The following is a 115343-nucleotide window of genomic DNA, read 5'->3' as shown; positions in this document are numbered from 1 at the left end:
GGCAATGCACCGCGCCAAGCTACGTGGCCGTAATCGCAGTCATCATTTTTCACCAGAAATGGCGGATGCGCTATACCGTAAAATGACGCTGCGCCATCATTTAACGGTAGCGATAGAAGAAGAAGCGTTTGAGCTTTATTACCAACCTATCGTCGACTTAAAAAGCCGACAACTAAAAGGGTTTGAAGCCTTAGTCCGCTGGCACGATGAAGAGTTAGGGCAAGTTTCACCTGCTGAGTTTATTCCATTAGCAGAAGAAACCGGCCAAATAGTACCGATGGGGCGCTGGATTCTTGAAACCGCCTGTAAGCAATTAGCAAAATGGCAGAAGAAGTACCAACGAAAGTTCATTATTAGTGTGAACTTGTCACGCGCCCAGCTTCAGGCAAGCCTTGCAGGTAACGTTGCTGAACTATTAGAACAATATCAACTCGATCCATCATCACTAGCGCTGGAACTCACTGAGTCGACCATGCTGCAAGAGTACGATGACGCGAAGCAATGCTTAGAAGATCTCGATGCTCTTGGCATTGAGCTTCACCTTGATGATTTTGGTACAGGCTATTCATCGCTTTCGCAGCTACAAGACTTACCCATCAGCACAGTAAAACTTGATCGCAGTTTTGTCCAAGGTGAACATAAAGGTAGCCAGGCTATCATTGAAGCGACCCAGGCGATTTGTGAAAAGTTAGACTTAAAAGTTGTAGCCGAAGGGGTTGAAACCATTTCACAACTTGAATACTTGCAAAACTGTAACTTTGATTACTGTCAAGGGTATTACTTAGGTAAACCTATGCCACCCCATGAGTTAGAAGCACGAGACTTTAACTTATTAAATGCAGTACCCAACAAAAGCATCGTACATTAACCGGAAAGGCTCGATTGAGCCTTTTCTTTTCGTGTTCGGCAGTGTGAGCGTATTACACTAACTTGCGATTACTCCGCAATATTGTGAATAGGATTTGAAATGGATTCCGGCCTGTTACTCGCGCTAGTTATGATTTTTCTTGGCTCGTTTGTCCAAAGCTCTATCGGCTTTGGGCTCGCCATTATTACCGCCCCCATTTTATTTCAAATCTCACCGGACTATGTGCCTGCGCCTATTTGCTTAACGGCGCTGTTTTTATCGCTGATCAATGCGCATAAATACAAAGCTAACATTTCAATGAAAGGACTGTGGATGGCATTCCTCGGGCGTGTTCCTGGCTCTATTGCTGGCGGAGCCATGCTCTTTTATGTCGAGCCACAGACCTTGTCATTGTGGATTGGGGGGATTGTCTTGTTCGCGGTTATTATCAGCCTGCTACCGCTGCGTATCCAGCCAACAGATCCTCGCCTTGCGATTGCCGGATTCTTCTCTGGTCTATTTGGGACAAGTTCAGGCATTGGTGGGCCGCCAATGGCGCTGCTACTCCAACACCAAGAAGCCAACCATATTCGCGCCAACCTCTCTGCCTTTTTCGTCGTTAGCAGCCTATTGTCACTTATGGTTCAAGTGCCAGTCGGACATATGGGGCTCAAGCATCTTTATCTTTCTTTACCGCTCATCCCCGCTTCTTATCTAGGCTATAAGCTTGCGATGAAAACAGTGGATCATATCGATAAAAAAACAATCCGCATCATTTCGCTCGTGATGTGCTCGGTGTCAGGTGCTGTCGCTATCTACGCGGCTATCTAGCCACAACAAGCCATTTAAACGACTGTTGGTCGTTCGGCATGGATCATAATATTGCGTGGCGTTATCGGCTTATCACAAAATGTTCCGACATTAACCTGATAGCCCGACTCCTCCATGAAGCAAGCACGGTCATACACCAACCACATTTCGAGAGGGCGACGAAACAGTTGGCGGACTAATTCCATCCGCTCTACCAGTGCAAACCGTTGCTCACCGTCAGTTTGCCAATGGGAAAAATCAATATCCGCAGGCAGCGTCAGCCCTTTTTTGTCTGCGGCCCATGAACAAAATGCAGCAAAGCCTTCATTCAATAACGCTTTTTGAATGTTAGGCACGGGTAAATAAGTATCTGAGCCTAAAATATGACGCTGTAAAGAATCAAACCCTAATCGAAAACTCACTTCGACAAAGCGCTGGCGTCTTACGCGTTGACCCGCCGTCACGGTTTCCTGAAGCGGTAGCCGCAAATCATGCTTGGCTAAGGTGATCTCGCTCTTCTTACTAATTGTTGACAGTGGTTGATAGTGCTTGTCACGGATCAAATGGTAACAACATGGTGAGATACTCACAGCACGCCCCTGTTTATTCGCTACCCGTTGTAATAGCGACACATGTAAATCCCCGCACGCATGGAGCGCAACAGCATGCTGCTCAGGTTTAATATATTGCTCACTCTCATTGGCAAAGGCGTCACCTTGAACAAATGAAATCGGCAAACCAAGCTGTTTCACCGCAGCTTCACCGTCACGACAAAGTTGCTCTTGCCACTCTAAGCTCACTACAGGTGTTTGATGTGATGCAGACAATACACGTCCAAGGTGCCCTTTGCCCGCACACCATTCTAGCCAAGGCAAATTGTGTTGCGGTAATGCAGCATTAAACGCGGTAATTTGTGTCCATTTCCGACCGGGGATCCCCACATCAAGCCCTTTCGGCAACGCTGTTACGGCTCTAGTCGTTAAAGGTTGGGTTACTGATAAAGCAAGCAATTGATGTGCTTGTGGGATCCAAGGCGAAAGAGCATCTGCCAGAGCGGTGGGATCTTGTGTCAGCACCTCTATTTGTTCATCCGTGAGCGAGATTAACCACTGACATAACTCAGGGTGAGATTGTTGCCAAGCTAACTCAGTTTCTGCAAACGGCATGAACTGCCAAAACGAGCGGGTACTTGATAGCGCAGAATCAAGCTGTTGAAGTAAAGAGGAGGAGCTAGGCATAAAAGCAATTCTATAGAGAAAACACTGGGCGCTTAGTCTACCTCAACCACGGAAATAAAAAAGGCTACACACCATAGTGAATAGCCTTAAACCGTCAACGTATCTCAGGTTGAGACAAACACATTCACGCTAACGAACAGGGAGTTCCATACTGGCAAACATGCTTTCAATTTCAGCATTTGTTTTCAGCGCAACGGCTTGATCAACCACATTTCGCGTTAAGTGCGGAGCAAAGCGCTCCATAAAGTCGTACATATAAGAGCGAAGGAAAGTTCCCTTCTTGAAGCCAATTTTCGTCGTGCTGGCTTCAAAAATATGGCTGGCATCAATCGCAACAAGATCTGTGTCTGTGGCAGGATCCATCGCCATGCTCGCAATTACACCAACCCCGATGCCTAATCGGACATAGGTTTTAATCACATCTGCATCGGTCGCCGTAAAGACAATGCGCGGCGTTAACCCCGAACGATTAAATGCGCTGTCCAACTCAGAACGGCCCGTAAAGCCAAACACATAAGTGACTAATGAATATGCTGCCAAATCATGAATAGTAATATTGTCTTTTTGCGCTAATGGGTGATCGGCCTTTACCACAATAGATCGATTCCAGTGGTAGCACGGCAACATGATCATATCTTGATAAAGGTGAAGCGCTTCCGTTGCGATTGCAAAGTCGGTGGTGCCTTTACCTACTGCATCGGCAATTTGCGATGGCGTCCCCTGATGCATGTGTAGCGACACTTTAGGATAACGGGCAGTAAAACCTTGGATCACTTGAGGTAGCGCATAACGTGCTTGCGTATGTGTCGTAGCAATATTTAGCGTCCCCATCTCAGGGTGAGTGTGTTCACCTGCGACAGATTTAATGCTTTCAACCCGTGATAAAATATCGCGCGAAATACGTACTATTTCTTCACCCGCTGTAGTCACCTTGGTCAGGTGTTTACCGCTACGTTCAAATATTTGGATACCCAGCTCATCTTCCAGTAAGCGTACCTGCTTACTAATACCGGGCTGAGAGGTATATAAATTTTCTGCTGTCGCTGACACATTCAAGTTGTGGTTCACAACTTCAACTATGTAGCGTAATTGTTGTAATTTCATGGTACCGCCTAACCTATAGTCCGTTACATCATATCAGTGCAACCATGTCTTTCGTATTGTTATATATCGTTTCGTTACGTTTTCATAGCATTACTTATAGCTTTTTGCTCTATAAATATGAACATTATGACAAGCTAGACGGTATTGAGCGTTTTATTTAAATTCAGGGCTTTTTTTCTTTTTAAAATTCATTTATAAAATAACCAGTATCACATTAAACCAATCGCATCAATGAGCAATAATTTCAATGGCTAATATTGACAATAGTAATACAATAAAAAAAGAAGTATTTCGAAGCAGCATGATATATTCAGTTGTGTTATTGCTTGGTATGGCTTGCTTAATGGGGTTACTGCTCTTTAAATCAGAAAAGATAAGAGTTAATCAAGTAATAAAACTTCATAACGAGTCCACTAATCACATCATTGCTGGTCACTTTAATGAAATGAGTCATATTGTGACATCGCTTTCTGAAACGAACTATGTGAGAAATGCTTCTCTTGATCAGAAAATTGACAAAAAAAAGCTATTGAACTATTACCAAAACATACAAAACTCAAATTCTAAGATAACTCACCTATATTCCGCCTACGCTAACAATTTACTACTTATTAACGATGGTCCGCTCCCTGAAGGATTTAAACCTACAAATCAGGCCTGGTTCACCTATGCCGTTGAAAAAGCACCAAACATTTCAATTGGCTTGCCTTACCAAGATGCAATCACTAATGACTGGCTAATCTCTACAGGGAAAGCGTTTACCGATGCCAATAATCAGTTTGGAGTAGTAGCGATAGATAGTTCACTAAAGACAGTGACTGAATTACTAGCTACAAAAACAATTTTATATAATTCATCCGTAAGCTTTATCACTGACTTAGATGGCAATATTATTGCTCACCCTAATGTAACAAAAATAACAACAACACTAAAGTGTGCGCATAACCATTTAGAATGGAAAAATAAAGACAAAGGTAACATAAATTATAAAGAGGGTAATATAAATAAAACTGCGTACTATAGTAAAATTAATGGAACCGGCTGGTTACTTTTTACTGAAGTTGCGCATAGTGAAATTATCCAGCCAATCGTCATTCAAGTTATGATTCACATCGCACTATTAGCAACAATAGCTCTAACTGCTACCTTTATTTATAGTTCTTGGCTTAGCCTAGTCATATCTTCTCCTTTAATTCGACTTAAAAAACACGTCCAACACATAACTCGAGGGCTCACTCCGCCAGAAAATAGAATAACTTTCCCAGACAATGAAGTTGGCGTCATTGCTAAAGAAGTCATTCACCTCACCCAAGAAGCTTTGTACCAACGAAACTTACAACTTCAACAAGCTAATCAAGAAATCGATTCAATCAACAATAGATTAGCCGAAAAGAATCAAGCTCTGTGCGCTTTGGCTGAGCGAGATCAACTTACCGGTCTCTACAATCGCCGTAAGCTCAATGACGTATTACAAAAAGAACAAAACCGCTTAAAAAGGTATAAAACGCCTTTTTGCATCATTATGTTAGATATTGATCACTTTAAGCACATCAATGATAACTATGGCCACCATGCGGGCGATCAAGTATTGAAACGTCTATCCAACACATTGACGACCCATCTGCGCAATACCGATATTCTCGGACGCTGGGGAGGAGAAGAATTTTTACTTATCTGCCCACAAATGACATTAACCAACGCAAAGCAATTAGCAGAGAAGCTACGCAAGTTAACAGCTGAACTAGTTTTTACCTCTGAGCAACAAGTGACTGTAAGTTTAGGCGTTACAGAGTTTAGATCAAATGACTCTATTTCGAGCGTCTTAACAAGAGTAGACTCTTGCCTTTATCAAGCAAAAAATGGTGGAAGAAATCAATATGTTGCAGGATAGCTGGCAACAGTAATTATGCACAACATAAATAAGCACTCTGTAGTATTTTTATATACGCGACGTAGAAAAGTACGGTGCTAATTATTAATAGAGATAAGTAAAAACACGCAACCATGAGTAACAACTATCGATCTAGTTCAAAAAAGCCTAAATTCGTTATATTCACCTAGCATTTTTCTACCTTCGGCTATCACCATTCTGCCAGTTGGTGTATCTTATACCCTTACGACAAATGTTACGGAAATTTGATTATCTTATGAGCTTACCTTTAGTAATAGGTTTGGTTGCCTTATTACTGATTTTGATTGTTGGGTATAACATCATCATTCAGTATCGCCAACGTGTTGAAAGTGTTAAACACCAAGAGCTTGCCAAGCATATTGCCATTATTGATGCGACCGAAGATTTAATCGGTAATGCTCATCATATGCCCTACAGCAAAGAGCTACTTGTTTGTTTGAACCAACGGATTATGTACGCCTTGCAAAGCATGCATGAAGCCGATCCTTCGGATAAATCGCTACCCGCGCGTGTCTCTAATGTCACTCAGCAAATCCAACATTTGCAACAAAACTACTCTAACGCAGATGTGGCAACGTTTAAGACACCAACTACAGATAAACAAGCCTTAGGCATGCTGCAACTGGTCAAGCGCTTGAAGACGGTAGTTAAAAATGAACACAGTAAGGGCCGTTTTGCGACTCAAGCATTTGTAGCTGAAAACGCTCGCCTTGAAGGCATCCAGCTGCGCATTAACATTGAAAATGTTGTTAAACGCGCCAATGAAGCTCGCATGAAGCGCCAGCTTGGTACCGCGAAACAGTTACTGAAAAAAGGCATTGATGTACTTGCTAGCAAAAATGACAACTATGCTAACCAAGCACGTGAAAAACTACAGATGATGCTGAACGAGATAGATAACAGCCAATCAGCAACGCAAGAACAAGAACGCCAGCAGATGCTGAACAAAGATCAAGATGATCTTGATGTCTTGTTCCAACCAAAGAAGAAGTGGTAAACCACTTTTCTTCCTCTTTAAAAAGGTCGCTTAGCGGCCTTTTTTATTGCCTTTAATCCCCGCTTAGCCTCTTATTCTTTCTTTCCACTCCTGTGATATGATGAAACCTTATATAGCAGCAGCCTCTTATAATAAGCTCATGATTTCAGAACTATTAACGCCTATAAACCTCTTTCTTAAAGCCTCTACACCCGACGCTTGGATTAATGAAGCACGTAAGCCAGAGAATCTTTCCGTTATTTTACGTGACCACATGCTATGCGAGCTCAAAGCCGCACAAAGTGCGATCTTCCTTATTCGTAAATATGCGGTCGACAAAGAAAGCGCACAACAGCTTGCAGACTGGGTGAAACCTTATGAAGCCTTGGCTTACAAAAAAACAGGTACCCTTGCCTCTCTTCGCGGTAAAAGCAACGCATCAAAGCAAATCACACCGCGTGCTGATTGTGCTTATAGCCAAGATTTGATCGATAAGATGGTCTTGCTGATTAGAGAAGAGCTACACCACTTCTATCAAGTGCTAGAGCTCATGGAAAAGAAAGGCGTTAACTATGAGCTGATCGATGCAGGCCGCTATGCTAAAGGGCTTATCAAGCACGTTACCAGTTACGAACCTGAGGCCCTGATCGATAAGCTGATTATTGGTGCTTTCATTGAAGCCCGTTCCTGCGAGCGTTTTGCCAAACTGGCACCGCACCTTGATGAGGACATAGCGAAATTTTATATCTCGTTGTTGCGCTCTGAAGCGCGCCACTATCAAGACTATCTCACGCTAGCAGAACAAATTGCGGGCAAGGATATCTCAGAGCGAGTGGCCTACTTTGCACGTGTTGAAGCCGACCTTATTACCTCACCTGATACCGATTTTAAATTCCATAGCGGCACACCGGCCTAAGCTCTAGGTTTCTAGGTTTCTAGGTTTCTAGGTTTCTAGGTTTCTAGGTTTCTAGGTTTCTAGGTTTGAATTTTAGCCACAAAAAAACCGCCAGCCGGCGGTTTTTTTATCAGAGCGAAAACGGATTACTCCGCTTTATCTTCTTTTTCTTTCTTTGGCTTTTTACGCTTGTCGGTAATTTCCCACTTACCGTCAATGTATAAACCCGTCCAGCCAGATGGCTTACCATCCACTTCTGAACGCACGTAGTTCTCTTTCGTCTTGCGACTAAAACGAACAACCGTTGGGCGACCATCTGGGTCTTCCGTTGGTGCATCCGTCAGGTAAGTGAACTTAGGCGACAGGCGGTCTTTAAAGCGAACCAGCTCTTCCACTAATGGCGCACGTGTTTCACGCGATTTAGGGAAAGTACTTGCCGCCATGAATAGACCAGAGGCACCATCACGTAGCACAAAGTATGCATCAGGATCTTGCGAACACGGTAGTTCAGGTAAGTGAACTGGATCTTCTTTCGGTGGTGCGATCTCACCGTTTTTAAGGATCTTACGTGTGTTCTTACAATCGTCACTTGTACAACCCATGTACTTACCGAAACGGCCGTTCTTAAGCTCCATATCAGAACCACACTTATCACATTCGATAACTGGGCCGTCATAGCCTTTAAGAACAAACTCACCTTTCTCGACGATGTAACCATCACAGCTTGGGTTATTACCACAAACGTGTAATTTACGATCTTGGTCGATTAAGTAAGCGTCCATCGCAGTGTCACACTTAGGACAACGTTTTTTGGCGCGCAATGCGGCTGTTTCAACGTCTTCTTCAAGTACGTTAACAATGCCATCTTCATCACCTAAGTTGATCGTTGTTTTACAACGCTCTTTCGGTGGCAATGCGTAGCCAGTACAACCAAGGAACACACCCGTTGATGCGGTACGAATCCCCATAGGGCGCGAACATGTTGGACATTCAATATCGGTTTCAACGATATTGTTTGGCTTCATGCCGCCTTCGTTTTCATCAAGCTCTGCTTTCTCAAGCTCAGCGGTGAAGTCACTGAAGAACTGATCAAGCACTTGTTTCCAGTTCTTCTCGCCTTCTGCGATTTTATCTAGGTTGCCTTCCATGCGAGCAGTGAAGTCAAAGTCCATCAGATCAGCAAACGACTGGTCCAAACGGTCTGAAACGATTTCACCCATCTTCTCGGCAAAGAAACGACGCATATCAACACGGACATAACCACGATCTTGAATCGTAGAAATGATAGACGCATACGTTGACGGACGACCAATACCACGCTTCTCAAGCTCTTTAACCAATGCAGCTTCTGTAAAGCGTGCTGGCGGCTTAGTGAAGTGTTGCTTAGGCTCAAGCTCAGTTAACGTTAATGTATCGCCAACGTGCACCATAGGCAGTGTAGTATCTTCGTTCTTACCAGACGGACGCTGTACATGTGTCCAACCTGCAAAACGCATGGTGCGGCCTTTCGCTTTCAGCGTAAAGTCAGCAGCCGATACTGTAATTGTGCTTGAGTCGTACTTAGCAGGTACCATCTGACATGCCACAAACTGACGCCAAATTAGGTCGTACAGTTTAACTGCATCTTGGTCCATGCCTTCTAGGTGTTCAGCTTGCACTTCAACGCTTGAAGGACGGATCGCTTCGTGCGCTTCTTGTGCATTGCCTTTGCTACCGTATACATTGGCATTTTCTGGTAGGTAGTTATCACCGTACTCAGAAGCAATGAATTCACGTGCTGACTCAACCGCTTCTTTCGAAAGGTTGGTGGAGTCAGTACGCATATACGTAATGTAACCCGCTTCATACAAACGCTGAGCAAGGCCCATGGTACGCTTAACGCCATAACCTAAACGTGTACTCGCCGCTTGCTGTAGCGTCGAGGTAATGTAAGGCGCTGATGGTTTGCTGCTGGTTGGGCGATCTTCACGATCTGCCACCTTGAAAGTCGCGCTATCAAGCACAGACTTCGCAGCCATCGTATCGGTTTCGTTTTCAGGACGGAACGCTTTACCCGACTGATGTGTCACCATTAAACGCAACGCATCACTACCGACAGTTTGAGTATTCGCGTGAATATCCCAGAACTCTTCCGGTGTGAATGCTTTGATTTCGCGTTCGCGCTCAACAATTAGCTTCACCGCTACTGATTGAACACGACCAGCGGATAAGCCACGAGCGACTTTTTTCCACAACAGTGGAGAAACCATAAAGCCAACCACGCGATCAAGGAATCGACGCGCTTGCTGGGCATTAACCCCATCAATGTTCAACTCACCAGGCTGTTCGAATGCCTGTTGAATCGCATTTTTGGTAATTTCGTTGAAAACCACTCGTTTGTAACGTGCATCATCGCCGCCGATGATCTCACGAAGGTGCCACGCAATAGCTTCTCCTTCGCGGTCCAAATCGGTTGCGAGATAGACGTAGTCAGCGTCTTTGGCGAGTTTTTGAAGTTCGTTAACAACTTTTTCTTTGCCAGGAAGCACTTCGTACTGAGCCGCCCAATCGTTATATGGGTCAACACCCATTTTTCCGATCAGCGATTTACGATCTTTTTCTTTCTTGATACGTGCTTTTTCTTCTGGACTTAACCCTTTGGTTGAAGTCGCTGCGGCTTTCTTGCCGGTACTACGCGCACCCGTTGGCAAATCACGAACGTGACCAACGCTTGACTTTACAATGAAGTCCTTACCCAAGTACTTATTAATCGTCTTGGCTTTGGCAGGGGACTCCACAATAACGAGAGATTTACCCATAATGACTCTATTACGTCCTCGTGCTCGTAAAAAACTATAATTAAAACATAAGGTTGGACGCTAAAAAACGTATTAATTTGCACCGCAACGCTATTACAATATTGGGCTACTATACAAGAAGGTCAACTGGTTTTTAATGAAAACGCGCTGATTGCTCGCCCCTTCCCCAGTTGTTACGCATAGGTTAAATGATATATCAAACCTATATTCTTGCGATTTTATGACGCTTTTTCTCGTCGTGAGGTAGCTTTAAGGCGCTAATGATTACCACCTATCCCACGATTTGACTATTTTTTACCAAAAATATTTGCAACCGCTCACATAAAAACAGCGACATATTTGGTTTTGCGCACAGCTTATAGCCTAAGAAGAAAAAAAACACTAATAAACGAAGGGTTTGAGTTCTGTTTGCATAATTCATACACTAGCGAGGTTTGAAACTTTCCATATAGAGCATTCACTATGAGCGACAAAACTGCTATTTCATCTAATGACCTATTAATGATCGCTAATCAAGAAATTCAAGATCACGAAGGTTTTCTCGAAGGTATGCGTGCAACCTCTGTTGAAGAAAAAGAGGGCGTATTGGTCTTTAAAGGTGAATATTTTCTTGATGACAACGGCTTACCAACAGCCAAAACAACCGCTGTCTTTAACATGTTTAAATACCTAGCCCACCAGCTTTCGCCAAAGTTTACGTTAGAAAACTAAAAACTGCGCGACACATCACTTAAAGAAAAACCCGCCTACATCACTGTGGCGGGTTCTTTATAGAAAGTAAGCCCATTACATTTCAATGGTCATACTGTCTTTGTCATCAGTGCTAGGGCGTGATGGTGGCGTATTTGAGCCACCTTTCGGATCAGGGCCAAATTGGTTATCCCCCTCAGTGCCTTTTAAGATACCTAATTCAACTAAAGCAAAAATAGGTCCAATTAAAGGCAGGAAAGTCACCACAACCCACCAACCGCTTTTGTTACGATCATGCAAGCGCTTAATATTAAGCGCCATGGATGCCCACATAACAAACCCCAATACCACCATAGCTAATATGTCTGCCATCGGGTTCGAGCCTGTATTCTCAGGGGAGCTATAGATAAAAACGGGAATCGTCACGAATAACACTGGTAAGCTATATAGCCAGTAGTCACGTCGGCGCATACGCCCTTTAAATGAAAATAATGCCCACTTCTGATTCATAACAAACCCTATACGATTGGTCGTTGACCACGACTGATCCATTTAAGCAGTAGCGTATCTGCCGCTTCACTGGTTGCACCCGCTAATTTCTCAGCCAATTTCTTACGGCGAACATAACGGATGTTCAATACTTCACGGTCTTTACATGCCTGAGTAATAAAATCGTCACTGGTGCCAATTTCATCAACCAAGCCAAGTTCGTGTGCTTGCTGACCAAACCAATGCTCACCCGTTGCTACTTTTTCAAGGTCTAGCTCAGGGCGGTGTACCGCAATAAAATCTTTGAATAATCCGTGCGTTTCTTCAATTTCATCTTGGAATTTTTCACGGGCTTTATCCGTGTTTTCACCGAACATTGTTAAGGTACGTTTAAACTCACCTGCCGTGATCTGTTCAAACTCAATATCGTTCTTTTTCAAGACTTTATTAAAGTTTGGCAATTGTGCAATCACGCCAATTGAACCTACAATAGCAAAAGGTGCAGAGATAATACGATCGCCAACACATGCCATCATATACCCCCCACTGGCTGCAACTTTATCCACCGAAATAGTCAGTTTAATGCCCGCAGTTTTCAAACGATCAAGCTGTGAGGATGCAAGGCCATAGCCGTGAACCATACCGCCTCCCGTCTCCAAGCGCAGCAGCACTTCATCACCTTCAATCGCGACCGCTAGAATCGCCGTGATCTCTTCACGCAACGATGTCACTTCTTTAGCATCAATGCTGCCGTGAAAGTCTAAAACAAATAAACGAGGCTCACGCGCATGAGAGAGTTCACCCTCTTTTGCTGCCTTTTTCACTTCTTCCTGACGTGCTTTGTCTTTTGCTTTTTCTTCTTTTTTCTCAACTTTTTCTTTTGCTTTCAAAAGCGCCTTATCATAAAGGTGGCCTTCAAGCTGATGCACTGTATGTTTATATTGCTCAGTTAAATCTGTCACTTCTAATTCACCTTTTGGAGAACCATGGCGACCGTTTAAACCTTTAGCGACAATAAGAATACCGATAATCGCAATAACAACTGTGGCGATTTTGGCGAGAAATAGGCCGTAATCAAACAAAAAATCCAATGTTGAGTCCTCATTTTATGAACTTAACCCCATTGTAACCTGCTGGGGCTATGGCAATGCAATGAAAAAGAGACTATTTTACATTTTCGTTAAATCGACATGCTACGAGAATATTATTTCAAGCTTGGTTGGCGTTTAGCGCTACCCGTGACGATTTATCACTACTATAAGCAAGCGAATATTCAATAAGGAAGTAATACGTGGAATATCAAATTGCAGCTGATTCTCTTAAAGATCGCGTTATTTTGGTTACTGGTGCGGGAGATGGCATTGGCCGTCAAGCTGCGATTAGCTATGCCGCACATGGCGCGACCGTTATATTGCTAGGACGCACTGTCGCTAAGTTAGAAGCGGTTTATGACGAAATTGAAAACCTTGGTTATCCTCAAGCCGCGATTATCCCGCTCGATTTAAAAGGCGCAACCAAGCAGAACTATATCGACATGGTTGAAACCATCAGTGATCAATTCGGTCGCCTTGATGGTGTATTGCACAACGCGGGTCTGTTAGGCGTGCTCAGTCCATTTGATCAACTCGACGAAGACAGTTTTGATGATGTGATGCAAGTGAACGTTAAAGCGCAACTGCTGCTGACTCAAGCCGTACTGCCACTACTAAAGCAAGCTGATGATGCCCGCCTTGTGTTCACAAGCTCGACCGTCGGCCATGTGGGCCGTGCATTCTGGGGAAGCTATGCCATCTCTAAGTTTGCAACCGAGGGCATGATGCAAGTGCTCGCCGATGAGCTAAGCAATACCAATGTTCGCGTGAATGCCATAAATCCAGGCGGGACTCGTACGAGTATGCGGGCACAAGCCTTTCCAGCGGAAGATTCGTCGCTACTCAAAACACCGTTAGACATTATGCCGCTGTACCTGTTCTTGATGGCACCAGAGAGCAAAGACGTTAACGGTCAGTGCATCGACGCACAGCCAAAACGTTAATCGGTAACCCCTGAAAAGAATTATTTCAAGGCTAGTTTTTTTTAAAACAGCAGATACAAAAAAAGCAGCTAATTAGCTGCTTTTTTTATTAACCATAAGAATTACTTGCGAGTACGAGGCTTCGCAGGCTTATTCTTTAGCGGGTTACGACGGTTGCTTGCATTACCAGACGGCTTGCGCTTACCTGATGATGCGTTATTACCACCTTTACCCTTGCCACCACGAGCATTCCCGCCCTCTTCAGCACCTTTATTTCGGGTTGAAGTTGGGTTACGGCGTTCTTTATTACCACCGCGGCCACGACGGCCTGATGATTCTTCGCTTGCACGTTCTTCATGACGACGAACAGCACGACGGATCTGACGCACACCACGCTTACGCTTCTGACCTTCAACAGTCAGCATGGTTTCGCTTTCGTGCTCAAGCTCTACCATTTCACGTAGGTAGTTAACTTCAGTCAGTTCTAGCTCCATCCAACCGCCACGAGGCAAATCTTTGGTTAGGTAGATATCACCGTAACGAACACGCTTAAGACGACTTACTGTTACGCCTTGCGAATCCCATAAACGACGAACTTCACGGTTACGACCTTCAGTGATCACCACGTAGAAAGTATGGTTCATACCTTCACCGCCAGCGTAAACCACGTCTTCGAAACGTGCCATACCATCTTCTAGCTTCACGCCACGAACAAGGTTACGCACCATATCTTCGTTCACTTCGCCGAAGACACGAACCATGTATTCACGCTGAACAGTACGGCTTGGGTGCATCAAGCGGTTTGCTAATTCACCATCGGTAGTGAACAGAAGAAGACCACTGGTGTTTGCATCAAGACGGCCAACCGATACCCAACGGCCTTCCGTTAGACGTGGTAGACGATCAAATACAGTACGACGACCTTCTGGATCGTGACGCGTACATAATTCGCCTTCAGGCTTGTTATAAGCCAGTACGCGACATACTTCATCACTGGTAGCAACAAGGTCAACCTTATGACCATCGATACGTACAAGTACACTTAGATCGTCAAGACGGTCACCAAGTTTAGCGACTACGCCATCAATACTTACACGACCAGCTTGAATCTTTAATTCGATTTCTCGACGAGAGCCCTGACCTGAACGTGCCAGCACTTTCTGTAATTTTTCACTCATTAGACAAACCTTTGTCGCCTTCACAGGCGTCGAAATACTCATCCCTGATACCGGGTGGTACCAAGCAGCGGCGAATTATGCCAAAAGCACCATGAAGTTACTACCACTTTCATGCTTAACCACTGCTTGCATTTAGTTTACTCAAATGGCGTAGGATCGCCCGAACCAACACGGACGATTTGTGCATCACCATCACTGAAGTCAATAACGGTTGTTGGCTGCTCACCTAAATAACCACCATTCACAATTAAATCAACGGCATGCTCAAGTTTGTCACGGATATCTTCAGGATCTGATTCTGCCACATCACTATTCGGCAAAATGAGTGTCGTCGACATCATTGGCTCACCTAACTCTTCCAACAGCGCCAGCGCTATTGCATTGTCAGGCACGCGAATACCAATCGTCTTACGTTTTGGGTTCATTAAACGACGTGGCACTTCTTTGGTTCCTTTAAAAATAAAGGTATAAGCGCCCGGCGTGTTACTACGCAGTAAACGATACGCCACATTATCAACCCGAGCGTATAAAGAAAGCTCAGACAAATCACGGCATAGTAAGGTGAAGTTATGCTTATCGTTTAAGCGACGGATCTGACAGATACGCTCCAACGCAGCTTTATTTTCAAGCTGACAGCCAAGCGCATAACCTGAATCTGTTGGATAAACAATCACACCGCCATCGCGGATAATCGCAACAGACTGTTTAACAAGGCGCGCTTGCGGTGTTTCGGGATGCATGTAAAAAAATTGGCTCATGGTTCCTCCCAAAAGGCACAACAGATAGAGTTACTCTGTTATGGCTTCTGAATCATCTCGCTTCTTTTCGACGTTCCAATCGTGCCACACTTCTGTTACCCCTTTAGGTAACCATAAGTTACGACCAAGCTCAGTCCATGGCGACGGATAATGAAAATCGGAGCCTTGAGAAGCAAGCAATTGATAATTAATGGCATAATCGCCGAGGTTACGACGTTCATGCTGTCCTTGTTGCGGCTGTGCCACTTCCATAGCATCGCCTTTTGCTTCCACGAAAGAGGTTAATAATCGCTTAAGCCATTTTGTTGTCATTTTGTAGCGCCCAGGATGCGCGAGTACCGCCTGACCGCCCGCAGCATGAATAGCCGTGACAGCTTCCGCGATAGAGCACCAACTCGGTGGTACATACCCAGGATTTCCTCGGGTAAGAAACTTTTTAAACACCGCTTGCATGGTTTTGGCATAGCCTTCCGCCACAATCCACTGAGCAAAATGCGCACGTGTCAGTGTCGCGTCACCCGCCAAAGCTTTCGCACCAGCAAGCGCCCCCGGCATGCGATTCTTTTCAAGTCGCTCACCAATTTGTTCAGCACGTTCAGTACGACGCGCTATTTGCTCAGCAATCAGAGTCGTAATTGCTGGGTGTTCAGGATCAATATTCAATCCCACAATGTGAATATCAAAATTTTGCCAAAGTGTCGATATTTCAATGCCTTTGATGAGAGTTAAAGGCAGATTTAATGCATCGATTGTTTGCTGAGCTTCCGCTAATCCAGCCACTGTATCGTGATCGGTAATCGCAAGCGCATCAACACGGTTTAGCACTGCTCGCTCAACTAACTCTTTTGGTGACAAACGGCCATCAGATGCCGTTGTATGGCTATGTAAATCAAATAACATAAATTTTATTCTTGACTCTATATCTGTAAACTAGTTTACTAGTACGCAGTTACCCGAAATCATAAATCGACTAACAGGACGATCCCATGGTACAGCATATTCATCATCAACTCTGCGCTTTATTCTCTTGGTGGTGGCACTCCCAATCTTGGGCGGTGTAATTCTCTGTACCTAACGGACAGCATACACAGTAGCCCGCCCATCGCGGGCTTTTTTCGGCCTCTTGTTTCTCGAAGCATTTTATTACCACCAAATTTCAGCCCAATGTCGACCCGATATTGATGCTAACAAGGACACTATTATGATTATTGTACTAAAACCAGCGGCGACTGAATCTCAAGCAAAAGAAATCCTACAGCGCATCGAAGGCGCAGGGCTCAAACCACTTTACATGCCAGGTGTTGAACGCATTGTATTAGGTGCACTCGGCGATGAACGTATTCTGCAGAAGCTAAACCTTGACGCGTACCCATGTGTTGAAACCGTCAAACCTATCCTAACCAAATACAAAATGGTCAGTCGTGAAGTACAAGCACACGACACTGTAGTGCGTTTTGGTAATGCCGCTATCGGTGGTAATAAATTTGCAGTCATTGCTGGCCCTTGTTCTGTTGAATCCGAAGAGCAGCTACTTTCCGTGGCTGAAGTGGTCAAGCAACACGGGGCTGTCGCTCTTCGTGGTGGCGCTTATAAGCCTCGTACCAGCCCTTACGATTTCCAAGGTATGGGAGTTGAAGGCTTGAAACTCCTCAAGCAAGCCAATGAACAGCTTGGCATACCAACGGTGTCTGAAGTCATGGAAGTCAGCCACGTTGATACAATGTGTGAATATGTCGACTGCCTACAGATTGGCGCCCGTAATATGCAAAACTACGCATTATTAAAAGCCGTGGGCGAAAGTCAAAAACCGGTCTTGCTCAAACGCGGACTTTCAGCCACTATCGAGGAGCTGCTTTTAGCTGCTGAGTACATTTATGATGCAGGAAATCCCAATATTATCCTGTGTGAACGTGGTATTCGCACCTACGAAACAGCAACGCGCAATACATTGGATTTAAACGCGGTTGCGTATTTAAAACAACGTACCCATTTACCTGTTGTGGTTGATCCAAGCCATGGTACTGGCGTTCGAGAGTTAGTGATTCCACTCTCACGCGCAGCTGCCGCTGTTGGTGCTGACGGCATTATTGTTGAGTCACACCTTAAACCGTGTGAGGCGCTATCGGATGGCCATCAAGCACTGACAGGTCCAATGTTTGAGCAACTGATGCAAGAACTCAAACCCTTTGTAGAAGCGGCAGGGAGAACGCTGTGAACACAACCCAACGCACCATTGGCGAGCTGGACGTGCTCAGCCTTGATGTCCCCTATGTAGCTGAGCCAACAGAACTGTATTACACCGTTTGCGGCGATAGCCCACATAACCTATTACTGGAATCGGCAGAAGTCGATTCTAAGCAAGACCTTAAAAGCTTAATGCTGATTGATGCCGCAGTACGCATTGTCTGTCGTGGCACCGACGTTCGGTTAGAAGCACTGACCGACAACGGTTTAAATGTTCTGCAAACCATAGAACAAAAAATTCCAGACACTGTGGGTCGTCAGCGTCACGCCGACTGCCTGACGTTAACATTTCCAACCGCGGAACGTGCTCTGGACGAAGACAGCCGCTTACGCCAAGCCTCTTCATTTGATGCACTGCGGATGGTCCAACATGCATTCGATACTTCAGGCCACCCACAAGAAGCCCTCTTTCTTGGCGGCCTCTTTGCTTACGATCTTGTCGCTGGTTTTGAACCTCTAGCAGATGTCGAGCAAGATAATAAATGCCCTGATTACCTATTCTATATTGCTGAGACATTACTGGTTATCGATCACCAGCGCCGTAAAGGTAAGCTGCAAGCCACCCTATTTGGTGGCGATCAATATACCAATAGCTACTTCGAACTAAGCCGTCGCTTACAGCAAATCAAAGAAGCGTGTTTAGCACCAGCGACCGTGCCACCAGCCACTCAATTGGCGCAATGCGAACCTGAAGTGAGTGTCAGTGATGCTGATTTTTGCCAAACCGTTGCTGATTTAAAGCAATACGTGATTGGTGGCGATGTATTCCAAGTGGTGCCTTCTCGTCAATTTACCTTACCGTGTCCATCGCCATTGGTGGCATATAAAGAGTTAAAAGTTGGCAACCCTAGTCCTTACATGTTCTTCATGCGAGATGCCGATTTCACCCTCTTTGGTGCATCACCAGAAAGCGCCCTGAAATATGCAACTGAAACCAATCAAGTCGAAATCTACCCGATTGCAGGCACACGTCAGCGTGGTAAAAATACCGACGGTTCAATTAACCTCGATTTTGATGGCCGCATCGAGTTAGAACTGCGCTGTGACATGAAAGAAAACGCCGAACACATGATGCTGGTTGATTTAGCGCGTAATGATGTGGCGCGGATCAGTGAAGCGGGAACCCGCTATGTTGCCGACTTACTGAAAGTCGATCGCTACAGCCATGTGATGCACTTAGTGTCACGCGTAGTTGGTCAGCTACGTAGCGATCTCGATGCGCTTCACGCTTACCAAGCATGTATGAACATGGGTACGTTAACAGGCGCACCCAAAATTCGCGCCATGCAACTTATCCGTGATGTCGAAAAACGTCGTCGCGGTAGCTATGGCGGCGCTGTGGGTTACATCACAGGCCATGGTGATATGGATACTTGTATTGTGATCCGTTCAGCCTATGTTGAAGACGGTATTGCTAGCGTACAAGCCGGGGCTGGTGTGGTGTTCGACTCGGTACCACAAGCAGAAGCCGATGAAACCCGTGGTAAAGCGCAAGCGGTTATCAGCGCAATTCGCAAAGCCCATACTCAAGGATAAGGAAAAGATGATGACTAAAGCCCATATTGTCCTACTCGATAATTTCGACTCCTTTACTTATAACCTTGTGGATCAATTTCGCACTCTAGGCCATTCCGTTACGGTTTATCGCAACAGTTTAACGGTTGAGCAGATGGTCCAAGCCATTGCCGAAAAAACAAACCCAGTACTGGTTTTGTCCCCAGGCCCTGGTGCCCCCGCCGATGCAGGCTGTATGCCAGAACTAATTGTCCACCTAAAAGGCAAAGTTCCTATGATAGGAATATGTCTTGGTCATCAAGCGATTGTGGAAGCGTATGGCGGTAAAGTGGAAGGCGCTGGTGACATAGTTCATGGAAAAGCTGCCATGATGCGCCATAACCAACATCCTGTTTTTGGTGAACTACCAAACCCATTATCTATTGCTCGATATCATTCCTTGGTTGCAACCCAAGTTCCTGATAGTTTAAAGGTTGTTGCCGATGTTAATGGTTTGGTTATGGCTGTAACGCAAGATGAAGATAAAGTGTGCGGCTTTCAATTCCATCCAGAATCCATCTTAACGACACAAGGCGCACAACTGCTGATTAACACGCTCGATTGGGTAACGACTCCCTTTATACCCTCGCCTTCACAACAAGCGGTTAAACAAGACGTATAACAATAAGGACTATCATCATGGATGCTGTGATTTACGATATTGCGAATAAACTGTATGCCCAACAACCACTAAGCCAACATGAAAGCCACACGCTTTTTAATGCCATTATTAAGGGCGAGGTAGAGCCCATTCTGCTATCGGCCATATTAACGGCACTCAAAATCAAAGGTGAAATACCCGCAGAGATCGCTGGTGCTGCCAATGCTCTCGTTGCCAATGCGAGCCCATTCCCAAGCCCTGAGTACGACTTTGCCGATATCGTCGGTACAGGTGGCGACGGAGCCAACACCATCAATATATCAACCACTGCCGCTTTCGTTGCTGCCGCATGTGGCATTAAGGTAGCCAAGCACGGTAACCGCGGTGTATCGAGTAAATCAGGATCGTCAGACCTACTGGATAAATTTGGCATTAATCTCGCGATGAAACCTGAAACAGCCCGCAAATGCCTAGATGAGCTTGGCATCTGCTTTCTGTTTGCGCCTCAGTATCACAGCGGTTGGCGACATGCGGCGCCAGTACGCCAGACCTTAAAGACCCGTACAATTTTCAACTTACTGGGCCCTCTCGTAAACCCAGCAAGACCCAAAAGGGAACTAATGGGCGTGTACGACGCTTCTCTGGTTCGCCCAATTGCCGAAACCATGGCAACCATGGGAATGAAACGCGCAGCAGTTGTTCACGGCAGTGGCTTAGATGAAGTGGCCATTCACGGTGAGACCATAGTGGCAGAAATCATCGATGGTGAAATCACCGAATACACACTCACACCAGCCGATTTTGGTTTAGAAGTTCACTCGCTTGAAGCAATCAAAGGCGGCGAACCAGAAGAAAACCGCACTATTATTACCAATATTCTGACAGGTAAAGGAACGGATGCTCAACAAGGTGCAGTCGCTGTCAACGTTGCACTTCTAATGCGTTTATTTGGACATGAAGATTTAGAAGCGAATACTCAAAAAGCCATTGATGTTATGCAATCTGGCTCTGCATTCGCACTTGTTGAACAACTCGCAGCTCGAGGTTAATCATGGAAACTGTTCTCGCAAAAATTGTTGCCGACAAACGTATCTGGGTAGAGGCTCGTAAGGTAGAACAACCGCTGGAAAGCTTCATCGATACGCTTTCCCACAGTGACCGTAGCTTCTACGACGCATTAGCAAATAAAGAGCCTGCATTCATTTTAGAATGCAAAAAAGCATCCCCTTCTAAAGGGCTGATTCGTGATGACTTTGACCTAGATTACATTGCTCAAGTTTACAAAAATCATGCAAGCGCGATCTCGGTACTTACCGATGAGAAATACTTTCAGGGCAGCTTTGATTTTCTACCGCAAGTACGAAGCCAAGTGACGCAACCTGTGCTGTGTAAGGACTTCATGATCGACCCATACCAGGTCTACCTTGCTCGCCACTACCAAGCCGATGCTATTTTGCTGATGTTGTCAGTGCTATCCGATGAGGAATACCGCACCTTAGCTAACGTAGCAGAAACACTAAAATTAGGGGTACTGACGGAAGTCAGTAACGAAGCAGAGCTTGAACGTGCAATCGCACTAAAAGCAAACGTTGTGGGTATCAACAACCGTAACTTGCGCGATCTAAGCATAGACCTAGAACGAACCAAACAACTAGCGCCCCGTTTAAGTGAAGACACTATTGTTATTTCTGAATCAGGTATTTACACCAACCAGCAAGTACGCGAGTTAGCGGCTTACGCAAACGGCTTTTTAATCGGCAGTTCATTAATGTCTGAAGACAACTTAGAGCTTGCCGTTCGTCGAGTGCTTATAGGTGAAAACAAAGTCTGTGGGCTGACACACGCCGATGATGCCGCTGCAGCCTACCAAAGTGGCGCGGTATACGGCGGCTTAATTTTTGTTTCTGCCTCACCTCGTCACGTTGATGTTGAACAAGCCCGTATGATCATGAGCGGTGCACCACTGAAATATGTCGGTGTCTTCCAAAATGCAGACCCAGAACAAGTTTCTAAAGCGGCGCATGCGCTAACACTTGCAGCTGTACAACTGCACGGTGATGAAACACCTGACTATGTGCAAACGTTAAAGGCCAATCTTCCTGCTGAGTGTGAAATCTGGAAAGCCCATGGTGTTACCGACACCCTGCCTGAATTTGCTCGATGGCAAGTCGATAAACACCTTCTCGATAGCAAAGTCGGTCAGCAAACTGGCGGCACAGGCAAAGCGTTCGATTGGTCGATTATCTCAGAGGCTGACAGAGCCAATATTCTGCTAGCAGGCGGCCTCTCCCCTGACAATGTCAGTGAAGCAACGCAATTAGGTTGCCGTGGCTTAGACCTCAATTCTGGTGTTGAAAGTGCACCTGGTAAAAAAGACAAAACAAAATTGGCTGCGGCATTTGCGGCAATCAAAAGCATTAAGGACAATAAATAATATGAGCAAATTAGATGCCTACTTTGGCGAATTTGGTGGCCAGTTCGTCCCTCAAATTTTGGTGCCAGCCCTTGATCAGTTGGAAGACGCTTTTATTGAAGCACAACAAGACCCGAGCTTTCAGGCTGAGTTCATCTCACTATTAAAGGAATATGCTGGTCGCCCGACCGCCCTAACCCTTTGTCAGAACCTGACCAAGGATACAAAAACCAAGCTATACCTCAAGCGTGAAGATTTGCTTCATGGCGGTGCACACAAAACCAACCAAGTGCTTGGTCAAGCCCTGCTTGCTAAGCGTATGGGTAAACGTGAAATCATTGCAGAAACAGGCGCTGGTCAACATGGTGTTGCGACAGCACTCGCGTGTGCATTATTAGATTTAAAATGCCGTGTCTACATGGGCGCTAAAGATGTAGAGCGTCAAAGCCCTAATGTTTTCCGTATGAAGTTAATGGGCGCAGAAGTAATTCCTGTACATTCAGGCTCTGCCACATTGAAAGATGCCTGTAATGAAGCAATGCGTGACTGGTCTGCAAGCTACGACAAGGCGCACTACCTACTTGGTACAGCAGCAGGCCCTCACCCATTCCCAACCATAGTGCGTGAATTCCAGCACATCATAGGTGAAGAAACCAAAGCCCAGATCTTAGAGAAAGAAGGTCGCCTCCCCGATGCAGTGATTGCTTGCGTAGGTGGCGGCTCTAACGCCATTGGCATGTTCTCTGATTTTATCAAAGAAGAAGAGGTTGGCTTAATTGGTGTCGAACCTGCAGGTAAAGGCTTAGATACTAATATGCACGGCGCACCACTTAAACACGGTAAACTGGGTATTTTCTTTGGCATGAAAGCACCATTGATGCAAGATGAACATGGCCAAGTTGAAGAGTCATACTCAGTTTCTGCCGGCCTTGATTTCCCATCGGTAGGCCCACAGCACGCACACCTTAATGCCATTGGCCGTGCGCAATACGGCGCAGTCACCGACGATGAAGCATTAGATGCTTTTCAACTACTTGCCCGTAAAGAAGGCATAATCCCAGCACTAGAATCGGCACATGCACTCGCGTATGCCATGAAAATGATTGAAGAAAACCCAGAAAAAGAACAACTACTGGTTGTGAACCTATCAGGCCGTGGCGATAAAGATATCTTCACCGTTCACGACATTCTTGAAGCAAAGGGAGCGCTGTAATGGATCGTTATCAACAACTTTTCAGTCAATTGGCAGAAAAACAACAAGGCGCTTTTGTTCCTTTCGTGACGATTGGAGACCCAACACCAGAGCAATCAATGCGCGTTATCGACACGCTGGTTGAATCAGGCGCAGATGCCCTTGAGCTCGGTATTCCTTTCTCTGATCCTTTAGCTGATGGCCCTACCATTCAAGGCGCTACTATCCGTGCACTTGAATCAGGTACCACGCCAGCTGTGTGCTTTGACATGATCACGCAGATCCGTACTAAATACCCAGATCTGCCAATTGGCTTGCTCATGTATGCCAATTTGGTATTTTCAGCCGGTATCGATAAATTTTACCAACAATGTGCGAAAGCAGGTGTTGATTCGGTACTGATTGCTGATGTACCTGTAGATGAGTCTGCAGACTTTCGTGCTGCGGCAGAAAAACACGGCGTTCACCCTATTTTTATTGCGCCACCTAATGCTGACGAAGCCACATTAAAAACCGTGTCTGAGTTAGGCGGCGGTTACACTTACCTACTCTCTCGTGCGGGTGTTACAGGTGCCGAAACCAAAGCAGGCATGCCTGTTGGTCACCTACTCGAAAACCTGAAAAAACATAATGCACCACCAGCCATTCTTGGTTTTGGTATTTCAACCCCAGAGCAAGTGAAAGAAGCCGTAGCAGCAGGAGCCGCTGGCGCAATCTCAGGCTCAGCCGTTGTTAAGATCATTGAAAACAACCTTGATAATCATGCAAGTATGCTTAGCAAACTCGCTAATTTTGTCTCACCAATGAAAGCGGCAACTCAACGCTAAATTGATAAAAGAATCTCAACAGGCTATGGATACCCGACTTCTATAGCCTGTTTTTTATCAACATCGTACCCGATCACATTAATGACTCGACTACCCGATTTTTATCTACTTTATTAATTCTTCCCCACTATACTTCAATTACCCATCACCACGACAAAATCGTAACATTCATGTAGCACACCAAACCCAATCAAAAAGCAATTTAAAAACAAAACAGCTAAGTTATTAATTGATCTGCACTGTGATTACATGTAAAAACATACTCGCAAAACATAGAGCTAACAATTACAACAAATACAACACAATGCTCTACTCTCAATAAGTCTCGTTAGTGGCTTATTGCACAATTAAATGTAGACACGACAGAGGTATCGAAAGTGTTAGAAAACAAAGGACTTTTAAATAATATTGGCGTTCAAGTCGTCATCGCGATGGTTGTGGGAACCCTCGTGGGTGCGATGATGGGGCCTACGGCAAGTATTTTTGCGCCACTTGGCAGTATCTTTATCCACTTAATTAAAATGCTGGTGATCCCATTAGTTGCTGTCGCTATCATTTCTGGTGCCGCAGGGTTAGGTAACAGTTCAGCCGCTGGTAAAGTCGGGTTATTAACGCTTGGTTTTTTTGGTTTTACCTCAGCTGTCGCCGTAGCCCTTGCACTTTTTATGGGCGAGATGTTCCAACCTGGTGTAGGTGTTGATCTTTCTGGGGTGGAAGGCATGTTTTCCAATGCATATGCCGACAAAGGTGACTTACCTTCATTCTGGGCAACGGTGCTTGGTATGATCCCAACCAATGTTTTCCAATCATTAAACGAAGCCAATATCCTCCAAATTTTAGTATTCTGCTTATTCTTTGGTATTGCTGTTTCTAAGTTAGAAAAAGATCGTCGTGAACCTTTGATCAACGGTGTGAATGCCATTGTTGATGCCATGGTTTGGATGATCAATGTTGTTATGAAAATTGCACCACTGGGTGTATTTGGCTTAATGGCAGATGCGGTGGGCACATTTGGTTTTAGTGCCTTAATGGTGGTGTTTAAGCTGTTCGTTGTCTACGTAGTGGCGATTTTAATATACGGCTTTGTGTTTTACCCATTAATGATCAAGGTGTTCAGTAAAACTTCACCACTGAAATTCCTATCTGTAATGAAAAAACCACAGGCTGTCGCACTGTCAACGGCTTCTTCGATGGCAACGCTGCCTGTTACGATGGAAGTGTGTGAAGAAGAACTGAATGTCAAAAATTCAACCGCCTCATTTGTGCTGCCACTGGGTGCAACCATCAACATGAGCGGTAATGCGATTTACTATGGTTTAGTCGCCATCTTCTTTGCGCAAATGTTCAATGTTGATCTAGGGATGAGTGCCTATATCGCCATTATTATTACTTCAACATTGGGTGCCGTCGGACAAGCCGGTGTACCTGGGCCCTCTTTCTTAGTAGTGGCTGTATTACTATCGGCGGGGATCCCAATCGAAGGTTTACCACTACTCTTCGCCCTAGATCGTATCTTCGACATGATACGTACTGCGCTCAATATTACAGGGGATGCTGCTTGTGCAGTGATCATTAATGACCATATTGAAGTGAGCCCAGAGACTAAATAGTCTTTACTTTCACCAAAACCAATAAGCCTTGATTTTTCAGGGCTTATATCAATCTCTATAACGGCTAATTTGCCGACTAGACCCCGTGGAATACGAGTACCTTCACTATTTAGCTGTACATTATTACAAGTAAAGCATCATCCAAAAAAGAAAAGTAAAGTTTGCTTGAGCAATAATAATGATTAATCCAACTAAGCCAATGATTGACGGTACATCTCTTCTTCCCGCTAACCATTTGGTACCTTTTACTAACTTTGGAGCGCAACAGAGATAAAGTATGATTCCAATAATCACTATGATCTCATTGAAGTAAGACGCTAAAACAAATATTGCAGATGGTATTACAACATAAAAAAACAGCGTGACCATCAGAAGACTAAATATTTTCATTCACTTATTACCAACCAAACTTAACCCTATCAAAACAGCGTTCGATTATAGCGCACAATAGCTTGACGTCAAATTTACTTTACCTTCTTTATCCCCCTAAAATGAAAAAAGCCCCGACGAGTCGAGGCTTGAATTGATATTCCATCAATATTTAGAAGCGATAGTTACCACATCAGATCATCAGGGATCACAAAGTCTGCATACGGATCATCTTCATCTGGCTCATCGTTTTCAACAACGTTATTCAGTACGATACTTGATTCATCACGCTGCGCAATCTTATCGGCAACCACACTAGGAATCACTTCGTAACTGTCGCTCAGGCGAACAATCGCTAAGCGACCTCGTACTAGTTGATCTTGCATCGTTTTATCAACATAAATCTTCTTCACTAACGTACCGTCAGTAAAGTTATAACCGATGTCACCATTTTTACGATCGATGCGGTTCATCTCGATAAGTTGTTTAACCTGCGCCTGAAATTCTTTTTTCTGAACTTCTTCATTCTTTAGACGATTTAGGTTCTTATCTTGCTCTAGCTGAGCGGCACGGTTTGCTTCAACAGCCGCTTTCGCTTCACGCGCTTGAACACGTGATTTTTTCGACCCTTTCGCTGCTTTTTTTAGTTTCTTTTTATCAACTAAACCAGCTTTAAGCATTTGCTCTTGTAGGCTTAACTTGGCCATTGATTCTCCATCATTAATCTTGGTAACACTTATAGCACTATTATCACTACCGAGTGATATAAGGGCAAGTCACTATCGAGTTCGAACCATCAAAATTCAGCAATTTCACTGTGTAGCCACTGCTGAAAGGCCTTAATGCGTGGTGAAATCGTGGCGTCTTGTCGGCAAACAACGTAATAGCTCAAGGGAGACTGAACTGCCATATCAAAAGGGATGACTAATCGGCCATCTTTTAGCTGTTGAGCAACAAAAGAATGTCGTCCCATCGCAATTCCTAAACCATTTTCAGCCGCTTGCAATGCCAAGTCGGCACGATCAAAAGTACAACTATTTTCTGGCAGCTGGATACCATTGGTTTGTGCCCAATATTGCCACTCATCATTACGTCCAGCACGCGCCCAAGGCGCCGCGTCATGTAACAGCATACAGTTCATTAATAAGTCAGGGTTATTATGTAAGTAATATTCTTGGGCATACTGTGGACTACAGACTGGCACCATACTTTCATCCATTAGCTTTTCAGAATGTAAACCTGCATATTTCCCATGGCCAAAATAAATAGCACAATCAAATGACTCAGTTTGAAAATCAACCAAATCATTACGAGTGCGTAAATGAAAACGTAATGCTGGGTACTTATCGATAAAATGCTTTAAACGCGGTAATAGCCAAGTCTGGGCAAACGTAGGGGGAACCGAGACATTAAAATCACCGCTTAATTCTAAGGTTTTTAAGTCACGCAATTCATGGGCAATATCACCAAAATTTTGCGCGACAACGGCCTTCAAACGCTTCCCTTCTTCGGTTAACAAGAGTTTTCGAGGCTGGCGAATGAAAAGTTGAACCCCAAGACTATCTTCAAGATTCTTAATTTTATGGCTAACAGCACTTTGTGTGAGGCATAAAATTTCTGCGGCACGGGTAAAACTCATTTGATCGGCAGCGATCAAAAAGCAATGTAAACCAGAAAGGACGGAACCTGTTAACTTAGGAAGCTGCATACATTATTGATATTCTTAGTTATAAATGCGTATGCTTTCATTATAACAACAAAAAGCCACTACTGATGCAGTGGCCATTAAATCAGTAACATTAAAAAGAGACTAATCGACAGCACTCAATAAACTCGACTTCTGATCATCGTTTAACAACGTCCAATGGCAACCTTGTACTGCGCCAGCAAACATCCACAATAACTTAATATCTAAATCTTGGCCGTGTACCTGGCGTACTTTGCAAAATACCTCAGAAGCCCCTAACTCCATAAAGCTCGCCACATCGTTAACACCCGCTTTTTTTACCATGCGTTCTAAGGTCAAACGCATGTTAGGCAAATCTCGTATACGCTTGTTTTTGTCTGCCGCTTTCTCAACTTTATCTTGACGGGCAATTTGAATCGAATGCTCAACCAGTTCATTACTCAACTCGCGAGACTGATTAAATAGCGGCGTAATGTCATAGTAATTTACAATTGCTGTTGTGCTACGTTTGATGTGTTTAAACTTAACGCAACCAAGCTGTTTCAAACGATCATCAAGCGCCTCACCACCCCTTAAAAACAATGACTTATTAGTAATAATTGCGTACATAGCCCCATTAATAAAGATCCCCATCCCACCAAACATTGAGCGTTTTTCATACTTGCCAAATCCACTGAGGTAGGTGAAATATTCTTCCTTAAACGACATAACTGTTCTCTCTCTTTAAAAATAAGCGGTGAGCGCGTCCGTATTGAACTAAATTACCGTGTCAACAATTTGACTATGCCATATCGACCTAACTATCTCCACATATGCAACAAAATACTTAGTCAGTATGAGATTTTACGCATATTATGCGATGCGAAAAAAGGGAAAAGAGACAAAAACAGACCAAAATGAAGCGTTAAGTTGAGATGCAAAACACCTTAGCACTATTGACAGTTTTATATATTCATGGGCAGGAAAACTCGCTAGCGTCTATGATTATTTGAGTAGACATCAATAAATAAAAAACATAAAGCACTAATAATCAGCACGTTATAACTAATATAGCGAGTAACTTTACGACTAAAAATATGTAAACGTCACGCTAAAGGAAAGATAACAGCTATAACACGCGGACTTTAAGCGATAGCAACAAGGGACATCAGAATGATCAAAATAGCATTGATGCCTCATACCCATCATTTGTTACCAAGAGGAAGACTAGAAATTAATATAATAGAAAGTCGCTATGTACGAATGATGAGAGAGGCCTTGGCAGGGAAACGTCAATTTGCCCTTTGTATGTTAAATGAAGGGACACAAGCCGATCCTGTCAAAAACTTGCCCGCTATCGTCACACTCACAAAGATCATCGACTTTAACCAATCAGAAGCAGGCCTTGTCAACATTGTTGTTGAAGGACTAGACAACATGAAGCTCTCAGCGGTATATCACGAGTTCGATGGTTTACTCAGTGGTGAAGCAACAACCATGGCTCGCTGGTCGTTGTTACCTACAAATTCAGCGACTGAATGTTTAGCTGAAAAGCTAAAAGAGTATTTTGCTTCAAACCCTGAAACCAGAGCGAACTATGACACGCAAGACTACGATGATATCAGTTGGGTGTGTCAACGTTGGATAGAAATCGTTCCTATTGAAGTACATTATAAACAGTTATTAATCGCGCAAGATTCACCAAAACTCACCATCCGTTTTTTACTCAAGCTTTTCCAACTCGGATAAAGAATCGCCAAAAGACATCCCCTTTAGACTGATTTATCACAAAGTTTAATTTAAGGTTACCGTCTTTTGTACGGCTGTGTTATTGATAAGGTTAATCGCTAGCTGCCAAGTTTTTTTCTCTATGGATCATGTCTCTTTTTTTTGGTTAAAACCTGAAAATAATAAAATTGTAAAAGGACTCGAATCTGAGTTTTGTGCGCTTGTTAAGGACGCCATCCTTCATAATCGCCTTATTTTACCTCCTATCCCTGAAGTCCTCGCTCGGCTACTTGACCTTTGCAAACAAGAAGAAACCACCGTACGTGATGTCGCTGATCTGCTGCTCGATGATCCCAGTATTACCGCGCTAATCATCAAGACATCAAACACCGTCATATTTAACCGACGTAATGTCATTTGCCATGATATTTTCACCGCTGTTTCTCGATTAGGTATCCACCGCGTACGTGATATTGTCGCCGTATACGCCATTCAAGAGCTAAAGAACAATGCAAACTTCAGCCTTGAATGCAATACCATTCTAAAGCAGAGTGCACAAAACTCGCGCCAACTAGCAGCAACCATGGCCGTAATTGGTAGCCGCCTTCCCGATAAAAACCTACATAAAAATAAGCTCGAAGTTGATAAATGCCTATTAGCGGGATTACTTGCTGATATAGGGTTATTTGGTTTAGTACATGAATATCAAGCGTACCTTGATTCAGGTAACTACTTAGATCTTGATGTCGCCAAGTACGTTTTTGAAAACTGCTGTGATAAAAGCAGTGAAACCGTACTCAAACATTGGGGGTTTGACGATGACTTCCTTGCTGTGGCAACCAATACCAAACCGCATAATTACCCAGAAAGTCATAACAGCTATTATCTTGAGATTGCACGCATGGCAAGTCACTTGCTCATGTTTAGAAACAATGATTCTAGCATCGAGACCCACGAAATCGAATTAGATCTTAATGGTGCTGAGCTAATGTACGAACTTACCAATATTTCAGATACTGAGTTCTCAGGCATGACTAAAAAAGCAATGCAAAATAGCGGCCTTTAACCTTTCGAATCACTTCTTCTGATTGCCCTATTTAGACGCTGTTGATAATCTACAGAAAATCAGCAGCTTCTTGTTATGCTTCCCATTTAAAAAGCTTGTTTTAGTAATAAGCTTTCACTTATGGTGCCTAAACATACTGCTCGTTAACTTTTATTCTAGGCGCAAGGAACTGTATGTTTTCAGGGATGCTTTATATTTTCCTACCTCTTATTGTGGGGTACTTAATTCCTATCAGTAACGGAACACTGTTGGAATTCATCAACAAACAAACCAGTCGATTGGTCTTGGTTATTCTTGGACTGATGGGGTTAAGCCTTGCAGGTCTTGATAATCTTAGCCAGAACCTTCATCAAATCTTGCTCTATACCGCAACCTTCTTTATTGCGATCAGTGCCTGTAACCTCGTTGCCCTTCCTTTTATTGATAAACTGCTCCCTATTGCAACCGAGCTACAACACAAAAAATTGCCTTTTAAAGAAATGATGATGGAATCTGTCCGTTTGATTTTCGTTGTCGCGGCTGGGTTAGCCGTTGGCTTAATGCTAGGGATGGATCTTTCGTGGGTCGACACCGCAAGCGAAGCTATCCTATTACTGTTGTTATTTTTAATCGGGATTCAGCTGCGAAATAGTGGCATGACACTAAAGCAAATCTTATTGAATAAGAATGGGATGCTAATTGCTGCCGTTATTATTGTGACCTCTCTACTGGGTGGTTTAATTGCAGCATTGATCCTTGGCATCCCTTTGAAGAATGGTCTTGCAATGGCCTCTGGATTCGGCTGGTACTCTTTGGCAGGGATCTTGATGGGAGATGGGCTAGGCCCTGTTTATGGTGGCGCAGCCTTCTTAAACGAGCTTCTACGAGAATTAGTTGCACTCACCTTGATACCTTTAGTCATTCGCCGTTATCCAAGTACAGCCATTGGCTACGCAGGTGCCACAGCAATGGACTTTACGCTTCCGGTAATCCAAAACTGTGGCGGTATTCGCTGTGTGCCTATCGCCATTGTTAGCGGTTTCATTTTAAGTTTGTTAGTCCCTTTTCTCATGTTATTTTTCCTTTCTCTGTAAGACATACGTACTCACTCGATAACAGCGATACCGTATATCGCTGTTATCGCACCGCTTCCAGCACTATCAAAGCCCGCCTGACTAAGTGCGTCTAATGCTCTCTTTCGGCCGCTACAAGCGCTTCTAAGCGTTTTATTTACCTTCGCTACATCTTGTTAGCCTTGCCTATATTATTCTCTTTCCTGTGTTGGAGCCGCTTGTAAGCTCGATATTGCAATCTATTCTCTCTCATCTCTTATTCCATCCGAGAAGCAAGGCATTAAAACGCCCACTCTTCTTCTGGTCGTTTAAAACAAGTCATCTAAAACAAGTTATCCAGCAGCTCCATAAAAGAAAGGCATAAAAAAGGGAAGCCGAAGCTTCCCTAGATATTGATGTATGGTTAATTCGTATTAGTTGTTACGAATCCACTCATCCATGTCTGATTTCAGGTTATCAGATTTAGTACCGAAGATAGCTTGAACACCACTACCTGCAACAACAACACCTGCTGCACCTAGTTTCTTCAGTTTATCTTGGTTTACGTTTTCAACACTTGCTACTGATACACGTAGACGAGTGATACACGCATCAAGACCAGTGATGTTGTCTTTACCACCGAATGCCATTACGAGATCTTTCGCTAACTCAGTACCTGTTGAAGCAGCTTCTGATGATTCATCTTCATCTTCACGGCCAGGTGTTTTCAGGTCAAGCGTACGAATTACAGTGCGGAAGACTACGTAGTAAAGAGCCGCGTAAGCGATACCTAGACCAACAAGTAGCAACATGTTTTCTGCACGAGGAGACTGAACCACAAAGTCAATGAAACCGTTCGAGAACGTGTGACCGTGTACAACACCTAGTGAGTTAGTCAGCACGTATGCTAGACCAGAAAGAAGTGCGTGGATTCCGTAAAGTACTGGCGCAATGAATAGGAAAGAGAATTCAATTGGTTCAGTAATACCTGTTAGGAAAGATGTAAGCGCAGCAGAAGCCATGATACCCATAACTTTAGCGCGGTTTTCAGGCTTCGCAGAGTGTGCAATCGCGATTGCAGCAGCAGGAAGACCGAACATCTTGAATAGGTAACCACCAGCAAGTTGACCGAAACCGTTACCAGCAGCGCGTGAAGCGTCATCCGCAGTTAGGAAACAAGTCATGATACCGTTTACTTGCTCACCAGCGTTGTTTACACAGCTACCTGCTTCGTAGAAGAAAGGTACGTTCCAGATGTGGTGAAGACCAAAAGGAATCAGAGAACGTTCAACAACACCGTAAATACCAAACGCTGTTACTGGGTTTTGGTTTGCAGCCCAGTCAGAGAATGAAGCAATCGCGCTACCAATTGGTGGCCAGATGAAAGATAGAACAACACCTAGTGCGATAGAAACGAAACCTGTGATGATTGGCACAGCACGTTTACCCGCAAAGAAACCTAGGTATTCAGGAAGCTGAATACGGAAGAAGCGGTTAAATGCCCAACCAGCTACACCACCAGCAAGGATACCGCCAAGAACACCCGTATCGATGCTGTCAACGCCCATTACTGTCGCCATTACGCTTAGCGTAGCAGCCATGATACCGTAGCCAACGATAGCAGAAAGGCCTGCAACACCGTCGTTGTTTGTAAAGCCTAGTGCAACACCTACTGCAAATAGTAGTGGCATTTGGCCAAACACGGAACCACCCGCTTGTTCCATGATGTGTGAAACGATTTCTGGTAGCCAGCTAAAGTTAGCGGCACCAACACCTAGTAGAATACCCGCAACCGGCAGAACCGATACAGGCAGCATAAGCGCCTTACCGACTTTCTGTAGGTTTGCAAATAGGTTCTTAAACATATTGTGCTCCTGAGTGAGATGTATTGTTTGATTTAAATCGGTACTAGCGGCATACCCCCGTAGCCATAATGCTAGACCTCTTTTTTATATATTTCGGCATCAGTATAAAATGCGGCTGCAAATATAACTTGATGACAATCATAAATACTAATAGAGCCTGAAATATAATTTCAAAACATTATATAGATCACAGTTGCATTCTGCGTTTAAACACAAGAAACAAAGGCAGAAAACAAAGGTAACTAATTGATAAGAAAGGACATATGAAAAGATAAAACATAAAAATAGGGATTTTTATGCAGTTTTCAATCTTGTAACGCTTGTTATTTTACGTAACAAAACTACATTTAGAGAGGTTTTAGCTGGTTTGTCTGATAATTCGCCAGTTATAGGTATGCCACCAGCGAATTATCAACAAAACAAGTAAACATTACAACCAGAGGGACATAACCCCCTCTGATTTCAGTTATTTATTTTTAGCGCGCGAAAAAAGTTTAAAGAAGTTTTCTGTCGTCACTTTGGCGACTTCTTCGCCAGAGACACCTTTAAGCAAGCCAATGTAATCAGCAACCTCTTTCACATAGGCTGGCTGATTTTCTTTTCCTCGATACGGGATCGGGGCAAGATAAGGGGAGTCTGTTTCAACGAGTAGTCGTTCTAATGGCAGCTTACTGACAACATTTTTAAGCTCGCTGGCTTTATTAAAAGTGACAATACCAGAAATCGAAATGTAGAAGCCAAGCTCAATAGCCTCTTGCGCCATTTCCAGGCTTTCAGTGAAGCAATGTAATACCCCGCCGCACTTCTCAGCCCCCTCCTCGCGTAAGATGCGCATGGTATCTTCACGTGCCATTCGTGTATGAATGATAAGCGGTTTATTCAGCTCTACCGCAACACGCACGTGCTGACGGAAAATATCTTGCTGTGCTTGCGCTGTTTCAGGCTGATAGTGGTAATCAAGGCCAGTCTCACCAATCGCGACAACACGTTCATGCTGAGCATAGGTTTTAAACTGTTCATAATCTAGGCCTGAATCAATATCTAATGGGTGAACACCACAAGATGCAAACACATTGTCATGGGGTTCAATCATTTCCATCATGGTCGGGAAACTGCGTAGCGTAACCCCTACCGATAAAAAGTATTCAACCCCGCGCGCTTTGGCTTTTGCCAACACATCATCAATCCCTGTATGCAGTTGTTCGTAATCAAGTTTGTCAAGGTGACAATGTGAATCCACTAACACGTTAAATTCCTCTGTTTTATTCTTCTTTCAAAAAAGTACTTAGCCATTCAACAATCAATAACTCACTGTTGAGTCCTGTGTGTTTTTGTAATTGTTGATGGAGTTGATTGATCTGTCTAGCTTGGCGGATCAACACAGCAATAGGTACTGTGCGTGCGACTTGTTCAACCCAAGTGGCAGATTCTTGGTGCACGAGATACCCGGCAGCACCTTGCTGGAACTTGATGCAATCAAGCAAGAAAAAGCTTAACCACTGCAAACTTACCGCACCTTCACTGGCACACAAACCAGCCACATCGTACAAACCTACATTTGGTGGCTGTAAAAAAGCGGCAAACGCCTCAATCAATTTACCGTGACGTATATCTTGCCCTTGCTCAACAAACGCAAGTGTAGCCAATGGTGCGCCACAATTAAGGCGTACAGATTCGGCTTTAATAGATTGCATTAACTGCTGTTCCACCCAGCGCTTCGCTTGAGCTTCGTCAGGCACGCTTAAGCGCCACTTATTACAACGACTCACAATCGTTGGTAATAAGCTATCAAGCGACTGCGCGGTTAGAATGAACTGACAGTTTTGAGGTGGCTCTTCCAATGTTTTTAGAATTGCATTCGCCCCCGCTTCACCGAGCGCATCGGCTGACTCAATGAAGATAACGCGCTTTCCACCAAGCTGTGAAGTTTCAACCGCATAGCGATTACACTTACGCACCGCATCCACACTGATCTGCTTACCGTCTTGCTCTGGCTTTATCCAGTGAAAGTCAGGGTGTGTTTGTGCATCGAATAATTGGCAAGCATGACACAAACCACACGGTTCATTACCACCATTTAGGCACAAGACAGTTTGCGCTAGGTGCTTGGCTAAAGCACCACGCCCACTCCCTTTCGCAGCTGTCAGTAAAATCGCATGGTGTAAGCGACCTTGACCCAGTAATAGCTGCCATTGTTGCCATAGCGCGTCTTGCCACGGGTATAACATTTACTGTGTCTCCAACCACTGCGTTAACGCTGTAGTAATGTCAGCCGTAACCGCTGCTAACGTTTGGCTAGCATCGATAATGACAACACTGTCGTCATTTTCTGCTAATTCAAGAAAACGAGCACGAGCGCGATGGAAGAAATCAATGTTCATTTGTTCAATACGATCGAGTTCCCCACGGCCACGCGCGCGTTCCAGCCCCAAGACAGGATCAATATCCATATAAATAGTAAAGTCGGGACGGAAATCACCCAGCACGGTGTCACGCAGGTTTTCCATTAATACTTTATCAAAACCGCGACCACCACCTTGATAAGCTTGCGATGACATATCATGACGATCACCAACCACCCAGCGACCAGCATTCAGCGCTGGTTTAATCACATTATCCACCAGCTGAATACGTGCAGCATAAAGCAGTAACAGTTCAGCCATGTCGGTTAACGGCTCATCAGGATGGCCTTCTTTAACCAAAGTACGCATTTGTTCTGCAAGCGGTGTACCGCCAGGCTCACGAGTAGACTGCGGATCATGGATCCCTTTGGCTGCCAATGTCGCCACAACTTGATTGATAGCGGTGCTTTTACCAGCCCCTTCAAGGCCTTCAATTACAATAAATTTACCGTTCATTACTTTCTTAATGTTTTTAGATAGGCGCGAACTGCGCGATTGTGTTCACGGAGTGACTTAGAAAACTTATGACCGCCATTACCATCCGCGACAAAATAATAATAATTGCTATTCTCTGGCTTCATCGCAGCCAATACCGAGGCCTTACTCGGCATCGCAATCGGTGTAGGCGGTAAACCGAAGATAGTGTAGGTATTATAAGGTGTCGGTGTACGCAAATCTTTTCTGCGGATATTACCTTTGTAATTATCCCCCATACCATAGATAACCGTTGGGTCCGTTTGTAGGCGCATGCCTTTGTTTAAACGGTTCATAAAGACCGAAGACACTAATGTGCGTTCGCTATCGACTGCGGTTTCCTTCTCGATAATCGACGCCATGATCAAGGCTTCATACTGACTCTTTAAAGGGATCGCCTGATCACGCTTCTGCCATGCTGCTTCTAATAAGCTATCCATCGCTCTGTACGAGCGGCGTAACACTTCGATATCGGTTGTACCTGCCGTATAGTGGTAGGTTTCCGGCAACAAGTACCCTTCTAATTTTTTACCGTTGGCACCAATGGCTTTTGCAATCTCCGCTTCCGTCATGCCTTCCGTCGCGTGTTTAATATGCGGTGCTTGGCTGAGCTGAGCGAGCCAATCAGAGAAGCGATCACCTTCAACTAAAGTGATCGCAAACTGATGCTCTTTTCCACTTGTTAGGAGTGCTAATACACCATGCAAGGTCAGATCAGTGGGAATTTGGTAAGTCCCCACTTTTACTTGTGCTAACCTTGGGTCTAATTTAACCACCCAGCGCGTCCAACGGGTTTGCTTAATAATTTTCGCACGATCAAGTTGGTTCAATACGCCTCTAAAACTAGAGCCTGGTGTAACCGTAAATAATGTCGTTTCCGTGTTTATGACAGGCTGTGACAGCGATGCCACAACTTGTTGATACGACCAACCAATAGCACCTGCGCCAGCCATCGCTAACACCACGATAACTAACAATAACTTCTTCAACACGAATACAACCTCTTGTTCAACTCATTAAGCGCAGTACGCTCAGTAAAAGAATGTTCATTGATTTTTTTAATAGGCACTAACGCCATTAAGGCATTAGTAATAAAGACTTCATCTGCGCAAAGCAATGCAGTCAGTGGTGATTTTACAATCTCCAGACAATAGGGTGAATCTTCAATTAACCCAATAACATGCTCTCGCATTACACCACACACGCCTGCCATCGATAAATCTGGGGTATACAAGGTATCGTCTTTACGCCAGAAGATATTCGATGCCGACGTTTCCACGACGTGCCCCTGCACATCACATACTACTGCATCTAGCCATTGGTGAGATTCTATCTCTTGTTTAAGGAGAACTTGCTCTAAGCGATTAAGGTGCTTAAAACCAGCAAGCATAGGTGAAAGCCCTAGTACTTGCTCGCAAACACCAAGCTGAATGCCAGCGTGTTGCCATTCATGATAATGCGCAGGAAAGGGGAAATGTGAAATAACCACGCTAGGCGACTGACACCCTGTCAGGCTATAACCTCGGCCACCGCTACCGCGACTAATTAATACTTTGACCACACCTTTATCGACAAAATCCGCTGCAAAGGTTTCTACCTGAAGTAATACCGCTCGCCAATCAGGCTCTGGAATAAATAAAGCTGCCAGTGTTTTCACAAACCGTGCTTGGTGCAAAGGCCAAAGTTTCGGTCTTCCACTTTCCACCAAAATGGTTGAAAAGCAACCATCACCGTACTGTATAGCGCGGTCTGTCACTGCTATATGCTCAACATCAGATCCATTTATGCGGGTCATATTCACTTGCTCACTATCTTTCGCACAAAAAAAACGGCCCGGTAAGAATACCGGGCCGCTTTATGATAACAGGTTACAATTAAATTTTCTTGAACAGCAATGAGCCGTTTGTGCCGCCAAAACCAAATGAGTTACATAGTGAGTACTCTAGGTTAACCTGACGTGCTTCGCCCGCAACGTAGTCTAAATCACAGCCTTCGTCAGGGTTTTCAAGGTTAATTGTTGGTGGAACCGCTTGGTCAACCAGTGCCATCACAGAGATGATAGCTTCAACAGAACCCGCAGCACCAAGAAGGTGGCCAGTCATTGATTTTGTTGATGATACCAAGACATCGTTCACCGCTGCGCCCATTGCGCGCTTGATGCCTAGCGTTTCAGCCACATCACCTGCAGGTGTTGATGTACCGTGTGCATTGATGTAGCCAACTTTATCCGCATTAATACCCGCATCACGGATACATGCTTCCATCGCTAGTGCACCGCCAGAACCGTCTGCGCTTGGTGAAGTCATGTGGTAAGCATCACCACTCATACCAAAGCCAACAAGCTCAGCGTAAATTTTAGCACCACGCGCTTTCGCATGTTCGTACTCTTCCAGTACCATCATGCCAGCACCGTCACCAAGAACAAAACCATCACGGTCTTTGTCCCATGGGCGAGAAGCTGCTTGTGGATCATCATTGCGAGTAGACAGTGCTTTTGCAGCTGCAAAGCCGCCCATACCTAGTTCAGTTGATGCTTTCTCTGCACCACCTGCTAGCATTGCATCTGCATCGCCGTAAGCGATCATACGTGCAGCATGGCCAATGTTATGAAGGCCTGTTGTACACGCTGTAGAAATCGCAATGTTTGGACCACGTAGACCATGCATGATAGACATGTGGCCAGCGATCATATTTACAATTGTAGATGGAACAAAGAACGGGCTAATTTTGCGCGGACCTTTTTCCATGTATGCACGATGGTTGGCTTCAATAAGGCCAAGACCACCAATGCCAGAACCAATAGCTACACCGAAACGCGGTGCATTTTCTTCAGTAACTTCAAAACCAGAGTCTTTCAGAGCCTGAACGCCAGCCGCAATGCCGTATTGGATAAACAAATCCATTTTACGAGCATCTTTCTTAGTCATGTATTCTTCACAATTGAAGTCTTTCACCATACCCGCAAAACGGGTAGCAAAAGCACTTGCATCGAAATGCTCAATATTGCTAATACCACTAGTACCAGCTAACAGTGCTTTCCATGAAGAATCAACTGTATTGCCTACAGGCGACAGCATTCCCATGCCAGTAACAACAACGCGACGCTTTGACACGATCTATCTCTCCGGGAATTGAGGGTTTAAACAGGGATATACAAAAGAAATAAGGCGGTCATGGTGACCGCCTTGAGGTGTTCTTAATTACTCAGAAGCGCCAACAACGTAGTCGATTGCAGCTTGAACTGTTGTAATTTTTTCAGCTTCTTCGTCAGGAATTTCTGTATCGAATTCTTCTTCAAGAGCCATTACTAGTTCAACTGTATCTAGTGAATCAGCACCTAGATCATCAACAAAAGAAGCTTCGTTCTTAACTTCAGCTTCGTCTACACCTAGTTGCTCGATGATGATTTTTTTTACGCGTTCTTCGATGTTGCTCATTAATCTATTTCCTTAAAACAAGAATTCGCTAATGCGATTTGCTGTAGTTTATTCATTACTACAAAAGTTGCAACTCTCACAGTGCTGGTCAAACCACGATTTTGCATGAAAATACGATGAGTTTGACTTGCATCATCAAGTTTTACAACTTTATTGGTTAAATCATGTACATGCCGCCATTTACGTGCAACGTTTCACCTGTCACATAACCCGCATCGTCAGATGCAAGGAAAGCAACAGCTGCCGCGATTTCACGTGGATCACCTAGGCGACCTGCAGGTACGTTTGCTAGTGTAGCAGCACGTTGGTCATCATTCAGCGCTTTTGTCATATCGGTTTCGATAAAACCAGGTGCTACAGCATTGACTGTAATACCACGAGAAGCCACTTCACGCGCCATCGACTTAGTAAAGCCAATCAAACCAGCCTTTGCTGCGGCATAGTTAGTCTGACCTGCATTACCCATAGTACCAACGACTGAGCCAATGCTGATAACACGGCCATGACGCTTTTTCATCATGGCACGTAATACCGCTTTAGACAGGCGGAAAATTGAAGTCAGGTTAGTATCCATGATGTCTTGCCATTCGTCATCTTTCATACGCATTAGCAAGTTATCACGCGTGATACCAGCGTTGTTAACAAGAATGTCAACGTCACCAAACTCTTCTTTGATCTGCTTGAGAACCGTTTCAATCGACTCAGGCGATGTAACGTTTAGTGCCAGACCTTTACCGTTTTCACCTAAATAAGCGCTGATTGCTTCTGCACCACTTTCAGATGTTGCAGTACCGATTACTTTTGCGCCACGCTCGACTAAAATTTCAGCGATCGCACGACCGATACCACGGCTCGCACCTGTTACCAGTGCAATTTTACCTTTCAGGCTCATTGTTATTCCTCTTTAACTAATACTACTTAGTGGGTAATGCAATAACTATTCAGTTATTTTGTAGCCTCAAAAGAAGCAACATCATTAACAGCAGAACCACCAAGTGCGCGATTAATACGCTTTGTTAGGCCAGTAAGTACTTTACCAGGACCCATTTCTAGCAACTGCTCAATACCGTCTTCCGCCATGCGTTCTACAGACTCAGTCCAACGTACTGGACCATATAGCTGTTTAACAAGCGCCAGTTTAATGGCAGCAGGATCGGTTTCAGTTGCCACATCTGCATTGTTAATCACAGGGATTGCAGGTGCTTTAAATTCAACATTTTCTAGCGCTACTGCTAGTTTGTCAGCAGCAGGTTTCATTAGTTCACAGTGCGATGGCACAGAAACAGGTAGTGGAAGTGCACGCTTAGCGCCCGCTTCTTTACACAGCACGTTTGCGCGCTCTACTGCTTCTTTATTACCCGCAATAACCACTTGGCCAGGCGAGTTAAAGTTTACAGGCGATACAACTTGGCCTTGCGCTGCTTCTTCACACGCTTTCGCAATCGCATCGTTATCTAAGCCGATAATCGCAGACATTGCGCCAATACCAGCAGGCACGGCTTCTTGCATTAGTTGGCCACGTAGCTCAACCAATTTCACCGCATCTTTAAAATCAATCACACCAGCACATACAAGAGCTGAATATTCGCCAAGGCTGTGACCTGCAACAACAGTAGGTTGTTCACCACCTTCTTGCTGCCATACACGCCAAATAGCGACAGATGCTGTTAGCAATGCAGGTTGAGTGCGGTGCGTTTGGTTTAGATCTTCAGCAGGGCCATTTTGAACCAGAGCCCACAGGTCGTAACCTAATACTTCAGATGCTTCAGCAAAGGTATCGGTTACAACAGAAAATTTTTCAGCCAGTTCAGCTAACATGCCAACTGCTTGAGATCCCTGACCAGGGAATACAATCGCGAACTTAGACATTCGAGAATCCTTATTCTTATTTTACTGAATAATATTCAGCTTCTTTATAGAGTTACCACTGCAGACGCTTCAGCAGCCATAACATTAAAACTTAACGAGCGCAGAGCCCCAAGTGAAACCGCCACCAAACGCTTCTAATAGTAAGGTTTGACCACGTTGGATTCTGCCATCACGTACTGCTTCATCCAGTGCAGTTGGCACTGTTGCTGCAGAGGTATTACCATGGCGATCAAGGGTAACAACCACTTGATCCATCGACATGGATAGCTTTTTGGCTGTCGCCGAGATAATACGTAAATTCGCTTGGTGCGGAACAAGCCAGTCTAATTCAGACTTATCCATGTTATTTGCCGCTAGCGTGTCTTTAACCAAGTTAGATAACTGAGTTACCGCTACTTTAAAGACTTCGTTACCCGCCATGTAAAGCCATTTATCATCGGTAAATGCTTCACCATGCTCGGGAGTTGCTAGGCTCAGCAAACCACCAAAGTGACCATCGGCATGCAAATGGGTAGAGAGAATGCCAGGTTCTTCACTTGCACCAACAACAACCGCACCAGCAGCATCACCAAATAAAATGATCGTGCCACGATCTTCTGGATCACATTTGTGCGATAACGCATCCGCGCCGATCACTAACACATTTTTCGCCATACCGGTTTTAATGTGTTGATCCGCAATGCTAAGTGCGTATACGAAACCAGAACATGCCGCCGCGATATCAAATGCAGGACAGCCTTTAATATCTAACATACCTTGCACTTGGCAAGCTGCTGATGGGAATGCATGGCTCGCACTTGTCGTCGCAACGATGATCAAGTCGATATCTTCTTTATCAATACCCGCCATGTCGATAGCGTTTAAAGATGCTTGATAACCCATTACCGCAACCGTTTCGTCTACTGCTGCAATACGGCGCTCACGAATACCGGTGCGTGCAACAATCCACTCATCGGTCGTATCGACCATTTGTTCTAAATCGGCGTTGGTACGCACTTGCGCTGGTAGATAACTACCAGTACCTAAAATTTTACTGTTCATGAAAATCAATAAGGCCTCTCGAGTAAGACTTCTTCCAAACGACGACTAATTTTTTTCGGTATTTGTCGTTTGACCTCGTGTACAGCTTCACCAATGGCATATGTAAAAGCTGCAATATCGGCACTTCCGTGGCTTTTCACCACAATACCGCGCAATCCTAGCAGACTTGCACCATTATACTGGTCGGGGTTCAACTGTTTAAGGTTTTGGAATAGGTCACTAAACAACCATTTGGCCAATAAACCTTTTATTGGATTACTGCTCACCGCTTTTTTGAAGCTAGAAATAAATAAATCAGCAACACCTTCGCTTGTTTTCAAGCAAACATTGCCGACAAATCCATCACAAACCACAACATCAGCTTTATCTGAGTAAAGCTGATCACCTTCCAAGTAGCCAATAAAATGAATATCTGGTGACTGATGTAACATCTCTGCACAACGCTTCACTAAATCGTTGCCTTTGATTTCTTCCTCTCCAATATTAAGAAGCGCAACCCGTGGCTTTTCAATATCGCACTGTTCTGCCATCACAGAACCCATCACAGCAAACTGAAACAGTGTATCGGCGTCACACGATACATTCGCGCCCAAATCAAGCAACCATGTTTTATTATGATTCTTTGTAGGAATGGCTGAGACCAACGCTGGGCGTTCAACACCTGGTAGTTGCTTTAATATATAGCGTGACAGCGCCATTAATGCCCCAGTATTCCCTGCACTTACACAGGCATCGGCTTGCTTTTCAGCAACGGCATCAATAGCCATACGCATCGAAGTACCTTTGCTATGGCGCAAAGCTTGAGACGGACGAGTGTTGTTTTCTATGATGTGTTCGCAATGAACAATACTGATTCGAGGGTGTGAAGCGTGATTATGGAGAGATAGTTGAGATGTGATCGCACTTTGATCACCATAGAATATAATTTTTAGCTCTGGGTATTGTAATAATGCCTGCACAGCGGCAGGCACTATTACTTGAGGACCGAAATCCCCACCCATTGCATCAAGTGCAACGGTTAGACCACTCAAGGTTCAACCTTATTTGTTGATAACCTTGCGGCCACGGTAGAAACCGTCAGCTGTCACGTTGTGACGTAGGTGAGTTTCACCACTTGCAGCATCTACAGATACAGCTGAAGTTGTTAGTGCATCGTGTGAACGACGCATACCACGTGCTGCACGTGATTTTTTGCTCTTTTGTACGGCCATTAACCCTACTCCTGTTAAATTACTTACTTAGATTTTTCAATACTGCAAACGGATTCGGACGCTCATCAGCAACGGGGATCTCACCAAAAGTCATGTTTCCGCTAGCTTTACAGTCAGCTTCATCATGCATTGCGACTTGTGGTAATTCTAACATCAGCTCATCTTCGATGATTTCAATTAGATTGATCTCGCCATTTTCGTCGACTTCCGCCGGCTCATAGGCTTCCGGGAACTCATCAACTGCCTCTGGTTTGAGGAGCGGACTAAAACAGAACTCAACACCGTATTTGTGTTGGAACTCTTCCTGGCATCGCTGACAGGTCAACGTCACTTCAACATCTGCACTTCCGCGCATGAAAGCAAGGTGACGTTGGTCAAAGTCAAATGATAAGGTGACGTTTGCATCACTTGTTACGCTCTGGACAGATTTCGACAAACGCTCTAAAAGCTCAGCTTTGATGATGCCATCATAGTCGAGTCTTTTTTGGGCACTTCGAACGATATCTATCGTTAACGGTAATTTTACCTTTTGCATAGGGCGCGAATATTAGCCTTCTAATTTGTTTGAGTCAAAGGAAATGTGTGTGAATTACCAGCTTTTAACCAATTCACTCAGTGTTACCGAGTGAACCGTTATAAAACATGTCTATTTCCTGTTTATATCTTACTTTCAGCAGCACAATGAGTCACTTGTGAGCAAACCTCAACACGGTGAAATAACCATCACTTCGTGCTGTTTTATTCATCAACTGCTGCGGATGCAGGGCAATAATATTAGAATACAGGCCATAAGCCTATAACGAGATTTCCCCATGTCACAGCCATTGCTTTTAGCGTCAACCTCACCGTTTCGTAAAACCTTGCTCGAAAAGTTTGGTTACCCTTTCGAGACAGCAAGTCCAAACATCGATGAACAAGCACTCAGCAACGAATCCGCAGAACAACTCGTTATGCGACTTGCAGAGCAAAAGGCTCAAGCTTGTGCCGCTACCCATCCCGAGCACCTTATTATAGGCTCAGATCAGGTCTGTGTAATCAATGATGAAATTATAGGTAAACCTCATACGATTGAAAATGCATGTCGCCAATTAGCAAATGCAAGCGGTCAAGTTGTCACCTTCTATACCGGGCTTTGCCTTTACAATGCCAAGACAGGTGTATCTGACGTTACATGCGAACCCTTCCATGTTCATTTCCGTGAGTTAACAACTCAAGAAATACAAAGTTATGTTGAACGTGAGCAACCTTTGTACTGTGCCGGAAGTTTTATGTGCGAAGGCTTAGGCATAGTGCTATTTGATCGCCTAGAAGGACGAGACCCTAACACACTTGTGGGATTACCCCTTATTGCTTTGCGCGAAATGCTTGAAAAGCAAGGTATACAGATCCTGTAACAGAGTACATCCAATAAATCTCAACTAAGCAAATCAACAAAATGAAAGAGAGGTGACCTAAGTCACCTCTCTTTGTCCAGCCTGAACATGATTATCGCCGCCTAAATATTAACGCTGACGATAATGCGCTAGCTTTAACCTTTCACACGCAGTTTCTCAACGGCACGCTGTAATTTAGCTTCCATTGGCGCGCTAATATCCATCGCCTCATCCGTTCCTGGGTGGGTAAATTTGATATTGGCAGCATGCAAGAACAAACGGTCTAGGCCTGCTTTTTTAGTAAATGCATCAAATCGCGGGTCACCATAGCGATCATCCCATGCGATAGGATGACCAGCATACTGACAGTGAACACGGATCTGATGCGTTCGACCAGTAACGGGGCTAGCTTGAATAAGCGTCGACTTATCTAAGCGTTCAAGTACCTTAAAACGGGTATCTGATGCTTTCCCGTTAGGGTTCACACGTACAATACTGTTCACTTCGTTTTTAAGCAGTGGTGCTGTGACTTTTTTACAGCTAGCTTTCCACTCCCCCATGACTAAAGCAAAGTAATACTTCTGCACCGTTTTCTCTCGGAACTGCTCTTGTAGGCGACGTAGCGCAGAACGCTTTTTCGCCACCAACAAAATACCCGAGGTATCACGGTCGATACGGTGTACTAGCTCAAGAAAACGCGCATCAGGACGTAACGCACGTAACGCTTCAATCGCACCAAACTTCAGGCCACTACCACCGTGGACAGCCGTTCCTGATGGCTTATTCAGAATCAGCATGTGATCATCTTCATAGATAATGCACGATTCTAATTCAGCCACTTTGTCGAGCTTAGTACTTAACGGCGCTTGTGCTTCTTTTTCCGGCACCTTAACTGGCGGAACACGTACAAGATCGCCATCTTGCAATTTATATTCAGGTTTTATACGTTTTTTGTTTACTCGCACCTCACCTTTGCGCAAAATGCGGTAAATCATGCTTTTTGGAACGTTTTTAAGCCGAGCACGGAGAAAGTTATCGATCCGTTGGCCTGCAAAATCATCAGAAATCTCGATGAAATGCACTTTTGGTTTATCTTCATTCATGGGGCATGATTGTATACCCAAATGACTATTTGATGCTATGTTCATGAGTACTTTGGGTACAACTCGCATGTAATACCAATACCATTAATTAACTAAACAGAATATTGCGCAGGAAAAAACACTTAAAACTAGGCATAGATTACAGTTAGCTAGTTGTTCTAACAGCAAAATCTATAGCGCTGTTATTAGTGATTTTAACCAGCAAGAATGCTTTGATAATTGATGAGATGGTATAAAGCTGATTGCCGCAAAAAATGCTGCCTGCTATCATTGCGTACTAAGTAGGATAATATGCCTACTTTTTTGACAAGGTGATGATTACCTCACCTAAACGACTAATATTTATGCAGCTTTAATAACGTACGCAGCAGATGGCGTAAGACGTTAAGCGTTTTTAGAGCATTATTAGCGTGTTTGATTAAAGAATTTTTATCGATGCGTAGATACAACCGCGTCGATGTGGTGATGCCGGCTGTTTATTTTCTGATTTAACCATCTGAAACAGCTGGCTAATAAGTGTTGCCGAAAAGCACTCCTGAAATCCCAGCCGTGAGGCTGCACTCATATACAGTCTTGGAGTCTGGCACCGTCGATAAAGAATCTCTGATCTACTCGCTATAACAACGACAATAAACGAGTACATTAAAATGAAAAGAATGTTGATTAACGCAACTCAGAAGGAAGAGTTGCGCGTCGCATTAGTTGATGGGCAGAAGCTGTTCGATCTTGATATCGAAAGCCCTGGCCACGAATCTAAAAAAGCAAATATCTACAAAGGTCGCATCACGCGCATCGAACCAAGCCTGGAAGCAGCGTTCGTTGATTATGGTGCTGAGCGTCATGGTTTCCTCCCTCTTAAAGAAATCGCGCGCGATTACTTCCCAGCTAATTACACTTACCAAGGTCGTCCTAACATCAAGGAAGTGTTGAATGAAGGCCAAGAAGTTATCGTTCAAGTCGACAAAGAAGAGCGAGGCAACAAAGGCGCAGCGCTGACTACTTTCATCTCTCTAGCAGGTAGCTACCTTGTACTGATGCCTAATAACCCTCGTGCTGGCGGTATTTCTCGTCGTATCGAAGGTGAAGAGCGCACCCAACTTAAAGCTGCATTGAGCACATTAGAACTACCGCAAGGTATGGGCCTAATTGTTCGTACAGCGGGTGTAGGCAAATCAGCCGAAGAGCTTGAGTGGGATTTAAACGTTCTACTTAACCACTGGAGCGCAGTAAAAGAAGCCGCAGATGCAGCAGAAGCCCCTTTCCTGATTCACCAAGAAAGTAACGTTATTGCTCGTGCAATTCGTGATTACCTTCGTCGTGACATCGGTGAAATCCTGATCGATAGCCCTAAAATCTTCGACCGCGCACGTGATCACATTAAACTGGTTCGCCCAGATTTCTTGTCTCGTGTTAAACGCTACGAAGGTGAAGTGCCGCTATTTAGCCACTACCAAATTGAAAGCCAAATCGAATCTGCGTTCCAGCGTGAAGTTCGTTTGCCTTCTGGTGGCTCTATCGTTATCGACCCAACTGAAGCGTTAACCTCTATCGATATCAACTCTGCTCGCGCAACAAAGGGCGGCGATATTGAAGAAACAGCACTACAAACCAACCTTGAAGCAGCAGATGAAATTGCTCGTCAACTTCGTCTACGTGACCTTGGCGGTCTAGTTGTTATCGACTTTATCGATATGACGCCTGTTCGTCACCAACGTGAAGTTGAAAACCGTCTACGCGAAGCCGTTCGTATCGACCGTGCTCGTGTACAGATTGGTCGTATTTCTCGTTTCGGTCTGTTAGAGATGTCACGCCAGCGTCTAAGCCCTTCTTTGGCTGAAGCGAGCCACCATGTATGTCCGCGTTGTACGGGTACGGGTGTTGTTCGTGATAACGAATCACTGGCTCTGTCTATTCTTCGTTTAATCGAAGAAGAAGCATTGAAAGATAACAGTGCACAAGTATTAGCGATTGTACCTGTAGCTGTTGCTTCATACTTATTGAATGAGAAGCGTCGCTCGGTTCAGCACATTGAGAAATTCCACAATGTTCGCGTCATTATCGTACCGAATGCTGATATGGAAACACCGCACTTTGAAGTACTACGTGTGCGTGGCGGTGAAGAAAATGATGCACTTTCTTACCTGATTCCAAAGAACTTGGAAGCACTAAAAGAAGCAGAAGCGGCTGAGCTACAACAGCCTGAGCGTGTTGTTAAAAAACGTGAAGAGCCTGTACTGCAAGGTTTTGCTGCGCCAAAACAACCTGCACCTACTGCAAAACCCGTTGCTGCTAAGCCTGCAGCTGCACCAAAAGCGGTAGAAGAAAAGCCTGGTTTGTTTAGCCGTTTATTCTCTGCGATTGCTAACTTCTTCTCTGGTTCTGCGGAACAAGAGACTGAAAAGAAAGAGCAAGAACAAAAAGATAACCGTCAGCGTCGTGACAACCGCAATAACCGTAACAACCGCAATAACCGTCGCGATAAAGACAATCGTCGCCGCAATAATCGTCAACAAGACGGTGAACGTAACGACAACGAAAACCGTGAAAATCGTGAAAACCGCAATCCGCGCAATAACCGTGGTGACAAAAACCAAGGTGAACAGCGCCAGCGCCGTAACGATAAAAACAAACCAGAACGCCAAGATCGTAATGCTCAAGGTGATAAACCTAATAAGCAACGTTCTCCGCGTAACGAAGAAGTTAAAGATCAGAAGCGTCAACCTCGTCGAGATGATGCGCAAGCACCAAAACGTCAAAAGCAAGAACAACCTGTTGCTGAAAACGTACAAGTGGAAGATCAACAACGCGAACAAGCAAAAGCTGCGAAAGTAAAACAACGCCGCCAACGCCGTCAACTTCGTAAGAAAATCCGTGTTACGGACGAAGCTGAAAATGCAGCAGTTCAAAATACAGCACCTGTTGAAGCGCCAGTATCTGACGTTGTAGAAAAGCCAGTAACCTCTCCTCTACAAGAGATGGGTACATCAATGGCTAAAGAAGCACAATCAGAAGCGGCACCTCAAAACGTAGCTGAACAACACGTTCAAGATGTTGAGCAAGACCAAGATGCAGAGCAAAACGAACGTGAAGGGGGTCAACGCCGTAACCGTCGTTCTCCTCGTCACCTACGTGCAAGTGGTCAACGTCGTCGCCGTCTTCGTGACACACGTGTTGAAAAACCATCTGACGAAGATGCTGTTTCAGATGCAATCGGCCACGCTGTTGCTGAAGCTTCAGATACACTAAACGACATCGAAAACGTTGTTTCAGTTGTAGAGAAACCTCAAGCAGTTCGCCCTCGTACTGGTGTTGCATCACCTGAAATGGCGATGGGCAAAGTATGGGCTCGTGCACCTAAACCGGCAGTTACCGCAATTGAAGCTACACCTGTAGCAACTGACGTTGTTGAAGCGCCCGTTGAAACAGAAGAAGTTACAACGCTGTCAGGTGTTGCTATGCCTGAATTAGCAATGGGTAAAGCTTTCCCTCTTCGTGAAGATACCGCGGTATCAGAAGAGCAAGTTGCTATCGCTGAAGATACGGTTGCTACTGCAGAGCTTGCTGAAGAAACAGTTGTTACTCAAGAAGCGCCTGTTGTTGAAACCATCGCACAACCTGCGGTTGAAGTTGTTGCTGAACCAACGGTAGAAGCACAACCAGCAGCAGTAGCTGAAGCGACTGAAAAAGTGCTAGTGACCGCAACGTCTCCTCGTGGTAAACACGCGGTTGCGATGATGGCAAAAGCACCAGCACCGATTGAAACAGTAGAAGCTGTTATTGTAGAAAGTGCACCACTACGTACGGAACGCCTACAAGCGCGCCAAGCGGGTAGCCAAACTGCAACTAGCAAAGCAACTGCGCCAATGGCAAGCACTATGCTTAGCTAAGGTGTTCAGTGAGTAATAAAAAGGCCATGCTCTGCATGGCCTTTTTGTTGGGAAAAATTCAGTAAATTGGTAAGTGCCTATACTTGGTGTTTTGATGAATTGTCGTGACACAACGAACAAGTAAGCAAACTAATATAAACGTGATTTATCACTACACATTACTCATATTCATACGAATTGTATTAAAAGCAGGAATAAGTCAGCATATAAGTTGAACTGAATTTGGCTTTTCTGTAGGATTCGCGACTTTATATCCTCTTCTATACGACAAAGCAGCCCTTATTAAACATGTTTGAATTCCCTCAATTTTCACGTCAGTCTGTAAAGAATGACGTTCTATCTGGTCTAACAGTAGCACTGGCTCTAGTGCCTGAAGCTGTTGCTTTCGCCTTTGTTGCCGATGTTGACCCTATGGTGGGTCTATACGCAGCCTTCATCGTTGGTTTAGTTACGGCGGTATTTGGTGGTCGTCCAGGTATGATTTCTGGTGCAACAGGTGCAATGGCTGTTGTCATGGTTAGCCTTGTTGCCGAGCACGGTGTTGAGTACCTATTTGCCGCAGTCATGCTCGCGGGCCTATTCCAAATTCTCGCGGGTGTATTTAAGCTCGGGAAATTTATCCGCATGGTGCCGCACCCTGTAATGATCGGCTTTGTAAATGGCTTGGCGATCGTAATCTTCCTAGCACAGCTTGGCCAATTTAAAGTGCCAGATGCGGCGGGGACACTACAGTGGATGCAAGGCACAGATCTTTACATCATGCTAGGTTTGGTTGGGTTAACGATGTTCATCATCCATTTCCTGCCGAAAATCACTAAAGCAGTACCGTCTTCGCTTGTTGCGATCATTACAGTGACAGCATTGGTTCACGGTCTTGGCTTAGACTCTCGTACTGTGATTGATTTTGTCCGCTCTATGAGTGGCAATGCTGATGCTACACTTGCTGGTAACTTACCAACATTTGCCCTTCCACAAGTTGGCTTCAACTTAGAAACACTGCAAATCATCTTACCTTACTCCTTGGTACTTGCTGCGGTTGGCCTGATCGAATCACTACTGACGCTAACCGTTATTGATGAAATGACAGGTACCCGTGGCCAAAGTAACCGCGAATGTGTGAGTCAAGGTATGGCTAACGTCACCTGTTCAGTATTTGGTGCTATGGGTGGTTGTGCCATGATTGGTCAGTCAATGATCAACATTAACTCTGGTGGTCGTGGTCGTCTATCTGGCATCACTGGTGCTGTTGGCCTATTACTCTTCATTCTATTTGGTTCTGCATTAATCGAAATGATTCCACTGGCTGCACTTGTTGGTGTGATGTTCATGGTGGTGATCGGTACATTTGAATGGGCGAGTCTTAAAATGCTGCGCAAAGTACCGAAACATGACTTCTTTGCAATCATTCTAGTAACTTGCGTTACCGTTGCTGCAGACCTTGCGCTAGCTGTTATCGTTGGTGTTATCTACTCTGCACTTGTCTTTGCGTGGGAACATGCCAAACACATTTACGCATCAACACACACAGATGAAAATGGTTCTAAAATTTACGAGGTCAATGGTCCATTATTCTTTGGTTCAGCCTCTCACTTCCTTGAGTTGTTTGATGCAAAAAATGACCCTAAAGATGTGATCATCGACTTTGCTAAATCACGCGTATCGGATCACTCAGCAATCGAAGCGATTGATACTATTGCAGAGCGTTATGCTCGCCAAGGTAAAACACTTCATATTCGTCACCTGAGCCAAGAATGTCGCTCACTGCTGAAAAAAGCAGGCAACTTAGTCGAAGTGAACTTAATGGAAGATCCAACATACAAAGTAGCAACAGATACCCTTGGTGGTTAATCTGGCTGAATAAAGTAGGTCTCTCACCTATTCTCGGCTCTGCTACACGACGTGTTGCAAAGTAAGCTGCAAAAACGCCCGCAATTGCGGGCGTTTTTATACCTCTAAATCTGATGCGTGAGAATGTCTCTACTCAATACAAAGAGTGCGGAGCTAGGCAGAACAGAGCGCTATATTGAATTAAGAAACGATCTGCCGCACCTTCAACTAAATCTAAAACATGCTCAAAACCACGAGCTCCCCCATAATATGGGTCTGGAATTTCATCACTCTCCCCGTCACCATAACGCATAAAAAGCTCAACCTTATAATGAAAATGGGGGGGACAAATTGACAGTACATCTTCTAGGTTATTGTTATCAGCAACCAATAACTTATCAAAAACCTCAAAGTCTGTCGCTTGAATGGAGCGAGCGGTGATCTCTGAAAAATCGTATCCTCTTGCCTCTCCCGCAGCAATCGAACGCGGATCTGGGCGGCTACCAGCGTGATAACTAATGGTCCCTGCTGAGTCGACAAATACATTTAAATTGCGTTCTCGCACTTTCTTCTTTAATACGGCTTCAGCCGTTGGGGAGCGACAAATATTCCCCATGCAAATCACCAAAACCTTGTACGAATTATTAGACATACCACACTCCAATGTTAATATTGCCTCCCAATATGTGCATACAGTTTTGCTGTAACTACACACTTATATCACTATATAACGAGAAATCTGACGTGTTAAAAAAAATTGCAGTACTTTACGGTGGCAGCTCTAGTGAACGTGCGGTCTCATTAATGTCTGGTGAAGCCGTATCCGCAGCACTACAACGTAAAGGTTATGATGTAGTTCCCGTTGATATCGATGAAAACTTCGACTTAACCAGTCTAAAAAGTCACAATGTTGACAAAGCCTTTCTTGCCCTACATGGCGGTATTGGAGAAGACGGTACCTTACAAGCAGCACTAAAGATGTTGAATATTCCTTATACGGGAAGCCATCACCGTGCATCCGCAATTGGGATTGATAAAGGGTTAACCAAAAAAGTCTGGCAAGCAGCAGGGATCCCTACCCCTCAATTTATCGAACTACAAAAAGCTTATTACCAAGAATCATTTCTGGAGGAGCGAGCAGACAGCTTTACCTTCCCAGTTGTTGTTAAACCCGTCACTCAAGGCTGTAGCATTGGGATCAACCAAGCGAATGATCTTGATGAACTGAAGTTCTTCGTCGACGAAGCTTTCAAATATGAAGATACAGTAATTATTGAAGATTATGTTCATGGCCGTGAATTTACCGTTAGTTTACTTAACGGTGTTGCACTGCCTGCGGTCGAGATTAGCCACTCTCACTCTTTCTTTGATCATGCTGCTAAATTCAGTGCCGCTGACACAAAATACCACTGTCCTGCCAATTTAACAGACGAGCAAGAACAAGCTATTCGCTCACTGGCGTCTCGTGCTTTTGAAGCCGTGGGAGCAACAGGATGGGGGCGTGTAGACATCATGGCGGATCCTGCTGGTTTCTTCTACGCTATTGAAGTCAATACAATCCCAGGCATGACCCAACGCAGCGTGTTCCCACTTGCAAGTCAACAAGTCGGACTTAACTATGATGATACTGTCGACGCCATCTTAAATAGTCACTAATCTCATATAAATCATCGATAGCACATTGGGAACGGTGTAAGACCATCACCCTTCCCAATGTATTGATATGCCACCAGCACCTATTCTTGATCGCAGATAAAAAATACCGATTTTACATTGCCTTAAAGCTATGACTGCCGCAAACTCCTTCCTTAGGTGCGTTTAATAAGGAGTTAGCCAGCATGTTTACCATCACTTCACCCTCCCCTGAACATCACGATGCTATCCAGCAAAGGATTGATACAAAAACTAAGCCGCTTGGATCGCTAGGGCAACTTGAAGATATAGCAAAACAAATTGCGCTAATCCAACAAACAGACACACTTTCGATTAAGCAACCTTATATGTTGGTTTTTGCCGCTGATCACGGTATTGCAACCCACGGCATTAGCATCGCACCACAAGCTGTGACTCAACAAATGGTCGCAAACTTTCTTCATGGCGGTGCCGCTATTAACTGTTTTTGTCGTAGTAACGACATGGCGATGATGGTGATCGATGCGGGAATATTAGTCGAACCTGACGACCACCCTATGCTCCTAAAGCAACGTATTGCCGCAGGTACGCTCGACTTTAGCCAACAAACGGCCATGAGCCGCGAGCAAGCGATAACAGCGATTGAGTACGGTGCCAGTGCAGTAGAAACTGTATATCAACAAGGGACCAATTTAGTTGCCTTTGGTGAAATGGGGATCGGTAATACCAGCAGTGCAACCGCGATTATGGCAAGTATTTTAAGCCTACCAATTGACGAATGTATTGGTCGAGGAACCGGTATTGATGATCAGCAACTATCACTCAAAGAGCACCTTATTAATGAAGGATTAAATCGCCATCAAGCAGCAATGACCGATCCTATCGCTATATTAAGTACTGTTGGTGGCTTTGAAATAGCCCAGATTATCGGTGGCATGTTAAAAGCAGCTGAAAACAAAATGATTGTGTTAGTCGATGGCTTTATTGCCACCGCAGCAGCGATGTTAGCCGTTGAAATGTTCCCTGAAGCTAAAGCCTATTTCATCTTTTGCCATTGCTCACAAGAAGCAGGACACCAACGTATGCTAAATCACCTCGAAGCTTCACCGCTATTAAGCCTTGGCCTACGTTTAGGTGAAGGGACTGGCGCCGCATTGTCATTGCCGCTTATTCGTTCTGCCTGTGCTTTTTACAATGATATGGCAAGCTTTGAACAAGCAGGAGTAACAGTGTGAGTTCACCAACTGAAGCTTCCCCACATACAATAAAAGCGCACATTAAACAGCAGTGGGAAATCTTCTTGGTTGCGTTAGCCTTTTTTACTCGCATTCCAGTACCCAAAGACACACCTTACTCCAGCGAACGTCTCAATAAAGCCAACCGCTATTTTGGTTTAGTTGGCTGTATTATCGGCTTAATCAGCGCCTTAGTGTATTTGTTAGCTATCCAGATCTTTCCAGCTAACATGGCGGTTGGGTTCGCGATGGTGGTTAGTTTACTCATCACAGGCGCCTTCCATGAAGATGGCCTTGCTGATGTCTTCGATGGCTTTGGGGGTGGTTGGACCGTCGAACAAAAGCTCGACATTATGAAGGACTCACGCTTGGGTACCTATGGTGCAGCCGCACTGATTATGATGCTCGTCTTTAAGTGGCTCACGCTCAGTGAACTTGCTGACCTTGATGCTATCTATCCAGCTATCGCACTTTTTGCACTCCATGGGCTAAGCCGCATAGGTGCTGCCAGTTTGATCTTTTCATACCCGTATGTAAGAGCCGACCAAAACAGCAAAGTTAAACCACTGGCCAACCAGCAAAGCCCTTATGATCTGTGGGTTTTAATCTTTACTGGTTGCTTTATATTACTGTTATTCCCACTTAGCCTTGCCATCACGCTCTTTGTTGTTCTGGCCCTAACCCGCTATGTTTGCGGCATTTGGTTTAAGCAACAGCTTGGCGGGTACACAGGCGACTGTTTAGGGGCAACGCAGCAATTAAGTGAACTCGCGGGCTATCTCGCGTTATTAGCGTTCTTCACTACATACTAAATAGCGACAACGAAAAGGAAGTAACATGGCCGATCAAAATCAAAAAGATGAACGCTACAAAGCGCGACAGCAAAAAGTCAAAGAAAGTGTTGATGCCAAGGTGAATGCCGCTCAAATAGAAAAAGGGTTATTCCTCATCATTACTGGTAACGGTAAAGGCAAATCGACATCAGGGTTTGGTACTGTTGCACGCGCTGTTGGCCACGGTTTACGTTGCGGTGTTGGTCAATTTATTAAAGGCACATGGGATTGTGGTGAGCGTAATCTGCTCGAACAACATGATGTCACCTTTGCTGTTATGGCGACTGGTTTTACGTGGGAAACCCAAAATAAAGAAGCTGATAAACAGGCAGCGCAGACAACATGGGCTGAATGTAAAAAGATGCTAGCAGATGAAAGCTACGATCTGGTCTTGCTTGATGAAATAACTTATATGGTTAATTATGGCTACATCGAGTTAGAGGATGTTCTTACCGCTATTTCACAACGCCCAGCGAACCAGTCTGTGATTATTACAGGCCGAGCTGCACATCGCGATTTAATTGAGGTCGCTGATACTGTATCTGAAGTACGTAGCGTTAAGCACGCATTTGAAAGTGGCATTAAAGCTCGCAAAGGGGTTGATTGGTAGCTCGCCATATAGAAATTATTAATATTGACTGACAATATAGCCGCTTGAACATTTATATATAGTTCTCGAATTAATGAGGACTATATATAATCAAACCTTACGTATTACATTTAGAAACAAGCATACAAGCAATAATTATTTAAGCTATATATTCATAGCCTTATTGAATATATACTATTACTGATTATTTACAATTGCCATATCCTTTTAATATGCACTTACAAGATTACATCTTATATGGTAGAGTCATCAGCATTGATTGCTGTGGCCTATTAAAATGAATTCAATAAAATCTATAACGATCTTCATATTTATTTTTCTTATTGGTTTGGTTATCTCTCATAATATCTATAACTCGTATTTCAATTCGACGATCGTTAAAGAATCCAGCAAATTAAATCAGTCAATCAATCTCATTTTCAATAAAATTGAGCATCAATCCCAACCACTGATTGATAGCATAAATGCATGTTCACCTGACATTCAATCAACAATGCTTAATTTAACCTATAAAGAAGCGCTTATCTCGGCCGTTTCATATATAAAAGATGGGGAAATCATTTGTAGTGATCGCGGTGATAACTGGGATAATGCTAACCTAAACCACCTCACCCCCTACTTTGAAAACACCAGCCAGCAATCTATTCTGTTTAGAGAGCAAAACCCACTTGTTAACAATGACACTATATTTTATGGTCGCCGTACCAATGAAGGCTGGGTTAACTTTATATTAGATGCTGATTACATTGAATTTTGGCTAATAAACCATTTACAGCCTGATATCTACCACACTCGAATTGAAAATAGTCATCAGCAGATCATTGCTGAATACCCTGAGAACAGCAGCCAATATAAACAACGTTATCAATATACAAGAAAATCGGACATCTACCCGATTAGCTTCCAGTTATCTTATACTGATGAAATTTGGAATAAATCCATCAATCAGTTTCTGCCATTTTCAGTCTTTATTAACTTTTTGATTAGTATGACTGCCTGCTTAGGTTACTATCGAATCAAAAAGTGGCGTGATTGTTTAGAAACAGATATAACTAGAGGTATTAAAAACAGTGAGTTTATAGGTTACTATCAACCTATCATAAATATGAATTCCAATGAGATCATAGGCGCTGAAATATTAATGCGCTGGCAGCATCCTAAAAATGGAATAATGTGTCCTAATTATTTTATCCCTCACGCTGAATCTTCAAGTCAAATAATAAAAATGACATTGCAGTTACTCAAGCAAGTAACTAGAGATATAGATAAAATACGTATACTTAAACCAAACTTCTATGTTTCGATGAATATAACATATTCAATGCTACTCGATGAGAGCTTTGTTCAAGGTGTCATAACAAGTGTGCACAATCATCCAGCTTTGCATGGGCACCTTGTTTTTGAATTAACTGAGCGCCAAGATTTCACAAAGTTAAACCGTGGTCGTCTCATTGAAAATATGGATTTATTACGCCGACATAGCATTAAGTGGGCACTCGATGATTTTGGCACTGGCTATGCGGGTCTGAATACATTGCAAGATCTCCACTTTGAAATTATCAAAATAGATAAAACCTTTGTCGCCTCTTCTATCACTGACTCCGTCACACAGTCCATTTTAAGTAAAATTGTTGAAATTGGCGCGGATCTAAACTGTGAGCTTGTTGCTGAAGGTGTGGAGAGCGAACGAGAGTTAACAAACCTGACCAAGTTTTCAATCCAGTCTGCGCAAGGTTACTACTTCGCCAAACCCATGCACTTCAAAGCATTCTATCCACAGCTAGCAACCGATAAGCCTTTTAGGTCATAAACAAGTCCATTTAGTTTGATTTCTCGTTATTTTTTCAAAAAGCAAACGCTTGCACGCTCAATTACCAATCAATTGATTAACTATAAGATTATCAATTAGATCGGATTTCAAGCACACACCAAACGACTAATTGATCTTGATCTCATTTTTCTGATTACCAACAGAAAGAAGTCGACTAATTCTATAGCCTGCATCACATCAAACCATAGATGTGAATACGATAATGTTTTTAAAAAGATCGCTTATTGCTGCTTCCATTACTCTTGCGGCACTGACTGGCTGTAATAGCAATGATACAGACCCTGAATACTCTGCCGCTCGCTTTGCAACATACAATTTATCTTTTGATCGAGCGACATATGAGATCCTAGCTGATGAAATGTCGATGACTCGCACAGAACAAAGCAACTTAATCAATATGTTCAAGCAGTCACCAGAGAAATTAACGGAAGATCAAAAAACGACAGCTAAACGTATTATCCAAATTCGCAACGTTGCCGAAACTATTCAACGTGTTCGTCCTAATGCTTTTGTATTGGCTGAGTTCAATAACGATGGCGAAGGTAAAGACATGACGGCAATCAATGGCTTTCATGACAATTACTTGGCCTACTCTCAAAACGAACAACGTCCAATCAGTTTTAAATTTAAAAAGAATGTCGCAACAAACACAGGTAAAGCTAGCGGGTTTGACTTAGACCGCGACGGCAAGAAAACTGACATTAATAATGATGCCTGGGGTTTTGGTGGCTACCACGGTCAGTATGCCTTCGCGATATTCTCGCAGTTTGAGATCGATGAAAAAAATGTGCGTACTTTCCAAAACTTCAAATGGAAAGATATGCCTGGTGAAAAAAACATCACCATTGTTGACTGTAAACTGAGTAAAACGGGTTGCCCTACCGGCATGAAAGAAGGTCAGGCTTGGTACACAGATGAAGCATGGCAACAAATGCCGTTATCATCAAAAAACCATGTTGATGTGCCTTTAGTTATTCCTACACCGACAGGAAATGAAGTCGTACACTTCTTAGTATCTCACCCTGCCCCACCGATTTTTAACAACGTTGCCAACCATAACTACAAGCATAATCGCGCTGAGTTAAAGTTCTGGAATGATTACATCAACAGTGAAACATACTTCTATGATGACAACGGCAATCGCGGTGGCCTAACTGCTGGCTCTAAGTTTGTAATTGCGGGTGACCTTAACGCAGACTTCCTACAAGGTGATGGCGATCGCCGAATGATTGCAGATCTACTGAAAAGCCACTATGTAAATACTGATGCAACAATTGGCTCCTACGCACCAAGCAGTAAAGGTGGCCCTGAGTGTTTTGATCTTGGTTACTGCAAAGCCGCTAACAGCGACACACCTTACCCTGAAGCGATTACCAGTGTATCTGGTCTACGTTTAGACTACGTCATACCATCTGCAAACCTTGCAGTTAATGATTCAGGCGTATTCTTCCCATCGAGCAATGAAGATGGTTATCACTTAGTTTTTGATAAAGAACTGGGTGCCAGTAAAGGCGTAACATCAGATCACCGTATGGTGTGGATGGACTTAGATCTAACGAAATAAGTCGCGGCTTTATTCTGTACACAAAAGTCTCATACGGTGAGGCTTTTTTAGTTTATGGATAAATATGCGCACTCTATTACTGAATAGTGCGCATTTTTCTTTGCTTTTCGCTTAGGCTTCCTATAATAACGGCATGATATTACAAGGCGTTACTCGAACAGTATCAACGCCAACAGTGCCGGAGAAGCCATGCCTTCACATTTACCTAAAGCCTTTAGTGCTCGTTTTCTTAAAGTGTTTCATATTCTTGAAGCCATCTTGTTAGTCGCTATTACTTTGGCCACCTTGCTGGCCATGGTTAATGAGTTCATTCATGTTTTTAGCGAGCAAAATATTCAATTAACTGACATCTTACTGATGTTCATTTACCTTGAAGTATTGGCGATGGTGCAGCAATTTGTTGCCAACGGTAAGATACCGGTGCGCTACCCTATCTACATTGCCATTATGGCCATTGCTCGTTACATCACCTTGGGGATGAAAGAGCTCGATGGCATGTTTGTGGTATGGCTTTCATTAGCAGCCTTTATCTTAGCTGCTGCTACTTTGATCATACGTATTGGTCATCACTACTGGCCTTACGAACAGGTAACTGATCCCTCTAAAATTCAACCTGAAGATTAATGCAAAAACCAATCTAATTTCAAAAAAAAGCGGATACCTAGGTATCCGCTTTTTGTTACGTGATGTTCTGTTTATTGCCTATCTTGATTACACAACCACTTGTGCAATGGTGTAACCAATACAACACGCCGACACGACACCAATTAAGCCTGGTACCATAAAGCTGTGGTTGAAGTAGTACTTACCAATCTTAGTCGTGCCCGTTACGTCAAAGTTACAGGTTGCGATGTCTGATGGGTAATTAGGAATAAAGAAGTACCCGTACGTTGCTGGCATCAAACCAATCAATAGTGCTGGGTTTAATCCCATCGCCATACCAACAGGCAACATCATACGTGCCGTTGCTGCTTGGCTGTTTACCACAACAGATACAATGAATAACGCTAGTGCAAATGTCCAAGGGTAACCTTGTACCATTTCTGTAATGCCAGACTTAAACGAAGGCATTGCATACTGGAAGTAAGTATCACTCATCCACGCAATACCGAAGATTGCGATAGCTGCGACCATCCCTGACTTAAACACCACACCTTCAGGTACTTTCTGTACGTTAGTTCGTGTCACGAGCAAGATCAGGCCACCAAACGCCAGCATCATCATCTGAATAATCAAAGACATTGAAATTGGCTTAGCATCACCGATAGTGCGGATCTCTGGCACCATAGCGACAATAACAATCGATACTAAAGCGAGCACAAATAACAGCACCGCATGCTTCGCAGATGTCGGTAACTTCTCATCCAGTGACGTTGATGTAGTATGAAGAATTTTTTCACGCCAGATAGGATCTTCAAGACGACGTTGATACTCAGGATCATCCTCAAGCTCTTTGCCACGGCGTAAGCTGTATAGCGACAGTAGAATAGTACCCAATAGCGTTGAAGGCACAGTGACCATCAAAATCGTCAGTAAGTGGATACTTTCATTGATACCAGATAGCTGCGCTAAATAGTAAACAACAGCAGCAGAGATTGGACTTGCGGTAATGGCTAACTGGGAAGCAACAGAAGATGCAGCCATTGGGCGCTCAGGACGAATGCCATTTTTTAACGCAACATCACCAATAATTGGCATGATAGAGTACACAGCATGGCCCGTACCTAGCATGAATGTCATGGTGTAAGTTACTAATGGACCCAGAATCGTAACGCGCTTAGGGTTACTGCGCAGAATGCGTTCTGCAACCTGCAGCATGTACTTAAGACCACCAGCAGCTTCAAGAATCGAAGCACAAGTTACCACAGCCAAAATAATCAGCATAACTGTGATTGGTGGTGATGTTGGTGGCATTCTGAAAATGAATACTTCAACAACTAGGCCTAAACCTGATACCACACCTAAACCAATACCACCAAAGCGGCTACCTGCGTACAGCACAAGCAACAGGAATAAAAATTCCAAATACAACATGCTCGTTATCTCCCTATATCGATAAATGTCAGCTTCACTATGAAACCGTTAATACTTTATTGGTAGGGTGCCAGCACAATTACGCTGAGCTATTGATAAATATCAAATTGAGAAATTATAAAAATAATATGCAACGGTTATGTGAGCACATCCTTAAAAACAACGTGCTGTAATTTCACATCCGCTACATGTTTTAATGAGTTTGTTTACCATAGAGTTAATAATTCGCAACATTACACGCGGTGAAATTTATGTGCTTGTTAAAATACAAAACTATTAATATGCAACGAAAGGATTAAAAATAAGCAGTTACACTTTGATGTGCTACAAAGTGTAACAAGCTATATGTTAATAATTGTGAACATTATTAACCTGATATTGCGGTCGTTTGAGTTGGCTTATCCAATTTAGGGCATTCCAGCTCATGGCATAAATTTGCATCAATCGTCTGATTACCCAATAAACGTAACCACAAGGCGGGAACATGTTTGATTCGGACATTGGGTGGCTCTATGGCTATCGGCAAACCAAATTGCCACTCATGGCCTGTATTTTTCACGGCTAACTGAAAACTAAAGGGCAAATACTGTGCAACACCTAAACGAAGATCTGTCGCAGTTAACACATTATTGACATGCTGGTACTTTACAAAATTTTGCGTAAATTGCTCTAACATCATTAAGTGTGCAGGCTTATCCGCTAAAGGCCATTCACCGCGTTCTTTGGCGATAAAATCAATATGTGAGTTGTCATCCAGTAATGACGTTAACCCTTCCCAATAGGTATCGCCATCCAGCACCACTACCCGCCAAAGCACAGTATTTAATGGCGTTGGTGCAATAAAGACAGGCTGTGCTTCAAGTGGTGTGCCGACCAATTGATTTTCAACTCGATTTTCTATCATCGATAACGCAACAACCGACCAGGTTAAATATAAAGATGAAAGCCCGAGTCCAATGCCACATAGTTTTGCGCCCTTTTCACGCCACAATAAGCTAGCCAACACCATTACCACGAGTGGTACGGTATAAATAGGATCGATAATAAAAATACTGGAGACGGCGATACTGGCCGAAAGCGGCCACAAAAGCTGCGTACCGTAAGAAGTAAAAGAATCGAGCAATGGGTGAGTGATCAAACACGCGGCCACCAATAGCCACAGATGCATAAAGGAAAATTCAGTGGGTTTAAACCGCTGCCAAGCCAGAGCTAACAGCCATGAAAAAGGGAGCAACACCAAGATAGAATGGCTAAAGCCACGATGTTTCACCATGTCAGATACAGGGTCACCATAATGAATAAGCACATCTAAATCAGGAATCGTACCGAGTGTAGCCCCCGCTAAAAGCACTTTAGGGGAACACTGCTTTCCTGCAATAAGACCGGCGACAGCAGCACCTAATGCTGCTTGCGTAACTGAATCCAAGTTTATCTCCTTTACTACTATGCGATTACACTAATAAGTTATTAGTGTGGTTTATCCTGCCATACCAACCCAGAAAAAATTGAACAAAAAATTACGGATGTGATCACATCTTTATATCGACAAATACCCAGTAACGAAATGATAACAAACTTCATCCCTCACCTTTGCAATAAATAAGAACTTTTACTGATATAAAGAGGAATATGCTAAATAGCGCGTCACTGCGTAACAAAGTATATCCAAGCGTAAAAACGCGCTCTGAGTCGCAGTTAAGCGAGGTACTTTTCGTTAGCGTTAGAGAGGCACATTGATTAAACCTATAAGGAACAATGCTAATGCCGACAAAAGTCTCAGAGTATATGACACGCAAAGTGATTACGATCACCGCTGAAACTGGCTTAAGAGAAGCTTTTTTTAAGATGCGTGATGAAGGTATCCGCCACTTGCCCGTTATCGATCAAAACAATAATGTGATTGGTATGGTGAGTGATCGTGAACTTCGTCGACCAGGTTGGGTGGATGAAACCCCCGATATTGGTCATGACTATGCCCTATCAGACGATTTGCACATTGGCGATGTCATGATCACTGATGTGATCCATGTACGCACTTACGATACTTTAACCAAAGCGGTTGCCACCTTGCTCGATAACACAATTGGCGCCGCCCCCGTCTTAGATAAAACAGGCGATCTGGTCGGAATGCTTTCTGCGGTCGATTTACTCCGCGCATTCCAAGACAGCTTGGAGTCTCAAAAACTCAATAAAAAGAAAAAAGTCGCAATGTAATTTGCACAGATGCAAACACCATAAAAAAAGCTTGCCCTTCACAGAGCAAGCTTTTTCAATTTAGCGCTTCAAGCGCAGATATTAGACCTAGAGACTAAACGTAAAGATGAAGCCTAATTAAACAGGCCTTTAAGCAGTTTATTGGCTGCATCTTTGACTTTATCGTCGTCCGCTTTATCACCTAACAGTTTTTTCAAGCCACGTTCAACTTCACGTTCTGCTTTTTTCTCTAACTCATTATTACGCTTGAATAGCTCTTTTAAGTTCAAAGAAAATTTAGGTTCAGTCCAGTTACCTTTCACATCAATTGGCACAGTAAGGTCTTTCAGTTCATCAATGTCTTTACCGCCTTGACCTTGTGAAGACTCCACCACAGACGTCATCACCATAAAGTCGATATCTTCTGATACCAAATTGGTTTGGCCCTCACCGTCAATCCGCAACAATGGCGATGCCAAGTGTAAATTATGGGTAGAAAGTACGCCTTTACCTAATTTCATGGTTGAGGTTAAAGCTGAGAAGTCTGTTTTACGTTCTTCTTTCACGTATTCAGCTTTCTTGCCCTTCAAGGTAGCACGTGCTTCACGGATCATCTCAGCCACATTAACGCCGTATACTGCGCCGTCAGCAAAGTTGATATCAACCGTCCCTGCTATGTTCTGACGGATGCGTGTTTCAGCTAATCCCGTACCTGACAAATTAATGTCGATATTACCCGTACCTGCAAGGTTCTCGAATTCAGCAACATCCATCAACAAGGGCTGAACTTGCACACCTTTAATGTGCTTAGTCACTTTATAGGTAGGCAACTTACCATTAGCATCTATCGTCGCTTCCGCGTTAATAGAGCCACCGTAAAGCTTTGCATCAAAGCGTTTTAGCTTAAGTACACCTTTCTTAACGGCGAACTCAGTCACAACCGCAGATACTTTCGCATTCGCCGCTTTAAAATTATCAATCGCCACTTTGCCCGCAATATCGAGTGTTTTTAACGCTGATAAGTCAGGTTCTTGGGATTTATCGACCGCTGACGCAGAACCCGCTTGTTGACCCGACGCAGTACCGCCTACAGGTTGATCGTTAGCCGCTGTACCATTTGCTGCTTTTTTCGGTGCTTTATCTAAACCAAGGAACGCATCTAAGTCGATGTTATCGCTGTGCACATCGAAACGAATCACCGGGATATCAGCCGTTTGGAAAGACGCTTTACCATCGAGGGCAATTTCATCCACTTGGGTTGTAAATGCCGATAACGTCGCTAACCCTTTCGCTACATCGTAAGAAGCATCTGCGGTTAAACCGATTTTCATTTCAGGGCGAGGTAATGCATTACCTTTTACATCGCTGTTTAAACTTAACCCTTTAACCGAGGCTAAATTAAAGTCAGCACTTAGTTTTAGGCGGGTTTCACCTTTAGCCTCAAAGGCCAAATCTGGAATTTCGCCTTTGGCACTGAAGGTTAGTGCCGACCAATCACCGACACGAAATTGATCCATAGTCAGGCTAACAGATTCAATCTTGTTTACCTTATCAGCCGCTTGTACATCTAAGGTAAGGGCTTTCAGCTCTGCACCATCAAGGGTTGGGGCTATATTCAGCTCAGTGTCACCTTTAGCCGTAAAGGTTAATTCACCATTCTTACCTTGCACATCAAACGCCGCTTTTGCCCACTCACCTGGAGCAAAACGGGTTAGGCTAACGTTTAACTGTTCAATATCTGTTAATGTTCCCGTTTTATCATCGCGGATAACAGCACTCGCATTCACTAATTCCACACCCGCAAGGCTAATTGTCCAACCCGCAGCAGGTGACTCTTGGCTTGGTACCGTTTCCGCTGATTCAGGAGTGGTCGACTGCGGCTGTTGTTCTGCAGCATTATCGTCTGCACTTGTCGCGGTGTTTGCTTGTGCCCCAATACCATCAAGGTTACTGACACCGTCTTTGCGTGTCTGAATAAAAACTCGGGCATCATTTAAGCTGACGTTACCAATGTCCAGCTGCTGTGAAAGCAGCGGCATCACTGCAACAGAAAGCTCTGCGTTACTAAAGCGAACCAAATTCGCTTCTGCAAACCCTTCCGGATTACGAAACTCAGTTTCCCCTAGCGTAAGACCAATACTAGGGAAGAAACGCCAATCAATATCGCCGTTAATAACTAATTCACGGCCCGTGTTTTTCTTCACTTGCTCTGCAATTAGCGGCTTAAATTGGTTGGGGTCGACCAAGGCCAAAAGTGCAGCGATACCAATAACCACCACCAGCACTAGCGCAAGAAGTATATAAAGAAACTTTTTCATCGTGTCCTCTGTGTTTTCCGTCCACAACGGTTATTACAATAAGGGTAATAACCCATTCCGTTACGACAGTTAAAGCGATAAATAGTTGTATTTAGAACAAATAATAATACCAATCCGATCAAAGAAAAAATAAAAGCCACTAGAAATGCAGCTTTTATTGCAAACATGGAATTGAAACGGTTAGCAAGACAGGGCGATAACGGGGTATAGACATTATCACCAGATAAAAAAAAGGCTGACAATGTCAGCCTTCATTTGAATAGCGTGTTGCAGACTACGTAACCAATTACGATTTTAGTAGCTTAGCAATGTGCGCTTTTAATACATCAATCGCGATACGGTTTTTACCACCACGCGGTACGATGATATCAGCGTACTGTTTAGACGGTTCAATAAACTGCATGAACATAGGGCGTACCGTCTTTTGGTATTGCTGCAGTACAGATTCCATTGTACGACCACGTTCTGCAACATCGCGCTGTAAACGACGAAGTAAACAGATGTCTAGTGGTGTGTCCATAAATACACTTGCATGCATAATGTCACGTAGACGTGGATCGGTAAGTAATAGAATACCTTCCAGAATGATCACTTTTTTCGGTGTCATTGTGGTTGTTTCAGTCAGACGAGTATGTTCGCTGTAGCTGTACTGAGGTACTTCTACTGCATCACCTTTCATTAGCTGCAACAAGTGCTCGCTAAGAAGATTATGATCCAACGCGCTTGGGTGATCATAATTCGTTTTAACCCGCTCATCCATGGTCAGGTGACTTTGATCGTTGTAGTAACAATCTTCCGTAATAACACCGATCTGATGATCGCCGACTTTTTCTTTTAGCTCTTGGTAAACCGTACTGGCAATCAAACTTTTACCGGACGCAGACGCGCCTGCGATACCGATAATGACGCATTGGTGTGAATTTTCAGACATATCAGAATGCACCTGTAACAACTTTGGCGAGGTTAAATATCCATTCACCCCATGAGTAATTTACTCTTGCTGAGGGGAACTAAACCGCCTGATTATAGGGAGTTGGCACGCTAGATGCCAGTAGAAATACCACACCTAGCGCAGTTGGATTAAAAATATGCTATTTCGACCTACGCAATGGTTTACATTGTGCGAATTGTAATCTGCTCTGCGACCACTTCACCAGTCCAATATAGGCGACTTGCCACTTCACCTGCCAATTGAATGTAAGATGCAGCCTGTTCTGACTCTGGTGAAGCCGCAACAGTAGGCTTACCACGGTCGATATCCTCACGAATTTTGATATGCAGTGGAAGTTGCGCCAATAACGGAATCGAATGATCTTTTGCCATCTTCTCTGCACCGCCACTACCAAAGATCGGCTCATGATGACCACAGTTACTACAAATGTGATAACTCATGTTCTCAACTGCACCCAATACCGGTACGTTTACTTTATCAAACATATTCACCCCCTTAATGGCATCGGCCAACGCCAAGTCTTGCGGGGTGGTGACTATGATGGCACCTGTCACAGGGATCTGCTGCGCCAAGGTCAACTGAATGTCCCCCGTGCCCGGTGGCATATCGATAACCAAGTAATCTAAATCAGGCCACCAAGTTTCACTGATTATCTGCTGAAGCGCTTTTGATGCCATCGGGCCTCGCCAAATGGTTGCACTTTCTGCAGGTACCAAATAGCCCACCGAGTTGGTGTATAACCCGTAAGATTCAATTGGCATCATCATTTTGCCATCGGGTGACTGTGGCTTTTCATCAACCGTTCCTAACATCATAGGAACGGATGGGCCATAAATATCGGCATCTAATAAGCCCACTTTTGCACCTTGATGCTGTAAACCCAGCGCAAGGTTAACGGATGTGGTTGATTTACCTACTCCACCTTTGGCAGAGCTGACGACGATGATGTTTTTAACACCTTTAAGTGGCGGCTTATCACCTGTCGCTAACGTGGCTACATGGCTGGTGACGGTAAACGCAACATTGGGGGCAAGATGATGAAGTTGCTGCTGAGTAATGATCCAATGCTGAAGCAGCTCTACGATTGATGCCGATGCAAACGGCAAGGTAATGGTTACGCCACCTTCTGCTGAAACTGAAATAAGGTTCGGTGTATCCGCCCATTCGTGCGGTAACCATGGGTGTTCAAAGTGGTTCAACCAACGACTAATGTCTGCAATGCTTTCAAATGGCATTGCTGCCTCGTTTCCCGCCATATATACGACTCCGTTATCCAGATTGGCATGAAATTGTTGTTTTTCTATCCAATTAATTTGTTGTTATGAATAGGACAATCAAACACTTTAATAAATCCTATCACCAAAGGTCATTTATCGCTGCTTTTTAAAGGGAATATCCTTGTCGCGCGCTAGGCAATACGTCCCCCATCAGTTACTATTTAAGGCTATATTTTTACCCATCACGAGCGAAATAAGTAATTATGGCTGCAAATCCGAGAAAAATTCTGGTGACCTGCGCCCTGCCGTACGCTAACGGTTCTATCCACTTAGGCCACATGCTTGAGCATGTGCAAGCGGATATTTGGGTGCGCTATCAACGCCTTCGCGGCAACGAAGTTCATTTTATCTGTGCAGATGATGCACACGGTACACCAATCATGCTTAAGGCTCAGCAGATGGGTGTTGAGCCAGAGCAAATGATTGCGGAAGTGAGCAAAGAACACCAAGCGGACTTTGCTGGCTTCGATATTGACTTCAGTAACTATCACAGCACACACTCAGATGAAAACCGTGAGCTAGCTTCATTTGTTTACACACAACTGAAAGAAAAAGGCTTTATTACTAGCCGTACTATCTCTCAGCTGTTTGACCCTGAAAAAGAAATGTTCCTACCAGACCGTTTCGTAAAAGGTTCATGCCCTAAGTGTAAAGCAGAAGACCAATACGGTGATAACTGTGATAACTGTGGCGAAACATACAGCCCGACAGATCTGATTAACCCTAAATCAGCGGTTTCTGGTGCAACGCCTATCATGAAGGATTCTGAGCACTTCTTCTTCGACCTACCACAATTTGAAGACATGCTAAAAGCGTGGACCAAATCAGGCGCACTTCAAGACGAAACGTCTAACAAGATGCAAGAGTGGTTTGAGTCTGGCCTACAACAGTGGGATATCTCACGCGATGCGCCTTACTTCGGCTTCGAAATCCCTGGTGAAACAGGCAAATTCTTCTACGTTTGGCTAGACGCACCAATTGGTTACATGGGTTCTTTCAAAAACCTATGTGACAAACGTGATGATCTAGACTTTGACGAGTTCTGGAAAAAAGACAGCACCACAGAGCTTTACCACTTCATTGGTAAAGACATTGTTTACTTCCACAGCCTATTCTGGCCTGCAATGCTAGACGGTGCAGATCTACGTAAACCAAACAATGTATTCGTACACGGTTACGTAACAGTAAACGGCGCGAAAATGTCTAAGTCTAAAGGTACCTTCATTAAAGCTGGAACTTACCTACAGCACCTAGACCCAGAATGCCTACGTTACTACTACGCTGCAAAACTAAACAGCCGTATTGATGACCTAGATCTTAACCTTGAAGACTTCACACAACGTGTTAACAGCGATGTGGTGAACAAGATTGTTAACCTAGCATCACGTAACGCTGGCTTCATCGCTAAACGCTTTGAAGGCAAGCTTTCTGCTAACTTCGCAGAGCCTGAGCTATACGCAGAATTCGCTGCTGCCGCTGATCGCATTGCAGAGCTATACGAAACGCGTGAGTTTAGCCGTGCTATCCGTGAAATCACAGCGCTAGCGGATAAAGCTAACCAATACGTTGATGAAAAAGCACCGTGGGTTGTAGCAAAACAAGAAGGTAAAGACCAAGAACTACAAGAAATCTGTTCTGTAGGTATCAACTTGTTCCGCGTGTTAATGACGTACCTAAAACCAGTGATGCCTAAGCTAGCTGAACGTACTGAAGGTTTCCTAAATGAAACCCTAACGTGGGAAGGTGTTGCACAACCGCTAACGGATCACGAAGTGACCAAGTTTAAAGCGCTGTTCAACCGTATTGACCCTAAACACGTTGAAGCTATGGTTGACGCATCAAAAGAAGATGCAGCCGCAGAGCAAGCAGCAAAAGCGCAAGCTGAAGCCGCAGCAAAAAGCCCACTAGATGATGAGCCAATTGAAGCTGAAATCGAGTTTGATGACTTCGCTAAAGTTGATATGCGTATCGCTAAGATCGTATCTTGTGAAGAAGTACCAAAAGCAAACAAGCTGCTGAAATTCCAATTGGATATCGGTGGTGAAATGCGTCAGGTATTCTCTGGTATCAAATCTGCGTACACACCAGAAGAACTTGTTGGTAAGCACACTGTCATGGTCGCTAACCTTAAGCCTCGTAAGATGAAGTTTGGCATGTCTGAAGGCATGATCCTAGCGGCAGGCCCTGGTGGTAAAGATCTTTGGATCCTTGAACCACACGAAGGTGCACAGCCTGGTATGCGTGTGATGTAATCATCACCCCATTATATTAAAAGGAGCTTCGGCTCCTTTTTTATTGTCTGTAAGTTAATGGTGAAAGCTAAACAAAAAAAGCAACAGAAAGCATCACTTAGAAACATACAGTTACAAGCATAACTATGGGCAATTATTCAACTTAGTTTACGCTGGCTATTCGCGACTATCACCGCCATCCCACTGTAACATTCATTCAACAGCACACCTATAGTTCACACATAATTGACCGTTCAATCTCTGACAGACTTTTATATCAGCCAAAGCACTTGTTACAGCGATATCTACAACCATACCTAATTCCCTATTCATTTGTATAATAGCCTACCGTTAACGGTCAAATTAACAGCAATCGTTATTTTAAATCTAAAAATCAGTTAAATCCAGGTTAAATTATCTGTTTTTGGTATAGCGTACCGACCAAAAAAACGTGATCACAAACAGAACTTTGAACTCCAGTTAGAATTTTACTTCGCTTTAACACCCAAACTACTGATAACCTCCTTCGCACTTAGAAAAACGATTTTTCTAGTGAATAATTATAAGGAGTATTCCAATAATGAATACAAACAAGAAGAAGTTATCTCTGACAGGCCGCGTTATTCTCGGCATGTTATTGGGCATAATGACTGGTTTTATCATTCGCACACTTTTTGCAGACACATCTTTTGTCCATGAATACCTAGTAAATGGACTGTTCGACGTGGGTGGTAAGATTTTCATTGCAAGCTTGAAGATGCTTGTTGTACCGCTTGTTTTCGTATCACTGGTATGTGGTACTAGCTCATTAAAAGACATCAGTACATTAGGACGCCTTGGCGGTAAAACCGTTGCCTTCTACCTAATGACCACGGCTATTGCGATCACCCTAGCCCTTACTATGGGTAATATTTTCCAACCGGGTGCAGGTGCCGATCTAACAGCAGCAACTACATTTGCTTCCAAAGAAGCACCATCACTGGGTGATGTGATTGTTGGCATGTTCCCAACTAACCCAATTAGCTCAATGGCACAAGGTAATACACTACAAATTATCGTCTTCGCGATTCTATTCGGTGTGGCTATCAGTGCAGCAGGTAAAGCTGGTGAGCGTTTAGCTTCAGTCTTCTCTGACTTAAATGAAGTCATCATGAAGCTAGTAGCCCTACTAATGAACGTAGCACCTTATGGTGTATTCTTCCTAATGGCGAAATTGTTCACAGGCTTAGGACTGGATGCCATTTTCAACTTGTTTGAATACTTCATGGTATTGACTGCGACCCTATTGATTCATGGTCTAGTGACTTACAGCATCATGCTGAAAACCTTTACGGGCCTTAGCCCTAAAGTGTTCTTGAAGAAAATGGAAGATGCCATCATGTTTGCATTCTCTACCGCCTCTTCCAATGCCACTATTCCTGTCACCATGGAAACGGCGACTAAACGTTTAGGTGTAAACAATAAGATTGCCTCGTTTACCGTGCCGCTAGGCGCAACCATCAATATGGATGGTACGGCCATCATGCAAGGTGTGGCGACGGTATTCATTGCGCAGGCATTTAATATCGACCTCACCATGAGTGATTACCTTGCTGTAATTATGACAGCAACATTAGCCTCTGTAGGTACTGCAGGTGTACCAGGTGTGGGCTTGATCATGCTAGCAATGGTACTTAACCAAGTCGGCCTACCTGTTGAAGGTATTGCACTTATCATGGGTGTTGACCGCCTACTGGATATGATCCGTACTGCGGTAAATATCACAGGTGATAGCGTGGTGACATGTATTGTTGCGAAAACTGAAAACGAAATGGACATTGAACGCTTTAATGATCCAGTCGCTGGCGCAAAAGATGAAGAAGTTCACTTTCACCCAAACACCCAACAGAGCTAGCTCTTAACGCCTGAAATGGCCGCACATAATTAAAAAAGAAGATCTTTCGGGATCTTCTTTTTTTTGAGCCCTCACATTAACGCACCATGATGGTGCTTCCATGGCTACGAATAGTGCATCTCTCCTTTTAATTCGTTTGAACGTTCAATATTACCTCGCTCCATATCTTGTCACCACAAAGCATAACCCCTACCGGCAAAATTAGTAAATAACTGTTTTTAAATGACATTTAACCAACCCTTGCCTTGGTAGTATTAATAATTATATTACCGATTAATCACTAGCATCTTGTTGGTGTAGTTATTGCTCTAAATACTTTTGAAGTGAAAACAAATCACAATATCGAATTTATCTAGGTATTTATGACAATACAATTTGCCTATTAATGTCATCGAGTGATGGCGTGAAATATAGGGATAAGAGGAGAAGCTAATATGATTGGGGTCACTTTTAGCGTGTTACTTTGTATAGCAATCGCCTATTTTATCTACCGAAATAAAGAGAACCAACAATTTTTACAGCAGCGCTTTGATCAGGTAATAGGCTTACGACAACTCATTGATTTGCTACGTTTTCACCGTCGCCAAACGCACCAACTACTCGTTATGCAAGGTACCTCAATTACTCACCCTATGCTTTCCGAATCATTGGCGGTACAAAAGCTGACGACAACACTGTTATCACAAGCGGAGCATGCGCATAGGCCGATGTATCGCGTTTTACAACAACGAGTGTCAAACATGCTCAACGAGTGGCCTCAGTATAACCTTCAGCGTAATCAAGCAGTACATGGAAAAATGATCCGTCACGTCCTGTACCTTATTGACGATACAATCACTCAAAGCCTGCTGAATACAGACAAAGCCGCACAGTTTCAGCATTACCAAACTATTTGGCCTATCGTATTAAATGCAATTGATAACCTAAGTCGCTATCGATATGCCATCGAAAAATATCAAATCGGTATGCCAGCCACAGCACGAGAACTCCAAGTACATGTCGATATTTTCCATTGTCGATTAGAGCAAATTAGCATGCAGATTAAACAGCCAGTTCCCCCATTATTTATTGAGAGTTTACGTCAGAAATTTCAAGACATTCAACTTGCAGAACTCCCTGATCCCCAAGCAAAACTACGCCTATATCGACATTCACTCAAACTCTCTGATGCGTTATATTTACTGTTCGATCTAGTCCTTAGCGACATTGCGGATGATGTTGCTGTTAACCTGCCCAGACGAAAGCAAAAAAATGCTAAAAATGAGACATCACAAGGTCTAACCAGTTAAGTAATGAGTGCACTTAGTCGCTTATAATAGGTACACCTCATTCTTATAAGGAATACCTATGAGATACATACCGATCGGTGCAGCATGCATTGCCTTAACCCTAGTCCTATCAGGTTGCCAAGAACAACAAAACACAACCGAAAAAACCAGTAACGCAGCTGAACAAACAGCACCCAATATTGAAGCGCAAAACAAGCGCGAAATTGCGCAACAATTGGCGAAAAACTATACGCAAATTGCAGCTCAACTTAAACAACACATTAATGTTGAAAACAGTGGAGTATCATTAGAAAGCTTAGTGAAAACAATTAATCTACCTTCACTAACAACTCAAGCTGCCAACACTGAAAAAATGGTATTCGCGAAGCGCGGTTTAGATCAACATCCTGAAGACCTGCTGACGGTATCGCTGGCTAATCCTAGCATGTTGCCAGGTGTTGAAGCGGGTCAACAGCCTCTATTTACTTACCAGCAAGACAACGTAAAAGCTGGCGACAGTATCGATATGTTCGATAGCCATGGTGACCTTGTTATAGGCTCAGCTGATGTGATGCCGGAACAACCTGTGTTTATCGTAGGTGTGGATGAACAAAAAGCGATGCGTGCTGGGCTTGCAACCATGCAATCAGTATTCGACGCCAATGACACAATAATGCGAGATAACTTACCTAAGTTAGCCAGCGCACCTAAGGCGGGTGAAGAGTTCTTATCAACCACAGTTTTGAAAAAAGTCAGTGTTAAAGATGATCAAGAACCTTGGATCTCAGGTAAAGCAGAAATTTACGCCCTAGTCAGTGGTGTAAACCCAAGCCGTGATGAACCAACCCTTGATGTCGTGGAAATGCCTTACTTGGATTACCAAGACCAAGTGTACTACCCGAACCAAATCATGGTCTATTGGGCACGTTACCGCTGGGGAGCTGCCAACATCATCCTTATGGAGCATGACACTAACACTAACTACCGTGAATTAGCGCAAGTTATCATTAAGACTGCGGCAACGGTGATTGCAAGCCAAATTGATGGTGGTGCAGCAAGCTTACCTATCGTAAATAAGTTAGTGGATGCGATCTTAAAAGCGATCCCTGATGAGACCTTTACCAACAATGACGATATGGTGGACTTCTACTACACCATCCTGCAAACCGATGCGCTCATCGATCAGCCTGGTGCAAGCAACAATGCCACAATCACGCTTGAACCTCGTGAAATTCCGTTAACACAGTAATACTCTTAAGTAGCAATCAGGATAACTCAGTGTTCAGCGACTTATTCTGATTAGCAACACCGCGAGAGCTTTGTATCGCAGGCATAAAAAAACCCAGCTTAGTCGCTGGGTTTTTATTAAGAAGCTAACAACACCAAGTCTTAGCCTAGGTGTGTTGCACCGTTCATGTACTTACGTAGTACTTCTGGGATCATAATACGGCCATCTGCTTCTTGGTTATTTTCAAGAATAGCAACCATAGTACGACCAACAGCAAGACCTGAACCGTTTAGTGTGTGAACAAGCTCTGGTTTCTTCTCGCCTTTACGACGGAAACGCGCTTGCATACGACGAGCTTGGAAGTCCCACATGTTTGAACATGAAGAAATTTCACGGTAAGTCTCTTGTGCTGGAACCCATACTTCTAAGTCGTAAGTTTTACATGCACCAAAGCCCATGTCGCCAGTACAAAGAATCACTTTACGGTAAGGTAGCTCTAGCAGTTGTAGAACTTTCTCAGCGTGACCTGTTAGCTCTTCCAGTGCATTCATTGAATCTTCTGGTTTAGTAATTTGTACTAATTCAACTTTGTCGAATTGGTGCATACGGATAAGACCACGCGTGTCACGACCGTAAGAACCCGCTTCTGAACGGAAACAAGGTGTATGCGCTGTCATCTTCAGTGGTAGATCAGCTTCATCAGTGATGGTATCGCGCACCATGTTTGTCACTGGTACTTCCGCAGTTGGGATCAGTGACATGCCTACGCCTTCTTCCGTCGCAGGTTGGGTGTGGAATAGGTCTTCGCCGAACTTAGGCAGTTGACCTGTACCGAATAGGCTATCTTTGTTCACTAGGTACGGTACGTACATTTCTGTGTAACCGTGCTCATCAGTGTGAAGATCAAGCATGAACTGTGCAATTGCGCGGTGTAGACGTGCGAATTGGCCCTTCATCACGATAAAACGTGAGCCCGAAATTTTCACTGCGCTAGCGAAATCAAGGCCATCAGCCATTTCACCTAGATCAACGTGATCTTTAACTTCAAAGTCGTACGCTTTAGGTTGACCCCAGCGTGAAACTTCAACGTTTTCATTTTCATCTTTACCAGCAGGTACAGCGTCGTCCGGCAGGTTAGGTACAGAAAGCGTGACATCTTGAAGTTCGTTTTGCAGTTCAGCTAGCGCTTTTTTTGCATCATCCAGTTCACTGCCAAGGTTAGCAACGTCTGCTAGAATCTTTTCAGCTTCTTCATGATCGCCTTTAGCTTTAGCTTGACCAATCGACTTCGATCGCGAGTTACGCTGAGCTTGTAGCTCTTCCGTTTTCACTTGAAGGGATTTACGTTTTTCTTCAAGATCGCGTAATTTTTCTACGTCTAGCGTGAAGCCACGACGTGCGAGTTTTGCAGCTGTTTCATCCAGCTCAGTTCGAAGTAATTTAGAATCTAGCATGCTAATCCTATGCTCTGTATATTCTGAAGTGCGTGTTATTTAGGCAAATATCGCCTAAATACCTTTATTTTGGTCGGTAACCAGTGCAACTGGTAACTGTCATTAAACGATACCCAAAAAGCCCTATTATTGGTAGCGCTTTAGTGTGCTTTTTGCATCTAATGCAGCAAGATAATCCAACTTTTCGCTAATTTTCGTTTCCAAGCCACGGTTTGTTGGCACATAGAAGCGAGTATCTTTTAATTCTGGTGGGAAATAGCTCTCGCCAGCAGCATACGCGCCTGGTTCATCGTGCGCGTAACGATATTCAGCGCCATAGCCCAAATCTTTCATTAATTTGGTTGGTGCATTACGTAAATGCGGAGGCACTTCGTAATCAGGGTGATTACTGGCTAGCTGCTTCGCTTGACTAAACGCGGTATAAACAGCATTACTCTTTGGTGCACAGGCCAAATAAACGATAGCTTGAGCAATCGCACGTTCACCTTCGTAAGCACCTACACGGGTATAACAATCCCATGCTGATACCGCCACTTGCATGGCGCGCGGGTCGGCATTGCCCACATCTTCAGATGCGATAGCCAATAAACGACGTGCAATATAAAGCGGATCGCACCCTGCTTGCAGCATTCTGGCAAACCAATAAAGTGCACCGTCTGGGCTTGAGCCTCGAATAGACTTATGCACAGCAGATATCATGTCGTACCAAAGGTCACCTTTGTTATCAAAGCGTGCAACTTTTTCACCTGCGACTTCGGCTAATAAAGCCAAGGTGATTTGCTTAATCCCTTTGCTATCTTCTTCTGCCATATCAATAAGCTGTTCAAGATAGTTCAAAGACATCCGTGCATCACCACATACAAGCTCTGCTAAGCGCGCTTTTACATCGTCAATAAACGCAAGGTTATCATCGGTAATACCGCGTTCACTGTCTGACAGGGCTTGCTCAATCACTTCTAAAATGTCGTCGTTTTCTAACGATTTCAGCTTGTAAACGCGAGCACGAGAGAGCAAAGCGTTATTCAACTCAAAGGAAGGGTTTTCCGTTGTCGCACCAATAAAGGTAACAGTACCGTCTTCAATATGCGGTAAAAACGCATCTTGCTGGCTTTTATTAAAGCGATGCACCTCATCCACAAACAAAATAGTACGACGGCCTGCCATTTTATTTTCACGCGCTTTATCAATCGCGGCACGAATGTCTTTTACGCCAGAGGTCACCGCAGACACACGCTCCACTTCAGCTTGCGCATAATTTGCAGCCACTTCAGCCAAGGTGGTTTTACCTGTGCCGGGTGGGCCCCAAAGGATCATGGAATGAAGGTGGCCCGCTTCTAACGCACGGCGTAGTGGCTTACCTTCCCCCAGAATATGACGCTGGCCAATGTATTCTTGAACCGTCCGTGGACGCATTCGCGCCGCTAAAGGGCGAAAATCAGAAGAGAAATCTAGCCTCAAATTGCTCACGGTAACCCCTTGAATAACAAAAGGTGACCCATAAGGCCACCTATAAAATCTTAACGAACAATCATCATCAGCAGATTTCGATTGCTAGACACTTAGTGTAACGAACAAGGATTCAACACGATTAGTTGCGTTGATCATCCAGCTCTACGCCTTTCGGCGGCACAAAGGTAAACATGCTCGCTTTAGGTTCTGACTTTTTAAATTGGCTGAACGTAAATTGGCTACGTTGACCATCTTGTTCGATAACAGAGAAACCACGCACTTCACCCGATTTCGCCACAGTAACAACAAATTTACCCATCGAGGTATTGGCGGCTTTAGGCGTTAACGTAAAGGTATCAGCGGTTTGTGCAACATTGTAATCTGCCCAGTCCGCATCACTATTGCGCGTGAGCAATACAAATGGCGTTTGCTCTGTCGCATCCTTTAGCCACATTGCGGTTACTTGCTCAATAAACGGGCTGTAATACCATAAGGTTTTACCGTCTGATACCAGCATATTTTCATCAGGCGTCAACGTATTCCAACGAAAAAGGTTAGGACGTTTAATCGCCATATCCCCTTCGCCTTCCACCAGCAAATCACCTTCTGGGCTCACGACTTTTTGAGCAAAAGACGCACTAAAAGCATTCACTTTATCTAATCGAGTGCTTAATTCTTGCTGAGGCGTCGCCCAAGCGGCAGCTGTCATCAATAACGGCGCCATCAATAGCGGGCCAATCAATAAACGTTTCACAAGTGTATTTTTAATCATTATTTAACCTTATCTCATCAGGCCTGCACGAGATTTATCGTCATGCAGACACTGTATATTAATCGCGTGGTGGCGGCGCTGGCGCAAGCACTTCACGGTTACCGTTATGCCCAGGAGCACTCACAATACCATGCGACTCAAGCTGCTCAACAATGCGAGCGGCTCGGTTATAACCAATTTTAAATTTACGTTGTACACCAGATACTGAGCCTCGGCGCGTTTCAGTCACAAAAGCAGCAACTTGATCAAATAGCTGATCTAAATCATCGTCGCCACCGACTGGTGTTTCACCGGGTAGCAAACCTTCCGAACCCTGATCTGAATTAAGAATACCATCAATGTACTGTGGCTTCGCACGCGCTTTCCAATCGTTAACAACATTGTGTACATCATCATCTGACGCAAACGCGCCGTGAACACGTACAGGGTGGTTTTGGCCTGCAGGCAAGTACAACATATCACCCATACCTAAAAGTGATTCAGCCCCACCCTGATCAAGAATGGTACGTGAGTCTGTTTTAGTCGATACAGTAAACGCCATGCGACTTGGAATATTCGCTTTAATCAAACCCGTGATCACATCTACCGATGGGCGCTGGGTTGCTAATACTAAGTGAATACCCGCCGCACGTGCTTTTTGAGCAAGTCGCGCGATCAGTTCTTCAACTTTTTTACCTACAACCATCATTAAGTCGGCAAACTCATCGACAATAACAACAATGCTTGGCATTTTCTCAAGCAACGGCGCATGCTCATCCATGCTATCACCCGGCTGCCATAATGGGTCGTAAATTGGGTGCCCTGCATCCGCGGCTTCTTTGAGCTTAGCATTAAAGCCTGCAAGGTTACGGACCCCAACAGCAGCCATCAGCTTGTAGCGGCGTTCCATCTCACCCACACACCAACGCAGTGCATTACCAGCATCTTTCATGTCGGTAACCACTTCCGTGAGTAGGTGTGGGATACCTTCATAAATAGAAAGTTCCAACATTTTCGGGTCAATCATGATGAAGCGACACTCATCTGGCGTACATTTGTACAGCAGACTCACAATCATGACGTTCACACCGACCGACTTACCAGAGCCTGTGGTACCCGCCACCAGCAAGTGTGGCATTTTACAAAGATCGGCCACCACAGCTTCACCCGCAATGTCATAGCCTAATACGATTGGCAGTGCGCCTTTCATGTCTTTGAACTTTTCGCTATCAACCACTTGCGACATATAAACTGTTTCGCGGTTCACATTTGGCAGCTCTAAGCCTATGTAAGGTTTACCCGGAATCACTTCAACCACACGCACAGCAGTGGCAGACAAGGCTCGTGCTAAATCTTTTGATAAGCCTGAAATACGGCTTACCTTCACACCCGCCGCAAGGTCTAGCTCATAACGGGTAATAACAGGGCCTGGGTACACGCCAACCACTTTGGCTTTAATTTTGTAGTCAGCCAACTTAGATTCAACCAAGCGCGCAGTGTGCATCAGCTCTTCTTCGGTTGCTGGCTGAACGTTTTGGCGCGCTGGCGCAAGTAAGTCAATCGTGGGCATTGGAGAAGTCGGTACTGGCAAATCGGCTTCTGCTTTCATCAAGAAAGGATTATCAAGCCCTGCAGCATGAACCTGTTCTTTTTGTGCATCTCGAATACGTTTTAGGAACGCATCTTCATCACTTATGTCTTCTGCTGCGTTATCAACTAATTCACCACTTAATGCATCGCTATCTGCCTGCTGAGCACGCTCTAATTCAGACAAACCATCATGCACTCCAATTTCGATATTAGCGGCTGGCGAGTCTTCGTAGCTTGCCTCTTCTATAACAGCAGGCTCCGTCGCTGGTGTCTGGATTGCTGACGGCACGGGTTGTGGGACTGCAGGTGTCACGGCGACTGGTTCAGGGGCTGGCTCAGGTACAAACGCAGGTTCACTCACAGCTTGCGCGGTTAACGCAGCAGAAGATGCGGTAATTGAATCTGGCGACATGGGTGTTAATTCAATCGCAGGTTCATCCGTTTCAATGGCATCAAATTCATGGTTAAACATAGATGCGCTATCAGCACTTTCTTCTGCGGTGAAAGAAGCCGCTTGTTCAAGCACAGTCTCTGTCGCCGCTTCTGTTATCGGTTGCTGTACAGGCTGAGGCGGTTGCTGCGCTTGTGTATGAGCAGGAATGTCTACCGCTGTTGGCTCTGACTCATCAACATACATCGTAAAATTTTCATCACGATCGAGCTGTTGCTCTAGCTGCGCGATTGTCATGCCTTTGGCTTGCATGGTTGAGTTAACGGTAACAGGAGCATCTTCAACATCAACAGAAGACGGAGCTGCCGCCATCGTTTCTGGTGACAGCGTCGCTGCCGCCGTACTCGCCGTAGCGGTCACAGCCATGACTGGCGCAGTACTTGTAGCCGGTGCTGGACGCGGATTAATCACAATACGCGGCATGTCGTCATCTTGTGGCGGATTAACCGTCGGAGTGTGTTGCGTTATTGGCTGAAGACTTGGCTGGTTATCTTCAACTTGCGTGATAACTGGACGGCTGTTAGATGCCAATAAGACATCATCGGCATCGGGTGTAGCATCTTGCAAACCATGGCCTGCAAAAGGGTTATCCTCGCGATGTAAATCTTCAACGCTAGGTTCTACGGCAAAAGGCTCATCTTTTGCAAACGAGGTTAATGTTTCTGAACGATCAGAGCGAACCTTATTCAGCAGCCAAGCCATCGCACCCAAGGTGCTCTCCCCCAGCGTATCAACAATCGTCAACCATGAGATGCCAGTGAACAGGGTAAAACCTACCGCCCACAAAAACATCATGACTAGCGTGGTGCCTAATAGGTTAAACAGCGGTAATGCCATATTAGACACCACATCACCTATCACCCCACCCGATGAGAAATACCAGATATCATCGAAGTTAAGATCAGCCAGACTACAGCTTGCTAAAAAGAGAATCAGCATCCCCAACAAACGTGTGCCGTAAATCATAAAATCAATAGGCTCACGATCACCACGGCGACGGAATAACACCCACGCAGCAAGTACAACCGCAACAGGCAGTGAATATGCGAGTGAACCAAAAGTGAAGAACAGGCTATCGGCAACAAATGCACCAAATGCGCCCGCTTTATTCTGCACCGGGCCTTGCCACGCTGTTTGTGACCATGAAGGGTCTGCGGGATCAAAACTTACCAATGCAACCATCATATAAATAGCTGCAAAGAGCGCAATTATAAGAAAGCTTTCCAGTAAACGTTGGCCGCCACTTAAGCGAATTTTCGTTGACTGCTTGCCTTTAACCTTCCTCAAAGAAATCTCCATTGTCATTGCTGCTGGCTACTCCCGTTACACTCTCTGGGTTATTTATGATTTTTATTGCTTCAAGTGAAACTGACTTAGCAAAATTCATTTTACGAATATTATCTGTATCGATGTTATACCAGATCTGCCCATCAAGGAAAAAACCACTGGATAACTGATCAGTCTATTGTAATCGTTTATGGCGAGGAATAACGCATGGAATTGTTAAAACACACGAATAATCGGTGAATTTTAAAGCAATTAGATCGACAGATACGGTAATGCGGTAGCGATATCACATTACGCGAGATGATTGATAAGACGTAGAAACAATTCAAGCGACCGAGGCCGCTTGAATATTTATAGAGAAACCGACAACTATTGCATTAAAATACGATTAGCGTGTTTTAATAACAAGATGATTAGTTTGCTTCACTTCTTCCATAACTACGTATGTACGCGTGTCATTCACACCAGGAAGGCGCAATAGGGTTTCACCCAATAACTTACGGTACGCAGACATATCAGACACACGTGTTTTAAGTAGATAGTCAAAATCACCAGATACTAGATGACATTCTTGAATGCCCTCAAGCTCTTGCACTGATTTATTAAACTCTTCAAACACATCTGGTGTGCCACGGTTAAGTGTAATCTCAACGAACACCAATAAAGACGCGTCAAGGAATTGAGGATTCAACAGTGCAGTGTAACCACTAATGTAAGCTTGTCGCTCTAGGCGGCGTACACGCTCAAGACACGGTGTTGGTGAAAGCCCTACACGCTTAGACAGCTCAACGTTCGAAATTCGGCCATCTTTCTGTAGTTCGTTCAGAATGTTACGGTCAATGCGATCCAATTCCTTGGATGGTTTCTTTTTGGTATCTACCATTTTTTATTCCACCTTCTTACTTCCTTGCAAAAAAATATACTACATCTTTCTAATATTTAGAATCAAATACTCTAGTAGTCAAACTATACTGCCATTAGATCCGCATTTATAACCTTCTCAATAGCACGTCACACTATAATATAGTGAGGAGCGCAGGATGATCATTGGTGTACCCAAAGAGATAAAGAATCACGAATATCGAGTGGGGTTAACCCCTGCCAGTGTTCGTGAACTTGTACTACTCGGCCACCAGGTTCTTATTGAATCTAATGCAGCCATTGGTATCGGCTTTATTGATGCTGACTACCAAGCTGTAGGTGCTTCCATTATTTCTACGGCTAAAGAAGTTTTTACCAGATCAGAGATGATTATTAAAGTAAAAGAGCCTCAAGCAGTAGAAAGAGCTATGCTTCGTGAAGGACAGATACTATTCACCTACCTCCACCTCGCTCCTGATTTTCTTCAAACCAAAGAACTTATCCACAGCAAAGCCATTTGCATCGCTTACGAAACAGTAACAGATAAATACGGCAGATTACCACTATTAGCACCTATGTCTGAGGTCGCTGGCAGAATGTCCATCCAAGCAGGCGCCCAAACACTAGAGAATTCTAGCGGTGGCCGTGGATTGTTATTAAGTGGTGTTCCCGGTGTTTCCCCCGCAAAAGTGGTTATCTTAGGTGGCGGTGTAGTGGGATCCAACGCTGCAAGAATCGCGGTCGGAATGCGTGCTGATGTCACCATTTTAGACCGAAATATCGACACGCTTCGCGCGTTAGATTGTGAATTTCAAGGCCGTGCAAAAGTGCTTTATTCCACCCAGGAAGCCATCGATAATTTGGTGCCAGAAGCCGATTTAATTATAGGTGCCGTGCTGATACCTGGCGCTGCTGCTCCCAAGCTAATATCAGCTGAGCATATAGATAAAATGAAGGCTGGGTCAGCCTTAGTGGACGTAGCAATTGACCAAGGAGGATGTTTTGAAACCTCGCATCCAACAACCCATACCGACCCTACATTTGTCGTCAATGGCGTTGTCCATTACTGCGTTGCAAACATGCCTGGGGCGGTCGCACGTACGTCGACATTTGCCCTGAACAACGCCACCCTACCCTATGTTATTACACTCGCAGAAAAAGGTTATAAAAAAGCACTGCTTGAAGATGACGGATTCATTAACGGCATGAATGTGATGTATGGCAAAGTCACTTGTAAAGAGGTCGCCGACGCGTTCAACTTGCACTATACCGACCCAAGCGTTGCTATAAGTATGCATTAACTTATAACTAAATATTCTAGATAAGCCTCAGCAAAATGAGGCTTTTTTATCCTTTTTATCACGCTCCACTAGCAAGATAGCCAACATCTATTAATAGAATTGATACTCCTTATCACCAAGTCCTTCCTTTACACCGACAATTTACCTACAATCGAGCACCATATAAGAATTATCTCATTCAGCCTGGAGAAGAAATGAGTAACGTAAGACACTGTAATCTGCTCATCCTTGGTTCTGGTCCTGCTGGCTATACTGCAGCGGTTTATGCAGCTCGTGCGAACCTTAATCCAGTTATGATCACTGGCATGCAGCAAGGCGGCCAACTGACCACCACTACCGAAGTGGAAAACTGGCCAGGTGATGCTGAAGGCCTAACTGGCCCGGCATTAATGGATCGCATGAAAGAACATGCTGAAAAGTTTGAGACTGAAATCATTTTTGATCACATAAGTGAAACTGATTTTAGCCAACGTCCTTTCCGCCTAAAAGGCGATAATGGCGAATACACGTGTGATGCTTTAATCATTTCAACAGGCGCGTCTGCGAAATACCTTGGCCTTGAGTCAGAGGAAGCCTTCAAAGGCCGTGGTGTGTCTGCCTGTGCGACCTGCGATGGTTTCTTCTATCGCAATCAAAAAGTTGCCGTTGTGGGTGGTGGTAATACCGCAGTTGAAGAAGCACTGTACCTGTCAAACATCGCGTCTGAAGTACACCTTATTCACCGCCGTGATACCTTCCGCTCTGAGAAAATCCTTATCAAACGCTTAATGGATAAAGTAGAGAACGGTAATATCATTCTTCACACTGACCGTACACTTGATGAAGTATTAGGTGATGATATGGGTGTAACCGCGGTTCGCATTAAAGACACCCAGTCTGACGCCACCGAAACCATCGAAGTGATGGGCGCATTTATTGCTATTGGCCACCAGCCAAATACGGCAATTTTTGCTGGCCAACTTGAAATGGAAAATGGTTACATCAAAGTCCAATCAGGTACACAAGGCAATGCAACACAAACCAGTGTTGAGGGTGTCTTTGCCGCGGGCGATGTAATGGACCATACCTACCGCCAAGCGATTACCTCCGCCGGCACAGGTTGCATGGCCGCGCTCGATGCAGAGCGTTACCTCGATGCGCTTGAAGAGCAACAATAATACGTGAATATCAAATAGGCTGCCTTGTGCAGCCTTTTTGCGTTAATGGTACCTGCTAATTTACACCGTAATAATGGTACTGTTTATCGCCGCTATACCGCGCTTTGGTACTTAGTTTGTCATTCTCAGTTTGCATGCATAGCACTCAGAGGTTTGACTTGCTAACCTGCCTTTTATCAATAGCTCATAGCTTTTAGAACGTTTTTTTATGGATAAACAATTACAACGCGATTTAACCAAATGGCTCAAATCACAAAGCAAACTAGCAAAACGCTGGTTAATGCTCAGTGTTGGCCTTGGTTTTATCTCTGGGTTGCTTCTGATTGGACAAGCCGCTTTGTTGGCTCATATCCTTCATCAACTCATTATCGAACACACAGACAAAAGTGAACTGGTTAGCCACTTCATAGGGTTAACGGCAGTGGTTGGCTTACGTGCTGCATGTAGCTGGGGGCGAGAAGTCTTTGGTTACCGCTGTGGTGAGCAAATTCGCCTCCATATTCGCCAATTGATCATGCAACGCCTACATAACCTAGGGCCTGCTTATATTAAAGGCAAACCTGCGGGTGCATGGGCGAGCTTAGTGCTAGAGCAAGTGGAAGAGATGCAAGATTTCTTCTCTCGCTACATCCCACAAATGTCGATTGCCGTATTGGTACCCTTCACTATCTTAGTCGTGGTGTTCCCACTCAACTGGGCTGCAGGTTTAATTTTCTTAATTACCGCACCGTTAGTACCTATATTCATGGCACTGGTAGGGCTTGGGGCCGCTGACGCAAACCGTCGCAACTTCAAAGCATTACAGCGTTTATCAGGCCACTTCTTTGACCGTTTACAAGGCTTATCGACACTGCGTTTGTTCAACCGAGCAGAAGCAGAAGCCGAGAACCTGCATGCAGCCTCGGATGTACTGCGTAAACGTACGATGGAAGTGCTGCGTCTTGCCTTCTTGTCATCTGCCGTACTCGAGTTCTTCTCGGCGATCTCAGTGGCGATGGTGGCGGTTTACTTTGGCTTTACCTTCATCGGTGAGCTTAACTTCGGCACCTATGGCGTACCACTCAGCCTATTTACAGGTTTATTCGTGCTGATATTAGCACCTGAGTTTTACCAACCGTTACGTGACTTAGGTACTTTCTACCATGCGAAGGCACAAGCAATCGGCGCGGCTGAATCTATTGTTGAATTCTTAAATGCCGAAGCCGATGAAATGAAGCAAGGTACGGAGAATCTACCGTCACCTGAAACCATTCAGATCGAAGCCAATGCACTAGAAGTACTGAGCCCTGAAGGGCAAGTGCTCGCAGGCCCACTCACCTTTACGATTAAGCCGAACGAACACATTGCGCTTATCGGTCCAAGTGGTGCAGGTAAAACCAGCTTATTAAACACGATACTTGGTTTCTTGCCTTATCGAGGCAGCCTTAAAGTGAACGGCATTGAACTGAAATCTTTAGATCACAGCCAATGGCGCCAAGCGATCAGCTGGGTGGGTCAAAACCCCATGCTGGTTCATGGCACTGTGCGCGATAACATCACACTGGGTAATCCCCTTGCGACCGATGAGCACGTTCGTCAAGTTAGCCAACAAGCTTATGCCGATGAATTCATCAACCGCTTAGAGTTAGGTGATCAACATATTGTTGGTGATCGCTCAGGTGGCTTATCGGTCGGTCAGGCTCAGCGTATTGCTGTTGCCCGTGCCATGTTACAAAACGGGGCTTTCTGGCTACTTGATGAGCCTACCGCCAGCCTAGATGCAAATAGCGAGCGCCTTGTACTCGATAGTTTATCTATCGCTGTGCGTGGCCAAACCACACTGATGGTGAGTCATCGCCTTGATCAACTCTCAATGATGGATCGTGTCTTTGTGATGGATAACGGCCAATTGGTGCAAGATGGTCATTTCGATACGATTCGTGAACAAGGTCTGCTTGCTGAAATGTTAGCGAACAAAGATATGAGGGATCTCGATGCGTGATTTACTCCCTTACCTAAAACTGTACCGTAAGCACTGGTTTGGTCTGACACTGGGTATGCTGCTGGGCTTAGGTACGGTACTGGCGGCAATGAGCCTATTAACCTTATCTGGTTGGTTTATTTCGGCGTCTGCGATTGCTGGCTTAACCATTGCACGCGAAACCTTTAACTATATGTTACCTGGCGCAGGCGTTCGTGGCTTTTCCATGGCCAGAACCGCGGGGCGTTGGGGTGAGCGCGTCGTCAGCCACAATGCAACATTCAAGTTGCTGGCTGATTTACGCCTGTTCTTCTTCCGCAAGTTAACGCCTCTTATTCCAGGCCGTCAGACCAACCTGCGCGATGCTGATTTATTGAACCGCTTAGTGGCCGATGTCGATGCAATGGACCATGTCTATCTTCGTTTGATCAGCCCATTAGTGATTGGCGTAATTGGCTTAATGTCGATTACTGCTTTCTTGTGCTACTTCGATATGGCTATCGGCCTGACCCTTGGTGCTATCCTGCTGTGTTTGATGCTCACCTTACCTGTGATCTTCTACCGACTAGGTAAAGCCAACGGTGAAGCCCTAACCATGGCCAAAGCAAACTATCGAGTAAAACTGCTTGATTGGTTACAAGGCCATGCCGAATTACTGCTGTTTAACGCAGAGAAACGTTACCGCCAAGAAGCCGAGCAAGAGCAAGACAGTCTGTTAGATGCGCAACGTAAAATGGCGTCGCTAACAGGTTTTGCCAATGCGATTTTGATGGCCTCTACCGGTTGGACTCTAGTGCTGATCACTTGGATTGCCGCAGATGGGGTTGGCGGTAACCTGCCAGATCCTTTCATCGCCTTGGTTGCCTTTGCCACGATGGCGAGTTTCGAGATGATGATGCCTGTTGCGGGTGCCTTCCAGTACTTAGGACAAACTCTAACTTCGGCGCGTCGTTTAAATGAAATCATCGAAGCGACACCTGATACGCCGTTTGACCCTAATGGCCATCAAGCGGTTGTGCGTGGTGATATCACTATCGATAACATCAGTTACACCTACTACGGCAGTGATCAGCCAGTGCTTCACCAAGTGTCGGTTAACCTGCAAGCCGGTCAAAAACTCGCGTTACTGGGCCGAACTGGCTGTGGTAAATCCACCTTATTGCAACTACTGACCCGTAGCTGGGATCCACAGCAAGGTAGTATCAGCATTGATGGCATCGCACTGCCACAATGGCATGAAGCTTCACTACGTGATGCCATTACGGTTGTCAGCCAGCGAGTCGACGTGTTCAATGGTTCACTACGTGAAAACTTATTGTTAGCCAAGCCCAAAGCCACCGATGCGGAATTAGCAGCCGCGCTGCAACAAGTCGGCCTTGATGCTTTGCTTGAAGATAAAGCACTGGATACCTGGTTAGGTGAAGGAGGTCGTCAGATCTCGGGGGGGGAACGCCGTCGTATTGGTATTGCGCGTGCCTTATTACACGATGCGCCGATCCTACTTTTGGATGAACCAACAGAAGGACTAGACCGTCGTACCGAACAGCAAATTCTGCGTTTATTAATGGATCACGCGAAAGACAAAACGGTACTCTTCATTACCCACCGTCTTGTTGGCTTAGATCAAATGGACCACATTTGCTTGATGGATGAAGGGCAGATCATCGAACAAGGCAAGCATCAGGCACTGCTTGAGCGCAATGGTCGTTACACTGAGTTGTGCAACCGCCTTTAAAATAGCGAACAATAGTATAAAAACGGGTGGCCAGTGGTCACCCGTTTTCTTTTATATCGCACTAACGCCATCGCTAGTAGCGCCATAATTAGGAACTGTTTACGGATACGTTTTGTCTACACGTACCCCGTCATTGAAATATAAAATACGGACATTATCACCACGATTGAAAATCATACTTTGATCAACATCTTGAATCACATCAATGAACTTACCCTCTTCGCTTTTAATCAATAGCTCAACCAAGCGATATTGAATCACTTGCTGTGTATTCTGCCGATTATGCGCATAGCCAGCCCCAGCCACAACCCCCACAGCAGTGGCAACTTCACGGCCTCGACCACCACCAAATTGGTTACCAATCAAGCCGCCGACAACGCCCCCTAATAGGGTTTCCCAGCCATTATGTTGCGAGTTAATCACCTCTTGCTGAGTAATATAACGAACAGAGTCAACATGCCCAAAGACAATCTGGTTCACTGCGCGCGCTTCATTGCGTTTATAAGGGGCCGCTGTCAACGTCAGAGGGACGATTAGCAGTAACATTAACAACTTTCTCATATATAATTTCCCTACTAACAGTTATTAGTTTGATTATATGGCTATTTATTTACCTGAATTGAGTTTATCAACAACTCAATTTCCGCATCCAATTCGTGCTCTTGATGAGCCTAATGGCCTCCTTGCGTTTGGCGGCGATCTATCACCGCAACGCTTACTGGCCGCCTATCAACAAGGCATCTTCCCTTGGTACTCAGAAGGCGAGCCCATTTTATGGTGGAGCCCTGCACCTCGTGCTGTCTTTTGCCCCGACACCTTCAAGCCCAGTAAAAGCCTGCGTAAATTCGCTCGTAAGTCAGGTTACCAGATCACCCTGAACCACGCCTGTGCTGAGGTTATCGAGCAATGTGCGGCTTGTCGTGGCCCGGAAGAAACGTGGATCATGCCTGAAATGATTGCCGCCTATAAAGCCATGCATTTACAAGGGTACTGCCATTCGGTCGAAGTCTGGTTAGACGGCCGTTTAGTCGGGGGGTTATACGGCATTCAGGTTGGCTCCGTTTTTTGTGGCGAGTCAATGTTTACCCTTGCAGACAACGCATCAAAAATTGCACTCTGGTACTTTATCAGACATTTCAAAGCCCATGGTGGTTCACTGATTGATTGTCAGATCATGAATGACCATCTGCAATCCCTTGGCGCAAGTACATGCGAACGTGAACCATTTTTGGCACACCTTTGCGAGGCAAAAAATGCCATACTTGAAACTGGCTGCTTCACCCCACAAATTTTAGAGATGCCAATAGAGTAACCATGAATGATCTTAGTTTTCGTATCGGATTAACGCCGACATCAGGGTGTAATTATCTCCCCAACCAGCAAGAGCAGCTCGGCGTGGTGATAGACCCTGAGTGGTTAAGTCCACATGGCTATCAACTCTTAATTGCATCTGGTTATCGTCGTAGTGGCAAAGCGATCTACAAACCTATGTGTACCGCCTGCCAAGCCTGCGTACCTTTGCGGGTCGATTGTTTCTTATTTTCGCCCTCCAAAAGTCAAAAGCGCCAACTTAACCAGATGAAAAAGCTGCGGTGGGAATTTAAATCTCAATTAGACTCTGATTGGTTTACCCTGTATGAAAAGTACATCACAGCTCGACATGCTGATGGCTCCATGTACCCGCCCAACAAGGAACACTTCTTTGAGTTTAGTACTGCGGAGTGGATGGATAGCTTGTTCCTTCATGTTTATGAAGGCAACACACTCATCGCAATTGCGGTTACTGATGTTTTTGAACATGCTTTGAGTGCGGTCTATAGTTTTTTCGATCCTGACTCCCCACTGTCTCTTGGGACACTCTGTGTACTATTCCAGATCCAGTATTCTCGTAATACGGGTCGGCGCTGGCTTTACCCTGGGTATCAAATTGACGACTGTAAAGCGATGAATTACAAAGTGCGCTTTCAGCCTCACCAAAAACTCATCAATGGTCAGTGGCATTCGGAATAAGCTTATATTGCTCTAATTTCATGCTCTCAAACATATTTTGGTTGCAACTGTGGGCTCTATTTACACAAAAAGATAAATAAATCCGTATTAATCCAGAACAAAAGCTGACAAAGGATCCCTGCAAGGGTAAAATTGCGTCCTAAACTTTACACTCAAACAGTTTCGAGGCATTATCCAGCCCGATCAGAAGAATGGCTGGTAGCCTAAGAGGATTCAATGGCAAAAGAAGACGTAATTGAAATGCAAGGTACTGTACTTGATACACTACCTAACACAATGTTCCGCGTTGAGCTAGAAAACGGTCACGTTGTTACCGCTCACATCTCTGGTAAAATGCGCAAAAACTACATCCGTATTCTTACTGGCGACAAAGTAACTGTGGAACTGACTCCATACGACCTAACTAAAGGCCGTATCGTCTTCCGTGCTCGTTAATCTTTTATAGATTAAAGAATGCAGATGAAACCCAGCATTATGCTGGGTTTTATTTATCTATCAAAACCACCCTATCTCCTCGTTACCTCCCTGTTTTCAAGCCTGCTACGTCACCATCAAAATAATTCATCGTCGCGATGAAATTATTTTATTTGCCTCATTTTGTATTCAGTTGTTTAATCGCACCGCACCCAGTTGTCTCACTATACTTATTCAACCGAGGTGTAGACGGGTTCAGCCATGAACCTCATCTTTCTTTCATACCGTGAACTTTTTGACAGCACGGCCATGTAGGAATGCCAATGAAACCTCTCGCAATCCACGATGCACTAGTACAACTTAGTCTAGTGACCGTTTGCGATAACGCAGCCAATATTCCCTCTCAAAAAATTACGCTAACGCCGTCGACATCAATGGCCCGTCGCAAGAAAAGGACGTCATTAAGGCGAAGTCAACGAGCTTCGTTAGCCTGATTAATATGGCTTAATCGGTTTCACTCAGCTTACGATACGTATCATTTTCTAAAGCGCTCTATCTCGCTTTTTAAATGACGACACCCTTTCGTATGCCTGATGAATATTATCCACTTGGTGCTTGCAGCCTAACAGCATACCTTTCAACTGCTGTCATAAATGCCTGCTGCTTGCCCGCAATCACTGATCGAGGAAAAAACATGAGTGATTGGTCTATCAATGATGCACGCGACGTCTACAACACCCCATACTGGGGTCAAGGCTACTTTGACATTAACGCGCAAGGCGAAGTTATTGCAAAGCCTGACAATCTTAATCCGAACAATACCATCGCTCTTTCACAGTTAGCTGATGAGCTGATTGCCAAAGGAGCATCACTACCAGTATTAGTTCGTTTTCCTGATATTTTGCATCATCGGGTGGACAGTCTGTGTTCAACCTTTAACCAAGCAATTGAACACTACGGCTACCAAGGAGAATACCTTGCGGTTTACCCAATTAAGGTAAACCAACAAGATGCTGTTGTAAGTGAAATTTTAGCCAGTCAATACGCTAAACAGCAACGTCAACTGGGCCTAGAAGCAGGCAGTAAACCTGAATTAATGGCTGTATTGGCCATGGCGCAACAAGCAAGTTCAGTGATTGTTTGTAACGGCTACAAAGACCGTGAATACATTCGCTTAGCCTTAATTGGCGAAAAACTCGGCCACGAAGTGTATATCGTGCTAGAGAAACTGTCTGAGCTGCGCACCGTGATGGAAGAGGCAAAAGCACTCGGCGTGAGACCACGTCTAGGTTTGCGTGCTCGCCTTTCTTCACAAGGTAAAGGAAAGTGGCAAGCAAGCGGTGGTGAAAAATCGAAATTCGGTCTATCCGCTTCTCAAGTGCTCACCGTAATCAACACGCTGCGCGACAATGACATGCAAGACTGTTTACAGTTGTTGCATTTCCACCTTGGGTCTCAAATTGCCAACATTCGCGATGTACGCAATGGTGTAGGTGAAGCGGGACGTGTCTATGCGGAACTGTGCAAACTGGGTGCAGGCATTACCACTGTCGATGTTGGTGGCGGCTTAGCGGTGGATTACGAGGGCACACGTAGCCAAAGTAGTTGTTCTATGAACTACAGCCTGCGTGAATACGCAAATAACGTGGTTTATACGCTAGGTGACATCTGTAAAGAGTATGATATTTGTATGCCACGTATCATCTCTGAATCAGGCCGTAACTTAACAGCGCACCATGCGGTTCTCATTACCGATGTGGTCGGTGTGGAAAGCTACAAGCAAGAATCCGTGTATCCGCCAGAAGCGACTGCACCACTGATTTTACATAACATGTGGAATTCTTGGCAGGATCTGAAAGCACTGAGCGATCACCGTTCGCTGGTTGAAATTTACCATGATAACCAAAGTGATTTAGCCGAAGTGCATACCCAATTTGCCATGGGTATGTTGAGCTTTACCGAGCGCGCATGGGCTGAACAAATCAGCTTACGTTTATGCTACGAACTAGAGAAGCGACTCTCAACTAAAAACCGTGCACACCGCCCATTATTAGACGAAATGCACGAGCGTTTAGCTGATAAGTTCTTTGTGAACTTCTCACTATTCCAATCACTGCCAGATGCATGGGGAATTGATCAAATCTTCCCTGTGCTACCACTTAGCAAATTGGATAAAGAACCTGAGCGTCGCGCAGTGATCTTAGATGTCACCTGTGACTCTGATGGTGCTATCGACCAATACGTGGAAGGCCAAGGCATTGAAAGTACTCTAGCCGTCCCAACTTGGACCGATGAATCACCATATCGTTTAGGTTTCTTTATGGTTGGAGCCTATCAAGAAGTGCTTGGTAATATGCACAACTTGTTTGGCGATACTGATACTGCGATTGTTCGTTGTAATGAAGCTGGTAGTTATGACATCGAGCAAATCGTGCGTGGTGACAGCGTGGGTGATGTATTGCGCTATGTTCACCTTGATTCAGAGCAGTTCTTACACCAGTACGAATTGATGGTGAAACAGCATCTACCTGAAGATCAACATGACAGTATTTTGGCTGAACTGGCGGAAGGCTTGAAGGGCTACACCTACCTAGAGCAATAACTGCTAGGTAATCAGTCCGCTGTTATCACTAACGTATTCAACCCAGCTCGGATCTCGGTTCGAGCTGTTAGGAGCTTTGAATTATGGCAACACTTGCGACACATCCAGATTACTCCTTATATGCCAATGCTTTTGGCTTTTTACGCCAGCCATTAGCCTTCAACCCGCAAGCATCAGACGCTGATGTGATTATCACCGGCGTACCGTTTGACATGGCAACCACAGGCCGCTCAGGTAGCCGAATGGGTCCTGGTGCTATTCGTCAGATATCGACCAATCTTGCTTGGGAAGGTAAACGTTGGCCTTGGTCTTTTACCTTAACCGACAAAATTAGCATGGCGGATTGTGGTGACTTGGTGTTTGACAGTGGCGATGCAGGCCAAATGTGTGAACGCCTTGAGCAACATGCCACCAGCCTGCTTGAGCAAGGCAAGACCTTACTAACATTTGGTGGTGATCACTTTGTCACCCTACCTTTATTACGTGCACATGCGAAAAAGCACGGTGAGATGGCACTGATCCATTTCGACGCCCACACCGATACCTATGATATGGGCAGCCAGTACGATCACGGCACCATGTTTTATCATGCACCAAACGAAGGCTTGATCGATCCTAAACATTCAGTGCAAATTGGTATTCGTACTGATTATGACAACAAACTTGGCTTCAATGTGATAGATGCAGGCACCGCCAATGATTGGTCGGTAGAGCAAATTGTCGAAAACATTAAGCAAACCGTTGGCGATCGCCCTGTTTACCTCACATTTGATATTGATTGTCTTGATCCTGCTTTTGCACCGGGCACAGGCACGCCTGTTTGTGGTGGCTTAACCTCAGATAAAGCACTCAAGATTATCCGTGGCTTACAGGGTATCAACCTCATAGGCATGGATGTGGTCGAAGTTGCGCCAGCTTACGATCATGCTGATATGACAGCATTAGCGGCAGCCACTATCGCTACCGACTTATTGCATCTATGGGCCAGCCAACGCTAAGGCTTTTCTGCTACAGACGCACAATAATTAGATAAAAAATAACCGCCAGATTGGCGGTTATTTTCTTTGTTACTCAGATAATGCAGAGATTAATGCGCAGGTTCCATTTCACTACTGAACTGGAAGTCCAACTCATCATTAATCAAATCAACACGCACCGAACCACCATTGGTTAGGCAGCCAAACAGCAGTTCGTTTGCCATTGGTTTTTTAAGGTTCTCTTGAATAACACGAGCCATTGGACGAGCACCCATTGCTTTATCATAGCCTTTATCTGATAGCCATTGACGAGCAACTTCAGACACTTCCATTGAAACGCCACGCGCATCAAGCTGTGCTTGTAACTCGACAATGAACTTATCAACCACTTGGTGAATCACGTCTTTTTCAAGATGGTTAAACCAAATGATGTTATCAAGACGGTTACGGAATTCAGGTGTAAACACACGTTTAATTTCCGCCATCGCATCGTGGCTGTGATCTTGTTGAATCAGACCAATCGATTTACGTACCGTTTCCGTCACGCCTGCATTGGTTGTCATTACAAAGATAACATTACGGAAGTCAGCTTTACGGCCGTTGTTATCCGTTAGCGTACCGTTATCCATGATTTGCAGCAGCAAATTGAAGACATCTGGGTGTGCTTTTTCGATTTCATCAAGCAACACAACTGAATGCGGTTGTTTGATAACAGCATCTGTTAGCAGACCACCTTGATCGTAACCAACATAGCCCGGAGGTGCACCAATCAAGCGGCTCACTGTATGACGTTCCATGTACTCAGACATATCAAAACGCAGTAACTCGATACCTAAAGTACGTGCCAGCTGAACAGTCACTTCTGTTTTACCTACCCCTGTTGGGCCAGCAAACAAGAATGAACCGACAGGTTTGTTATCAGCACCTAAACCCGCACGACTTAATTTGATCGCTTCTGTTAGCACATCAATCGCAGGATCTTGACCAAATACCAGCATCTTCAATTTACTATCAAGTTTTTGCAATACATCGCGGTCACTTGAAGAAACTGATTTTTCTGGAATACGCGCCATTTTCGCAATCATGGCTTCAATGTCGCTCACGTTCACCGTTTTCTTACGTCGGCTCGCCGGGGCAAGACGACAACGCGCACCCGCTTCATCAATCACATCAATCGCCTTATCAGGCAGGTGACGTTCATTAATGTATTTCGCTGAAAGCTCTACCGCGGCACGAATTGCTTTATTGGTAAAACGAACCTCATGGTGCGCTTCGTATTTCGGCTTCAAGCCCATCAAAATCTTAGTGGTGTCATCTAGCGATGGTTCAATCACATCAATTTTTTGGAAACGACGAGATAACGCACGTTCTTTCTCAAAAATATTGCTGTATTCCTGATAGGTCGTTGAACCCATGCAACGTAGTTTACCGCTACTTAGTAGAGGTTTAATAAGGTTAGCGGCATCAACTTGACCACCCGATGCAGCACCCGCACCAATAATGGTGTGGATCTCATCAATAAAGAGTACCGCATGGTCTTCTTTCTCAAGTTGCTTCAAAATACCTTTAAAGCGTTTCTCGAAATCACCACGGTATTTAGTACCCGCCAGTAATGAACCGATATCCAGCGAGTAAATCACACAGTCTTTAATAATATCAGGCACTTGGCCTTCAACAATACGCCATGCTAAACCTTCCGCAATGGCGGTTTTACCCACACCCGCTTCACCCACTAATAATGGGTTATTTTTACGGCGACGACACAGTACTTGCACCGTACGCTCAAGCTCACCGTCACGACCAATTAATGGGTCGATACCACCCGCTTTCGCCAGTTGGTTAAGGTTAGTCGCAAAATTTTCTAGCTTATCTTCAGAGTTTTGCTCTGCGCGAACTTCTTCACCACCAACATCTGAGCCACTCATATCATCATTGTCACTGTCTTTGACCGTGCCATGAGAGATAAAGTTAACAACATCAAGTCGGCTGATATCGCTTTTCTTAAGCAAGTATGCCGCGTGTGATTCCTGTTCACTGAAAATCGCAACAAGGACATTAGCCCCAGTTACTTCACTTCGACCAGAAGACTGAACATGGAAAACAGCACGTTGAAGTACACGCTGGAAGCTGAGTGTAGGTTGGGTTTCTCGGCTCTCATCATCAGCAGGGATAAGAGGCGTAGTTTGCTCGATAAAAGAATCAAGCTCTTTGCGAAGCTGCTCCAAATCCGCACGACAAGCAATCAATGCCTCTTGTGCTGAAGCATTCTCAAGCAATGCCAGAAGCAAATGCTCGACTGTCATAAATTCATGGCGCTTCTCTCGTGCTCGAGCGAATGCACCATTCAAGCTAGCTTCAAGTTCTTTGTTTAGCATAGGCACCTCCCCTAAATACCACTCAATATGGCGTGCCGGAAAAAGCTAGGCTTTTTCCATCGTACACAACAGCGGATGTTCATGCTCTCTTGCGTGCATCATTACCTGCGCCACTTTTGTTTCAGCGACTTCGGCAGTAAAGGTGCCACAAATTGCTTTTCCTTCATAATGCACCGAAAGCATCAACTGTGTTGCTTTCTCCAGATCCATGGAGAAGAACTTCTGTAACACTTCTATCACAAAATCCATCGGTGTGTAATCATCATTATTTAAAATTACTTTGTACATCGATGGTGGTTTTACTTGAGCTTCTTCCTTATCTAAGACATCAGACTCAGGTACAACCCATTCATATAACTTACTCATAAACCTAACTTATACGCTCGGTAGAAACAAACCAAAAATCAACAATAATCAACAATTTCTATTGCTAACAATCAGTACAGCGCTAGCACTTTTGCCTACCTATATACTGAGACTAATGCACACATTGTATTCCAGCAAATCTAAGATGACCATGCTCAAAGTCTTGCGAGGTGATTCAGCGCAGATCATAAGTACAAACAACATGCATAATCAATGAACACGAGTGCTTTGTAAGCGAAATAGGCATATCGACCAGACTAAAATGGTGTAAAGAGCCTGTAACGTACCAGCTCTGAGACAAGGTAAAAATAGTCCCCACCAATCTTTCATTACGCCACTAGAAAATCATCACTGAAAATGACTATCATTTAACACTTTCAATCACATCATACTGCTTTTAGCGTTGCAAATAAGATTTTATCGGGATGTTACAATATGCACTTGACTGTCTAGCTCCATTTACTAAAGTGTAACCTGTAGTAGATATAAACTGCATTAAAACAGCATGAGTATGCAGGACAATCACTAAGGTCTCCTGTACACTAATTGCTCAATGGAACTGAAATGCGAGAAGGATGTAAAGCATGGCAACAGGTACAGTTAAGTGGTTCAATAACGCCAAAGGATTTGGGTTCATTTGTCCAGAACAAGGTGACGGTGATATCTTCGCACACTACTCTACAATTCAAATGGATGGGTATCGTACATTAAAAGCTGGCCAACAGGTCAACTACACGATTCAAACCGGTCCTAAAGGTTTTCATGCCAGTGAAATCGTTCCCGTTGAAGGTGAACTCGCTAAATAAACTTCTTTCTGGCAGTATGAAAGGTGAGCGCCCTGCTCGCCTTTTTTGTCTCTCTTACTCCCTCAGTGTGAATAAGTTCTGAATAACAGCGAATCAAAAAAGCAAACGCTATTAACATTATCGTTAACAACTTACGATAGATCAAAAAAAACCCCAGCTGAACGCTAGGGCTTCTTGTTCATAATCAATGGTTGATTACATGTGTTCGATCATATCGTCTGCAAATTCAGAACACTTACGCAGTGTTGCACCTTCCATTAGGCGCTCAAAATCATAAGTTACTGTCTTATTACTGATCGCCGCTTCCATTGAGCTAATGATCAAATCAGCCGCTTCTGTCCAGCCTAGGTGGCGAAGCATCATTTCAGCAGAAAGGATCAATGAACCAGGGTTCACCTTATCTTGGCCAGCGTACTTAGGCGCCGTACCGTGTGTCGCTTCAAATAGCGCAACACCATCACCAATGTTTGCACCCGGTGCAATACCGATACCGCCAACTTGCGCAGCAAGAGCATCAGAGATGTAGTCACCATTTAGGTTCATGGTTGCGATCACATCGTATTCCGCTGGGCGTAGTAGAATTTGCTGTAAGAAAGCATCGGCAATGCAATCTTTAATCACAATTTCCTTACCCGTATTTGGATTCTTCAATGTCATCCATGGGCCGCCATCAAGCAGCTCAGCACCAAATTCTGCGGCAACTTCGTAACCCCAGTCTTTAAACGCACCTTCGGTGAACTTCATGATGTTACCTTTGTGCACAATCGTTAATGAATCACGGTCATTGTCGATTGTGTACTGCAGTGCTGCTTGAACTAAACGCTTAGTACCTTCTTCAGAGATAGGCTTAATACCTACACCACACTGTTGTGGGAAACGGATTTTGGTTGCACCCATTTCATCTTGAAGGAATTTAATCACCTTATCGGCTTCTTTTGTACCCGCTTGGAATTCAACACCCGCGTAGATATCTTCTGAGTTCTCACGGTAAATAACCATGTCTGTTAGCTCAGGTTGTTTCACTGGGCTTGGCACACCATCGAAGTAACGCACTGGGCGAGCACAGATATAAAGATCAAGCTCTTGACGAAGTGCGACGTTCAACGAGCGAATACCACCACCAACAGGTGTTGTTAGTGGGCCTTTAATCGCCACTTTGTAGTCACGAATAAATTCGAGTGTTTCTTGCGGTAGCCATGCGTCTTCACCATATACCTGGGTAGACTTTTCACCCGTGTAGATTTCCATCCATTCAATCTTACGGTCGCCGGCGTAGGCTTTGTTTACAGCAGCATCCACTACTTTGATCATTGCAGGGCTTACATCAACACCAATACCATCACCTTCAATATAAGGAATGACAGGGTTGTTAGGAACAACCAGCTTACCTTCAGAATCTAGCGTGATTTTCTGACCGTCTACTGGTACAACTACTTTACTATCCATTTAAATCTCCTAGCGTCCATTTGTTATCTTTTTGTAAGATGCGCGCAAATCATACTCGATTTTTTAACGACACGCCAATCCGCGAATTTTCACGTATAATATGCGGGTCATCATCACTAATCCCCAGTACAGCACGCTATTTATGAAGCCAAATACAACCTCACGTCAACCTCAACGTGCCAATAATGAGCGCAGAGCATCAAGAAAACTCAATAAACCTAAGCGTCCGCGCGGCCCACAAAAGATCATTTTATTTAACAAACCCTTTAATGTTCTGACCCAATTTACGGGCGAAGAAGGCGATACAACCTTAGCGGATTTCATCCCTGTAAAAGACGTCTACCCTGCGGGTCGACTCGATAAAGACAGTGAAGGATTACTGGTACTAACCAATGATGGCATCTTGCAAGCGAAATTGACTCAACCGCAATCTAAGTCTCCAAAAACCTATTGGGCACAAGTCGAAGGTGAACCGAGCGATGAGCAGTTAGACGCATTGCGTAACGGTGTTACCCTAAAAGATGGACCAACATTGCCAGCTGAAGTAGAACGTATGGCTGAGCCACCCGTTTGGGATCGCGAGCCACCTATTCGAGAGCGAAAGAATGTACCAACAACTTGGCTAGCAATAACACTCCGAGAAGGGCGTAACCGCCAAGTGCGTCGTATGACAGCGCATATCAATCACCCAACTTTACGTTTGATCCGCTATCAGATGGCACAATGGACAGTCGATGATCTAGCGCCAGGTGAATGGCGAGAGGTCACATTGCATTCCGGCCAATAGCTTCAATTGTGCTCGCTAAGCCTTAAAGTCTTCCCTTTGAGGCTTAGTGAATTTTCACCGCAGTATTGTGCATACAAGACCAAAAACCCCAGATTATCGTCGACAAAACACTACCTTTTTTAACTCAGTTCCTCTATCATTGCCGCAAATAGCAAACGTTTGCCTTTCTGTTCACTGTGTCGCATTAAAAGATTTAGACTGGCACAACAAATAGGCACTGAAATGCTAATTTCCTAAGGGAAAACGCTTTATTGCTATGCTGTTGCCGATAACAGCACAAAAAGAAGCCAATAATGAAAGTGTGATTCAAATCGTAGTCTGTTTCGGCTGATTGCTTTCTGTTAGAATTACGCTCTTAACACTTATTAGCGACTGAAGAGAAATATGTCAGATAACAGCCAAAAAAAAGTCATTGTCGGCATGTCCGGCGGCGTTGATTCATCGGTATCCGCTTACCTACTCCTTCAACAAGGTTATCAGGTTGAAGGCCTGTTCATGAAGAACTGGGAAGAAGATGATAACGAGGAATACTGCTCTGCCGCAGAAGATCTGGCTGATGCACAAGCTGTATGTGACAAACTGGGCATTCACCTGCATACCATCAATTTTGCGGCTGAATACTGGGACAACGTATTTGAATACTTCCTTGCAGAATACAAGGCTGGTCGTACTCCTAACCCAGATATTCTTTGTAATAAAGAAATCAAATTTAAAGCGTTTCTAGAATTCGCAGATGAAGTTCTAGAAGCCGATTACATCGCAATGGGGCACTACACACGCCGTAGTTTCCCAACCGCTGAAGGCGAATTGCCAAAAATGCTGCGCGGTGTAGATAACAACAAAGATCAGAGCTACTTCCTATACACATTAAGCCACGAGCAAATTGCACGTAGCCTATTCCCTGTTGGTGAACTAGAAAAGCCAGAAGTTCGTCGTATTGCAGAAGAGCAAGATCTGATCACTGCCAAGAAAAAAGACTCAACCGGTATCTGCTTCATCGGTGAACGTAAGTTTACTGAATTCTTAGGCAAGTACTTACCTGCACAACCAGGTAAGATCGAAACCGCCGACGAAGGCAAAGTGATTGGCGAACACCAAGGCTTGATGTACCACACCTTAGGTCAACGTAAAGGCCTTCACATTGGTGGCCAAAAAGGCGGTAACGGCTTAGAAGACGCATGGTACGTTGTAGATAAAGACGTTGAACGTAACGTTTTGATTGTCGGCCAAGGTAAAGATCACCCTCGCCTAAAATCAGAAGGTTTAGTGGCTTCACAACTGCATTGGGTTGATCGTCAGCCAATTCGTGAACCACTGAAATGTACGGTGAAAACACGTTACCGTCAGCAAGATATCCCTTGTACTATCTTGCCGATCGACGATGAGAACATCAAAGTTATCTTCGATGAACCACAAATCGCGGTAACACCTGGCCAATCAGCAGTCTTCTACCTTGACGAAATTTGTCTCGGTGGCGGCATTATTGAACAACGCATTTAAGGAGCAGTCGCACGTGGCAAACTCTTTATACGATCGTACTATCGCTTTTGCTGGGATCTGCCAAGCAGTGAAGCTCGTTCAAAAAGTTGCCCGCGACGGCACTTGCGATAGCGATGAGTTAGCAGCCTGTCTTAACAGTATTATTGTGACAGACCCAGCTAACACCCTTGAAATATTTGGTGATGAATCGAACCTACGTTTGGGTTTAGAAACCCTAACTGCAGAGATTGATAACACACCATCGGGTAATGAAATCACACGCTACCTTGTTAGCGTGATGGCACTAGAACGTAAATTATCTAGCCGCCGCGATAGCATGGCTCAGCTTGGTGAGCGCATTGATGTATTAAAGCGCCAAACTGAGCATTTTGAATTGCTTGAAGAACAAATGGTGAGCAATATCGCCAGCGTTTACCTTGATACCATTAGCCCATTAGGGCCTCGCATTCAGGTAACAGGGACACCCGCCCACTTACAACAAAATAGTGTTCAGCATAAAGTACGCGCTTTGCTACTTGCTGCTGTTCGCAGTGCTGTGCTGTGGCGTCAAGTTGGTGGTAAGCGTCGTCATTTGATCTTCGGCCGCAAACAAATGGTTGAACAAGCAAAAATCTTGCTTGCTCGCTGTTAATATTTTTATTGATTACGAAGTCGCTCACACGGCTTCGTAACATCCAATTTGTTAAACCTCATCAATCAGGAGAGAGACAACATGGAACTGTCAGCATTGACTGCTGTTTCCCCGGTAGACGGCCGATACGGAAGTAAAACAATTGCACTACGCAGCATCTTCAGCGAATTTGGTCTGCTTAAATACCGTACTATTGTTGAAATCCGTTGGTTACAAAAACTGGCTGCTACTGACGCTATCGTGGAAGTTCCTGCATTCAGCGCAGAAGCAAACGCATTTTTAGATCGCGTTGCTGCTGAATTTAGCGAACAAGATGCGCTACGTATCAAAGAGATCGAGCGTACAACAAACCACGACGTAAAAGCGGTTGAATACTTCCTGAAAGAGAAAGTTGCTGACGTACCTGAACTACACGCTGTGAATGAGTTTATTCACTTTGCATGTACTTCAGAAGACATCAACAACACGTCTCACGCGCTTATGCTTCATGAAGCACGTGAAACTGTGATTCTTCCTGAAATCCGTAACGTTATCGATGCAATTAAAGCATTGGCTAACGAGTACCGTGAAATTCCACTACTGTCTCGTACACACGGCCAGCCAGCTTCTCCATCTACTATGGGTAAAGAAATGGCTAACGTGGCGTACCGTATGGAGCGTCAATTCAAGCAAATCGAAAACGTTGAAATTCTTGCGAAAATCAACGGTGCTGTAGGTAACTACAACGCACACATCTCGGCTTACCCTGAAGTTGATTGGCACCAGTTTAGCGAAGAGTTCATCACTGAATCTCTTGGCGTTACTTGGAACCCATACACAACACAAATCGAACCGCACGATTACATTGCTGAACTATTCGATGCAATCGCACGCTTCAACACCATTCTTCTTGATTTCGATCGTGACGTTTGGGGTTATATTGCACTGGGTCACTTCAAGCAAAAAACCATTGCTGGCGAAATTGGTTCTTCAACCATGCCACACAAAGTTAACCCAATCGACTTTGAAAACTCAGAAGGTAACCTAGGGCTAGCTAACGCTATTTTTGGCCACCTAGCACAGAAACTGCCTGTTTCTCGCTGGCAGCGTGACCTAACTGACTCAACAGTACTACGTAACCTAGGTGTAGGTTGTGGTTATGCGATCATTGCATACACATCTACGCTTAAAGGTATTAGCAAGCTTGAAGTAAACCAAGCGGCGCTAGAAGCTGAACTAGACAAAAACTGGGAAGTATTGGCAGAACCAGTACAAACAGTAATGCGTCGTTACGGCATCGAAAAGCCTTACGAGAAGCTAAAAGAGCTAACGCGCGGTAAGCGTGTTGACGGTGAAGGCATGCGTGCATTCATCGATGGCCTTGAGCTTCCTGAGCACGAAAAAGTACGTCTAAAAGAAATGACACCAGCTAACTACATCGGTGATGCAGTTAAGCTAACAGACGCACTGTAATTCGCGTTCTGTCATGAAAAGGTTGGCCTAGAGCCAACCTTTTTTTTGTTCATTTTTCAGCCAAACAGTAACACCTCCCCGCTTATCCTCTCATAATGAAATCACCTAAATTATTTTTATTCTTAATATAATCAAAAAGATAACTTAAACATGTATTTTTTATATATGTTTAGTATTGCCATAACAAATGCTCAGGTATAACATGTACTCAAAATACATGTTATGCAAAATACATAGGTAGCTGTTATGTCTATTCAAGTTAAAAACAATGTGAAATGGGTTGGTATCAAAGACTGGGAGACAGAATACTTCCACGGTACTGAGTACAAAATGGGTCGTGGTACGAGTTACAACAGCTACCTAATTCAAGAAGAAAAGACAGTGCTAATCGATACCGTTGATCACAAGTTCGACGAGCAATTCATTGCCAATCTAAAACAAGAAATTGATCTTAACCAAATTGATTACATCATCACTCAACATGCTGAGCATGACCACGCTGGTGCATTGTCTACCCTTATGGCAAAAATCCCCAACACGCCGATCTACTGTACTGAGGCGGGAGTTGACAGCATCATTGGCCATCACCACCAACCAGACTGGGATTTCCGTGTCGTCAAAACGGGTGACACGCTAGATATCGGTAATGGCAAAGCGCTGATCTTTGTTGAAATGAAAATGCTGCACTGGCCTGATTCAATGGCGACCTACATGACTGGTGACAACATCCTATTCTCTAATGATGCTTTCGGTCAGCACTACTGCGATGAACACCTATTCAATGACGAGATGAATCAGACTGAGCTATTCGATGAATGCCAACGCTACTTCTCGAACATCCTGACTCCGTTCGCACCACTAGTAAAAGCCAAAATTGAAGAAGTTCTGTCGCTAGGTGTACCAATCGACATTATCGCCACATCTCACGGTTGTATTTGGCGCGAGAACGCGACTCAAATCGTAGAGAAATACTACGAGTGGTCACAAGCCTACAAAGAAGATCACATCACAATCGTTTATGACAGCATGAGTGGTAATACCCGAATCATGGCAGATGCGGTTGCTAAAGGTATTCGCAGCGAAAGTCCTAATACTGCCATCAAGATTTATAATATTTCTCGTCATGATAAGAACGTCATCCTCGCGAGTATGTTCCGCTCTAAAGGTGTGCTAGTAGGCAGTTCTACAATGAACAATGTCATGATGCCTAAAGTAGCCGCTCTACTTGAAGAAGTTCATGGCCTGCGCTTCAAAGAAAAAGCGGCGGCAGCATTTGGGTCTTCAGGCTGGACTGGTGGTGCCGTGAAGCGCATTGATGCCCGTCTGAAAGAAGCAGGCTTTAGCGTTGAAGCACCCTTGCACTTACACTGGAAACCAGATGGCGAAGGCATTGCGACCTGTGTTGACTATGGTGTGTCTATTGCCAAAGCATGGAATGACCAAAACGTTATTGCAGCAGACATGGGCGAGAAACCTCAAGAACCTGAGATAGTAACGAGCCAAGCGGATAAACAACCACAATCAGAAATACAAGTACCAGTACAAGCGACTCAGGAAGACGTTAAAACAGAAACGAAGACTGAAGTTCACGCTGATGACTGCACTTGTTATCTCTGCACCGTCTGTGATTGGGTTTACGACCCCAAAATCGGAGAGCCGAATCAAAATGTAGAGCCTGGCACGTCATTCCATAACCTTCCAGACAGCTTCCTATGCCCAGAATGCGGTATTGGTAAAGAAGTCTTTGTGCCAATGGCGTAAGGGGTCAATACAATGAATGATCATATTGTTATTGTGGGTAGCGGCTTTGCTGCTTACCAACTGGTTAAATCTTTACGCAAACTTGATTCAGCCACGGCGATCACCGTCATAACCGCAGACAGTGGTGATGATTACGCTAAGCCCGATATCAGCCATGTATTTTCACGTCAGCAAACAGCCAATGATTTAATCAAACAATCCGCCGCTGAATTTGCGAAAACGAATGCAATCACCTTACTTAACCATACGTGGGTGGAAAGCATTGATTCAACGAGTAAACAGCTAGATTACGTTAATGAATCAAACAAAGGAACGCTGCAATATAGCAAGTTAGTGCTCGCTACAGGTGCAAAAGCTTTTGTACCTCCCTTTGCAGGTAACGCAGCGGATGAAGTGATAACACTGAATAGCTTGGCAGAGTACGCTGAAAATCAAGACAAAATAGCAGTCGCTAAATCGGTGTTAGTCCTTGGTGCTGGTCTTATTGGTACTGAAATTGCGATGGATCTATCAGTGGCAGGTAAGCAAATCACCCTCACTGATAAAGCCACTCATATCATGCCAAGCTTGCTGCCTGAGCTCCTGAGTTCATCGCTATATCAAACGATGGCGGAGCGTGGTGTTACACTCAAACTAGGACAAACTATCAATAGTATTAGCCGCCACCACCAGCAATTAATTGCTCAAACCAGTGATGGTCAGCATACCGAGTACGATGTCATCATTGCCGCTATGGGGTTAAAATCAAATATCGCTTTGGCAAAGCAAGCGGGGTTAACGACACAGCAAGGGATTGTGGTTGATAGATATTTGCAAACCTCTCAGCCTAACATCTATGCACTGGGTGATTGTGCAGAAATAGATGGCCAAGTACGCGCTTTCTTACAGCCAATTATGCTATCTGCGATGGCATTAGCAAAAACGTTAACAGGTAATTTAACCGCTGTGACATTAGCGCCTTGTTTAATAAAAGCCAAAACACCGTGGTTCCCGCTGTCACTTTCAGGTCAAACAACCCGTAAAGATGCTAAATGGGAAATCACTCAGTCTGGTGATGGCTATCTTGCCAAAGCCTTTGAACCGCAGACAGAACAGCTGCTGGGCTTTATTGCTAGCCATGACCAACAAGCCTCTGCATTTCCGCTGCTAAGACAACTAGCATAACCACTCGCACTCAAGGCCGCATACATACGCGATTAGCGAATTCCTCATCAGGTTTGGTGAGGAATACGTTATACTCGCGGCTCATGCACATTGAGTCAAAGCCCACATGTACGATTTAACTTTCAACTTCGAACAATTCCTTGCCGAATATTGGCAGAAAAAACCCACCATTATTAAAGGTGGCTTCAAAAACTTTATTGATCCAATCAGCCCTGATGAACTTGCAGGTCTCGCGATGGAAGACGAAGTTGATTCACGTTACATTGCCCAACATGGCGAGGAGTGGGAGGTTAAACACGGCCCGCTGACATTTGATGATGTACCAGAAGATCACTGGTCTTTCATCGTTCAGGCGGCAAACCATTGGCACGAGGGTGCAGCCCGTCTGATTGCTCCTTTTCGCCAACTACCGAGCTGGTTGATGGATGATTTGATGATCAGCTACTCGACCCCTGGTGGCGGCGTTGGTCCTCATATCGATCAATACGATGTCTTTATCACTCAAGGTTCAGGCAAACGCCACTGGCGTGTTGGCCCAAAAAATGACGATTACGAAGAAGAGTTTCGTCACCCCGAATTGCGCCAAATTAAATCTTTTGACCCTATTATCGACGATGTACTTGAGCCTGGCGATATTTTATATATTCCCCCAGGTTTCCCGCACGATGGCTACGCGATCGAAACATCAATGAGTTTTTCGGTCGGTTTCCGTTCTCCGAAAAAACAAGAGTTATTAAGTAGCTTTGCTGATCACGTGATTGCGAATGAGGTTGGCGATGTACACTATCACAGCCCAGATCTACCCGCGCGCAGTAATAGCGGCGCTATTTTGGATGCGGAACGTCAAGATTTAGAAAATATGATGCGTAGCCTGCTCGATCATCCTGAAATCATGAAAAACTGGATGGGCGAACACCTAAGCCAAAGCCGACATGAACTTGATCTTATCGCCGCAGAACCATTATGGGAAAACAGTGAAACACACCAATTCTTTATGGCAAACGAAACCTTAAAGCGCCTTGGTGGGTTACGTGCTTTCTATTACCCCGAAACACCTTACATTGGCTATATCAATGGTGAAACCGTTGAGCTACCAGAAGAGTGCGGCCAAGTTATGATTGCACTGTGTGATCAAGAAACCCTAGATGGTGACACATTAGGGGCTATGCGTGAGCACCCTGCTGTTATCGATCTGCTGACTCAGCTGATCAACCAAGGGTACTGGTACCCTGCCGAGTAAACCCTGGAAGTAACCACCGATACCCACAGAAGTTGCAGGCATAAAAAAAGCGCGGCTTTAACACCGCGCTCAAAGCCTGTCACAGGCTCGAATTGTTACACGTTCAAACAAGCTACCGCATGTACATCATCGCCTTTTAACGATGGTTTTTGCTGAGCACAAGCTTCGGTGGCTTGCGGACAACGCGTACGGAACACACAGCCTGTTGGCGGATTAATGGGTGAAGGTAATTCACCTTCCAACAACTGGATAGTCTTGTTTCGTTCTAATTCAGGATCAGGGATCGGTACAGCAGACATCAGTGCGCGGGTATAAGGGTGCTTCGGTTCAGCAAACAATGCATCACTTTCGCCCATCTCTACCGCATTACCTAAGTACATTACCAATACACGATCTGAAATATGTTTAACAACAGACAAGTCATGGGCAATAAAGACTAAACTTAGCCCCATTTCTTTCTGCAGTTCTTTCAATAAGTTCACCACCTGCGCTTGGATAGACACATCCAATGCCGATACAGGCTCATCACAAATGATCATTTTCGGCTTAAGAATTAGCGCACGTGCAATACCGATACGCTGACACTGGCCTCCTGAAAACTCATGCGGGTAACGGTTAATAACGTTAGGTAGTAGGCCTACCTTGGTCATCATTTGTTTAACCTGCCCTTTCACATCATCCTCTGATAATTCAGGGAAGAATGTCTTCAACGGCTCTGCGATAATTTCGCCAACAGTCATACGTGGGTTTAGCGACGCCAGCGGATCTTGGAAGATCATTTGGATCTCTTTGCGTTTTTCACGCAAGGCGTTATGTGGCAGTTTGGTAAGATCTTGCCCCAACCACACAACATTACCCTCTGTCGCTTCAACCAGACCGATAACTGCGCGAGCAAAGGTCGATTTACCACAACCAGACTCACCAACCACACCCAAGGTTTCACCTTCGTATAAACGAATATCAACCCCATCTACCGCTTTCAGCTTCAATGGTTTCGCCCATGGCCAAGCTGATTTAGCCGCAATGTTGAAGTGAACTTTTAGGTCTTTAATGTCTAATAACAGATTCTTTTGAGTATTCATTACCAGGTCCCCACATCAGAAAAACACGCACGTAGACGACCTTCAGTAAAGGCTTTTAGATCTGGTGCTTCTTGCTTACAACGGCTTGTGACTCGGTGGCAGCGGTCTTGGTACGGACAGCCAACAGGCAAGCGTAATAAGTTAGGCGGATTACCAGGAATCGTTGGTAATACTTCGCCTTCCGTATCTAAACGTGGGATAGCGCGTAACAGACCTTCTGTGTATGGGTGCGAAGGCTTATAGAAAATCTCATCAATTTTGCCGTACTCCATAGTACGGCCTGCATACATGACCAATACCTTGTCACAACTACCCGCCACCACACCTAAGTCGTGGGTGATCATGATAATGGCAGTATTGAAATCTGTTTTAAGCTCGTTAAGCATCTCCATGATTTGCGCTTGAACCGTTACATCCAATGCTGTCGTTGGTTCATCGGCAATCAGGAGTTTCGGACGACAAAGTAGTGCCATCGCAATCATCACACGCTGGCGCATGCCGCCTGAGAACTCATGCGGATACATGGTAATACGCTTACGCGCTTCGGGAATTTTTACCGCATCCAGCATGCGAACAGACTCTTCAAATGCTTCAGTCTTGCTCATGCCTTTGTGCAGCATTAACACTTCCATTAGCTGATCGCTAACTTTCATGTAAGGGTTTAACGAGGTCATAGGGTCTTGGAAAATCATCGCAATTTGCTCTGCGCGAACCTTGTTTAGTTCTTTCTCTGGCAAATTAAGAATATTACGACCTTCAAATTCAGCACTGCCGCTGATGATGCCGTTTTTAGCGAGTAGACCCATAATAGCGAATACAGTCTGGCTTTTGCCTGATCCTGATTCACCCACGATACCTAAGGTTTCACCTTGGTCTAGCGAAAAGTTAAGATCGTTAACTGCCGTTACAATCCCGTCTTGCGTGGTAAATTCAACACGCAGATCTTTGACATCTAATAGGCTCATTGCTTCCTTCCTTATTTGCAATGGTTCAGCGCAGTGTTACTTGGTAGGGCTGCGCTAAACAATTGCAATATATCCATTATTTTGTTCTGTACCTGCTAACAGGTGCTGTTGTTATCTGTCTTTTGGATCAAGCGCATCACGCAGACCATCACCGACATAGTTAAAGCAGAACAAAGTTACGACCATAAATGCAGCCGGGAACAACAGTTGCCAGATAGCAACTTCCATGGTTTGAGAACCTTCTTGCAATAATGCCCCCCAGCTTGTCATTGGCTCTTGTACACCAAGGCCAAGGAAACTAAGGAATGATTCAGTCAGAATCATTGATGGCACGAGCAGTGTTGAGTAAACCGCAACAATACCTAGAACGTTAGGTACGATGTGACGAGTAATAATTCTCCAACGACTCACACCACACACTTCTGCCGCTTCAATGAATTCCTTGCTACGTAAAGACAAGGTCTGTCCACGCACAATCCGCGCCATATCGAGCCAAGATATTGCACCAATGGCGACAAAGATCAGCATGATATTTCGACCAAAAAATGTCACCAGTACGATAACAAAGAACATAAATGGAATAGAGTACAAGACTTCCAAAATCCGCATCATTACACGGTCAGTACGGCCGCCAATAAAGCCAGACGTTGCGCCATAAAGTGTACCAATCACAACCGCCACTAAGGCACCAAGGATACCCACCATCAGTGAGATTCGGCCGCCGACTAAAGTACGAGTGTATAAATCACGGCCTAAGCTATCAGTGCCAAAAAAGTGCCCTTCAGCGCCAAGGCTTGGTGCCGCATGCAATGCATACCAATCGGTGTCATCAAATGCGTATTGGCTGAACATAGGGCCAAAAACAACCGCAAGGGTGATTAACGTAAGAATGGTTAAACTCACCATTGCTGCTTTGTTACGCTTAAATCGAGTACGGGCATCTTGCCACAAACTACGACCTTCAATTTCTAGCTGATCAGAGAACTTCTCGATAGCGTCAACGCTTTCCTTTTTAACTAACATCATCTTGTTGTTCTCCTAGTAACGAATTTTCGGATCAATGTACGCAAGTACAATATCAACGATGGCGTTGAAGATAATAGTCAAGGCACCGATTAGGATAGTCACACCCAGTACCAATGAGTAATCACGGTTGAAGGCTGCATTCACAAAGAGCTTACCAATGCCTGGTAGGCCAAAGATGGTTTCGATAACAACCGAACCTGTGATGATGCCGACAAACGCTGGCCCCATGTATGACACAACAGGAAGAAGCGCAGGCTTAAGTGCGTGTTTTAAGATGATGTAAGGGTAACTTAGACCTTTCGCACGAGCAGTACGGATAAAGTTACTGTTAAGGGTTTCGATCATGCTACCACGGGTAATACGTGCAAAAGTGGCAACGTAAAGTAGTGACATACCAAACATAGGTAATAGCATGAATTTGAGTGAACCATCTTGCCAGCCACCAGCAGGTAACCAACCAAGATTAATCGCAAAAACATAGATTAATACTGGGGCGAGGATAAAGGAGGGCATGACGACCCCCGCCATTGCGGTAGACATTATGGTGTAATCTATCCAGGTATTATGCTTCAAGGCGGCCACCGTTCCGACCGTAACCCCCATAACAACCGCAAAAATGAAGGCAAAGAAACCAATCTTTGCAGAAACAGGCAATGCCTTACTTACTAGTTCATTAACTGTGAAATCTTTATATTTAAAAGATGGGCCAAAGTCCCCTTGTAATACGTTACCCAGGTAAGTGGTGTATTGATCAAATACTGGTTTATCAAGGCCGTATTTCGCTTCAATGTTGGCCATTACTTCAGGTGGTAATGGACGCTCTGAAGAAAAAGGGTTACCTGGTGCAAAACGCATTAAGAAAAAAGAGATAGTGATTAACACCAACAAGGTTGGTATTGCTTCTAAAATCCTTTTAGCAATTAGTTTAATCATAATTTCTACCGAGTTTAGTCTGTGACAGATGACACCACACCCAGCCCTGGGTGTGGTGTTTATTTATTATGCTTGCTGTTTATTTGTCAGCAATGATGTACATGTCTTTAGAGAAGAGTTTATCTTCAGCATTGTTCATTGCGACGCCACCCACATGCGGGTTAACTAGACGTGCTTTAACATACTGATAAATTGGGGCAATTGGCATATCACGAGCCAGAAGTTTCTCAGCTTGGACATAAAGCGCTTCACGCTCTGTATCCGAGGTTGATGCCAATGCTTTTTCCATTACGGCATCGTATTCTTTGCTGTAGTACTTAGGATCGTTTGAGCTGTTATTACTTTGCATTAGCGACAAGAAGCTTGAAGCTTCGTTGTAGTCACCACACCAACCCGCACGAGTCACATCAAAGTTACCTTGGCGACGGTTGTCTAGGTACGTTTTCCACTCTTGGTTTTCAAGGTTAGCCGTTACACCTAGATTCTTCTTCCACATAGAAGCGATAGCTACCGCAATTTTCTTGTGGTTTTCAGAAGTGTTGTAAAGCAGCGTAAACTCAAGTGGGTTACTGTTATCAAAGCCCGCTTCTGCTAGCAGTTCTTTCGCTTTAGCATTACGCTCTTTTTGCGACAATTGGCCGTAAGCAGGGGTGACTGGGTTGAAGTTAGCTGTAATTTCAGGTGTTAGGAAGTAACCTGGTTTTTGACCTTGACCCAATAGCGCTTTCGTTACTACATCACGGTCAATCGCGTAAGAAAGGGCTTTACGAACACGTGAATCATCAAATGGTGCTTTCGCATTGTTGAAGCCGTAGTAGTAAGAACATAAGTTACCGACGATCTGTACATCTTCAGCATGCTGCTTTTGCAGACGACGGAAGTGCTCGTTTGGTAGCTCATTGGTAATATCGATTTCACCCGATAGGAAGCGGTTCATTTCCGCTACTTGGTTTTCGATTGGTAAGTAAGTCACCTGGTCAATAACAGTTTTCTTGTTATCCCAGTACTTAGTATTACGCTTCAGTACGATACGCTCATTCACAACCCACTTATCAAGTACGAATGCGCCGTTACCTACGAAGTTTGCAGGTTTAGTCCAGTCATCACCAAACTTCTCTACCACTTTGCGGTTTACAGGCTTCACTGTTGTGTGGCCCATCATCTTCACAAAGTAAGGGACTGCAGATTCAAGTTCAATTTTCAGTGTGTACGGATCTACCGCTGTCACACCAAGTGAATCTTTGTCTGCTTTACCCGCAATGATCTTTTCTGCATTCTTCATGGTGGTCATTTCTAGATACCATGAATAAGGCGATGCTGTTGCAGGATCGACGGCACGCTTAAAGCTGTAAACGAAATCTTCAGCAGTAACAGGGTCACCGTTTGACCATTTTGCATCTTTGCGTAGGTGGAAGGTAAACGTGCGGTTATCGGTTGTTTCCCAACTTTCAGCAGCACCAGGGATAGTATTACCTTCACCATCTTGGTTTACTAGGCCTTCAAGTAGGTCACGAATAACGTTTGATTCTGGCACACCTTCAGTCTTGTGGGGATCAAGTGAAGCAACCTCAGTACCATTACCTCGGACTAGCTCTTGTTGTGCTGCCAGCTTTACACCCTCAGGTACTTCTGCTGCCAGTGCTGAAAAAGAAGCGGCTGAAGCAGCCAGACCAGCACTAACTAATAACGCCTGAGTAATTTTATTCTTATACATGCATAACTCCAATACATTCTATCGTTGCGTCCATGACGTTCTCCGGTAGGCGACTAGTGTTACGCAATATTCACACCGTTAATCCTAAACAATGTAAATCTAACCGAAGAATTGCTCAAAACACTAACAGGCATTGAAGTAATTTGCCACAAAACTATCACAAAAAGCAGTATTATTCTTAATAAGAGCTGAACAGGCAGTGGTATGCTTTGCACGAAAGATTCTAGTCAGACTAAACACCCGCTATTTAGTAAAAACAAAGTAAGATCCGCCAAATCAGCCAAAAAAGACCCATTTTTGAATAAATAATTATTAATTTGAATAAATAACCAGCATTTTCAACCAGTGCTAGCAGCAGAACACAACATAGTCAGCAACAAAGATCACAATTAAGCAACATCAGAAACAAAAAAAGCGCCAACGAGGCGCTTTTTTGATAATAGTTCTCAGTTCTATTTATTTTGACTATCAATATCTAATAGTTGCTTATCTGGACT

General features: G+C 44.4%; 97 protein-coding genes (2 of these 97 cut by a window edge). 50 read left to right on the top strand and 47 right to left on the bottom strand.

Going from position 1 to position 115343, the window contains the following annotated elements:
- Window positions 1–868, top strand: partial view of a putative bifunctional diguanylate cyclase/phosphodiesterase gene (locus tag L4C35_RS05455; protein WP_428461913.1) — the 3' end only. It extends 1106 nt beyond the left edge of the window; 868 of the gene's 1974 nt are visible here — the last part of the coding sequence; its start codon lies off the left edge, out of view; the stop codon is at window positions 866–868.
- A 99-nt stretch (window positions 869–967) separates the two neighbouring features.
- Complete coding sequence (locus L4C35_RS05450; protein ID WP_428461912.1) at window positions 968–1678, top strand: sulfite exporter TauE/SafE family protein; 711 nt, start codon at window positions 968–970, stop codon at window positions 1676–1678.
- Between the two features lie 14 nt (window positions 1679–1692).
- Here L4C35_RS05450 and L4C35_RS05445 read toward each other — a convergent pair whose 3' ends face one another.
- The gene (locus L4C35_RS05445) at window positions 1693–2895 is read right to left on the bottom strand and encodes a methyltransferase (protein WP_428461911.1); all 1203 of its coding nucleotides are present in this window, start codon (window positions 2893–2895) and stop codon (window positions 1693–1695) included.
- A 129-nt stretch (window positions 2896–3024) separates the two neighbouring features.
- On the bottom strand, window positions 3025–3999 hold the full coding sequence (gene cysB, locus L4C35_RS05440; protein WP_428461910.1) for an HTH-type transcriptional regulator CysB: 975 nt from the start codon (window positions 3997–3999) through the stop codon (window positions 3025–3027).
- 247 nt (window positions 4000–4246) lie between these two features.
- Here cysB and L4C35_RS05435 point away from each other — a divergent pair, with 247 nt between their 5' ends.
- From L4C35_RS05435 to miaE, 3 genes are all read left to right on the top strand, one after another.
- Window positions 4247–5890, top strand: a complete 1644-nt coding sequence (locus tag L4C35_RS05435; RefSeq protein WP_428461909.1) for a sensor domain-containing diguanylate cyclase — start codon at window positions 4247–4249, stop codon at window positions 5888–5890.
- 256 nt (window positions 5891–6146) lie between these two features.
- Window positions 6147–6908: a DNA repair protein gene (locus L4C35_RS05430; protein ID WP_428461908.1), complete on the top strand. Its 762-nt coding sequence runs from the start codon at window positions 6147–6149 to the stop codon at window positions 6906–6908.
- Window positions 6909–7047: 139 nt separating this feature from the next.
- On the top strand, window positions 7048–7803 hold the full coding sequence (miaE, locus tag L4C35_RS05425) for a tRNA isopentenyl-2-thiomethyl-A-37 hydroxylase MiaE (protein WP_428461907.1): 756 nt from the start codon (window positions 7048–7050) through the stop codon (window positions 7801–7803).
- Window positions 7804–7928: 125 nt separating this feature from the next.
- On the opposite strand, the gene topA is transcribed toward miaE, so the two are convergent.
- Window positions 7929–10580, bottom strand: a complete 2652-nt coding sequence (gene topA, locus L4C35_RS05420; RefSeq protein ID WP_428461906.1) for a type I DNA topoisomerase — start codon at window positions 10578–10580, stop codon at window positions 7929–7931.
- Window positions 10581–11042: 462 nt separating this feature from the next.
- Between topA and L4C35_RS05415 the strand changes: the two genes are divergently transcribed.
- The gene (locus L4C35_RS05415) at window positions 11043–11291 is read left to right on the top strand and encodes a YciN family protein (protein WP_428461905.1); all 249 of its coding nucleotides are present in this window, start codon (window positions 11043–11045) and stop codon (window positions 11289–11291) included.
- Window positions 11292–11366: 75 nt separating this feature from the next.
- On the opposite strand, the gene L4C35_RS05410 is transcribed toward L4C35_RS05415, so the two are convergent.
- Window positions 11367–11780, bottom strand: coding sequence for a DUF805 domain-containing protein (locus L4C35_RS05410; RefSeq protein WP_428461904.1), 414 nt, complete (start codon window positions 11778–11780; stop codon window positions 11367–11369).
- Between the two features lie 8 nt (window positions 11781–11788).
- Window positions 11789–12850, bottom strand: coding sequence for a protease SohB (gene sohB, locus L4C35_RS05405; RefSeq protein WP_428461903.1), 1062 nt, complete (start codon window positions 12848–12850; stop codon window positions 11789–11791).
- A 200-nt stretch (window positions 12851–13050) separates the two neighbouring features.
- On the opposite strand from sohB, the gene L4C35_RS05400 reads away from it, so the two are divergent.
- Window positions 13051–13794, top strand: a complete 744-nt coding sequence (locus L4C35_RS05400; RefSeq protein WP_428461902.1) for a YciK family oxidoreductase — start codon at window positions 13051–13053, stop codon at window positions 13792–13794.
- 101 nt (window positions 13795–13895) lie between these two features.
- Here L4C35_RS05400 and rluB read toward each other — a convergent pair whose 3' ends face one another.
- The 3 genes from rluB to rnm form a co-directional block, all read right to left on the bottom strand.
- Complete coding sequence (rluB, locus tag L4C35_RS05395) at window positions 13896–14951, bottom strand: 23S rRNA pseudouridine(2605) synthase RluB (RefSeq protein ID WP_428461901.1); 1056 nt, start codon at window positions 14949–14951, stop codon at window positions 13896–13898.
- Window positions 14952–15088: 137 nt separating this feature from the next.
- Window positions 15089–15709 (bottom strand): L-threonylcarbamoyladenylate synthase, encoded by a 621-nt coding sequence (locus tag L4C35_RS05390; protein WP_428461900.1) that lies wholly within the window; start codon window positions 15707–15709, stop codon window positions 15089–15091.
- A gap of 30 nt (window positions 15710–15739) precedes the next feature.
- Entirely contained in the window at window positions 15740–16609 is an 870-nt protein-coding gene (gene rnm, locus L4C35_RS05385) for an RNase RNM (RefSeq protein WP_428461899.1), read from the bottom strand.
- A 301-nt stretch (window positions 16610–16910) separates the two neighbouring features.
- Between rnm and L4C35_RS05380 the strand changes: the two genes are divergently transcribed.
- From L4C35_RS05380 to L4C35_RS05345, 8 genes are all read left to right on the top strand, one after another.
- Window positions 16911–17924 (top strand): bifunctional 3-deoxy-7-phosphoheptulonate synthase/chorismate mutase, encoded by a 1014-nt coding sequence (locus L4C35_RS05380; protein ID WP_428461898.1) that lies wholly within the window; start codon window positions 16911–16913, stop codon window positions 17922–17924.
- Entirely contained in the window at window positions 17921–19489 is a 1569-nt protein-coding gene (locus tag L4C35_RS05375; protein ID WP_428461897.1) for an anthranilate synthase component 1, read from the top strand. The genes L4C35_RS05380 and L4C35_RS05375 overlap by 4 nt, the downstream gene beginning before the upstream one ends.
- A gap of 10 nt (window positions 19490–19499) precedes the next feature.
- Complete coding sequence (locus L4C35_RS05370; protein ID WP_428461961.1) at window positions 19500–20129, top strand: aminodeoxychorismate/anthranilate synthase component II; 630 nt, start codon at window positions 19500–19502, stop codon at window positions 20127–20129.
- A gap of 17 nt (window positions 20130–20146) precedes the next feature.
- Window positions 20147–21157, top strand: a complete 1011-nt coding sequence (gene trpD / locus L4C35_RS05365; RefSeq protein ID WP_428461896.1) for an anthranilate phosphoribosyltransferase — start codon at window positions 20147–20149, stop codon at window positions 21155–21157.
- A 2-nt stretch (window positions 21158–21159) separates the two neighbouring features.
- Entirely contained in the window at window positions 21160–22542 is a 1383-nt protein-coding gene (gene trpCF / locus L4C35_RS05360; RefSeq protein WP_428461895.1) for a bifunctional indole-3-glycerol-phosphate synthase TrpC/phosphoribosylanthranilate isomerase TrpF, read from the top strand.
- A 1-nt stretch (window position 22543) separates the two neighbouring features.
- Window positions 22544–23734: a tryptophan synthase subunit beta gene (gene trpB, locus L4C35_RS05355; RefSeq protein ID WP_428461894.1), complete on the top strand. Its 1191-nt coding sequence runs from the start codon at window positions 22544–22546 to the stop codon at window positions 23732–23734.
- A complete protein-coding gene (trpA, locus tag L4C35_RS05350; protein WP_428461893.1) occupies window positions 23734–24540 on the top strand; it encodes a tryptophan synthase subunit alpha in 807 nt (268 codons plus the stop codon). Before trpB ends, trpA begins: the two co-directional genes overlap by 1 nt.
- 338 nt (window positions 24541–24878) lie before the next feature.
- Window positions 24879–26150: a dicarboxylate/amino acid:cation symporter gene (locus tag L4C35_RS05345; RefSeq protein WP_428461960.1), complete on the top strand. Its 1272-nt coding sequence runs from the start codon at window positions 24879–24881 to the stop codon at window positions 26148–26150.
- A 554-nt stretch (window positions 26151–26704) separates the two neighbouring features.
- Here L4C35_RS05345 and L4C35_RS05340 read toward each other — a convergent pair.
- The 3 genes from L4C35_RS05340 to L4C35_RS05330 all read right to left on the bottom strand — a co-directional run bounded on the left by L4C35_RS05340 (window position 26705) and on the right by L4C35_RS05330 (window position 28914).
- Window positions 26705–27226: a DUF2058 domain-containing protein gene (locus L4C35_RS05340; RefSeq protein WP_428461892.1), complete on the bottom strand. Its 522-nt coding sequence runs from the start codon at window positions 27224–27226 to the stop codon at window positions 26705–26707.
- 89 nt (window positions 27227–27315) lie between these two features.
- A complete protein-coding gene (gene dsdC / locus L4C35_RS05335; RefSeq protein ID WP_428461891.1) occupies window positions 27316–28227 on the bottom strand; it encodes a DNA-binding transcriptional regulator DsdC in 912 nt (303 codons plus the stop codon).
- Between the two features lie 102 nt (window positions 28228–28329).
- Complete coding sequence (locus tag L4C35_RS05330) at window positions 28330–28914, bottom strand: TfoX/Sxy family DNA transformation protein (RefSeq protein WP_428461890.1); 585 nt, start codon at window positions 28912–28914, stop codon at window positions 28330–28332.
- A gap of 444 nt (window positions 28915–29358) precedes the next feature.
- Here L4C35_RS05330 and L4C35_RS05325 point away from each other — a divergent pair, with 444 nt between their 5' ends.
- The 3 genes from L4C35_RS05325 (at window position 29359) to L4C35_RS05315 (ending at window position 32052) form a co-directional block, all read left to right on the top strand.
- Window positions 29359–29934, top strand: coding sequence for an LON peptidase substrate-binding domain-containing protein (locus L4C35_RS05325; RefSeq protein WP_428461889.1), 576 nt, complete (start codon window positions 29359–29361; stop codon window positions 29932–29934).
- 121 nt (window positions 29935–30055) lie between these two features.
- Window positions 30056–30979: an HDOD domain-containing protein gene (locus L4C35_RS05320; protein WP_428461888.1), complete on the top strand. Its 924-nt coding sequence runs from the start codon at window positions 30056–30058 to the stop codon at window positions 30977–30979.
- A 173-nt stretch (window positions 30980–31152) separates the two neighbouring features.
- Window positions 31153–32052 (top strand): LysO family transporter, encoded by a 900-nt coding sequence (locus L4C35_RS05315; RefSeq protein ID WP_428461887.1) that lies wholly within the window; start codon window positions 31153–31155, stop codon window positions 32050–32052.
- Between the two features lie 392 nt (window positions 32053–32444).
- Here the strand turns inward: L4C35_RS05315 and ptsG are convergent, their stop codons facing one another.
- The 14 genes from ptsG to yceD all read right to left on the bottom strand — a co-directional run bounded on the left by ptsG (window position 32445) and on the right by yceD (window position 44844).
- On the bottom strand, window positions 32445–33875 hold the full coding sequence (ptsG, locus tag L4C35_RS05310) for a PTS glucose transporter subunit IIBC (protein WP_428461886.1): 1431 nt from the start codon (window positions 33873–33875) through the stop codon (window positions 32445–32447).
- A 466-nt stretch (window positions 33876–34341) separates the two neighbouring features.
- Window positions 34342–35121 (bottom strand): TatD family hydrolase, encoded by a 780-nt coding sequence (locus L4C35_RS05305; protein ID WP_428461885.1) that lies wholly within the window; start codon window positions 35119–35121, stop codon window positions 34342–34344.
- A 16-nt stretch (window positions 35122–35137) separates the two neighbouring features.
- The gene (gene holB, locus L4C35_RS05300; RefSeq protein ID WP_428461884.1) at window positions 35138–36103 is read right to left on the bottom strand and encodes a DNA polymerase III subunit delta'; all 966 of its coding nucleotides are present in this window, start codon (window positions 36101–36103) and stop codon (window positions 35138–35140) included.
- Window positions 36104–36733, bottom strand: coding sequence for a dTMP kinase (tmk, locus tag L4C35_RS05295; RefSeq protein WP_428461883.1), 630 nt, complete (start codon window positions 36731–36733; stop codon window positions 36104–36106).
- Window positions 36733–37743: an endolytic transglycosylase MltG gene (gene mltG / locus L4C35_RS05290; protein WP_428461882.1), complete on the bottom strand. Its 1011-nt coding sequence runs from the start codon at window positions 37741–37743 to the stop codon at window positions 36733–36735. The genes tmk and mltG overlap by 1 nt, the downstream gene beginning before the upstream one ends.
- Window positions 37737–38546 carry an aminodeoxychorismate lyase gene (gene pabC / locus L4C35_RS05285; RefSeq protein ID WP_428461881.1) on the bottom strand — a complete coding sequence of 270 codons (810 nt, stop codon included), beginning with the start codon at window positions 38544–38546 and terminating at the stop codon, window positions 37737–37739. Before pabC ends, mltG begins: the two co-directional genes overlap by 7 nt.
- A gap of 79 nt (window positions 38547–38625) precedes the next feature.
- Window positions 38626–39864, bottom strand: coding sequence for a beta-ketoacyl-ACP synthase II (gene fabF / locus L4C35_RS05280; protein ID WP_428461880.1), 1239 nt, complete (start codon window positions 39862–39864; stop codon window positions 38626–38628).
- Window positions 39865–39951: 87 nt separating this feature from the next.
- Window positions 39952–40188 (bottom strand): acyl carrier protein, encoded by a 237-nt coding sequence (acpP, locus tag L4C35_RS05275; RefSeq protein WP_016961388.1) that lies wholly within the window; start codon window positions 40186–40188, stop codon window positions 39952–39954.
- Between the two features lie 157 nt (window positions 40189–40345).
- Window positions 40346–41080 (bottom strand): 3-oxoacyl-ACP reductase FabG, encoded by a 735-nt coding sequence (gene fabG, locus L4C35_RS05270; protein ID WP_428461879.1) that lies wholly within the window; start codon window positions 41078–41080, stop codon window positions 40346–40348.
- A 53-nt stretch (window positions 41081–41133) separates the two neighbouring features.
- Window positions 41134–42057, bottom strand: coding sequence for an ACP S-malonyltransferase (gene fabD, locus L4C35_RS05265; RefSeq protein WP_428461878.1), 924 nt, complete (start codon window positions 42055–42057; stop codon window positions 41134–41136).
- Window positions 42058–42141: 84 nt separating this feature from the next.
- Window positions 42142–43098 carry a beta-ketoacyl-ACP synthase III gene (locus tag L4C35_RS05260; RefSeq protein WP_428461877.1) on the bottom strand — a complete coding sequence of 319 codons (957 nt, stop codon included), beginning with the start codon at window positions 43096–43098 and terminating at the stop codon, window positions 42142–42144.
- A 5-nt stretch (window positions 43099–43103) separates the two neighbouring features.
- Entirely contained in the window at window positions 43104–44129 is a 1026-nt protein-coding gene (plsX, locus tag L4C35_RS05255; protein ID WP_428461876.1) for a phosphate acyltransferase PlsX, read from the bottom strand.
- Window positions 44130–44138: 9 nt separating this feature from the next.
- Complete coding sequence (gene rpmF / locus L4C35_RS05250; protein ID WP_048897003.1) at window positions 44139–44309, bottom strand: 50S ribosomal protein L32; 171 nt, start codon at window positions 44307–44309, stop codon at window positions 44139–44141.
- A gap of 19 nt (window positions 44310–44328) precedes the next feature.
- On the bottom strand, window positions 44329–44844 hold the full coding sequence (gene yceD, locus L4C35_RS05245; RefSeq protein ID WP_428461875.1) for a 23S rRNA accumulation protein YceD: 516 nt from the start codon (window positions 44842–44844) through the stop codon (window positions 44329–44331).
- Window positions 44845–45121: 277 nt separating this feature from the next.
- Here yceD and L4C35_RS05240 point away from each other — a divergent pair, with 277 nt between their 5' ends.
- On the top strand, window positions 45122–45703 hold the full coding sequence (locus L4C35_RS05240) for a Maf family protein (RefSeq protein WP_428461874.1): 582 nt from the start codon (window positions 45122–45124) through the stop codon (window positions 45701–45703).
- A gap of 134 nt (window positions 45704–45837) precedes the next feature.
- Here the strand turns inward: L4C35_RS05240 and rluC are convergent, their stop codons facing one another.
- A complete protein-coding gene (gene rluC, locus L4C35_RS05235; protein WP_428461873.1) occupies window positions 45838–46785 on the bottom strand; it encodes a 23S rRNA pseudouridine(955/2504/2580) synthase RluC in 948 nt (315 codons plus the stop codon).
- A gap of 647 nt (window positions 46786–47432) precedes the next feature.
- Here rluC and rne point away from each other — a divergent pair.
- Window positions 47433–50672, top strand: coding sequence for a ribonuclease E (gene rne / locus L4C35_RS05230; RefSeq protein WP_428461872.1), 3240 nt, complete (start codon window positions 47433–47435; stop codon window positions 50670–50672).
- A 288-nt stretch (window positions 50673–50960) separates the two neighbouring features.
- Window positions 50961–52520 (top strand): SulP family inorganic anion transporter, encoded by a 1560-nt coding sequence (locus L4C35_RS05225; protein WP_428461871.1) that lies wholly within the window; start codon window positions 50961–50963, stop codon window positions 52518–52520.
- Between the two features lie 133 nt (window positions 52521–52653).
- Here L4C35_RS05225 and L4C35_RS05220 read toward each other — a convergent pair whose 3' ends face one another.
- Window positions 52654–53151 carry a low molecular weight protein-tyrosine-phosphatase gene (locus L4C35_RS05220; RefSeq protein ID WP_428461870.1) on the bottom strand — a complete coding sequence of 166 codons (498 nt, stop codon included), beginning with the start codon at window positions 53149–53151 and terminating at the stop codon, window positions 52654–52656.
- Window positions 53152–53243: 92 nt separating this feature from the next.
- Between L4C35_RS05220 and L4C35_RS05215 the strand changes: the two genes are divergently transcribed.
- The 7 genes from L4C35_RS05215 (at window position 53244) to L4C35_RS05185 (ending at window position 60828) form a co-directional block, all read left to right on the top strand.
- The gene (locus tag L4C35_RS05215; protein ID WP_428461869.1) at window positions 53244–54155 is read left to right on the top strand and encodes a D-alanine--D-alanine ligase; all 912 of its coding nucleotides are present in this window, start codon (window positions 53244–53246) and stop codon (window positions 54153–54155) included.
- Window positions 54156–54337: 182 nt separating this feature from the next.
- Entirely contained in the window at window positions 54338–55366 is a 1029-nt protein-coding gene (cobT, locus tag L4C35_RS05210; RefSeq protein WP_428461868.1) for a nicotinate-nucleotide--dimethylbenzimidazole phosphoribosyltransferase, read from the top strand.
- Window positions 55363–56178 (top strand): adenosylcobinamide-GDP ribazoletransferase, encoded by an 816-nt coding sequence (locus L4C35_RS05205; RefSeq protein ID WP_428461867.1) that lies wholly within the window; start codon window positions 55363–55365, stop codon window positions 56176–56178. The genes cobT and L4C35_RS05205 overlap by 4 nt, the downstream gene beginning before the upstream one ends.
- 25 nt (window positions 56179–56203) lie before the next feature.
- Window positions 56204–56809: a cob(I)yrinic acid a,c-diamide adenosyltransferase gene (cobO, locus tag L4C35_RS05200; protein WP_428461866.1), complete on the top strand. Its 606-nt coding sequence runs from the start codon at window positions 56204–56206 to the stop codon at window positions 56807–56809.
- 277 nt (window positions 56810–57086) lie between these two features.
- Window positions 57087–58619, top strand: coding sequence for an EAL domain-containing protein (locus L4C35_RS05195; RefSeq protein ID WP_428461865.1), 1533 nt, complete (start codon window positions 57087–57089; stop codon window positions 58617–58619).
- Window positions 58620–58842: 223 nt separating this feature from the next.
- The gene (locus L4C35_RS05190) at window positions 58843–60204 is read left to right on the top strand and encodes an endonuclease/exonuclease/phosphatase family protein (RefSeq protein ID WP_428461864.1); all 1362 of its coding nucleotides are present in this window, start codon (window positions 58843–58845) and stop codon (window positions 60202–60204) included.
- A gap of 189 nt (window positions 60205–60393) precedes the next feature.
- Window positions 60394–60828, top strand: coding sequence for a phosphate-starvation-inducible protein PsiE (locus L4C35_RS05185; RefSeq protein WP_428461863.1), 435 nt, complete (start codon window positions 60394–60396; stop codon window positions 60826–60828).
- Window positions 60829–60915: 87 nt separating this feature from the next.
- Here L4C35_RS05185 and L4C35_RS05180 read toward each other — a convergent pair whose 3' ends face one another.
- Together L4C35_RS05180 and L4C35_RS05175 are read right to left on the bottom strand one after the other, a co-directional pair.
- Complete coding sequence (locus tag L4C35_RS05180) at window positions 60916–62238, bottom strand: anaerobic C4-dicarboxylate transporter (RefSeq protein WP_048896993.1); 1323 nt, start codon at window positions 62236–62238, stop codon at window positions 60916–60918.
- 367 nt (window positions 62239–62605) lie between these two features.
- On the bottom strand, window positions 62606–63664 hold the full coding sequence (locus tag L4C35_RS05175) for a metal-dependent hydrolase (RefSeq protein ID WP_428461862.1): 1059 nt from the start codon (window positions 63662–63664) through the stop codon (window positions 62606–62608).
- Between the two features lie 335 nt (window positions 63665–63999).
- Between L4C35_RS05175 and L4C35_RS05170 the strand changes: the two genes are divergently transcribed.
- Window positions 64000–64452 carry a CBS domain-containing protein gene (locus L4C35_RS05170; protein WP_428461861.1) on the top strand — a complete coding sequence of 151 codons (453 nt, stop codon included), beginning with the start codon at window positions 64000–64002 and terminating at the stop codon, window positions 64450–64452.
- A 113-nt stretch (window positions 64453–64565) separates the two neighbouring features.
- On the opposite strand, the gene L4C35_RS05165 is transcribed toward L4C35_RS05170, so the two are convergent.
- The 3 genes from L4C35_RS05165 to apbC all read right to left on the bottom strand — a co-directional run bounded on the left by L4C35_RS05165 (window position 64566) and on the right by apbC (window position 68957).
- Window positions 64566–66749, bottom strand: coding sequence for an AsmA family protein (locus L4C35_RS05165; RefSeq protein ID WP_428461860.1), 2184 nt, complete (start codon window positions 66747–66749; stop codon window positions 64566–64568).
- A 286-nt stretch (window positions 66750–67035) separates the two neighbouring features.
- A complete protein-coding gene (gene udk, locus L4C35_RS05160; RefSeq protein WP_428461859.1) occupies window positions 67036–67680 on the bottom strand; it encodes a uridine kinase in 645 nt (214 codons plus the stop codon).
- Between the two features lie 182 nt (window positions 67681–67862).
- Window positions 67863–68957, bottom strand: coding sequence for an iron-sulfur cluster carrier protein ApbC (apbC, locus tag L4C35_RS05155; RefSeq protein WP_428461858.1), 1095 nt, complete (start codon window positions 68955–68957; stop codon window positions 67863–67865).
- A 224-nt stretch (window positions 68958–69181) separates the two neighbouring features.
- Between apbC and metG the strand changes: the two genes are divergently transcribed.
- The 4 genes from metG (at window position 69182) to L4C35_RS05135 (ending at window position 75620) form a co-directional block, all read left to right on the top strand.
- Window positions 69182–71230, top strand: a complete 2049-nt coding sequence (gene metG, locus L4C35_RS05150; RefSeq protein WP_428461857.1) for a methionine--tRNA ligase — start codon at window positions 69182–69184, stop codon at window positions 71228–71230.
- A 559-nt stretch (window positions 71231–71789) separates the two neighbouring features.
- Window positions 71790–73103: a dicarboxylate/amino acid:cation symporter gene (locus L4C35_RS05145; protein WP_428461856.1), complete on the top strand. Its 1314-nt coding sequence runs from the start codon at window positions 71790–71792 to the stop codon at window positions 73101–73103.
- A 434-nt stretch (window positions 73104–73537) separates the two neighbouring features.
- Window positions 73538–74392, top strand: a complete 855-nt coding sequence (locus L4C35_RS05140) for a hypothetical protein (protein ID WP_428461855.1) — start codon at window positions 73538–73540, stop codon at window positions 74390–74392.
- Between the two features lie 58 nt (window positions 74393–74450).
- Entirely contained in the window at window positions 74451–75620 is a 1170-nt protein-coding gene (locus L4C35_RS05135) for a DUF3103 family protein (RefSeq protein WP_428461854.1), read from the top strand.
- A 140-nt stretch (window positions 75621–75760) separates the two neighbouring features.
- Here the strand turns inward: L4C35_RS05135 and serS are convergent, their stop codons facing one another.
- The 5 genes from serS to lrp form a co-directional block, all read right to left on the bottom strand.
- Complete coding sequence (gene serS / locus L4C35_RS05130; protein WP_428461853.1) at window positions 75761–77053, bottom strand: serine--tRNA ligase; 1293 nt, start codon at window positions 77051–77053, stop codon at window positions 75761–75763.
- A gap of 126 nt (window positions 77054–77179) precedes the next feature.
- Window positions 77180–78520 (bottom strand): replication-associated recombination protein A, encoded by a 1341-nt coding sequence (locus L4C35_RS05125; RefSeq protein ID WP_428461852.1) that lies wholly within the window; start codon window positions 78518–78520, stop codon window positions 77180–77182.
- A 121-nt stretch (window positions 78521–78641) separates the two neighbouring features.
- Window positions 78642–79274 carry an outer membrane lipoprotein periplasmic chaperone LolA gene (gene lolA, locus L4C35_RS05120; protein WP_428461851.1) on the bottom strand — a complete coding sequence of 211 codons (633 nt, stop codon included), beginning with the start codon at window positions 79272–79274 and terminating at the stop codon, window positions 78642–78644.
- A gap of 58 nt (window positions 79275–79332) precedes the next feature.
- Window positions 79333–82581: a DNA translocase FtsK 4TM domain-containing protein gene (locus L4C35_RS05115; RefSeq protein ID WP_428461850.1), complete on the bottom strand. Its 3249-nt coding sequence runs from the start codon at window positions 82579–82581 to the stop codon at window positions 79333–79335.
- Window positions 82582–82969: 388 nt separating this feature from the next.
- Window positions 82970–83464 (bottom strand): leucine-responsive transcriptional regulator Lrp, encoded by a 495-nt coding sequence (gene lrp, locus L4C35_RS05110; protein WP_428461849.1) that lies wholly within the window; start codon window positions 83462–83464, stop codon window positions 82970–82972.
- A 157-nt stretch (window positions 83465–83621) separates the two neighbouring features.
- On the opposite strand from lrp, the gene ald reads away from it, so the two are divergent.
- The 4 genes from ald (at window position 83622) to cydC (ending at window position 89595) form a co-directional block, all read left to right on the top strand.
- Window positions 83622–84743: an alanine dehydrogenase gene (gene ald, locus L4C35_RS05105; RefSeq protein ID WP_428461848.1), complete on the top strand. Its 1122-nt coding sequence runs from the start codon at window positions 83622–83624 to the stop codon at window positions 84741–84743.
- 194 nt (window positions 84744–84937) lie between these two features.
- Window positions 84938–85900, top strand: a complete 963-nt coding sequence (gene trxB / locus L4C35_RS05100) for a thioredoxin-disulfide reductase (protein WP_048896981.1) — start codon at window positions 84938–84940, stop codon at window positions 85898–85900.
- A gap of 208 nt (window positions 85901–86108) precedes the next feature.
- Window positions 86109–87881: a heme ABC transporter permease/ATP-binding protein CydD gene (cydD, locus tag L4C35_RS05095; protein WP_428461847.1), complete on the top strand. Its 1773-nt coding sequence runs from the start codon at window positions 86109–86111 to the stop codon at window positions 87879–87881.
- A complete protein-coding gene (gene cydC / locus L4C35_RS05090; protein ID WP_428461846.1) occupies window positions 87874–89595 on the top strand; it encodes a heme ABC transporter ATP-binding protein/permease CydC in 1722 nt (573 codons plus the stop codon). The genes cydD and cydC overlap by 8 nt, the downstream gene beginning before the upstream one ends.
- Window positions 89596–89694: 99 nt before the next feature.
- Here cydC and L4C35_RS05085 read toward each other — a convergent pair whose 3' ends face one another.
- Complete coding sequence (locus L4C35_RS05085; protein WP_428461845.1) at window positions 89695–90156, bottom strand: outer membrane lipoprotein; 462 nt, start codon at window positions 90154–90156, stop codon at window positions 89695–89697.
- 37 nt (window positions 90157–90193) lie between these two features.
- Here L4C35_RS05085 and aat point away from each other — a divergent pair, with 37 nt between their 5' ends.
- From aat to speB, 5 genes are all read left to right on the top strand, one after another.
- On the top strand, window positions 90194–90907 hold the full coding sequence (gene aat, locus L4C35_RS05080) for a leucyl/phenylalanyl-tRNA--protein transferase (protein WP_428461844.1): 714 nt from the start codon (window positions 90194–90196) through the stop codon (window positions 90905–90907).
- Window positions 90908–90909: 2 nt separating this feature from the next.
- A complete protein-coding gene (locus tag L4C35_RS05075) occupies window positions 90910–91605 on the top strand; it encodes an arginyltransferase (protein WP_428461843.1) in 696 nt (231 codons plus the stop codon).
- A gap of 216 nt (window positions 91606–91821) precedes the next feature.
- Entirely contained in the window at window positions 91822–92040 is a 219-nt protein-coding gene (gene infA / locus L4C35_RS05070; protein ID WP_005298441.1) for a translation initiation factor IF-1, read from the top strand.
- 673 nt (window positions 92041–92713) lie between these two features.
- The gene (speA, locus tag L4C35_RS05065; RefSeq protein WP_428461842.1) at window positions 92714–94621 is read left to right on the top strand and encodes a biosynthetic arginine decarboxylase; all 1908 of its coding nucleotides are present in this window, start codon (window positions 92714–92716) and stop codon (window positions 94619–94621) included.
- 83 nt (window positions 94622–94704) lie between these two features.
- Complete coding sequence (speB, locus tag L4C35_RS05060) at window positions 94705–95619, top strand: agmatinase (protein ID WP_428461841.1); 915 nt, start codon at window positions 94705–94707, stop codon at window positions 95617–95619.
- Between the two features lie 89 nt (window positions 95620–95708).
- Here speB and clpA read toward each other — a convergent pair whose 3' ends face one another.
- Both clpA and clpS read right to left on the bottom strand, forming a co-directional pair.
- The gene (clpA, locus tag L4C35_RS05055) at window positions 95709–97973 is read right to left on the bottom strand and encodes an ATP-dependent Clp protease ATP-binding subunit ClpA (RefSeq protein ID WP_428461840.1); all 2265 of its coding nucleotides are present in this window, start codon (window positions 97971–97973) and stop codon (window positions 95709–95711) included.
- 45 nt (window positions 97974–98018) lie between these two features.
- On the bottom strand, window positions 98019–98339 hold the full coding sequence (clpS, locus tag L4C35_RS05050; protein WP_048896972.1) for an ATP-dependent Clp protease adapter ClpS: 321 nt from the start codon (window positions 98337–98339) through the stop codon (window positions 98019–98021).
- 584 nt (window positions 98340–98923) lie between these two features.
- On the opposite strand from clpS, the gene cspD reads away from it, so the two are divergent.
- Complete coding sequence (cspD, locus tag L4C35_RS05045) at window positions 98924–99145, top strand: cold shock domain-containing protein CspD (protein ID WP_048896971.1); 222 nt, start codon at window positions 98924–98926, stop codon at window positions 99143–99145.
- A 195-nt stretch (window positions 99146–99340) separates the two neighbouring features.
- Here cspD and icd read toward each other — a convergent pair whose 3' ends face one another.
- On the bottom strand, window positions 99341–100591 hold the full coding sequence (icd, locus tag L4C35_RS05040; RefSeq protein WP_428461839.1) for an NADP-dependent isocitrate dehydrogenase: 1251 nt from the start codon (window positions 100589–100591) through the stop codon (window positions 99341–99343).
- Between the two features lie 142 nt (window positions 100592–100733).
- On the opposite strand from icd, the gene L4C35_RS05035 reads away from it, so the two are divergent.
- The 7 genes from L4C35_RS05035 (at window position 100734) to L4C35_RS05005 (ending at window position 109126) form a co-directional block, all read left to right on the top strand.
- On the top strand, window positions 100734–101378 hold the full coding sequence (locus L4C35_RS05035) for a pseudouridine synthase (RefSeq protein WP_428461838.1): 645 nt from the start codon (window positions 100734–100736) through the stop codon (window positions 101376–101378).
- A gap of 384 nt (window positions 101379–101762) precedes the next feature.
- Window positions 101763–102878: a tRNA 2-thiouridine(34) synthase MnmA gene (gene mnmA / locus L4C35_RS05030; RefSeq protein ID WP_428461837.1), complete on the top strand. Its 1116-nt coding sequence runs from the start codon at window positions 101763–101765 to the stop codon at window positions 102876–102878.
- Window positions 102879–102891: 13 nt separating this feature from the next.
- Window positions 102892–103509 carry a high frequency lysogenization protein HflD gene (hflD, locus tag L4C35_RS05025; RefSeq protein ID WP_428461836.1) on the top strand — a complete coding sequence of 206 codons (618 nt, stop codon included), beginning with the start codon at window positions 102892–102894 and terminating at the stop codon, window positions 103507–103509.
- Between the two features lie 81 nt (window positions 103510–103590).
- The gene (gene purB, locus L4C35_RS05020) at window positions 103591–104961 is read left to right on the top strand and encodes an adenylosuccinate lyase (RefSeq protein WP_428461835.1); all 1371 of its coding nucleotides are present in this window, start codon (window positions 103591–103593) and stop codon (window positions 104959–104961) included.
- Between the two features lie 246 nt (window positions 104962–105207).
- On the top strand, window positions 105208–106722 hold the full coding sequence (gene norV, locus L4C35_RS05015; RefSeq protein ID WP_428461834.1) for an anaerobic nitric oxide reductase flavorubredoxin: 1515 nt from the start codon (window positions 105208–105210) through the stop codon (window positions 106720–106722).
- A gap of 12 nt (window positions 106723–106734) precedes the next feature.
- Window positions 106735–107886 carry an NADH:flavorubredoxin reductase NorW gene (norW, locus tag L4C35_RS05010; RefSeq protein ID WP_428461833.1) on the top strand — a complete coding sequence of 384 codons (1152 nt, stop codon included), beginning with the start codon at window positions 106735–106737 and terminating at the stop codon, window positions 107884–107886.
- A gap of 106 nt (window positions 107887–107992) precedes the next feature.
- Window positions 107993–109126 (top strand): ribosomal protein uL16 3-hydroxylase, encoded by a 1134-nt coding sequence (locus L4C35_RS05005; RefSeq protein WP_428461832.1) that lies wholly within the window; start codon window positions 107993–107995, stop codon window positions 109124–109126.
- 95 nt (window positions 109127–109221) lie between these two features.
- On the opposite strand, the gene oppF is transcribed toward L4C35_RS05005, so the two are convergent.
- The 6 genes from oppF to L4C35_RS04975 all read right to left on the bottom strand — a co-directional run.
- Window positions 109222–110208 carry a murein tripeptide/oligopeptide ABC transporter ATP binding protein OppF gene (gene oppF / locus L4C35_RS05000; RefSeq protein WP_428461831.1) on the bottom strand — a complete coding sequence of 329 codons (987 nt, stop codon included), beginning with the start codon at window positions 110206–110208 and terminating at the stop codon, window positions 109222–109224.
- The gene (locus L4C35_RS04995; RefSeq protein ID WP_428461830.1) at window positions 110208–111173 is read right to left on the bottom strand and encodes an ABC transporter ATP-binding protein; all 966 of its coding nucleotides are present in this window, start codon (window positions 111171–111173) and stop codon (window positions 110208–110210) included. The genes oppF and L4C35_RS04995 overlap by 1 nt, the downstream gene beginning before the upstream one ends.
- A 111-nt stretch (window positions 111174–111284) precedes the next feature.
- Window positions 111285–112196 carry an oligopeptide ABC transporter permease OppC gene (oppC, locus tag L4C35_RS04990; protein ID WP_428461959.1) on the bottom strand — a complete coding sequence of 304 codons (912 nt, stop codon included), beginning with the start codon at window positions 112194–112196 and terminating at the stop codon, window positions 111285–111287.
- 15 nt (window positions 112197–112211) lie between these two features.
- Window positions 112212–113132: an oligopeptide ABC transporter permease OppB gene (gene oppB, locus L4C35_RS04985; RefSeq protein ID WP_428461829.1), complete on the bottom strand. Its 921-nt coding sequence runs from the start codon at window positions 113130–113132 to the stop codon at window positions 112212–112214.
- Window positions 113133–113211: 79 nt separating this feature from the next.
- Window positions 113212–114846, bottom strand: coding sequence for an ABC transporter substrate-binding protein (locus tag L4C35_RS04980; protein WP_428461828.1), 1635 nt, complete (start codon window positions 114844–114846; stop codon window positions 113212–113214).
- A 452-nt stretch (window positions 114847–115298) separates the two neighbouring features.
- Window positions 115299–115343 carry the end of a hypothetical protein gene (locus tag L4C35_RS04975; RefSeq protein WP_162489931.1) on the bottom strand. The gene runs 120 nt beyond the window's last position, so only the last 45 of its 165 coding nucleotides appear in the window; the start codon falls outside the window, past its right edge — the gene reads right to left on this strand; its stop codon occupies window positions 115299–115301.

Origin of the sequence: Photobacterium kagoshimensis (assembly GCF_050337045.1) — a bacterium.
Taxonomy (GTDB): Bacteria; Pseudomonadota; Gammaproteobacteria; order Enterobacterales; family Vibrionaceae; genus Photobacterium; species Photobacterium kagoshimensis.
This window is presented reverse-complemented; position numbering and strand designations above follow the sequence as displayed.

Bases quoted from the DNA above. Each gene is read 5' to 3' on its own strand.
- clpS (WP_048896972.1), bottom strand. From the start codon at position 98,339: ATGAGTAAGTTATATGAATGGGTTGTACCTGAGTCTGATGTCTTAGAT.
- tmk (WP_428461883.1), bottom strand. From the start codon at position 36,733: ATGAACGGTAAATTTATTGTAATTGAAGGCCTTGAAGGGGCTGGTAAA.
- L4C35_RS05195 (WP_428461865.1), top strand. From the start codon at position 57,087: ATGAATTCAATAAAATCTATAACGATCTTCATATTTATTTTTCTTATT.
- norW (WP_428461833.1), top strand. From the start codon at position 106,735: ATGAATGATCATATTGTTATTGTGGGTAGCGGCTTTGCTGCTTACCAA.
- L4C35_RS05005 (WP_428461832.1), top strand. From the start codon at position 107,993: ATGTACGATTTAACTTTCAACTTCGAACAATTCCTTGCCGAATATTGG.
- metG (WP_428461857.1), top strand. From the start codon at position 69,182: ATGGCTGCAAATCCGAGAAAAATTCTGGTGACCTGCGCCCTGCCGTAC.
- cobT (WP_428461868.1), top strand. From the start codon at position 54,338: ATGTTTACCATCACTTCACCCTCCCCTGAACATCACGATGCTATCCAG.
- trpB (WP_428461894.1), top strand. From the start codon at position 22,544: ATGAGCAAATTAGATGCCTACTTTGGCGAATTTGGTGGCCAGTTCGTC.
- L4C35_RS05225 (WP_428461871.1), top strand. From the start codon at position 50,961: ATGTTTGAATTCCCTCAATTTTCACGTCAGTCTGTAAAGAATGACGTT.
- oppB (WP_428461829.1), bottom strand. From the start codon at position 113,132: ATGATTAAACTAATTGCTAAAAGGATTTTAGAAGCAATACCAACCTTG.
- infA (WP_005298441.1), top strand. From the start codon at position 91,822: ATGGCAAAAGAAGACGTAATTGAAATGCAAGGTACTGTACTTGATACA.
- acpP (WP_016961388.1), bottom strand. From the start codon at position 40,188: ATGAGCAACATCGAAGAACGCGTAAAAAAAATCATCATCGAGCAACTA.
- aat (WP_428461844.1), top strand. From the start codon at position 90,194: ATGGCTATTTATTTACCTGAATTGAGTTTATCAACAACTCAATTTCCG.
- holB (WP_428461884.1), bottom strand. From the start codon at position 36,103: ATGTTATACCCGTGGCAAGACGCGCTATGGCAACAATGGCAGCTATTA.
- L4C35_RS05315 (WP_428461887.1), top strand. From the start codon at position 31,153: ATGTTTTCAGGGATGCTTTATATTTTCCTACCTCTTATTGTGGGGTAC.
- udk (WP_428461859.1), bottom strand. From the start codon at position 67,680: ATGTCTGAAAATTCACACCAATGCGTCATTATCGGTATCGCAGGCGCG.
- icd (WP_428461839.1), bottom strand. From the start codon at position 100,591: ATGGATAGTAAAGTAGTTGTACCAGTAGACGGTCAGAAAATCACGCTA.
- L4C35_RS05190 (WP_428461864.1), top strand. From the start codon at position 58,843: ATGTTTTTAAAAAGATCGCTTATTGCTGCTTCCATTACTCTTGCGGCA.
- apbC (WP_428461858.1), bottom strand. From the start codon at position 68,957: ATGGCGGGAAACGAGGCAGCAATGCCATTTGAAAGCATTGCAGACATT.
- L4C35_RS05340 (WP_428461892.1), bottom strand. From the start codon at position 27,226: ATGGCCAAGTTAAGCCTACAAGAGCAAATGCTTAAAGCTGGTTTAGTT.
- oppC (WP_428461959.1), bottom strand. From the start codon at position 112,196: ATGTTAGTTAAAAAGGAAAGCGTTGACGCTATCGAGAAGTTCTCTGAT.
- lrp (WP_428461849.1), bottom strand. From the start codon at position 83,464: ATGGTAGATACCAAAAAGAAACCATCCAAGGAATTGGATCGCATTGAC.
- trpD (WP_428461896.1), top strand. From the start codon at position 20,147: ATGGATGCTGTGATTTACGATATTGCGAATAAACTGTATGCCCAACAA.
- rluC (WP_428461873.1), bottom strand. From the start codon at position 46,785: ATGAATGAAGATAAACCAAAAGTGCATTTCATCGAGATTTCTGATGAT.
- L4C35_RS05075 (WP_428461843.1), top strand. From the start codon at position 90,910: ATGAATGATCTTAGTTTTCGTATCGGATTAACGCCGACATCAGGGTGT.
- L4C35_RS05140 (WP_428461855.1), top strand. From the start codon at position 73,538: ATGATTGGGGTCACTTTTAGCGTGTTACTTTGTATAGCAATCGCCTAT.
- yceD (WP_428461875.1), bottom strand. From the start codon at position 44,844: ATGCAAAAGGTAAAATTACCGTTAACGATAGATATCGTTCGAAGTGCC.
- L4C35_RS05165 (WP_428461860.1), bottom strand. From the start codon at position 66,749: ATGAAAAAGTTTCTTTATATACTTCTTGCGCTAGTGCTGGTGGTGGTT.
- cspD (WP_048896971.1), top strand. From the start codon at position 98,924: ATGGCAACAGGTACAGTTAAGTGGTTCAATAACGCCAAAGGATTTGGG.
- L4C35_RS05450 (WP_428461912.1), top strand. From the start codon at position 968: ATGGATTCCGGCCTGTTACTCGCGCTAGTTATGATTTTTCTTGGCTCG.
- topA (WP_428461906.1), bottom strand. From the start codon at position 10,580: ATGGGTAAATCTCTCGTTATTGTGGAGTCCCCTGCCAAAGCCAAGACG.
- cydC (WP_428461846.1), top strand. From the start codon at position 87,874: ATGCGTGATTTACTCCCTTACCTAAAACTGTACCGTAAGCACTGGTTT.
- rnm (WP_428461899.1), bottom strand. From the start codon at position 16,609: ATGTTATTTGATTTACATAGCCATACAACGGCATCTGATGGCCGTTTG.
- L4C35_RS05320 (WP_428461888.1), top strand. From the start codon at position 30,056: ATGGATCATGTCTCTTTTTTTTGGTTAAAACCTGAAAATAATAAAATT.
- oppF (WP_428461831.1), bottom strand. From the start codon at position 110,208: ATGAATACTCAAAAGAATCTGTTATTAGACATTAAAGACCTAAAAGTT.
- fabG (WP_428461879.1), bottom strand. From the start codon at position 41,080: ATGAGCCTGAAAGGTAAAATTGCACTGGTAACAGGTGCGAGCCGTGGT.
- L4C35_RS05085 (WP_428461845.1), bottom strand. From the start codon at position 90,156: ATGAGAAAGTTGTTAATGTTACTGCTAATCGTCCCTCTGACGTTGACA.
- L4C35_RS05325 (WP_428461889.1), top strand. From the start codon at position 29,359: ATGATCAAAATAGCATTGATGCCTCATACCCATCATTTGTTACCAAGA.
- ptsG (WP_428461886.1), bottom strand. From the start codon at position 33,875: ATGTTTAAGAACCTATTTGCAAACCTACAGAAAGTCGGTAAGGCGCTT.
- L4C35_RS05370 (WP_428461961.1), top strand. From the start codon at position 19,500: ATGACTAAAGCCCATATTGTCCTACTCGATAATTTCGACTCCTTTACT.
- L4C35_RS05185 (WP_428461863.1), top strand. From the start codon at position 60,394: ATGCCTTCACATTTACCTAAAGCCTTTAGTGCTCGTTTTCTTAAAGTG.
- speB (WP_428461841.1), top strand. From the start codon at position 94,705: ATGGCAACACTTGCGACACATCCAGATTACTCCTTATATGCCAATGCT.
- trpCF (WP_428461895.1), top strand. From the start codon at position 21,160: ATGGAAACTGTTCTCGCAAAAATTGTTGCCGACAAACGTATCTGGGTA.
- L4C35_RS05330 (WP_428461890.1), bottom strand. From the start codon at position 28,914: ATGTCGTTTAAGGAAGAATATTTCACCTACCTCAGTGGATTTGGCAAG.
- L4C35_RS05410 (WP_428461904.1), bottom strand. From the start codon at position 11,780: ATGAATCAGAAGTGGGCATTATTTTCATTTAAAGGGCGTATGCGCCGA.
- rne (WP_428461872.1), top strand. From the start codon at position 47,433: ATGAAAAGAATGTTGATTAACGCAACTCAGAAGGAAGAGTTGCGCGTC.
- cysB (WP_428461910.1), bottom strand. From the start codon at position 3,999: ATGAAATTACAACAATTACGCTACATAGTTGAAGTTGTGAACCACAAC.
- L4C35_RS05415 (WP_428461905.1), top strand. From the start codon at position 11,043: ATGAGCGACAAAACTGCTATTTCATCTAATGACCTATTAATGATCGCT.
- L4C35_RS05180 (WP_048896993.1), bottom strand. From the start codon at position 62,238: ATGTTGTATTTGGAATTTTTATTCCTGTTGCTTGTGCTGTACGCAGGT.
- L4C35_RS05260 (WP_428461877.1), bottom strand. From the start codon at position 43,098: ATGAACAGTAAAATTTTAGGTACTGGTAGTTATCTACCAGCGCAAGTG.
- ald (WP_428461848.1), top strand. From the start codon at position 83,622: ATGATCATTGGTGTACCCAAAGAGATAAAGAATCACGAATATCGAGTG.
- serS (WP_428461853.1), bottom strand. From the start codon at position 77,053: ATGCTAGATTCTAAATTACTTCGAACTGAGCTGGATGAAACAGCTGCA.
- L4C35_RS05390 (WP_428461900.1), bottom strand. From the start codon at position 15,709: ATGAGCCAATTTTTTTACATGCATCCCGAAACACCGCAAGCGCGCCTT.
- trxB (WP_048896981.1), top strand. From the start codon at position 84,938: ATGAGTAACGTAAGACACTGTAATCTGCTCATCCTTGGTTCTGGTCCT.
- purB (WP_428461835.1), top strand. From the start codon at position 103,591: ATGGAACTGTCAGCATTGACTGCTGTTTCCCCGGTAGACGGCCGATAC.
- L4C35_RS05430 (WP_428461908.1), top strand. From the start codon at position 6,147: ATGAGCTTACCTTTAGTAATAGGTTTGGTTGCCTTATTACTGATTTTG.
- L4C35_RS04995 (WP_428461830.1), bottom strand. From the start codon at position 111,173: ATGAGCCTATTAGATGTCAAAGATCTGCGTGTTGAATTTACCACGCAA.
- L4C35_RS05170 (WP_428461861.1), top strand. From the start codon at position 64,000: ATGCCGACAAAAGTCTCAGAGTATATGACACGCAAAGTGATTACGATC.
- L4C35_RS05035 (WP_428461838.1), top strand. From the start codon at position 100,734: ATGAAGCCAAATACAACCTCACGTCAACCTCAACGTGCCAATAATGAG.
- L4C35_RS05380 (WP_428461898.1), top strand. From the start codon at position 16,911: ATGATTATTGTACTAAAACCAGCGGCGACTGAATCTCAAGCAAAAGAA.
- L4C35_RS05445 (WP_428461911.1), bottom strand. From the start codon at position 2,895: ATGCCTAGCTCCTCCTCTTTACTTCAACAGCTTGATTCTGCGCTATCA.
- rpmF (WP_048897003.1), bottom strand. From the start codon at position 44,309: ATGGCCGTACAAAAGAGCAAAAAATCACGTGCAGCACGTGGTATGCGT.
- clpA (WP_428461840.1), bottom strand. From the start codon at position 97,973: ATGCTAAACAAAGAACTTGAAGCTAGCTTGAATGGTGCATTCGCTCGA.
- cobO (WP_428461866.1), top strand. From the start codon at position 56,204: ATGGCCGATCAAAATCAAAAAGATGAACGCTACAAAGCGCGACAGCAA.
- fabD (WP_428461878.1), bottom strand. From the start codon at position 42,057: ATGTCTAAGTTCGCGATTGTATTCCCTGGTCAGGGATCTCAAGCAGTT.
- L4C35_RS05240 (WP_428461874.1), top strand. From the start codon at position 45,122: ATGTCACAGCCATTGCTTTTAGCGTCAACCTCACCGTTTCGTAAAACC.
- L4C35_RS05220 (WP_428461870.1), bottom strand. From the start codon at position 53,151: ATGTCTAATAATTCGTACAAGGTTTTGGTGATTTGCATGGGGAATATT.
- rluB (WP_428461901.1), bottom strand. From the start codon at position 14,951: ATGAGTGAAAAATTACAGAAAGTGCTGGCACGTTCAGGTCAGGGCTCT.
- cydD (WP_428461847.1), top strand. From the start codon at position 86,109: ATGGATAAACAATTACAACGCGATTTAACCAAATGGCTCAAATCACAA.
- L4C35_RS05135 (WP_428461854.1), top strand. From the start codon at position 74,451: ATGAGATACATACCGATCGGTGCAGCATGCATTGCCTTAACCCTAGTC.
- speA (WP_428461842.1), top strand. From the start codon at position 92,714: ATGAGTGATTGGTCTATCAATGATGCACGCGACGTCTACAACACCCCA.
- dsdC (WP_428461891.1), bottom strand. From the start codon at position 28,227: ATGCAGCTTCCTAAGTTAACAGGTTCCGTCCTTTCTGGTTTACATTGC.
- L4C35_RS05435 (WP_428461909.1), top strand. From the start codon at position 4,247: ATGGCTAATATTGACAATAGTAATACAATAAAAAAAGAAGTATTTCGA.
- L4C35_RS05145 (WP_428461856.1), top strand. From the start codon at position 71,790: ATGAATACAAACAAGAAGAAGTTATCTCTGACAGGCCGCGTTATTCTC.
- mnmA (WP_428461837.1), top strand. From the start codon at position 101,763: ATGTCAGATAACAGCCAAAAAAAAGTCATTGTCGGCATGTCCGGCGGC.
- norV (WP_428461834.1), top strand. From the start codon at position 105,208: ATGTCTATTCAAGTTAAAAACAATGTGAAATGGGTTGGTATCAAAGAC.
- lolA (WP_428461851.1), bottom strand. From the start codon at position 79,274: ATGATTAAAAATACACTTGTGAAACGTTTATTGATTGGCCCGCTATTG.
- trpA (WP_428461893.1), top strand. From the start codon at position 23,734: ATGGATCGTTATCAACAACTTTTCAGTCAATTGGCAGAAAAACAACAA.
- miaE (WP_428461907.1), top strand. From the start codon at position 7,048: ATGATTTCAGAACTATTAACGCCTATAAACCTCTTTCTTAAAGCCTCT.
- L4C35_RS04980 (WP_428461828.1), bottom strand. From the start codon at position 114,846: ATGTATAAGAATAAAATTACTCAGGCGTTATTAGTTAGTGCTGGTCTG.
- pabC (WP_428461881.1), bottom strand. From the start codon at position 38,546: ATGACCCGCATAAATGGATCTGATGTTGAGCATATAGCAGTGACAGAC.